Genomic DNA, 115,343 nt, shown 5'->3' on the forward strand with positions numbered 1-115,343 from the left:
CACGGAAGAGGCGGCGCCGAGAATGTGCCCGTTTTTGCGGAAAAGAAAACTGACCTTAGGCGAAAGCCGGTGTTCGATGCTGTGCTCGACGGTTTGAAACAGTGGAATTGCTTTGTCCACGTCTTTCTCATCATAGAGTGGCAGGGCGGATTTGTGTTTGGAAAAACCCATCCGGTTGGCTCGTTCGGCATCTTCCACCTGGATTTTGGCGCTGTCGTACAGAATGATTTCTGCCAGGTCTGCCGTGGGCGGAGTCATGTAAATTTTGCCCCGAAACCCCCGTTTTACAAACAATGGGATGTAACCGCAGTGGTCGAGGTGGGCGTGAGTCAGTATCAGGGCATCCACCTCGGCGGGATTGACCGGGATATCCTCCCAGTTTTTTTCGCGAAGGGTTTTTATGCCTTGAAACAAACCACAGTCCACCAAAAGGGTCAGTTCCGGGGTGCGCAGCAAGTGCTTGGAGCCGGTCACAGTTTGTGCCGCTCCAAGGGATTGCAGGGTGATTTTATTTGAATCGTTCATGACGTTTTTCTTTTTAGTGGCAAAAGGCAGTTGCCGCATCGGCTTATCTGTTGTACCAATGCTGTTTATCGGGTGTATCTCAATGCTGTTTTTGCACCGTAGCAGTGTGATTCCGGGCTTTCTCCCTTTGCAGTGGCCTTATCGGAAATTTCTTCAAAATGCGATACACCGCGGGGTGCAGGTTGTCGGCCATGTATGCCGGGTCAAAAAGGTCGCCCTGGGCAGTTCCTGTCCACACAAGCCGGCTCTGACGACGGTCATAGACATTCAGCGTAATCGTACTTTCGGCGTAATCGTATCGTTCCGTCACGTATCGGGTATTACCGTAGAAAAAGGGCGAGTGGTAGTAGTAGTTGTTGGGGTGCGGGTAGTAATAAGGATTGTATCTGCCGCCGCCCGGCGAACCGCTGTACACGGCAGAGGTCATGGTCAGTTGTTTGGGCAGGCTGCGCACCACCAATTGAAGCAACACATCCGGAGAGTCCAATTCTGCCTGTAACGCGCGTTCGCCCATGCAGTGGGTGAAATAATTAAGCGTGTTGTTGCGGATGATTTGGTTGTTGAAAGTCGTATTGGCGGTGTCGCGGTCGGGCAGCCAAGCGAAGGTTTTATACCGGGAAAAGTCCGCCGTACGGTCGTAGTCGCTGTACACCTTGTCGTATGCGCGGCATCCGGCCATCGCGGTCAGCCCGGCTATCGCCAAAAAGCCAATGATTTTTATCCAGTTCATAGTTTGAATGTTTTATTCGTTAGCGCGTTTCATCAGCGTTTCATTTAAGTTGACCTCAACGCGGTCATCGAAGCCCTGTTGAAGCAAGCCGGGGTTGAAATCGCTGAGTAAAAAGGAAAAATTGGCCGATAAGCGGCAGGCCATTGTGCCCGCAAATACATGCCGGATACTGGCGTTGAGCATCGCGGGATGTTCCTTGCCGTTCAGGTTGAGCAATCCCTCTATTTTGAAGGTTTGCGTCGGGTGGTCTTGGGTGCTCACAAACGGCACATCCATTTTCCCTTTGAATACCAGTTCCAGTTCCGGGTGGGCGCGGGCCAACACGTTGAACGAGTCGCAGTTGCTTGTAAAGGTTTTCAGCGCGACCCGAAACTCGACTTCCGCCGTCTCGTAATTGAGTTTCATCTTCAACTCGTGGCTCTCGGCCACCAGCGCGCTGTCCATATGTTTGCCCCAGACTTGGATGTGGCCGTCCGGGGCGCCAAGAATTTGCTGAGCCAAAGCGGCTTGACCCAGAAAGAGTAGGCTAATTATTATCAAAAAGTTTTTCATGACGCGGTCTTTAAAATGACGAATTGCATCGGATTCAGCGTCAGGTTCACATAGCGGATATTTCGCTCCGGTTCCTCGTGGCCGAGAATCGGCACGGTTTCCAGCCCGCCGTACAAGCATTCCATAGCGGTTTTCTTTTCATTCAATTCGAAATCAATCAGGACAGATTCTTCTTTCGTCCTGGTCATGGATGAATTGAAAACCACCAAAATCTCTTTTTTGAAAAGAATGCGGGAAAAGGCCAGCGTACATTCGTTACATTCCGGCAGGTGGAAATGCTGCCCGCCGCCCGAGATTTCGCGGATGAACATCCGTCCGAATTTCAGCACCGGGCTTGACTTCCTGATTTGGGCGATTGCGGCGATGGATTGATAAATCCGGGAGTTCGGGTTGAGCAGGTTGGTCTTTTTGTCTCGCGGGTCGAACAGGCATTCCCGTACCGCCCAGTCACCGTCGCCGCTGCCGTCCAATCCTTGCTCGGTGCCGTAGTAAATACAAGGTGTGCCGATAGCGCAGAGTAGAAAACCGATGGCGGCTACGATTTGCTCCGGCGTCGCATCGCTCCCAAAACGGTGTTTGGGGTTTTGGCCGACTTGGTCGTGGTTGTCCACAAAAGTTACCAGAAACTCGCCGTATTCACCCCTGTCCAAGGCATTGCGTTGCAGGGCGGTATAACGCTCGATAAGCCTTTCCGGCGAAGCCGTGCCTTTTATTACGTCGGGAAGCGCACCGTGCAGCGGAAAATCCAGCACGGAGTTCAGCCCGTAATACACGTTTTTATCGTTGACGGATATCGAAGTTTTCGGGCCGATATAATTGGTGCTGACTTCATCCGGGCCAATCAATTCCCCGAACAGGAAGAAGTTTCTCTTACCTAAGGTATAGGCGTATTCCCGCACGGCGGAGCAAAAACGGCTGATGTCAATTTCGCTCATGTGCTTCGCGGCATCTAAGCGAAACCCGTCCACATCCGCTTCCCGAATCCAGTAGCAATGCAAATCAACCAGCAAGTCGTGTACATACTCCGCCTCCGGCGAATCGTCGCTTCGAAAGGCTTTCAGGTTGTTGAAATCGCCGTCACGCGTTTCAGGATAGGCATCGTAATCGCGGATTTGCCCCTGGCGATTGTATAGTTCCGGGTTGCGCAACTCGACCGGCAAGGGGCGGTTTTTGGACCGCCAGCCGCCGAATGGGAACCGCTCGCCCTGAAAGTAAAAATAATCGTGTCCATCGGCGTAAAACCAGTTGTCGCCCGAATGATCCAGCACGATGTCGAGGAATACTCGCATATCGCGTTCATGCGCTGCATCCACCAATGCCTCCAAATCTTCTTTTGTCCCCCAGCGTTTGTCCACATCTAAGTAATTCTGGATGGCGTAACCATGGTAAGCATCGGTGTTGTTCTCAAAAACCGGGCTGAGCCAAAGCGCGGTACAGCCTAGATTTTTGATGTAATCGAGGTGCTGCGTGATGCCCCGGAGCGTGCCGCCGCAACTTTTTACCAATTGTTCTTTGGTTCCGAACCCTGAATGTCGGTCAGCATAAGCCGGTGGGTTTCGTTGGGCATTGTCGTGAAACCGGTCCACCAGCAGGAAATAGATGAACTCCTCGCGCCATTCGCGGTGGCAGTTTTTCCAGTACTGTTTGCCGGGCTTGGGGGATAGGCTGATATCTTTTATGGATTTCATGACATTATTACATTTTAGCGTTCAGGTACAACCTGTTGATGCGCATCATTTTATGCACAGGGTCATACCGGGATAGTTCTCCATCGGTTTTAAACTCGGCTATTATCGCATCGTGAAAAGCATGGTTATCGGGGAAAGCCCCTGTCAGGTTGCCTATCGTGAGCGGCTGGATAGGCCAGGCCGCGTCTTTGCTGAAATACCATTTTGTTTGAGCAGGTGTTTTTCCGATTGCAGGGATGGCGACTTTGTAAATCAAAATGGCTTCTCCCGGATTGACCATCGGATAAACCTTGCCCTGAAAGAGCCGCTCGACGGCCCCGGAGCAATATCGAACGGCGTACACGCTGTCTTTGGCCAGTTTGTAGGTTTGGCCGTTGTGTTTCACAATCACCTGGTTTCGCTTGAACAATGGGTCGGCATTGATTTTGTGCGATTGGCTGTCGCAGCGGATGGCGAAATCCAGCTTGCCGTTCAGGAAATCTTTTGCAGTTCGGAATAGGCCGCTGCTATCGGCTTGGGCGCAGACGCTTGCCGTAAAAAACAGGACAGTGAGCGGCAGCAGAAGGATATGTTTCATAATAAGTCAGATTTTGATAATGAGTTGAATGCCAAGAGTTTACCTCAGACTTATCGTCATCTATTCAGAGCGACTGTTTTTCAATTCCAGGGCTTTTTTTGTATCATTCAGCATATTGTTCAGACACCAATTGCAGTATATTCCTCCAAAAAGAAAGGAGAGCAACCTATAAAACCAGCCCTTCGGCGACTCGTAATCAATGAATATCGTAACGATGGCCCCGTTTTCGGAAGGAGTAATTTCAAACCCCATGCGGTACCAACTCATTATGATGATTTGAGCCGCTCCGATTGTTTCCCATTCTTTCCGTTTGGGTGGTTCCCACTTCCTGACTTCCTCCCTGAAATCAATGGCCATGCCCAGCATCTTTCCGCGCCACCCGTACGTTGCGCCGATGCCGGTTGGGTTGGGAGAAATTTGCTCCAAAGCCAATTTGCTTCCCATCATCATCATGGAATTTTCGCCCATGTGCATCCCCGTTTTTGAAAAGTCATCCATTTGAGCGAAGACTTTTTCGGGTGCAGCCTGAATGGCGGCAGTTTTATACTTCGATTTCATGAGAATAATCTTTCAGTTGAAAAAATTTGCACACTTGCAACACCGGCAGATAGACGCCGACTACTGCCATCGCCGATGTGCAAAAGGATGGACACACGCATACGCCTGTTCAAAAGGTTCAACAGTACGAAACCCGGGAAAGCACTTACAAGAGATTTGGAACGAAGGTCAGATGCCAACAGCAATACCTGCAACGCCCTGTTTCATCAGAAAAGGGACTCCGTCAGAGTAAGCCGGCTTGTGGCCATAGGAGAGAAAGTCATCTAATTCCGCAGAACCAGATAAAGAAGGAAAAGCGGCACCTCATAACAACTTCGCCATTGGGAGAGGATGGGTTTAGGCGAAGATTCAGCCGAAAAATGAGGAAATAAGTAGAGGACAATCGCGGGTGCAGTCGTGGCCAGGAGTTCCGTCGGAACGGGCAGCCCGATTGCCGCTACATTCGGTTTATAGCCATCTTCCGTTTTTGACGCCAGCACTTTGTGCTCGCAACACCCGGATTTTTCAGATTTTTCCCCGCAAGGGCACGGGTTCTTCCTCGGGCTGTACAAATCCACCGAAGACAGTTTTCCACAGCAGTAATGGTAGTGAACCGTCACCCCCGACACCGCGAGCAAATAATAAGCGGAAAACAATATGATGGATAAGCGTTTCATAATTTCACACAAAAATACCCCATCTCCGATAGCCGAAGAATGATTGGAGTCAACGCAAGAGCTGACACTCATCAATATTTCGAGCAAAGGTTGGAGCATACGACGGATGCATTTTGCCAACGACAATGGTTAACATGGGGAAGCAGTATTCAGAGCTCCTGTTTGACTTTTTGTTCCGGTTTTCCGGAAAGCAGCGACGCCGGATTTTGCAAATACGGCCCGATTTTCTGCCAATCTTTCAATTGCTCCTCCATCGTCCGGTTCGCCAATCCCAAACCGCCACAGTGCGACATGGCAAACAATATCCGTTTGCCGGGCAAATGAAACGGCGGGCATTTCAGCAATCCGTTCATGGACTCGTAGGGCAGGGAAGGGAAAATAAGCCGGAGCGCCTTGAAAGCGCTGATACCAACCGTGACAATGAGCCGGGGTTGGATGATTTCAATCAACGGCGCGGTAAAATGCACAGAACTGTGCCGCAGCCAATCGTGCTTCAATTCTGCCGACATCCCGCCTGATTTGATGCCCAGTACAGCGTTGGTAAAGAACAAGGGTTGTGCCACAGGCGCCGAAGGCGGGCCGGGGTCGAGGCCGATGTTGCTCAGCAGTTTGCGCAGACCCCGGTTGGTCGGATTATCGTCCGTGTCGCGCCCCTGGTTTCTGACGAAATAATTGTCGTCGCCCCAATCCTGTCCGATTACCAGCAGTTCGGCATCCAGATTTCCCTGCCAAAGCGACCAGGGGCCGAGCTGCTCGCAGTCGAATTGCCCGCCGGCGATTTGCGAAGGATTTTGCAGCCCTGCCGGAAACTCAACGGCCTTGCGTTTTTGTACCAATTCGCGATATGCCTGCTGTTTGTCCATGATTATCAATGTTTTGTGCCGAAAACCGAGTAAATCCGCATGGTGCCGAACAGGGTATCTACTTTACGCGCTTCCTGCACCAGGGCAAATCCCGATTCATGGAAAATCTGTGGCAACCGCCCCTGCACGTTTTCGCGGGTGGTTTTGAATCCGTCGAGCAATTGCACGACGTAGAAAGCCAGCCGCATCCGCCGGTTGGAAGGTTTGCCCCAATCGGCTACATGCAGACTGCCGGAGGGTTTCAGCACACGTCGCAATTCGCGCAGGCTTCGGCGTTTTTGTGCCGGAGCCAGGTGATGCAGCACCAAGCAAGTCACCACCCGGTCGAACGTGGCATCGGGGTAGGGGAGTATCTCGCCGTTGTACTGCGCCAACTCCAAAAAAACACCCGCTTTTTCCACCTTTTGTTGCGCTATCACAAGCGCCTCCGGGTCCACATCCACCCCGACCACTTCGGGCATCGGATGGCGTTGTTTGAGCCGGATGGCGAGTGAAGCCGTGCCCGTGCCAAAATCAAGGATTTGTTGGCCTGAGCGAATGTCTGCGCTATTTATCAGGGCATCGCGTACCTGGGCTTCGGGGAATACCCGTGCCATCAGTGCGTCGTACCAGCGCGTGAGCCAGCGAAACCGCAGGGCCGGGACATAATTGGCAGTGGTTGTAGTTTTCATTGGCAACATTTCTTTTTTGGAATGAACCATTTGAGCACTTTCAAAATATTGGACCACATAGCATTTGATATTGAAAAAGAAGGTTGTCAAAATCGGCGGACGCCTTTTCGGCAGTCCGCCGTCATGTTGAAAAACCTACTTTATGAAAATGACGATTACTAACAAGAAACTTATTGCAAACCCCGCCGCAGCAACTGCGCGTTGAGTGCCACAATGATGGTGCTGACAGACATCAATACTGCCCCAAATGCGGGGGAAATCATCAGTTTTGGATAAAACAGCCCTGCCGCGACTGGAATCGCAACGAGGTTGTATGCTGTCGCCCAAAACAGGTTCTGTATCATTTTCCGGTAAGTCGCCTTGCCAAAGCGCACGAGACGGAGGATGTCTTGCGGGTCGCTATTGACCAGAATGATGTCGGCGGTTTCGGCAGCCACGTCGGTGCCGGAGCCGACGGCGATGCCCACATCGGCTTGGGCGAGCGCGGGCGCGTCGTTTACCCCGTCGCCGGTCATGGCCACGAATTCGCCTTCGGCTTGAAGTTCTTTTACAATTTCGACTTTTTGATGCGGCAGCACCTCGGCAAAGACTTCGTTCAGCCGCAATTCGCGCCGTACACTTTCAGCCACCTGCTTGTTGTCGCCGGTAGCCATGATGACCTTTACACCGTCATTTTGAAAAGCGGCGACCGCGGCGGCGGAAGTTTTGCGCAGCCGGTCGGCCAGCGCGATGAATCCGACCAATTGGCCATCCACCAGCACAAACACCACGGTTTCTGCCGCCTTGCTTTGAACCGATTCCGGCAGGGCGATCTTCTTGTTTTTCAAGTAATTGGGGCTGACCACCAGCACATCTTTCCCGCCGATTTTCCCCTGAATGCCCTGAGCCGTGAGCGACTGAAAATCGCGAACTTCGAGCAACTTAACGCCCTTTTCTTCCGCGAAACGTACAATTCCCTGCGCTATCGGGTGCTCGGAGTTTTGTTCCAACGAAGCGGCGAGTTGCAGAATGTCCTGTTCCTTGTATTTAGTTGCCACGGACACCACGCGGTTCACGCCGAACGCGCCTTCGGTAAGCGTGCCGGTTTTGTCGAAGACGATGGCCGTGATTTTGCGGGAATTTTCAAAAGCTGTGCGGTTGCGGATAAGCAATCCGTGCTGCGCCGACAATGCGGTGGAAATGGCGACCACCAACGGAATGGCCAGCCCCAGCGCGTGCGGACAAGCGATGACCATCACCGTCACCATACGTTCGAGCGCGAAGGCTGTCGTTTGCCCTGCCCAAAGCCAGTAGCCCAACGTCAACAGCCCCGCGACAATGGCTAAGTATGTTAGCCAGCGTGCGGCGCGGTCGGCTAAGTTTTGAGTTTTAGATTTACTGGATTGGGCTTCCTGCACCATGCGCACCACTTTTTGCAAATAACTGTCCTGCCCGGCATTGGTCACCTGGATTTTCAAGGTGCTGCTGCCGTTCACAGCTCCTGCAATGACTTTTGCGCCGATCGCCTTAACTACCGGCTGCGATTCGCCGGTCAGCATGGATTCATTGACGTAGCTCTCGCCTTCCACCACCTCACCGTCTGCCGGTATTTTTTCGTTGGCTTTTATCAACACCACCTCACCGACTTGCAAGTGCTGAATCGGGTGGTCCTGCACCGAGCCGTCGGCCTGCACCACGTGTGCCTCGGCGGGCATCAGGCTGACCAGCATTTCCAGCGCCCGCGACGCGCCCGACACGGTTTTCATTTCAATCCAGTGGCCAAGCAGCATCACTACGATAAGCGTGGCCAATTCCCAATAAAAATCCATTCCCGGCAGCCCGAAAGTGACCGCCACGCTGTACACAAACGCTACTGTCGTGGCCAGCGCGATGAGCGTCATCATGCCGGGGATGCGGTGGCGCAATTCGGCCACGGCCCCGGCCAAAAACGGCTGGTTGCCGTAAGCAAATAGAATGGAGGATAGACCGAACAACACCCACTTGCGCCCCGCAAAATCGAGGTGAAACCCAAAGAAGTGCTGAATCATATCGGACAGCAACAATATGGGGACGGTCAAAGCCAGGGACAACCAGAATTTGCGCCGGAAACCGTCCACCGAATGGCCTTTGTGTTTGTCGTGTTCGCCGTGCTCACCGCCAGCCGAGGCATGATGAGCATGAACGCCGTTGGCGGCAGCCGGTGATAATCGGTGTTCTTGTCTTTGGGGCGGGGTGGGGTGGGGATGCTCGTGATTTTCCATACGTTTAGTTTTTATGGCCGGAGTTGTTTTTTTGAAAGTTCAATTTTAACACGACGCCTCCGGTCAGTCGAAAAATTCGGCTGACATTCCGCCCGCTTGATATTTTCCCAAAACTTGCATAGAAACCCGTTTTTCCGTTATCCGAATAATAGGCAGTACCGCCGAATTGCCAGTACGAAACGCCGTAGGCCTGTGGTAAATCCGGCACATCGGGCACAAAATCCGCCCCGCCTTGTGTCACTTGCCGTTCTATCCAGGCATCTAAATAGTAATGTGCCGCGGGCAGACCTATTTTTGCTAAAAATGTAGCATAACTCTTGGGCTTGACAACTTGATAATCAGGGCGTTGTTGGAGGACGACAGACAGGTCGCGCTCCGAAATTTCATCCAACCGCCAGTTGTACCCGCTCGTCAGGTTGATGAAAATACCGAATTTGGACTCAAATTGAAAAAGAGCCCGCACCGGTATGACAACAGATTTTTGCCCCAAAGCGCCGACAGTAACAGGCGCGTAGTCGCTCAATGGAAAACTACTGCCAATGCCCAAAATGCCGTTAAAATACCCCGCATCACCAAGCGCAACCCGTAAAGGGCGATATTTGAGGTACAATCCGCCGTCCTGCAACCCACTGTTTTGATTGGTGTACACGTATGGCACGGACACGACCACATCCAGCCGGTCTGTTACCCCGTATTCGGCAAAAAAACTGAGCAAGTTGCCACGGTAAGGCAAGTTGAATACGCTACCGTTTGCGCCGCTGAATTGTTCGGCTTGCATCCCGGAATAGGAAATCGCCACATCCAGGTGTTTGGCGCCTTTCATATAGCCGTCCAGCGGCCCTTGCGCCCGGGCGAGCGAAAAGCACACAACAAATTTTAGGAGGAGGGCGGCAAGCATTGTATTCGTCATTTTCTTAAAACAGGTATTCCTTCACGCACTTTTAATGTTTATGCCCGCTGTGATCGTCGAAGGGGTCTTGATATACGTCCTCTTTCAGCCACTTCAAATCTCTTGTTTCGAGCGCCTTTCGGATATGGCCCCAGTTGTGGTTTTGTGGTCCGGCGGCGAGGTATTGCAGTGTGCCGTTCTGGTCGGCCAGAAGCCGTTCGAGCATTTTCTTTTCGTTCAGTGACTCGATGGCGAGTTCGGCTGCTTTGTTTAGGCTCTTATAGGCTTTGCCGTGCTTCTTTTGTGCTTCGTAGGCGACGGCTTTGTTGTAATGAAAAAACCAGTCGGTCGCATCTCCGGCGGCAGTAGCTGACACCTTACTCGTGGTGCAATTCGCGCCAAAAGCCAGCAAAATCAGCAGTAAAAGAGCATTTTTCATAAAATCTTCTTTTAAAAGGTGGCGCGAAAACTGTTCCGCGCCACCGGACGTAAACAAAAACTACCACCTCAAAACCTGCTTTTTTCTTTTAAAAGCCGGGCGGAAGGTGTGGAGCTCCCGTCCCGGCCAAGTGCCCTGTAAGCGACTTGTTTTCTTTTAGACAGCGTCATGTTGAGGCGGTTTTATTGAACAATGACTTTCCTGACCTCGATGACGTTTTCATCGGTCTGGACTTTCAGGATATAAACCCCTGTTGGAAGCATGGACGAGAGGGGTATCTGTTCGTTCAGCATGGTCACATCGTGCAAATGGATGGGGCACAAGGGGCTTGCCCCCCGCGCGTCCACCATTGAAATCGAAACATCTGTGGGGTGTTCAAAGTCGGCTTGTATGCTCAACTTATCGGTGACCGGGTTCGGCCACACACTTATTTCTCTTTCACCAAGAGCAGGATTGGTAGCGCTGGTAGTAATGAGTGCAGGGTTAAACCCCGTCTGCATCACATCTTTATTTGCCTCGTTCTGGACAAAAGCCACGACCTCCAATTGCGTCCAGTCGGGCGTCGGGTCCCCGGCGTAAATCTCCCATTGCGCTTCGATAACGACCGAATCGCCGACAGCCCAATCCGCCGGGAGGGGTGTGCCGACTGCATCCGGCAACAGTTTTCGCATCACGTTCTGAAAATGATTCTCGCCGTTGTACGAAGTGAAGCCCGTGATGTCCTTCTCTGTCACGGCAATCTTTGCCCTCAACTGGGGCATCCCTGAAATGGCTTGTGTCGCCGTTATCACGACATGGGTAAAAACAGTGTCGTGTGCATCGGAAAAATCGTGAGAAACCGAAATGGCAAATGGCGATGACACGGCATATCGGGCGTCCAAAATTGCCTGATTGAAACCGAACACGGGACCGCTCCATGTACTACCGTCCATGTGGCCATACGGTGCGGACGCGTTGGAATAATAGATGCTCGCATCGTCCACATCCACCGGGTTGTAGTCGTACAAGCGGGGCGTACCGAAAGGTATGTCGGTTTGGTACTTGACAGAGACAATTTTCTGAGCGTTGGCATCGAGCAATTGATTCAAACCGGGGTTGTAAACGGCGCATGGCGGGCAGTTTTCTCCCGTGAACTCTTCAAACAACATCAACCGCTGCGATTGACCTTGCGAAGCGCATGAAAAAAACATACCGGCGATCAGCAGCATTGACCTTCTCATGTTGAATATTTTTTAACGCGAGCATCAAATAATTTTGACGTACAACAGCAGGGTCAGCCGGGCGGGAGCTGTGGAACTCCCGACCCAGCTACACACCCTGTATAAACCCCGATGAATCATTTTTCAAAATCTATCTCCACCTCCACGCTGTCCACCGTGTTGCCGATGCGCAGGGTATTGCCTTCGAGGTGGTGAATCGTCCATACATTGCCCGACAGCGTGAGTTTCATATTGGCCTCATCCGCTGCCCATGTGCCGGAAGTGGGATGCGTGAAGGGCGTGATGTTGGTGGTTATTTCGTAGTTGCCGCCCGTTTGCAGGTGCAGAAACATCGTCGTCGAGGCCGGTGCTGCTACGCCGTCAACCTTGATTTCGGTGGAATTCCACTCGGCGGTCAGGTTTTCGGTCAAGGTCGGGTCGTCGTTTTTACAGGAGTAAAAAACCCCGCCGAACAGGAACAAAGCGGCGAAGAATAAGGGCATGATTTGCTTCATGTTTGTAAAATTTTATGTTTGAATGAATGAATTGGCGTGTCACTGGATTTCATAGTTGAGCATCATCCCCCCATCTTCGTGTTCGAGGTTGTGGCAGTGAAAAACGAATTTGCCTTTGAGGTCGGGAAAACGGACAATGATGCGCACTTTTTCGCCGGGGAAAGCGAGCACGGTGTCCTTCCAGCCGCGTTCCCAAGGCTCGACGGCCCCACGGCCCCCGCTGCGGGATAGCACCTGGAATTGCCCGGCGTGCAGGTGCATTGGGTGCGTCTCCGTACCTGCCGAATTGTCGAACTCCCAGATTTCAACCGTTCCGGCCTTCACCACTTCGTCGCGGCGGTCAGGGTCGAATGTTTTGCCGTCTATTGGGTGCATCACCATACCGTCCATGCCGCCGTGCTGCATCATGTGTCCGATGTTGAACGTGCGCGTGGCGACCGCCTGCGACTCTGGTATTTTTTCAACCGGCATCAGCGCGCCAGGTATGGATGTATTGTCGGATTCTTGCCGCGTCACCTTCAATTTCAGGATGTAAAACGCCTGCTGCCCTTGCGTCTCCGTCCCGGCAAAAGCGTTGCTCTGCAAGTACAATTCCGAGCCGATGGCCTGACCGTCGAAATCGAACAGAATATCTGCCCGCTCGCCGGGCGCAAGCATCACGGACGACACCGACACCGGCGCATCCAGCAAACCGCCATCCGAACCGATGAGATGGAACATAGCGCCGCTCGAAAACGCGAAGTTGTAAATACGGGCGTTCGAGCCGTTCAACAACCGGAACCGGTATGTGCGGGTGGCAACTTCGAGCACCGGCGAGGCCGTGCCATTCACCAGGATGGATTCGCCAAACATTCCGATGCTGCGGTCATCGGTATCCGGGTTGTAGGTCAGGCCGCCGTCGAGCCGCTTGTCCTGCACCACAAGCGGCACGTCGTATTCGCCCGAAGGCAGACCTAAGGATTCTTCTTCCGGCGAAGTGACCACGAAGAAACCCGCCAGCCCGCGCCAGGCCTGACTGGCCGTAGACATGTCCGGGTGCGGGTGATACCAGTAGGTGCCGGGGCGGTTTTTCACCGGGAAGTTGTATTGGAACGAGCCGCCGGGCGCTGTCACATCGGTCGGGTAGCCATCCTGCGCGGCAGGCACTTCCAGTCCGTGCCAGTGAATATTGGTCGCTTCGCTCAAATTGTTTGCAAATGCCAGATTGAACCCTTCGCCCTGCCGGATCCGAATGGTTGGCCCCAATATGGCAGCGCCGCCATACCCCAAAGCATTCACGCTTACGTCTGTGCCGAGCTGTGCCGTGCCGGATTTTGCATCGAAAGCGGCATTGGAGCCATCTACAAAGGCAGGTATTGCCAGCGGGTTGGAAAACCCGCGTTCCACCACCTTCCGGGCTGTTGCTGCATCGCTGTTGTTCATTTTTTGGCAGCGCGCGCAAGAAAGCACAAGAAAAGCAGCCATCACCGCCAGTCCGGGTAATTTGATTCGTAGTTTCATTGTGTGAAAAAATTGCCGTTAAAAAATCGTTATCGCAAACTCGTAGCAACTAAAAAAGCAAGTGCGGCGCGGCGCGGAGAAAGGTTGCACGAGCCTTCATTTTTTCTAAGAAACCGTCTGAAAACCCCCGGCGAGGCGAGAAGGCGTAGATTTTGGTGTCAGGTAAGGCTCATTTTTAAGGGAATAGTCTTGTCCTATTGCCGAAAAAATAGCCGCTGCATGACGGCAAAAGATGCGCCTTATCGCCCGGTGGGGGTTTTCAGACGGTTTCTAAATCTTGACAAAAATCTTTCGCCTCCAAAGCTCCCGGCACACCAACCAAATCACCGCCGTAAAGCTCAGCGCGAACAGCAACGAGCCAAGTTCGGCGCCAGCGACGGGGTAAAACATCTTTTCATAAATCCAGTACATCGCGTTGCGGGTTTTGCCAGCCGGGTCGGTGTATTTTAGCGGCAGCATGCTTCTGGCCGCTACACTCGAAAGCACGTAGGCGAACAATGGGTTTGCCCCAAAAACCAGAAACGGCCGGGCAATCGTCTGCCAGCCCCGGACATCGAGCGCCCAGATGCAAAAGGCCAGAAAAATCATGGCCAACCCTGCGGTGTATAGCACGAAAGAGCTCGTCCAAAGCAGTTTGATAATGGGGAAAACCGCGCCCCACGGCAATCCGGTGGCGGTAAGCGCCAGTCCGTATTTCAAAAAATCGGACACCAGGCGTTTTTTGTCCTGCTTTTTATCCGCGATCAATCCACCCGTGAGATACCCGATGATGACCGTGACGACGGCTGGCAAGGTGCTCAACAATCCCTCCGACTCGAACGGAATACTGATGCCGTGATTAAGGTGGGCCGCGCCGAGCACCGCGAGGTCGATTTGCCGCACCAGATTTGTCTCAATCGAATAAGGGTCTCCCGTGCCGCCGAACCATAACGCCGCCCAGTACCCGACGAGCAGCAGCCCACTTGCGATGACCAGTTGCTTTTTGTTCAGCGACAAGCAGAGGAAAGCCGCCAGTCCGTAGGCAAGTCCGATGCGCTGCATCACGCCCATGATGCGCAATTCCGGCCAGTTGGTATGCACAAACGGATAAGCATTCAGTGCCACCCCGATAAGGAAAATCAGCCCCGCTCTACGAAGTATTTTCCGTGCAAGAGCGGGCGACAGTTTTTGGTGGTATTTTTCAAAAGAAAACCACGCCGACACCCCCACGATGTACAGGAAAAAAGGGAATATCCAATCCGCCAATGTGCAGCCGTGCCATTCGGCATGACGCAGTGGTGCAAACACATGCTCCCAATCGCCGGGCGTGTTGACGATTATCATCAGTGCGATGGTAAGGCCTCGAAAAAAATCAATAGCCAGATAGCGGCTTGTGGCAACGGTTTCGGACATTTTTTATGTCTTTTTGCAGTTCATCTGCTGTAAAGCGATTTTCAAATATGGCCAAGCCTCCCTGCGGCAAAGGCAAAGGACAACCCACCTGTGGCGATGACCACAGAGCGGTGTTTTGGCGTTGACCAATCAATTGAAAGGGGTAGTACGGCAGAATGAAGCCGACACGGGGGATGATTTACCGATAGTTTAGGTGCAAAACCTGAATTGCTCTTGCAACCTGATCATCCACCCGGCTTAAAAAACTTGCTGTTGACAAACAGCACGTCTGATTCCACCATTTGAATTTTGTTTCTTTTGCTTGCGCCGATGTGGCAGTATTGATAGAAGCCATTTTCGTACAGCAGTTCGAAAATCTTGTAAAAAGGCACGGCATTTTTGTAGAATTCGAGGTATTGCACTTCCAGATACAGCACCTTAACTTTTTCTCTCAGCGTTTGCAGCCCGCCTTGCAGCACGTTGTACTCGAATCCCTGAACGTCTATTTTCACGATGTGAACTTCCTCGCTGTCGGTAAAGTATTCGGCATACCAGCTGTCCAAGGTCAAAGAGTCCACCTGAATCGTTTTGGTCTCTGCCAACGCCTCTTTGATTTCGGGATAACATCCGCCGTAGAGCGCGTCGTTCGGTTGGAGACAAGAATTGGTTGAAGAAAAATCAGAGGTATGGAAATACAGTCTCCCGTTCGATTCGGCCAAAGCGATATCGAACAGATAGACATTTCTCGTGCCCTCGTACTTTTCGTACAATTCCCTGAAAATGTTCGGAGTCGGTTCAAAAGAAAAAATGGAAGCATTGGGAAAAAGTTTGCTGATGTAATCAATCGTTTGACCCGTGTTGGCGCCTATGTCGAAAAACACAACAGGGTCATTTTTGCCAAAAAAACTGAGCAGTATATCGTCCAGCCTCGGATGCAGAATCGCCAGTTTCGAATTGACAAAAGGAATCCGCCGAAGCATTTGCAGCAACGTCATGTCCGCATCATTTGAGCGTTTGAAAAAAGAAGGGGCAGGAATCAGGATTACCTGCTGTGGTACTTGTTGCTGTATTTTTTTCTTAAAATGGTAAGCCCGTTGTTCCAGGGCAACGTTGACCATTCCCAAAACTGCGGGTCCAATTCGGCAACAGCCCTGTACGGCCCGCCTTTGGCCCACTGGCCATCTTTGAGGGTCAAATCCGTATGATAAAACGGGTCCGTGTTTCCGTACATCAAATCGTGCAGCAACACCACGCTGCTTGGGCCGATTAACCGGTCGAGAATCTCCAACTCCTTTTTTACATGAGGATAGGAATGCCAGTCGTCAATGAAGATAACGTCAATTTTTTTCCGCTCATCCCAGGTTTCGAGAAATTCGATAGTGTCCTGCTGGCAGAATGTGTAATGGCCGGAATCAGGGACAAATTCCGTCGGCGGATTCAAATCAACAGACCACAAATGCCCTTTATTCATTTCGGCTGCCGTCAGCAACGGTTGGGTGGTGTGCCCTTCTCTTACCCCGAGTTCCACAAAAGTTTTACCCCTCGACGCCAATGCAATGGCGAAAATGGAAATGATGTGCCGGTCGGAATCTTCCTTGCCAAAGAGCGCCTTGTCGCAAAAAGTTTTGACGGGGTTCTTGGTTGAGCCGTTTAGGTGCTGTTTCAAGGGGTGATTCACGTGAATCTCGGAAACCTCGACCCCATTAGTAGGACCATGCAGCGGATAAGTTTGATTCATTGTCATGAGTTTAAAAGTTAAAATACGGGTTGGAGGAAAAGAATGTGTGTAAGGGATTAAAAAAACTGTGTTGGAGCAGGGAGGCCTATTAAAAATGATAAAACAATCCGGCGCTGGCAGAAATCGAAGTTTGCCCCCTTCTCCCGGTCAGCAACTGTTCAAAAGACAGTCGCCAACGCGGCGCAAGCCGGTACTCTATTCCTGCTCCGAACAAGTAGTGCAACGCCATCTTGTTGTAGTCAACTATCGTCACCACCGGTATGTGCCCGTCCGGGAAATACAAGCCCGTATGCGCTTTGGAGAATTGCTTCACTTGTGCATTCGCGCGACCTGAGAAGCCCAACATTGCGCCACCGCGCAAGGTGCTTTTCCAGCGGCCATATCCCAAAAGCCTTTGCATGCTGAGCGGTACGAGCCATTCAGTACTGCGGAGCCTGGTTTGCATGGTCACCACAAAGGGCTCGTCGTTGGGTATGTGCGAAGTGGGGTCCACCTCTTCCATAAGCAAAACCACCTCTGTGGGAATCCCCCCGTTTGAAGGAAGTGCGTACCGGAATTCGTATTGTTTCGCGCCAGGGTCGTTCGGGTTGAGGTTGATGCCGTCCATAAGGCGCAATGTGGCGATATCGGAATAGATGTGGGTGGTAGTCTGTTGCCAGAGACCAGATTCTACACGCCAGCGCGGATTCAGTTGATAAGCTATTGAAATGCCCGATTGCAGGCCCGTTGCCGGGTTTTGTGTGTGTTCGGCAACCGGGATGTGCCCGGTCTGATTCATTCCGGCTAATTTCTGCCACTGCCACACCGGGGCTATGTGCAACCCGACCGACCATTGGTTCGAACGGGCGCGGCGTGGTATTTCAACTGTCAAAGATGAAAGAGACTCTATCCTTTGCGCAATTGCCAATTGTGGTGGTGGCAGCGTAGGCAATGGAGACAAAACGATGACATCCGATGTGTCGAAAGAATCGGCCATAACTTGGCCCGAGTCGGCAACCACAGCGTTTATCGGGGTAATCAGCTGAAACACCTGCTCGGGGCTTGTTTGTGTTGCCTGTTTTTGCAACACGCTGTGTTTTCGCATTGGCAGTGCATCGTCTGTCGGCATTTGACGGACAGGAACATCGCCGCCGGGCAAGAGGGCGGCATTCGCCACTGTATTTTCAAAGGCGTTCACGCTGCTGCCCACAACCGGTGCAGCTGCTTGTGGCGCAGCGACGGTAGGTTTGTCCCCCTGCATTTTCCGCATAGCCAACCCGCCAAGCAAAACTGCCAGTCCCATGCCCGCCAGCCACCACCAAATCACCGGGCGGCGGCGCTTGGACAACCGTGCCTCGACGCGCTTCCACACCCGTTCCGGGGCGGGTGGCGCATAGTCGCCAAGTGCTTCCCGGAGCAGGCGTTCTATTTCGTCAAAGTGAGCAGAACGGTTTGTCATATCAACATCAATGTTTTGTTCAACAGCTTTCGCAGATAGGTTTTTGCCCGAATCAGCTGGGATTTTGAGGTGCTTACGGTGATGCCCAATTCGCGGGCGATTTCTTCATGGCTGTGGTCTTCCAGGACGTACAAATTGAGCACGCTGCGGAAACCCGGGGGCATTTGTTGGAGCAGCCGCAGCAATCGTTCGGGCAGTTCCGTGTCCGATTCATCCATGCTTTCAAATTCGAAACCTTCCAGTACGTCCAAATTCAGCGTTTCGGGCAGTTGTCGCTGTTTTTGCAATTGTTCCAGCGCTGTGCGCACCACGATTCGCCGTATCCAACCTTCCAAACTGCCCTCGCCCCGGTATTTGCAGATGTTTTGAAATACCTGCACGAAGCCTTCTTGCAACAGGTCCTCCGCTTCCGTTGGCGAATTGGCAAATCGCAGACACACACCGAACATCCTTCTGCTGTACCGCTCCCACAACATACGCTGAGCGTACCGTTCGCCTGCACAGCAAGCGGCGGCCAATACCATGTCGGTGCTCGGCGGATTTGCGTCTAATGCGTTCAATTTTCTAAAAGGAGAAGTGCGGGCGTTGAAAAAGAAAAGCTGCACGAGCCTGAAAAAAATTTATAAAAAATAAAATCCCCCGTGCTGTGCGCGCACAACACGGGGGACATCTCGATTTGAAGTTCGGATTTCAGAGGTGCGGGTCGAATGCCCGCTGCACGTTTTCGACGGCCTCGGCTTCCTGCCCTTCGAGGAAAAGCGTGAGTTGTCGCCTTTGGGAAATCAATTTTTCGAGCATTTCTTGGCTGAACTCATTTTTTGACAAACTGCCGCACCAACACCCTTCGCCCCGTTTCCATTTTCAAAAAATAAACCCCTGTCGGGCAGTCGGGCAAAGCCAGCCGCAGGCGCCCATCGGCATCCGGCGCGAGGCCGCCCGACCAAAAGCCGACGATTCGGCCCGACACATCCGCCATCGAAACCGATCGGATACGTTCCTCTCCCGAAAAGGTTGTTTGCAGGAAAATCTCCCGGCTCGCCGGGTTGGGAAAAACGGAAAGCGCCGGCTCGAATGCCGGGTTTTTGACCGAAACCGCTGCTTTCCCCGGCAGAATCCGCACAATTTTCGCCACCGATGGAATGTCGTCCACCATCGCCCAGAGCAAATACCAGCCCGGCAAGGCTTTCAGGGAATCGTCGGGGATTTCTGCGCTAATGGCTTGATTTTCAACCGAAAAATTTAAATCGAGAAAACGATTTTCCCCACAGTTCATCATGTGGGTGACGGCCTGCATACTTTGCAAAACCACCGAAGTGGGTGCGTTGGTGCGCGCCACGTCGAAGTGTATCGTCTCGCCGCGCCGGTAATCGCTTTTTGCCAGGTTCAGGATTTGCGGACGCACGCCCCGGAACAGGTACGGCGGCTCATAAGCGTCGATGACGCTCAACGGCGGCTCGTTGCCGGGTTCGCCTTCGCCTCCCACGACTATCACGCGACCGTCGGGCACAAGAATGGCCAGCGCATGGTACTCCCGCTTGCGGGGCATCGGCGCGAGCCGCCGCCAGGTGTCGGCATAGGGGTCGTATTGGTCGGTCAGGTCCATGTAGCCCCATTGGTTCACGGGCGCAGGGTGGGCGGGGTCTTCTTTGGCCCCAGCGAGCACAAGGATGCGGCGGTCAGGGGTCAGCACCGTTTCGGAGCGCGAACGGAGCGGGTCGAAATCGGCTCCTAAAGCCCATGCGTCGGCGATGGGGTCGTAACGCTCCACAAGGTTGCCGCCACTGCCAGCGGGGAAGGGTTTAAAGCCTATGGCGATCACCTCGTCTTCCGGTAGATGCACCAGTTCGTGATCCACATGGTCGCCGTTGGGCATCCGGTTTCCCTGCACAAAATCGGCAGCCAAATCCCATTGCTCAGTGACCGGGTCGAACAGTTGCGGCGGGCGGAACGTCATCAGGGCTTTGCCGCTGTAAAGCGTCAGGATGGGCGATTGCTCCATGCCGATGGCCACCGTGTCGGCCCATTCGGTCGTGCCGGCGATAGGGTCGTAGAGTTCGGAGGTTTTCACCCGGACGGGGTTGTTCAGCCCGCCTCCGCCTACGATGAGCAGCCGCCCGTCGGCCAGTTGGGTCATGGCGGGATACCAGCGGTAGTCGAGCATGAGCGGCAAGGACTGCCAGGTTTGCGTGGCGAGGCCGAACTGTTTGATTTTCCGCGTACCGGGTCCGTAAATTTCCTGGTCCGTGCCGCCCGCCATGATGACCTTGTTGTTCCAAAGCAGTTTGGAGGCAGCACAACCCTGCACCTGCATATCGCCCGGAATGGCAAGCATATCGTCGAGTGCGGGGTCGAATACGAAAGGGTCTTTGGTATTGTGACAGTAATAAATACTGCCGTCGGGCAGCAGAACGCCGAGGTCGGTGCCGCCGAGCGGTTCGGGTGAATTCATGATCGTCGTCCACTGGCCGGGATGCGTTTCGGGTTCTAATTGCGCATCATGGATGACCGTGCCGACGATGCCCGTCGTGGCGTTTTGGAAAAGTTCGAAGCCGCGCACAGCCACGTTGAAAAAGAAATAATACGGGTCGAGATTTTCAAAAAGATAAACCCCGTTGGCATCGGTACGAGCCTCCCGGAACATGGAAGTATCGTTGAGAAAAATGGTCACACGGGCATTGGCCACGGGTGCGCCGTTGGAGTCGGTGACTGTGCCGGTGAGGGTTTGGGCGGAAATACTGACAATGTACCCGAAAAAGAGGTAGAGTATGAATGTGATTTTCATGTCGTTAGATTAAAATGCTGTTATTTAAAACAATTGGTTTTGGGCGGCTTTTGTAATTCAATATGACTTGTTCTACATCTTTTTTGGGTCTGTAAATACCCGGTTGAATGCTTGCCAGTCGGATGCGCGCATATTTATTCCGAAAGGGTAGTCGGATGAATGTTACGCTTCCTTTGTATTGCTTAGGCTCAAATCGAAACGGGTAGTCATCGGTGTTTGCTTTGATGACAAGACGAACCTCGCTTTCATCTTCAAAGTCGCCATCTACGTAAAAGGCTCCCATTTTCGAGATACCGGAAACAGTAAATGTGCGGCCAAACCTTTCCATAATCGCCCCACAAATCTGATTCATCACTAATTTTTTAGGTAACAACGACTCTTTACGGTAATAAACCACCCGGAAATCGGGAATATTAGGGGTAATTTCAAATTCAAGCCGCACTCCAAATCCTTTTTCAGCAAATCCTCGCCAAAGAGTGGCTTCTGTTTGCTCGGAAAGAATCCTTGGGTCGGCAAAAGAGGCGTAAAAAGTTTCTTGCATGATTTTTTCCCAAAATGGCTTGCCGTTCCCGTCATGCTTTTCGTCATAACCACGCAGGCCGTGATCTTCGTAAAAAGGCCGAAAATACTCGGCGCTTTTTCGTTTCAGTAGGTTAAAAAGCCACAACTCCTTCGATCCAATGATATTAGTGAAGTGATAAAAAGTAGTGAAGTGATAAAACCGACCCCCGATAATGCGAGGGTAATAGTGATCAAAAACCACATTGGATAATTTTTTAGTTTGTACACCAAACAGGTGTTTCTGGTGCCAATCACTGTTCCTCAAAAAAGAGCCAATAAACACCAAATCATCGGGGCTAACCTTCTCCTCATTTTGTAAAAAACCGTTGATAATCTCAGCCGCTTCCCCTCTGAAATTGCGATTGAGTTGATCGTTTTCTAATTGTTGTTGGAACAACTTACTGGCTCGCTCCGTCAATTTCATCACTTATACAATTTGCGTAGTGTTGGTGAAGTAACCATAAACAACGCAAAACCCGAACAAATGGTCAACAGCCCCAGCACTGAAAATACCCGCAACAGCCAATTGCCGATGTGGTCGCGGCTTTCGTAGTCCATCACGTGCAGCATCCAGAGCCAATCGAACCACCGCCATTTTTCGTTGCGGAATTTTTCCACCGTGCCCAATTCGGCAGCGACATACACAACGGTTTTGGAAGAATGTTCGAAAGTGACGGCCCAGGCGGGCAAGGCATTTTCCCGGTATTCGTGGTCGGGAGGCATTTCATCGAGGTACACCGCCGATAGCAAAGTCGGTGTGCCGTTGAATTGCCGGGCCGCAACTTCCACCGCTTCTTCTTTCGACAAGGCCCGGCGCAGTGCGCCGGTTTTGGCATCGGCAAGCCGCACTTTTCGCGGATGCCGGTGGCGGGCATTTTTTTCAAAAAAAACCACCTGCCAGCACACCGCGTCCAGCACCGGGACCAAGCGCAGACTGAGGATGCTGTCGGGGCTTTCACCCGCTGCTCGCAGGTTCTGCACGACCACCGAGGGCGATACCCAGTCTGCCGTATCCGGCACTAGCAGCGGCGCCGGCCGGCGCTGATAATCGCCGTGTATCTCGTCCATGTCCGACCAACTGAAATACAGCCCCCCGATAGTCCAAAGCAAAAATTGAATCCCAATGGTCACGCCCATGTAGCGGTGCAATCGGCGGAGGTAGTATTGACGGGTGTGGCGCATGAAAAGAACAGGTTTATAGTTTCACAAAATTCGTCTGCCCAATGACCGCTCCATCCTCATCGCGCAAAAGCAGCCGGTAAACGCCCGCATCCAGGCCTGCTACCGTCAATTTATTTTCCGTAAGGTCGGTAATGCACACCATCTCGGCTGCCGACCAGATTTCGGCTTGGTGAATCGTTTGCCCGCTGTCGGCGCCTTCGAGGGCGAAGTAAACCACATCGGAAGCCGGATTCGGCCAAAGTCGAAGGCGATTCGCCGCGACAGGCTCTTTCGCATCCAAGAGAATGGTGTCCGGCACAAGATGCACCGTCAGCGTGTAGGTGTCGTCGCCGCTCAGGGCGTGGTTGTGGTTGGCAGCCAACCCTGCGAGGTACAGGGTGATGTTGCCCACGTTGGTTGCGGGCGCTTTCCAGTGAAATGTCCACGAAAGACTGTCGGGCGGTGTGGCGTCTGCGCCGCAGGGCGTGTGCGACACATATTTGCGCGAGCCGTCGTTGAAAGTCCGGGTGCGTACCATGTCGTCAATCGTGAACGTGCCGATGGTCGTGTTGCCCGCATCTTTCAACGCCAGCCCGACGAACCCGAACTTGTCGCGCCCGACTTGTTTCATCACGACGGTCGCGTCAAACGTTTCGCCGGGCGAATACATCAACGTGGTGTCGCTGAGCGTGAGCGTCAGGCTGCCGGGGCCGGTATTGGCCGTGCCGCCGTGACAGCCCGTGCAACTGGTTTCGCCCGGCGCGCCGGTGTGCCCGCCCACCAAAGGCGAGTCGCAAGGGCCGGGTGGGGGAGGGGAGAAGTTCGCCAAAGCGAGAAGGGCAGCGGCGAGCATTGGAACGAGTAACGGTTTGATTGTCATGGCTTTTTTGCTATTTTATGCATGATGTGGTGGCTGTCGCCGAATTTGCACAGCGCGTCGCAATGCGTCTGCAGGTCGGAAAACAGAATTCAAAACTTAACCTTCACCGCCATCCGAATTTTCAAAGTATCCCAAGCCATCGAAACGCCGCCCTCGGCAGCATCACCCATCGGCGAGTCCACAAAATATTGCAATCGTTCCGTGTGCGGAGCGGGTTCGGGCTTGACCTCCGTGCGCACCACGTCGTCTTTCGGGTCGTACTCGTCCGCAAGGTGTTGTTCCCAGTTCTTGTTCAAAATCAGCGTCCAGGTTTCCTTTCCGGGAATGGTAAAAAAGGCATACTTGCCCGCCGGAATCACCGTGCCGGCCACTTCCACGGCGCGGTCAAATTCGATGGAGGTGGCATTGTTCGCGCCCGTGACCCACACTTTTTCAAACGGCACCAAATCGCCCCAAATCGCCCGCCCGCGCACTTTGGGGGAGGAATACTGAATGGTGACGGTGACGGCCCCGATTTTTCCGACGGTCATCGCTTTGATGCTTTTGGGCGTGGTGTCATTTTCGACCGCATTCGGATTGTCGTAAACCACCGCCTGGGCAGCGCCAACCGGCTTCTTTTTCAAAAATTCCCCCTTCGGCCCCACCCCGTATTTATGTACCAACTCCGCACCGTGATGTCCCGAAATCGCGACTGCCGCCGCTGCGCCAAGTAATGCCAATGCGGTCAATGCAGCCAAAAAGAATCGCTGCCGAAAATAAAGTTCGATGCCTTTCAGCACCGCTCCCGCACCGCCCAGATACACCGACCAACGCGCATAGAGTTGGTGCTCGTCAAAAATTGCCAACACCGCCGCGCTCACCGCTTCCCGCTCGATTTGCGGATGCCGCCATGCGGCGGCAAAATAGGCCGAGGCGTAGCCCAGCACCGCCAACGCCAGAATTGTGTAGTGAAACCCCTTGTTTTTCACAAAAAAGCCCGCCAATTGCATCACCGCTGCCAGCAACAGCAACACAATCGGGAAGTGGACAATCATGGGGTGATAGTTTGGAAAATCTTCCATATCCGTTATTTTTCTTTCATCAACCGAAAGGACGCTATGCGCCCTGCGGATTCTATTTTTACGAAAAGCAATCCGTTGGGCAGCCCCGTCAAGTCGAGTGTACCGGCAGCGGAAGCGCCGTAATCGCGCAGCAACCGGCCCAGGTTGTCATATACGCGAATGTGCATCGGCTCGTCCCAGCCTCCGTCTGCCCGCACTTGCACGCGGTCAAAGGCCGGATTCGGAAACAAGCGCAGCGGCAATCCGTATTGACCCGGCTCGCCGGTGGCCGTCACCAAGCCGCCGTTGATTTGGATATCGTCGAGATACAGCCGGTTGCCGCCGTCCGTCACGTTCACGAAACGGATTTTTACGTACTGCTCGGTTTTGTACTGGAAAAGGTTGACCGTCGCTTTCTTCCATTGCGCTGCGGTGGGAATGAACGGTGTGGTCTGTGTCGGGCCAGTCACGAGCGCGTTACCCGATTTGGTCAGGATGTTGGTGTAATTCACCCCGCAGTCTTTGGAAATCTGCACGATAAGTTCGTCCGAATAATTCGGATCGGATCGAGCGTAAGCCCACCAAAAGGTCAGCAACAGCGCCGAATCGGGGTTGGATGTGCTCAGGTCGAGAAAAGGCAGTACGATTTCGTCGCGGGTGCCGTAGTTGATGTTCACCAAATTGTCAATGCGGGCAGAATAAGGCGCCGAATGGGCTGCCGCCGAGTCCAACTCCCAGGTGATGCCGAGGTCGGGATTGTAGATTTCCGTGCCCGTCGGCGGGAACATCCCGTCGTCGAAGTTGGCCGAAAACGGCAACGACTGACCGATGCCCGGCTCGGTGACGTTGATGTAATTTTCCAAAAAGAGCGTATCGCTGCCGTTGGCATTGGCGGCAACGAGCATGACGGAAAATATGCCCAGGCTGTCGTAAGTCACGGTCGGGTTTTGCAAAACGGAACTTGCGGGCGTACCGCCGGGGAAAAACCACTGCCAGGAAGTCGCCAGGTTCAACGAGCGGTCTATGAAATAAACCTTCCCGCCGAGGCAAACCTGTGGCGTCAGCGTGACAAAATCCGCCGCAACCGGGCAGACCGGCGGCGCTACGTATGCGCTGTCGCAGCCGGTGGCGACCAGATTGTCAGGCGACCAAATGAGCGTGCGAACCGTGTCGAGCGTGGCCGTGATGCGGTCTTTTTGCCCCTGGGTGAACATATTTTTGCATTCGTCGGGCGTGTAGTCCATGTAGTTGCGCACCTGGTCGGGCAGGTTGGGACTGTCGTTTCCGCAAGAATTGGCGTTCAGGTTACAAGAGTAGTTGGGGTCGGCCACCGGTGGCGTATCGCACACATAATCGCCGTCAGCGCAGGTGTCCTGACCGCAGCCGCCGTTGAACGTGTGGTACAACCCGAACCAGTGCCCTACCTCGTGTGTCGTCGTCCGTCCACCGGAGGCCGCGGCTGTTCCGTCGTCGCCAAACAGGTTGTGCCGCACCACAAGGCCGTCCTCGTCGGGCGGTGAATACGGGAAAGAAGAATAACCGCCCACGTTGCCGCTGATGCTTTTGACCACGTACATATTCAGGTAGCGGGTGTTGTCCCAAAACGACAGATTTTTCAGTGTTGACCTGTCCACCGGCTGGTGGTTGGTCAGCGTCGTTTTCAGCCGCACGATGCCGTCGGTGCAGCGCCCTTGCGGGTCGGTTTTCGCCAAACAAAACCGCACCCGGGTGTCCACGCCCGTGCCGTTGCCCGGACTGCCGGGCAGTTTGCCGTAGTCTTCATTGAGGATTTCGATTTGTCGCTCGACCTGCGCGTTGCTGATATTTTCGGAGCCGCCGTTGTGGATGACGTGTACCACCACGGGGATAATCCTGATGTCGTTGCTGTTTTCGGGCGCACCGGCTACCTTCATTTGGCCAAGCGCCGCGCCGATCCGCGCTTCGGCTGCCTGCAATGTGCCCGGCGGAAACAAGGCATCGAAAAGGCAAGGCGGCTCGTCGGTCGGCGTTTGAGCCAACAAACCGCCTTGCACACACATCAAGAGGGCCAACAAGCAGTATTTTTTGAAAAAAGAGGTATGTAACATGGATTGTTCAGTATCGAATTTTAAAAAAATATCGCTTGTCGGCAATATGGCTGACGACTACCTGCGCGATAGCAACACCCGCTCGGTACGGCTGCCTTTCTGGTCGGCAATCTGTACGAGATAATACCCGTCTGGCTGACCGGACAAATCAACGCGCACCGATGAAGAGCCTGAAACGGGTTGGTCCGATACCAGTTGCCCCAGAGCGTTCATCACACGCAGCCGGTAGTTTGAAATATCCTGCCCGGCGCCAAATCGCAGCTCGAAAGCGCCGCTCGTAGGATTGGGCGACACCGAAAATACCGGCTCGTTGCCCGGTTCGTTGGCCGCCACCGTGAAAGGGGTGTAGTCTAATTGATAGACCTTGTTTTGCGTGGTGTTCACGTACCAGATTTTCCCGTCAGGCCCGATTTCAATGCCCATAATGCCGCCCGGACCGGTATCGAATCGGCCCAGTTCCACGCCTTCGTCGCCGCTGCGGTCGTAAAAGATGATTTCGCCGGTTCCGTAGTCCGACACCAGCAGATAATCGCCGATGACCGCGATGCCGCTCGGTTTGCTAAGGCTATCAATGTACACCGACCAGTCGGCGCCAGTCACGGCTTTGTATTCGTGCAAAGGTTCGGCGTAGGGCGTCAGGTTGGCGGTTGGGGTGCCGGAGTGGATATCCAGGCGAAGTACCCGCTTGTTTCCGTTGTCCACGATGTAAAGCAGGCCGCTTTCGCGGTCGAGCGCCAGGTGATTGGCAATGTGGTCGTCAATCCTGTCCACCTGTATTTCCGTGTAGCGATGCACGATGCCGTCGGAGTGGTCGTCATTGCCGGGGCCGTGGTCTTCGCCGAAGTCATAGCGGGCGATGTTCTGATTGTAGCCGTCGTTCACCCAAAACACGTTTTCTTCCTCCCACTCGATGCCCATGCTGAACGGACTTTGGTGCAGCATATCGAGGTGGCTGCCGTTGCCGCCGGAGGGTTCGGCATACACCGACCAATCACTCGTCCATAGCGCCGGGCCGGTGAAATGTGCTGTACTGCCTTGATGGTTAGCGTCTAATACACCGGGCGAGGTGGCGAAATTGCCATTGTAGCTAAATGCGATGCCCGTCGGCAGCGACATGAAATGCCAGGAGTTCTGGTCTTTTTTCAGTTGCGCATCCTGCGTCGGCAGCCCTGCATCGAAATAAGTGACCGTGCTGCCGCCGCTGGCCTCGGTTTTTTTGTTCACCACCCAAAGGTTGGGAGCGGGCGTCGGCGCAAAAGCCAGATCGCGGGGCTTGTCTAAGCCGTCGGCAGCGACACCAATCGTTTTGATAATCACGGAATCAGTCAGGTATTGGTCAATCAGCACCGGCTTGGGCGCCCTGAAATAAACCGCTTTGCCGAGTGTGTCATTGGCCGTGCTCAGGTCGGCATTGCCGTTGATATTGCTCAGCCAAACTTGAAGTGTGTAAAACCCGGTGTCTGTCGGCGTCCACAAATTGGAAAGGCTGAAATGAGCGGATGTGAACGGCTCGACGTTCAGCCCGGTCAGCGTCTCGGTCAACGGAGCGCCGCCGTTCACCGAATAACTCAGGTCAATGGTATCAATCGCCGAAGCGCCCATGTTGAAAATCTGGCCATGCACCGCGGTCGGTTTCAGGTCGTTGAAACCGTAGGTGCTGATTCTCGACAAGGCGGCGTTGTAGGCAAGCGGCAGCGTCACCGTGAAATTGTACTGGCCGCCGTTCCCCACGCTTTTGAACTGATAAACGGGGTAGTCGCCAATCATAATCGTAAACTTCGCGCCGCCGTCGCCGTAGTCGTCCACATGGTAAAGCGTGTATGCGGAATCTGTTTTCAGGCACCACGGCCCGGCATTGACGGTTGCGTTGTCGTTGTAACCGAAAGCGGTGGTGGCGTCCTGCTGGCCGCCGCCGGTGCAGCCCACCTGGTTGGTATTGCCGCCGGTGGCGATGGGTGTTTGGTTGCAGGCATTACCGGCAGGCGCCAGCGACCAAAAGGTTTCGAAACCGTAAGTATCGGTTTCAATGATGAGGCGGACTTCCGTCTCGTCGGGCTGGCATTGGGCATTTAGGATTGGGGCGCACCATAACAATAATAGTGCAATCAATAAGGTAAGGCGTAGTGTCATTTTCATAAAAAGTAGTGATGGAAAATTGAAAATCAATGTGGTGGAAATTCTTTCAGGGTTGGGGTACTTACAGCAAATCCGGTCGAAAAATGATCAGCCGCCGCCGATTGTATTTTAGAATCCTTCGTTTTGCCAGGTTGCGCAACACCAGCGTAACCTGTTGCCGGGAGACAGAAACCATGTCTCCGATGAAAGCCTGCGTCATTAAGAATTTTATTTCCCGTTCACCGGTGACGAGCTTCCGCGAGTCATGCTCGACCATTTCTTTCAGGAAAAAACAAACCCGTTCTTCTGTCCGATTGAAACGGTAATTGAGCATCCGGTTTTCGGCTTTTTGCAAACGCGTAAATATCAAACCGTTGAACCCCCGGCAAAAGGAGAGATTCTGGCGGATAATTTCTCGAAGCGCGTCCAACCGAAGGAGCAGAATAACGCTGTCCGAAATCGACTCTGCGGTATATCCATACGCTCCCGGCTTGTCTATCAGGTGCTCACCTATGGTTTCGCCGTCGCGCATCAGGTACAACACCACTTGCCTTTCGTCATCCGCTGTTTTAAAAACTTTTAATCTTCCTGTAATCAAAACGTGGAGAAACGTACCTTCTTCGTCTTCATCGAACAATACATGAAACCGGGGCAAAGATTGAATCCTTGCCGATTGAAGCAGAGTCTTTTGCTCCGACCGGGTCAGATGGCGCCATAGTTCCCATGATGGAGCGATTGCCGCTAATGATTGTTCTGTCATGCCTGCGCGAGATGTTGAATCCTTAGGTTTTTTTGGGAAAAATGCTCCATGAGTGTCTGCGCAATTCAAACTTATTCCGGCTTCTGATACGCCGGATTCGTCAGAAACGTCTCATCTGTCAGCGTTTTCAAAAAAGCCACCAAATCGGCTTTGTCCTGGACGGTCATTTGCAGTCCGCCGGGCTGAATGTTGTACTGCAAGAGTTCGTCCATCGTGGCCGATTGTTTCACACCCGTGTTGTAATGGTCAATCACCGCTTCCAAAGTCGCGAAACGCCCGTCGTGCATATAGGGTGGAGTCAACGCCACGTTGCGCAGGCTGGGCACTTTGAACTTGGCTTGGTCCAGCGGGTCGTTGGTCACTTTTCGCCGGCCTTCGTCAGTCTGTTCGGCATCGGTGTCGAGGCCGTTGTTCATAAATTCATCGTTGGTAAAATTGAACCCCGCATGGCAGTGAAAGCACTCGGCCCCGCGCTCCGATCCGAAAGGGTCGAACTCGGTGAAAAACAGCACCCGGCCCCGCTCTTCGCTGTCGCTCAGCGTCGCCTGGCCGTTTTTCCACTTGTCGTATTTGGCGTTGTTCGACACCATCGTCAGCATGAACTGCTCCAAGGCCAGTCCCACGCGCTCGGAAGTCACCGTGGCGTCGCCAAAGGCGCGGATGAACTGGTCGGTGTACTTTTTGTCTGCCGAAAGTTTGGCCACCACGTTGGGCAGCGTTTCGTTCATTTCGAGCGGATCCTGAATGGGTTTGAGTGCCTGGTCGCGCACGTGCGGCGCCCGCCCGTCCCAGAACAAGCCGTTGTGGTGCCAAGCCAAATTCATCACCGCCATCGCCTGGCGCTTGCCGGGCAAACCTTCCACGCCGATGCTGAATTGGCGAATGTCCGAAAACGCATCAGGCTGTTTGTGGCAGTCGGCGCAGGCTTGCGAACCATCTTTCGACAACATCGGCTCGTAAAACAGCATCCGCCCCAGTTGCACGCCGGCCACCGTCAGTTTGTTGTCGGCAGGCAAATCCGGGGCGGGGAAATAGCCCACATCGAGGTTGTAGGGCGTAGGGTCGTAGGTGGCAGGCGGCTCGACGGGGTCTTTGGAATCGCAGGCGGCAAAGAACAAGGCCGGAAGTATCAGGAGAAGTAGTTTTTTCATATCAAAGTGAAATCAATTTTGACGAAATTTTGGATTGCTGATGAATGCTTCGTCGGTCAGGCTGTTCAAAAACGCCACCAAATCGGCCTTTTCAGTGGCTGTCAAGGCCAGCGGTCGAATCAGCGTGCTTTTGTTTGGGTGCGGCTGCCCTCCCGAATTGTAATGTTCCACCACCGCCTCCAAAGTCGGCAGCGAGCCGTCGTGCATATACGGCGCGGTGAGCGCGGCGTTGCGCAGTGTCGGCACCTTGAAGCGGGCGCGGTCGCTTTCCAGTTCAGTCAGCCGGAAGCGGCCGGGATCGGGATAATCGGCGTAAAGGCCGTTGTTTTCAAAAGCGTAATTCGTGATGTTGAACCCCGTGTGGCACTGCGAACAGTCGGTTTTTTCGGAAAAAAACAAGTCCATGCCGCGTTTTTCAGTCGCCGTAAGCGCCGCGTTTTTTTTCTGAAAAAAATATTGGTCGTAACGGCTTTGCCCGCTGATGAAGGTCCGCTCGAAACAGGCTATCGAGCGCGTAATGATGAAAGCATCCGGGCTGCGGCCGTATGCCTCCTGGCTCATGCGGGTATATGCCGTATCGCGCAAGAGTCGCTCCGCAATCAGCAGAATGTTGAAATCGAATTCGTTGTGCTCCTGGATGGGCACCAGAATTTGCATTTCCAGCGTCGGCACACCGCCCTCACGAGTGAAATAGGGATGATATCCGATGTTCGCCAGCGTGGGCGCGTTGCGCGTACCCGGCCGGCCGGCCACGCCGGGACTGAATGCCACCGTATCGCTGAACGCTTTGGCAGCGTGGTGACACGACGCACAGGAAAGAGTGCTGTCGCTCGACATCACCGGGTCGTAAAACAGTTTTTTACCCAAAGCCCAACGCGCGGGCGTCAGTTCATTCCCATCCGGAAATGCCGGATTGGGAAAGCCCGGCGGTACGGCCAACAGCGGCTCAGGCTCCACAGGTGACACCTCCGGAAGTTCTTTCCGGCAAGCGGCAAGCGCAATTGCCAGACATATCGTGACGAAGCAGACTTGTTTCATTGGAAAAAGGGGGGCGTACAAGCGGATACACGGGTATCCGCCGCACGCCCCTGCCTATAAAACTTCTTTACTGCGTGACGACTAATTTTTCCACTGCCACCGGGCGCTCATTCTGCCACAAGTGGACGAAATACACGCCCGCGTTAAGGGCCTGGTCGAAAGCAAACGACTGACTGCCCGTCGCTACCGGCTGATTCAACACCACGCGGCCCGCCAAATCGGTCAGCGAAATGCGGTAGTCGAAGCCCGCGGGCAAAGTCATCGCGGCCACGGCCTTGCCGGAAACGGCCGGATTGGGCGACACGCTGAACGTGCCCTCAAACGCCGGGTCGAGCGTGGCCGAAGTCTCGGCGGTGAAAACGACGTTTTTCATGTTGTTCATCAGCGTCACGGCTTTGCCGGATGAGCCGTGTACAATCAGACCCGCCGACACGTTGATGCTGTTCAGCACCTGCGAATAGTCGGCCACTAAGTGAATGGTTTTGTCGCCGTTCGGGTGGGTTTCCGCAGCTGTGGAGAGCGTTACAGTCTTGTAGTTTGCATCGCCGAGCGCGTGGATTTCGAAGATATTGGCGAAGTTGTTGCCCGCCACGCCCTCGATGGCCACGAAGCGGTAACCCGCCGACCAGCCCCATTGCATGGCCGGATTTTGCGGCGCGAGCGGGTGGCTGGCCGGGTAAGAAGCCGGGTCGAGGTGATTGTGCGCCTGGTCCACGCCCACCGAAAACGTGATACTTTCCACGTTGGTGATGTCCGGGTGCGAGCCGAGGTCATACATGCTGTCCACCGCCGGGCGCACCAGCAGGTACATGTCCGTCATGGCCGATTCCTGACCGCCGTCGTGGGTGATTTTGATTTCGGAAATGTAGTATTCCAGACGGGTGATTTTGTAGTCATACGAACCGGCGGAAACGGGCGTGTTCAGCGCAAAAGGCGCGTTGCCGAGGCGCGGCGAAAGATGCAATTCGAGATTGCTCTGGGCCTGTGCGACCGACCACACGGCAAGAAAGGCAAGGCAGGAGAGAAGCAGTTTTTTCATAAACGGTTGGTTGTGTGTGAAATAGTTGAGTGAAAGCAGGTTAGTTTATTTTTACAATTTTGAAAATCGCCGTGCCGCGCACAGTGTAAATCTTCAACAAGTTCATCCCCGAAGCAAGCTGGTTGGCATGGATGTTCGTGCCGTTCGGCTGCGTCAGCAACAAGCGCCCCAACTGGTCGAACACTTCGACGCGCACCGGTTCCCAATCGCTGTCGGCGGAAATACGGACGGTTTCCTGACCTGTGTTCAGCAGGGTAGGGGACACCTGCATATGCTGTTGCGCAGCATTTTCCGTCGTACCCGAAGCAGCGGCATTGACAATAAACTGCCCCATCATGCCCGTGTCCTCGTGGCTCAGGATATGGCAGTGATACATATAAGGCATTTCCGGGTCGCTGAAATCCTCGAAGCGCATAATGAGTTTGACCGATCCGTTCATGGGCGGCACCGTCACCACATCCTTTCGCCCGCGCAGGTTGGAAGGCGGAGTGCTGCCGTTCACCGACAGTACATAAAAGGAATTCCCGTGAACGTGAAAGGGATGCGCCATCATGGTCTGGTTCGTGATGTTCCAGATTTCGGTGTTGCCCTGCCCGGTCGAAAAATTGACCGTTTCCATGTCGAACTTCGAACCGTTGATGAAAAAATTGGTCATGCTCATCATCGGCTGCGCCGTCAGGCCGAAAGTGCGGGTCGAGGCTCCTGTCTGCGGCCAGGGCGCATTGGTGGTCAGCGCCGTCGGAATTTCGATCACAGCATCGGCCGTGGGCGCCACGACATGAATGGTCAGTAAATCGAAATCCGTATCGTCTTTCGGACCCATCATGCCGCCCATCATCATGGCGCCGCCCGGATAACCTGTGGGCAATTGTGTGCCGAACTGCCGCCATTGCAGGGTATTGCCTTGCATCCCGCCCAGGTCAACGAGAATTTCGGCGCGTTCGCCCGGCCCGAGCGTCAGGCGGGTTAGAGACACCGGCGCGTCGAGCAGTCCGGCATCCGAAGCGATTTGTTTGAAAGCGAGGTTATTGGCAAATCCAAAGTGAAAATACCGGTGACTCGAACCGTTGAGCAGGCGCAGGCGCACCATCTGGGCTGGCAAGTCGAGCGAGCCGTTTCGGGTACTGTTCACCAGAACTTCGTTGTCGGCTTCGTCCATTTCCACGATTTGCTGCGCATTGTCGAAGGTCTGCCATTGGAAAATAAGCGGCACATCGTCCACGCCATAGGTGCGCGGCAAATTCAACGCGGCTTCCTCCGCATCGCGTACGATAATCAGCCCGGCGGCGCCTTTCACCACCTGTTTCAAAGTTTTGCCGTGCAAGTGCGGATGATACCAGTAAGTGGCCGCATTGTCCAGCACGGTAAACGAAGGCGACCAGGTTTCGTCGGCCATGATGGGCGTGTGCGGGCTGCCATCGTTCATCGCGGCCACGTGCAAGCCGTGCCAGTGCGTCGTCGTGGTGTCGCTGAGTTGATTGTGGACGTTCAGCGTCACCTGTTGTCCTTTTTGCAGGATAAGGGTCGGCCCGAGGTGTGCGCCGTTGTAGCCGATGGTTTGCGTAGCTGTCCCCGGAAAAAAGTTCATTGTCCCGTGCTGCAAGGTCAGGTCAATGACATCGCCCGTCAGCGTAGGGGGTATCGCGATAGTCGTCTGAGCCGCCATCTGCGGTGCAAACGGCAGTAGGGCGACGAGCATTATTTTACTTAAAAAATTGAAATTCATTGTTTTGGAAAATAACGTGAATGAAAAAGATGGGTGAATCGTTCGGTCATTCGCGCTAATTCCGCAACGTCTTTTTTCTCAGGTAAATCGGGATTTTCTGAGGCTGCCAGATCCGGTACGCAATCAGGAAGGCTCTTTGAGACTGAAAGATTTCCACTGGAAGCACCACGGCTATACAGCGCCAGGCAACGCGGCAAATCCGGCGCGGCCATTCCCGGCAAGTGGTGCAGAGTGCCGACCAGCGCCGTGCCCAGACCCGGTTTTGCACGCGCATCGCCCGAATCAGGCGGCACACTGGGCACTCGAATCTGCTGTTAGCCAGCCATAAATCATTCGCGCGGGCTTCCGCTCCGAACACCCGGAGCATAGCCATTAGCCACCCCACGAGGCGATATCGAAAAGCATCTATTTTCTGCTCGATTGTCATCTCTTGCGTACTCAAAATCGAAAGTGAATTCCGCCGTTGAGCATCAAACCGGTTTGTTCCTTTTGCCCAAACAGTGTGGGGGCAACGCTCAGGCTCCAATGACGCCCTAAGCGGTAATCCACCCCGGCGCCGAGCAACCATGAAAACGAGACATCACCGCGTTCCTGACTGGTCAGCGTCGGCATGTGGTTGGCCTCAAAGCACAAATCCGCGCAGGCCTCCGAAAAATGCTCCACCTGCACGGCGATGCTGCCCGGAACATTCAGCGCGCCGCCGCCTTCAACAAAACCCTGCCAGCGGCCGCGGCCGAACGTGCGTTGCACCGTCAGCGGAAGCACCCAGTCGGTGCGTTGGCGCGAAGTGCGCATGGTCAGCAAAAACGGCTCGTCGGTAGGCATTGTGGTCATGGTGTCCACCTGGGCGATGCGCACTGTCAGGTTGGATTCATTGCCACTCGAATGCAATGCGTACTGAAATTCATACACCTTCGGGCCGGGGTCGTAAGGATTGAGACAAACGCCGTCCATCAGGCGCAATTCGGCAGTGTGCGAGGAAACCTGTGTGGTGGCCCGCCGCCAAAGACCGGTATTCAACCGCCAGCGCGGATGCAGGGCAAAACGGGCAGACAGCCCCGCCTGCCAGCCGGTGGCCGGGCCTTCGCTTTGTTCGGCAAATGCCAGATGATTCGTATGACCCGGCGCGCCGGTCACCGCCTGTTGCCACAGCCATACCGGACCGGCCACCGCGCCGAATTCCCAGCGGCGATCGCGCACAGGTTCGATACGAGGCGCTTGGGTAAATAATGTCAAATCGAATTTTTTTTCGTGCTCCAATGCGGAGAGTGTCGCAACAGGAAGAAGTGCCACGACCGGTAGTGCGGTGTGGGTAGCAGTGGTTTGACTTCCCAGCGACGCAACATTTTCACGGAGCATTATTATCGGCAATACGCTGGGCACAGCCACTTGTCCTTGGGATGGAATATCGGCAATGCTATTCACATCATGCTTTGCCGCTTTCAAAGGAAGAGAATTGGACTGGGTTGCAATCGGTTCGGTGGTAATTCTGGATGCATTTGCATCAATCAATGATGCGGGAAACAAGGCAATGGGCTGTGCCTCTTCTGCCATGATGTTCGAGGCGAGAGGCTTTTCGCCGCCAAAACGATATACCATCCCTGTCAGGAGGCCCGCCGTAACCACCCCGCACAGCCACCACCACAATACCGGGCGACGGCGGCGACGTTGCGGAAGTCGCGCCTCGATACCTGCCCAAAGCTGGTCGGGTGCTTCGGGGGCATAGTCGCGCAGTTCGGAACGAAGCTGTTGTTCCAGGTCATCGCGCTCGAAAAGTGGCGGTTGTGTCATAACAGTAGCAGTGTTTTGTCCACGAGCCGCCGCAAAAAGGCTTTGGCCCGGTTGAGTTGAGATTTGGAGGTACTGACTGTGATACCCAGCTCCCGCGCGATTTCTTCGTGGCTGCGCTCCTCGATCACGTACAGGTTCAGCACAGTCCGAAACCCCGGCGGCAACTTTTGAAGCAAGGCAACCAGTCGTCCCGGTTCGTCGGGTTCAGCGTCGCCCAAAGCCTGGTCGCCGTCCGACAATGCCCACGCTAATTCGGCCTCGTCTAATATTTCCGTATCGAGCCGTTGTTTTTGCAAATGCTCGATGGCAGTGCGCAGCACGATGCGCCGCACCCAACCCTCCAAGCTGCCTTCGCCCCGATATTGCCCGATGTCGCGGAATACCTGTACGAACGACTCTTGTAACAAATCCTCGGCTTCTTGTCGCGACGCGGCGAATCGCTGGCACACGCCGAACATTCGGTTTTTGAAGCGTCCCCACAAAGCATACTGTGCCTGGCGGTCGCCCGAATGACAGGCTTTCGCCAGCGCGAACCCGTCCGGGTCGTGCAGCAGGTGGGTATGGTTCATACTCGTGTGTTAAAACGTCAAGTGCGGATCGGTGGGGAAAAAGGTTGCATGGGGCGGAAATTTATTTTTGAGGCCGGGCAACCTGCGACCAAACAACTTATGCACGAGACTTCGGCGCTCCATTCGACGCGGCTTTCCGAGCCAGCCACTCGACAACAAACTGACGGCACCTCTGGCATTCATCTATATGATATGCAAATAACTTTTCTTCGGTCCGGCTCATCCCGAGGCATTCCAGTCGCCCGACATCGTGCGCATCAATACACTGATCGCCGTCGTACAGAAATATGTCATCCAGCAACATGCGGCAAAGATAATCCTGTAAGCGGGCAAACTTTGGGGGAGGTTTGGAAATTCGGGGTATTTTATTTATATTTAGTCTTATTTAACATAAGATTGATTATGGAAAAGAAACCGGAAGCGAGGGCGGTGACCTCCGTGTATTTTCTGTAATAAAAAATGGTCATTTTTATTTACAACTACTGCGATTTAATTATTAGGTTTATTTAATCAATTACTGTAACTTTAACCCAGTATTTGGCCTTTAAATTTACAGATTCTCAAAATGCACGAAATTCTCTTCTCATTAAGACTGCCGCCGGAGGTATTGCAAGCCTTTTTGGAACAAGTGACCGAGGAAACCGGTATTGCGCCTATCGAGTCATTCGACAACCCAACTCCGTCGTTGGGCCAGGATTTTATTTTCAAAACAGACAACCCCTATGACATTTTTGAACTCGGCCAATTGGTGGAGCAAGCCAGGTGGATAGCAAATTCTTTCGATGCCAGCACGAGGAGTAAAATCAAGCGGAAACAATGAGTCAGTGCAGTAAAATATGGGGCTATCTCCGCGTGAGCACCGACAGGCAGGATGCTGCCACCCAACGGCGCGAAATTGAAATCTGGGCCGGCGGCCAAAAAGTATATTGGATCGAAGACGTCGCTTCCGGCAAAAAAGCTATTGGCGACCGCGAACTCGGCAGCACTATTTCCGGCAAAGTGCTTCCGGGCGAAACGTTGGCTGTCACCGAGCTCTCTCGCCTGGGCCGCAATTTCTTCGAGGTGACCTCTTTTTTGCACTGGGCCATGCAGCAGAAAATCCGTGTCGTCGTCGTGCGCAATAACCGCGAATTTTCCGACAACCTCGAAAGCCAGGTTTTCGCATTCGCCTTTGGACTGGCCGCTCAACTCGAACGCGACCTGATCAGCGAGCGCACCCGCGCCGCCCTTGCCCGCAAACGCGCCGATGGCGTTACGTTGGGCCGACCACCCGGCGCCACCTCCATTGATACCAAACTCGACCCTGAAATCGAAAATATCCGCAAAATGACCCAGGCAGGCGTGAGTGTAGCCAGCCTCGCCCGAATGTTCAACGTGTCCCGCAAAGCCCTTACGGGTTATCTCATGCGAAAGAATTTAAAGCCGTCAACTGTTTCCCCCGTCTGATGAAAACTGCCGCTTTTCGTTAACCATACATTCCACCGGTCCAGCCAACCGGCAAGAAACACACAAATGCAAAAAAGCCATGCAAAAGAGTCAGTATGCCCAACCCAACCGGCAATACCGGTTCCCCCACGTCGCCCGCTTCAAAGACATCGAGGAAGATTTCCCGCTGGTGCAGGAGTTCCTTGATTTTGTCTGTGCCTGCCATCCGGCGCTCGATTTGGATGCGGATCGCCGCCGCCGCTTCGTCCTCGAATTTTTCGAGATTGACCCGGACAAACTTGCCGCCGAAGAAGAAGAGTTGCAACGAATCCTGGATGCCCTATGAACCGCGCCTGTTTCTCCGTGCAACGGCGAGGCTGCGCCTCGTGTCGCCGCGTTGTTGCGTTGGCGTCCCTCCCGCTTTGGCTGCTGGTCGTTGAGCCTCTGCTGGCGCAACAACCCGCTGACACAATTCCCACCATCCCGCGCCCATTCGACTTCGACACCATATATAGTATAAGCGCAGACATTGCTTCTTCCCCCTTGGTAAGGGCCGGGGCTGCCTTCCCTCCGCTCGTTACGCTGTTCACCGCCATTGACTCCTTCCACGCCGCTCAATGCGCTGCCGAACTCGAAGAGTTTCAGGATTCTAAAAAAGGCCGCTGGCTTGCCTGGTTGCCCACCATCGGCGCCTCCTATGTCCCTTCGCTCGAACCGGGCCAGCCCGACCGCCTTCGCCCCACCATCAGTTACAGCCTCGGCAGCGTCGAGCGCAACATCCGCCAAAGCGAGACGCTCAAAGCCAAGCGCCGTGCCATCGAGGAGCGATGCCGGCTCGATGCGCGACAGACAAAAGAAAAAGTCTGGGAAATGTACCGGCGCCGCGCCCTACTGCTCGAACAGCTGCGCCATCAGGAAGAAGTGTTTGCCATCGACGCACAATTGTTCGATTTCTACACCACCCAGTTCAAGGAGGTGAAAATCCCTGCCGACTTCTACCTCGGCGAGCAGCGCAAGTATCTCGACAAAAAGTTTGCCCTGCATCAAGCCCGGCTGCAAATTCAAATGCTCGAAGCCGAAATACTCGCAACGGCTCATTTAGCGCCAATTTATTGACGAGGCATACCCCTACCCCACCCTTTCGGACGAGGTAAAGCATTCGAAAAAACCAATTGTATCTTTTTGGGGCTTATTAAAACATTTTGATTATAATAACAAGACTCCGCTTTCTCGTACTGAGAAAGCGGAGTCAGGACAGTTCCTGTGAACAGGATTTTACGGCTTGTAGTAAAAACCAAACTTGAACGAGTACGGCTGATGGCTTTGACCCAGCGCCATGGTGCAGGGCCAGATACTTTCCGGGAATTGCACAATCAGTTCATTCCCTTCGGGCGTTCCGTGCCAATGCCAGACGTAGGGCTTGTAGGGACACAAATCCGGGTCGGGGGCTTTCAGAACCAAAAAGGAATCCGGGCAAACCTCCACCGGTGTACGAAGCGTGAAAATCTGCGCGTACTCGTCGAAGAAGTAGTGCGCTTTACCTGAAAATGTATGGGCCGACTTGTCGTCGCCCCACCAGATCGTCTCCCCGTCCCAGAAGGCGCTGGCAAAGGCGTATTCCGGTGCGGAGCATGGCTGTGATAGTGGTTCCGAGGGATTTGAATCGGCTTTTTTGCAGGAATATCCGCCAAGTGCAAGCACAAGGAGGACAACCGGCGCGAGCGTGGCAAGGACTCGCATAGTGTGAGAGGATTTACAACACCGGGGTGGCTAAGCCCGGCTGGGTTAAGTAAAGTAATTGTAAACACAAAAATAAGGGCTTTACTTGGAGCAAAAAAGTCCCTATCTGCAAGATTTTCAAAACATTGTCTAAACCTGTCATCTATTTCCGCCAACCATTTGCCTTAGCCGCTTGGAGGCTTTTCTTTAATTCAATAAAATACTAACTTTGCAGCAACAAAATAGTAACTGTCGTGAAAAAAGAATATCAAAACCCGTACACCGATCCCGACCAGGCCGCGCTTTTCGACAAGTTGAAAGAAGCCGACAAATGGCTGCCCACCAACGCCAACGAACTGGCCGCCACAAAATTCGACATCTCGAAGACCTACGTCCAGTTCATCCGCTGGGGCAAACCTGTCGGCGGCAAACCCAAATGGAACCTCGATGTGGTGCTCTTCCTGCTCCAACTCGCCGCCGACCGGAAGCAGGAGGCGAAAAAGTTGTTGGAACTGGATTTGTCGTAGCCAGGTTTGAATAAATTTTTCTGTGCGTTTAAAGCGGAATTGTGCCATGACCGACGAAACCCAATCCTCAAAACCCGAAGAGATATGCTTTCAGATGAGGCTCAACATCCCAAATCTGGACCAGATACTTCCCGCCCCGCAGTTTGAACCTGTCCAGGAGGTGCATCATGCCCATTTGGTGATAGATGGGCTGAAAAGCATCAACCTCAAAATTTATCATCCCGACAAAGACTACCTCGGCGATAAACTTGCCCGCTGGATGGGTGACCAGGAAGGCGATCGCGCTTTGACTGAAAGCATTGAAGTGGTCTCTATCAACGAACGGGAGGATGTTTCAACCATTGATTTTTCGGAGAGTCGGGATACCACCTTCTCGCTCAGCACGGCTCACTACGAAAATGGACAACGATATTTTCTGGTTGGCTTGGATAGTGTTCGATTGGTCTTCAAGCCCCGAGAAAGAGAAACATTACCGGCGTCGGAATTTTATCTGAATGCAACAGCAAAAAAGATAATTGAGGAAATGTACGCCTATCACGGCTTCACGCCTTTTCACGGCGAAGACGTTTGGAAAGCGCACCACTACCACGGTGATTATCAAAATTTTGGGAGTGTACAGTATCGTTTGGACTACCACTTTTATTCCCGAAAAAGCCCCGCGACGGATACCTATGTAATACACAAAGAGCCCCGTCTCCTTATTCAACATGAAAATCTGCCAGAATCAGATGTTCTACACCACGCCAACCTGATTTGTGCATTGCTGTCCTTTTATGCCCAAGAGCGAATTTCGTTCGACTTTGCCCGGATACACCTGCCCGAGCATACCGTCACAATTACCCGGCGAACCGAAGAGGTCATCCCTCGAAAAGGGATGCGATTGTGGCATCTGGATTTTCATGGAAAAATATTTGATCTGCTCCGAAGTGTTGATTATCAAGTGATTTCGCCCAAATCGGATTTTGTAATTCGGCTCATTGACAAATACAATCTTTGCTACTTGGTGTCGGGCGAAACCGAATTTTTGATCCTGTTCAATATCTTGGAACAGTTGCGAAACGACAGTGGCGGTAAAGAAAAAGAAAGGGACAAATATCGGTTCATTCCACCGGACAAAGAGGTGGACGAAGCCATCCAGGCGCGAATCCGGGAAATAGCGCCAATGGTGGATGAAAGCGAACGCGCGATATTTTTAGAGCAGGCGCCGAGGCAATATTTGAATCTTAAAAGAAAGCCGATGCATGACCAGTTCGAGCGACTTTTTCAGCACTATCAGGTGAACTGGTCCGGCGCCAAAGTCAGTTTTAAGGCCATCAAAAAACTCCGCGACGACATCGTGCATGGCGGACTACTCGTCGGAAAGCATAAGAAAATCGAAGATGCCAATGAAGTAATGCGGGTGTTGTGCGGCAAATTGATATTGCAAATGGCGGGCATTCCTGATATCCGGTTTGGCAAATCGCCGGAACCTGTTGCCTGATACTGGCTTCCTGGCTTCTCCCCCACCCGCGCAGGGGCCATGCTTCACCGGGCAACCCCACGAGGGGGTTACCCGTCTTGCACCGCCCCTACCCTGCTCACCCATCCCGAGGCCTCGGGACCAACGCGCGCGGCAAAGTGGCTGAAAACGCCACATTGCCGCTTCGCCAACCCGCAGCAGCGGTGCGACAAGCGCCGTTTTTGCCGACGCTCCGCAACGCAGCACCTTCTCTGCACCCACCCAAGCCTCGTTAATTCCAGCCGGAAAAAAATCTCGACCCATTGCTTGTTAAATTTAGCAACGCTATTTACCTTTGCTCGATAAATTTAGCAATGCTTCAAACATCTTGATATGTCCGACTACGGAAGTTATTTTAAAGCCCTCCGCGAGGCTAAGAGCTTGACGCTGCGCGAGGTTGAAAAGCAGACCGGCATTTCCAATGCCTACCTCAGCCAGTTGGAGACGGGCAAGGTGAAGCAACCTTCTCCGCTCAACCTGCACAAACTGGCTCAACTGTACGAAGTGCCCTACGAAACGCTCATGGAAAAAGTGGGTTATCCCGTGCCCCAAAATACGGAGCACCTCGCAACTCGGGAGCCGGTCGCAGCACATGGCAGGCTGGGCGCTTTGAGCGACGAAGAAGAGTTGGAACTGCTGGATTATCTCAAATTCATACGAAATCGAAGAAGATGAAAGCATTTTCCTTTACCGGCTACCGCGCTTTCCAGAAGTGTCAATGGCAATGGTTCTTTACCGCTAAGGCGAAGTCCGGCAACGTCAAACACGATCAGCAGCGGCGCGAAATCACGATGCTGTCCCATTTAAGAACGCTGGCAGCCTGGCGCGGCCAGCTGGTGGACGATGTGTTAAGCACGGAGATGGTGGCAGCCTTTACCCAGAAGCAGCCATTTTCACTTGACGATGCCTTGGACCTTGCACTCCGGCTTTTTGAAAAAAGGCTGCGCTTTTCCCAAAATCACGAATACCGGGATGCCGACAACAAAAAAAGCCATTTGCCAGAAGAATTTTCCCCGTTGCTCGAACATGAGTACAACATCCCGATCAGTGACGAGCAACTGGAAGCGGCATGGTTAGACATCGAAATTGCTCTGACAAACTTTTTTCGGAACGAGCCTTTTGTCGAAATGCTCCGCAGTGCCGAACATCTTGATTCACAGCGAACCTTGCATTTTCAACTCGAAGGCTTTTCCGTGACCGGCACACCCGACTTAATTGTGTATACCAATGGCCAGGCCCCATTGATTGTGGATTGGAAAGTCCATACGGAGCCGGTCAAAAGATACAACCAGCAACTATTGGTGTACGCTTTGGGGCTTCATTTGACCTTGCCGCAAAATCGGCAGCGGACGAACTGGAAAAAATTTCCGCTGACGGATTATCGCCTCGTCGAATACCAGTTGTTGAAAAATGAGTTGCGGGATTATCCCGTCACCGAAGACTATCTCGACCAAACACGGGAATTCATCATTGAGGGCGCTTACAGACTCTATCTCGCCGGTGCCGGCGACTCCTACAACTACGATGACCTGCAAGACCTGGAACAAACCGACGACCCTGAAAATTGCTTAACCTGTTCATTCAGAAAAATTTGTAATCATGAACCAAAACCGACTGAACATCAGCCCGATCTTTTTGATTGGGAACACCGCTGAACTCAACGCGGAGTATCGGCTTTTCAAAATCACCGGCCTCCAACCCGGCACGCCGACCTTTCAACAGGACCGCCAGATTTTGATTAAAAAACTCAGCCAGAAACTCAGACATCCTGTGACGGTGATTGTCAGGGAGTCGGCAGCATTTCTGGTAACGCGCAATGATGCCGATATCATCGGGAAAGTGCCAACTGAATATCCCAGACGTGGCGGTAACCACCTTTATTTTCAGGACACTGAACAGGTTGAACAACTCGATTTTACCAGCACCGATGAAAATACGCGGGCCATCTGCCAGCGATTTTTACAATTCAGTTTGCAAGGTCAGTTGACGCAACAGTCGAAACTGTGGCAGCCCAAAGCGGGCCATCCATTTTTTCTTAAAGAAGCGCACAAGGAGAACGGAGTGGCCACATTCACCGGCTTCGTTGCCCGTGTGATGGACTTGGGGAAAGATTGGGGTATCTGCGTTGATGTCACCAAAAAATATACCTCTGCGCGACCTCTGCCGACCTATCTGACCAAAGCGCAATTTGACCGTGATTTTCGTAGTAAGATCGTGTTTTATCCTTTCGGTGACCGCTGGTATGAACTGCGATTGGATGAGTGGAGTGATTTGACCGCCATCCAATATGTATATGACGACCCTGTCTTGCAACGTAACGTTTCGCTGCATGAAGCTGTCAGGAAGCGAACGCCTCCGCCCCATACCTCCATGTTGGCAAACCTGCCCGAAGATGCCTCGGTGCTGATCTATTACACTGCCAACAAGGAGCCGCGCGCCGTTCCCGCCGGCCTTTGCTTCGAAGTGTTCAGCACCAGTGATTCCGCCGCAGGCGCTATTCATCGGCAATCTATCTTACCGCCTTATGTGAGGTTGCGGGAGTCGGTCCAGTGTATGAAGGAATTTCTACGAGGGCTTCGATTCGGTCAAAAAATGTTGAATATTCACCAAGATCCACTCCGGCTCCCGCTGCCCAAATTCGACTTTCCCGATTTTATATTAGGAGACTCGGTAGAATTGCGTTTGCGGGATTTTCATTTCAAGCCCGACCGCCTTGCCAAAACCCGCATGGAGCAACTAACCGATGGCTCAACCGGCTTTTTGAAACCGGAACAAACCGCACTTGGGCCGCAGTATTTGTTTTTACCACGCTCGATTTTCGACACCGTAGGAGGAAAATTCAAACGTGACCTGCAAGAACAAGTACAAAAAATGTACCCTTGGGATACTTATAACCCGCAATTCGAATGGTATGAGAACAATCCCTCACATCGCGCCTCCTATTCCTATGTGGAAGCCGGAACGCGTATCGTAGAGGCCGTTCGCGCCAAAGTACGGGAGACATTCAGCGCCTACGCCGTGGTGATGATTCCCAATGATGGGAAAACACTGCGAAAGCACGATAAATTGGCTGCGATGGTTACTCGCGAACTTTACAAGTCAAACATCCACGTTTCCATCATCCATGCTTCGACCGTCAGCACTTGCTTTCAAGAACAGCGCACACCGGATGGCAAAACCCAATATCGTTTGAAAGAAGATGCGGGCGGAAAATATCGCGGTTATGTCCAAAATGTAGCGTTGACCAAAGTTCTGTTGCTGAACAACAAATTTCCATTCCGGCTGAACACGCCTTTGGTTGCCGACCTGACCATCGGCATTGATGTGAAAAACAACCTCGCCGGATTCGTAATGATAGACAAGTACTGCCGCTACATTCGAACCGAAATGATAAAATGTAAACAACCAGAGAAACTTACCCAGGAAAGCGTCCGGCAAACCATTTATGATCAGGTAAAAAAAGAATGGAATTTTGGAGGCCAGCAGCCGCTAAAAGTTGTGGTCATTCACCGTGATGGGCGCATTTTTGACACGGAGGAACAAGGCATCACCGATGCCGTGAAACGGTTGAAAAAAGAAGGCTGCCTCACCCCCGATGCTATTGTCACCATTCTTGAAATTGCCAAAACGTCCATGATTCCGGTGCGACTGATTCAGACGCGATTTAATGAAAGCCGAAACCGGGAGGAATACGACAACCCCGCTATCGGGACTTGGTACATTCCCGATGCGCAAACCGGTTATCTTTGTACTACGGGTGCGGAATTCAGAAACCAAGGTACGTCCAAACCCTTATGTATCCGGCTGATTTCAGGTGATTTGCCGTTTGAAGCAGCGCTGCGCGACGTATTTTACCTCTCGACGCTTGCTTTCACCAAACCTGACTATTGCTCCCGTCTGCCCATTACCACAAAACTACTCGACAATCGCCTACGTGACCAGGCAAGCGAGTATGACGAAGACGAAAATCAAAATCTTGAATGGGAGGACGGTGAAAACGAACTGGACGACATCATTCAACAAGAACTTTCTCAAATCTGATAACATGAGCGACGTAGGTTTAAACTCAAACATTTACGACATTTCCAGTCGTTACCTCGAAATCCTCAATCGCTTTTTGGTGGAAGCCAATTACGATTCAACCGCTGTTCCACCTGAATTGACGGACGAGTTGCAAATTTTTTTGCAACAACTGTCGGATGTGGCCGGGCGAGATTTCCAGATTCAAATGGTTGCGCAAATCATCAATGGGTACCTGCAAAAACATGCTGGCGGAGAGAAGCCCGATATTTTTCTTCGAAATTTATTTGCCCACCTTGATGCTGGTACAATTACTGGCAAGGACGCACTTCGGCGAATTTCTGTCCTTGCGGATGCGCTTGATGAAGAATGCGACGCATCTTTTTCTAGAATCCGTTTGGGTAAATAATCATTCGTTCAAATCATATCCGCCCCAGCTATGCAATATTATTTGGAGGCCGCAATAGTTGAAGTCATCGAGCGTGCCAAGCGGCTGAAAACACGATTCCCTACTCCGCCACCGTTACATTTTCAGGCACTTGCCCAACGCTGTCTCGATTTGATTGATGAGAATATTTCCGACTTGAAACTCTTGCACACTGCTCCTGAATTTCAAAACGAAGCCAATCAGTCAACTCGCTTGAAATTGCTGAAAATCCGTATTCGTGAGATTGATTTGATTGAAAATATCGCGGTTTCGGCCATAACTCGTTGTATTGATGGCGATGAAAGGATAAACAAATTCGTTCAGGGAATTTGCAGAGAAATTGACTACCCCCTGATACCGCCTACCGTTTCAGGGCTTTCGTCTGATTACTACCAAATTTACCCGAAGTTTAATCTGCTGTGTGTGCCTTTGCTGGAATGTGATTTTATGCTGCATTTGCCCGATCTGTATCACGAGCTTGCACATCCTTTGTTTTGGGCTGAGCATGACGACCGGTTAAAGCCGTTTCAAGAAGAGGCCAAGACTTTTTATGACATTGTGTCCGCACATTTCGACCGCGTAATACTGGAAGATCAACGTATCCATCAAGGGGAATCTTCCCATGTGTACGAGGCCTGGAAAACAAACTGGTTCAGGTGGCGAATCGAGTTCTTTTGCGATATTTTTGGAATCTGTACTGCTGGGCCGGCGTATGGTTGGGCACATCTTCATCTTTCAATGAAAAGAGGAGGCAACCCGTTCGAGATTCCAGTTCACGCAAAGTCAACTCACCCGAACGATGAAGCAAGAATGCAAGTGATTCTGCATGTTCTTGACCTCATGCAATTGAATGACCACAAACGAGCTATTGCCGAACGGTGGGAAACACTGCAACAGATACACAAAAGGGAAAAAGATCAGGTCTATAAGCTAGCCTATCCACCGGAAATTTTGGAGCAATGCGCCATTCATGGGCTTCGCGCTGTTGTAGGAATAAATTGTACCATAGCGCCCCACCAGCAAGGTACCATTTTTAAAGCCCTGAACGAAGCATGGGACTTATTTTGGAACGATTACAATTCATTTTTTGAGTGGGAACAGAGAAAAATGACTGAGCTTCAACGAATGTTTACACGTTGACCCCGCCCAATCAGCCTCGTAGAGTAGTTAGTTTCTTCTTTTTTTGGTTCTGGCCTCTCCCCCTCCCACGCAGGGGCCATGCTTCGCCGGACAGACCCCGAAAAAGGGTCTGCCCGTCTCGCACCGCTCCTGCCTGGCTCACCCACAAACGGCCAACGCGCGCGGAAAAGTGGCTAAAAACGCCACATTACCGCTTTGCCAGCCCGCAGCAGCGGTGCGACAAGCGCCCAAATTTGCCGATGCTCCGCAACGCGATTTTTGCAGCATTGGTAGCGAGGAACAAGTTAATTCTGTGCCCACTATGAAACATGTCGCTACAACCGGCTTTGACGAACAAGGCCAAAAAATACTGCTCATTTGCGGCCAGGAGTACAGGCAGCATCCAACTGATGTTTACATGGACGATGCACTTCGGCTTGTCCAACAATGGGATGACGCCCAGGTAACTTTCGGGCGCGTAGTGCATCTTCGGAACTACCTCCGGGAAAATTACGGCCATGGTCACCAAATCAACTTCCAAAATCTGTTGTCGCTCGCCGATTGTAAATCATGGATTGACGAAGTCATCCAGGCTGAATATCGCCTCGTGCTGCACGAAGAGTGGGCAAATGACCAGCAGCGCGCAGACCTTGAAGCCAACGCCAGGATTATGGGCAGTCAAACTGCGGAACCTTCTTTGATTGAATCTCTGTAACCGGCGTCCGGGAAGTTGCAAAATGGCAACAACCTCCCCTACCAGAACCGGGCGTTTGGCAGCCGGGTTTTAAGCGGCTTGAATCCAGTTCCCAGCCACCAGCCAAAACCCCACCCGCGCAGGGGCCATGCTTCGCCGGGCAACCCCGCAAGGGGGTTACCCGTCTCGCACCGCCCCTGCCTAGCTCACCCACAAACGGCCAACGCGCGCGGGGCCGCCTACGCACCCTACCACCGCAGGCCGCCACGCCTTGGCCAACCCGCGCCACCCGCAATGCCCCCACCCACGCTCGACGCAAAACCCACCCGCGCGGCTTGCGGGCGGTTCCTCCCCGCCCCACCCGCTACGGCTCGACACGCCCCCAGCGGCAAAATCGTTTCCCCCCAACCCCCCAGGGGGCGTGTGCGGCTTCGGCGGCGAGGGCTTTCGGGCGGCCAACCCGCAAACCCCACCCGCACCGCCCGAAGCCTGACCGCCGCCATCAGCCGCACGGAAAACGCATCTACGGGGGCAGTCCGGGGCTTCCTTGCCCTGCTCCGGGGCGGCTTCTCCCCCTCCTGTGTTGGAGGGGGTCGGGGGGAGGCCTTACCACAGCTCCGCCGGTGGTGGCGTGTAGGTCGTCGAGCCGTCCGGGTAGGCTTCCGCAATGGGCAGCCCTGCCGCCACCGCCTTTTGCACCGTGTCCCAGGTGCCGCCCTTGCGCTCGCGCCCCGGTGCGTACAGCGCCAGCACCGCGTCAGCCTTCCCTACCAGTAGCCGGTTTCGTTCCAGCGGCGCGGCTTTGGGGTAGTGTTGTTGGTAGTCGGGTGCGTGTACCTCGGTAGGCAGCCCCTCGGCTTTGGCCCAGTTTTCGGCGTATTGGTCGGCCCCGCTTGCCCCGCCATGCAGTATCAGCGTAGGCGCGGGTAGGCCGGCATAGTGCAGGGCTTGCAGCCCGGCGGCGATGCCTTGCAGCGTCGCCGCCCGCGATAGTTTCCGGCTTCCGGTTATCAGCAATCGCATGGTGCGTTTTTCATTTCGTTGATGAAATGTTCGGCCTGATCGTCGCGCCAGGCTTCCCATCCCAGCCGCAGCGCCCGCACTTCGGCGGCCAGTCGCGCTATCTTTTCCGGTAGGCGGGCGCCGGGTTGGGCGGTCAAGCCTTGTATTTCGCCGACTAAGGCGCAGGCTTTCAGGAAGTCGTCGCCGCCGTCGAGGAAAAAGAGTGCCTCTGCATCCGCCCGGGCTTCCTGCTCGTAGCGTTCGGCATCGGCGCGGCGGAGGGTTGCACGGCGAGGCATCGGCAGTTCTTGCAGTCCGATGGTCCAGTCGGTCGGGTGTGTAGCGGGCGTGTGGCTTGTTCCGGTCATGGTTTCTTTATTTTGTTAGTGTAAAGTTAATAAAATGTTCCACATGGAACAACAATTCGTTTGTTAATAAAAAGTTAATATTACTATTGCCTTATTGAAATAAACAGTTTGTTTTAAAAATATTGCTACTAAAACAATATGTTAATAATGTGTTAATTTAATTACTTTTTATTATCTTTACTATATCTTTACACTATCAATTTTAATCAAACAACTATTTGCAACATGACACACATTGAAGAATCCAGCCGCCGCGCGGATGCGGTGATGCAAGCCTTCCTCCAAAGGCGCGATTATCTGGCGACCACCGCCTTTGCCGCTCTTTCCGATGCCCTCGATTGGCTGAGTGGCAGCCCTTCCTTTTCTGATGTTGACCAGGCGCGCGCCTGTATCGAAGCCGCCCGGGAGCGGCTCAAAGAGATTTTCCCAACCTTGTTTGAAACGGAGGAGTCCGGCGAATTAGCCGACGACGGACAGACCGCGAGCGAAGCTTACCGGGAGTTTCGCCGCGCAGGGGGCTTTGTCTAACTATTTGTAAACACATTGTTACATCACATTTTTTCTTTCACCTCCTACTCGTCACCGGGTAGGGCTAAACTTCTCTTGGATTATGAAAAGCACACATGATTCCACATCTGCCGCCAACCCCGTTACCGACCTTATCAACCGCGACACCGGCGAGTTGAACGTCCTCTACCTGCCCGGCTACCCGAAAGTGATTCGCTTCGATGCCAGCCGGGGCATTTTCACCGACGATGAAAAGAACCCCGTCACAAAGGCCAAAGCACCTTTCACCATCAAGCCGGTGGCTTTCCGCGTGTTCCGGGACGACATTCTCGGCATGGGGCCGAAGCGTTGGGCTGAGTTCTTTTTCATCAACGAGGAAGGCGTCCTCTGCAACCTGCTCGTGCATGGGTACAGCGTGGACAACCTGATGACCGTCACGCCCAAATTGTTTTACCAAAAGGCCAATCTGTGTCAGGTCGCCCTCACTTTCACCCCGGTAGAAAAAGTCAGCAAGGCCACCGAAGCGGCGGGCAAAAAGTATTTCATGTGCCAGTTTGCGGCGCAGAAACTGCCCGATGAAGAAATCGAACTGAACGCCGCCATCGGCAAGGCTCTGCCCATCTGGCGCAAAGACACTTTCTCCGGCGATGCTTGTGTCGAATTGAGCATCAACTACCGCCCGCCCGTATTTGCCAGCACCGAAGAAGTCGCGGAAGAACACCCCGCCGAGGTCGAAATCGTGACCGAACCCGAAATCGTCAATGCCTGACCAATTCGCTGCCGCCCACCCTGCCCGCCGACCGGCGGGAGGGTCGGGCGGGGTTTCACCTTTCAAACATTTTTAATCATGCGTACAACTATTTGCATCGTGCTACTCCTCGCCGCTCATGCGGCGACCGTCGCCCAAAAAGTGGACACCATCATCGCCTACCCCGACAAAACGCCGGAACAACAGGCGGGCAAGGTCAAAAAGTGGGCAGAAGAGCGGCTCTACTTTCAGGAATTTTGGGACGGCACAGGCGCGGGCGTGTTCAAAACCCCCGCCGCCGGTTTCGGGACACATCTGAGTTTCCGCGAGGTGAGCGTCCGCGTCGTCGGCAAAGATTCTTTGCTGCTCAAATTCAGGACAAAAGAGAATTGGAAAACCGAGGGCATCACGTTGGGACGCTGCAACGCCACCGACTTACCCGCTTCCCTGCTCGAAATCCGAAAAAGGGAAGGCGCATTTTCCGAAATCGGCGGCCAGACCTGGGAACCCGGCTGGCTTTGGGAAATCATTATTTCGTGGCCTTGGGATACCGCCTTCGCCGCCCGAACCAAGCCCTTCGGCTTCTACATCACCTTCACCCGGCAAGAGCCGTAAACATTCACCGCCTCTACCCTACCCTTTTCTCCCCCTCTCCATCGGAGAGGGGGCCGGGGGGTGAGGCCTCAATTTCTCCAATTATGGCACTCAATCTATATGAAATCGTAACCGCGCGCATCATTGCAGCCCTCGAAAGCGGCAAAGCCCCTTGGCGCAAACCCTGGACGGCTTACGGCTTCCCGTCCAACTATTTCCGGCATCACACCTATCAGGGAATCAACGCCCTCGTGCTGAATTTTACCGAGTACGAACACCCGTTTTTTGCCACCCTGCACCAAGTCAACGAGCACGGCGGCAGCATCCGAAAAGGCGCGAAGGCCGAGCAGGTCTATTTTTTCAAATACCTGTATTTCGACCGCGACGGGCAGAAGGTCAGCGCATTGGACTACAAAGCCTTGCGCGAAATCGGCCATCACGGGAAGTGCAAGCGGTTTTTGCAATACTTCAACGTGTTCAACGTCGCCGATTTTGAAGGCATAGAAGTTCGCTTGCCAGAGCCGCCGCCTGGCGACGGATGCGAACGCGCCGCCGCTTTGCTCCAAAATCTCCCGGAGCAGCCCCACCTGATTCGGACGGTAAAAGACCGGGCTTTTTATTCCGCCGTGACCGACCGAATCAATATGCCCTACGAACGCCAGTTCGTGAGCATGGAGGAATACTACTGCACCTTTTTCCACGAATTGACCCACTGGACCGGCCATCCGTGCCGACTTCACCGGCTCGAACCCGCCACTTTCGGCACAGAGCCTTACGCCAAAGAGGAACTGGTTGCCGAAATCGGCGCGGCTTTCCTCTGCGCCCGTACCGGCATTGCCCGTCCCGAAGTGACCGACAACACCGCCGCTTACCTGCGCGGCTGGATTGACCGGCTCAAAGGTGACAACACGCTCATTTTCGATGCGGCCAGCGATGCCCGCAAAGCCGCCGCCTGGCTTTGCAACGAAGTCACCGAACCCGTCGAAGTATAAACATTTTCCCGCTCCTATTCCGCCCCCTCTCCGACGGAGAGGGGGTCGGGGGGTGAGGCTCAACCATTTTCATCATGGAAAACTTAAAAAATCTCTTCCATTTCACCCGCAAGGAACGTTTGGGCGTAGTCTCTCTGATGCTCCTTTGTGCCGTCGTTTTTTTGCTGCCGGAAGTTTGGCGACGGATCCGCCCGGAGCGCAAAACCGATTTTACCGCGTTTCAGAATGACATTGCCCGGTTCAAAGAAGAGTTTGCCCAGCAGGAAGCCATCGAACGCGCCCGGCAGGACAGCCTTAAAGCCGCCGGTGTCCAAGACCGCGACCAGGACGGCCGGATTGAAGATTGGGAAATCGAGCGGCAGGAAAAGTGGGACAGCACCAGTCGGCAATGGGCGCGGGTAAAAGCCGAACGCCGGACGGCCTACGAGACGGAGCGCCGCCAACAAGCGGCCAGCGTTCAGCACCGCAAGGCCGACCCTTGTCGCGGCCAACTGCTCGACGTCAACACAGCGACCGCCGCCGATTTCGAGCGACTGCCCGGTATCGGCCCGACGCTGGCCGGACGAATCGTGAAGTTTCGCGCCAAACTTGGCCGCTTCCCCTCGGTCGAAACCCTGGCCCGAACCTACGGACTGCCCGACAGCACTTTCTGGCTAATCCGGCCTTGTTTGACGCTCAAATAATGCCCGCTTTTTGTCGAACTTGGGCCAATTCGCTGGAATAAACAACTAAAAACGCCATTTTTTCGCCATCACAACACACAACACGCCATGAATGCGCAAGAAATGTATGAACAAGCCATGCGCGAACTCGCCGCCAAAATCAGCCTAATCCGCTCCGGCGACCTCGCCGGCGACCATCCGATAAAACAGGGCGACAACTACGGTACTTCCTGTTCGATTTGTGGCGAGCGCCTCGCCGGATACGGCTACAATGCCCGCGACTTTTCCCTGCCCTGCCTTCACGAATGGTGGCCCACCGGAGATGGCTTTCACGAAGTTTGCACCTTCTGTGAATCCGTCCGCCAGGCGGATACATAAACTCAAATTATTGGGAAAGTCGCCCATTTTAGCAGCGTTCGTTGGGCGATTTTCCCAATTTTTTATCTTATTTTTGTTTCCAATAACACCCCGACCAACCAGCGCGGGATTAGCCACCTCGCGTAATATTTGTTCATTAAAAAGCCTCATTTTCTACCCCTCTCCACCGGAAAGGGGGCCGGGGGGTGAGGCTCCTCACACAGCATGAAAAAAGCCACTTTCTCCGCAGCCGCTGCACTTCTCGCGGCGGCGCTCGCCGTGTTCTGCGCCAAGCAACCGGAACTCGCCGACGAGCCGACCAGTGAAATCATCACTGTTCGCTACATCTACCGGGACTTTGCCAACAGCCCCTCCATTCTCGAAGACCCCACCAAAGAGCGTTACCGCAGCGTCGCCCATTTTTTCTGTTACCAGGACGGACGCATGGTGATGTTCAGCCCGCTTCGGCTCGATACCGCCTACTTTGAGCCGCTGACGCTGGCCGTCAGGTGTTGGAGCATCGCACCCTACACCGGCCCCCAGGAGCACTACGCCGACCACATGGTCATTCGGGCCGAGATGGCAGACCCCACCATCACCCGTAACGACTTCGATTTTACTTTCAAATTGCGGGTGCTGCTCCCCTGAATAACCTCCCGGCTGACGTGCGGCCTCGTTTCGTGTCGCCCTACCCTACCCGGGTGGGACTGAATTTTTTTACCTGAAACATCTCCAATCATGTCTAAACATCCTGTTCCCGACCTCCTCATGGTGGATGCTTTTTGCGGCGCGGGCGGTGTCACTACCGGCGCCAGGGCTTCCGGCATTTGCCGCGTCGTCGCGGGCATCAACCACGACCCCGTCGCCATCGCTTCCCATGCGGCCAACCATCCCGACACCCATCATTTCATCGAGGACATTCGCACGATGCCGCTCGATGAGTTGACGAGCGCCGTCGCGCGCTACCGCCGACTGTTTCCTTCGGCAAAATTGAGTTTTTGGGCTTCGCTCGAATGCACCCAATTCTCAAAAGCCAAAGGCGGCAAAGCCCGGAAAGCCGACAGCCGGATGCTCGCTTGGAGCCTGCCGCGATACATCACCGCGCTCGATCCCGACTACATCCAAATCGAAAACGTGGAAGAATTTATGAGTTGGGGCGAACTCGACGCTGAGGGCAAACCCATTTCCAAACGCGAAGGCCGCGAATACATCCGCTGGGTAAAAGCCGTCTGCGCAATGGGCTACGTCCACGACTGGCGCATCCTCAACGCCGCCGATTTTGGAGCCTACACGTCCCGCAGTCGCTTTTTCTGCGTGTTTCACAAACCCGGTCTGCCCCACGCCTGGCCGCAGCCGACCCACGCCCGCCGCCCCTTGCGCGGCAATCTTTTCGCCGACGACCGCCTGCCTTGGAAGCCGGTAGCCGACGTGCTCGATTTCGGCAACCTCGGCACGTCCATCTTTGGCCGCAAGCGCCCCATTGCTGACAAAACCATCCTGCGCATCCTGAAAGGGCTGCAAAAATACCTGCCGCCCGCACACATGGAACAACGGCCCAACGTCGGGCTGCTGATGACCTACAACTCGCCGGGATATTGTCTGCCCCTCAGTGTGCCGGCAGGCGCCGTCGCCACCAAAGGCCACAAAGCCATCGTGACCCCGCTTTTACAAACCTATTACAACAACGGCCACACCACCCCGGTCGGTGAACCCGCCCGCACCGTTACCACCCGCGACCGCATCGGCCTTGTTTCTCCGGTGCAATGGCTCGACCGTCAGTTTTCCAACGGCTATGCTTCTCCGCTGCACGAGCCCGCAGGCAGCCTGCTGACCACGCCCAAAATGAACCTGTGCAGCGCCTTCCTCGTCAACCCGCAGTTTCAAAGTGCAGGAAGTCCGGTCACCCGACCCGCGCCGACCGTCATTGCCTCCCAACGCTCCTACCCGCTTTCCGTCGCATGTGCCTGCCGGGGTCAGGAAAAATGGGCCGTGCAGGACGACGACAGCGAGGCCATGCGCGAACTCAAACAATTCATGCGCAACCGCCAGGTGGCCGATATTTTCCTGCGGATGCTCGACGTGGACGAACTAAAAGCCATCCAGGGCTTCCCGCCCGGTTACATTTTGAAAGGCACAAAGGAGCACCAGAAAAAATTCATCGGCAACGCCGTGGTGCCGGAAGTCGTGGCGGCTTGGCTGCGCGCCATCAGCCATACCCTGCGCACCGCTCCGCCGGTCATTTTGTAGCCGTTATAAGGCTGTTTTCAGGAGCAATCACCCATCGTTTACTCATACAAAATTTCCTCAACAAGATTGTTAAAAATTCAAAAAAGCCTCGTCTATGAAAAGTTGGCTAACCTTCCTGTTGCTCTTGACTTGTTTCAACGGCCCCTCCCCCACCCCGCCCGACGAATCCTGCCAATCCTGTCCGTCAGCAGCCGGTACACTCGATTCCACCGGGCTTCGCGGCCAGTCCGTTGGTATCGTGGACGGCGATACCTTCGACCTGCTCCCGCTTGCCCCGGCGCCGGCCGAACCCATCCGCATCCGGCTCGAAGGCATAGACGCCCCGGAAAAAAGCCAGCCCTACGGCAAAGCCGCCAAACAGTATCTCGGCGAATTAATTTTTGGAAAAGTAGTCCGCGCCGACGGCGCTAAAAAAGACCGCAATGGGCGCCGCATCTGCACCGTGTTCGTGGCCGATACCCTCGATGTCAACCGAGCGATGGTCGCGACGGGTTACGCCTGGCATTTTAAGAAATATTCCAACGACCCGGTGCTCGACAGCCTTGAACGAAGCGCCCGCGTCGTCCGTGCCGGGTTGTGGGCGGCCACCGAGCCGCCGATCGCGCCCTGGGACTGGCGGAAAGGGAAAAGATACAACAGGAACTAAACCCGGCAGGATTCACTATTGACTACCCCAGTACTCATATCTCGATTTTGTTACCATACCGGCGACTGCCGAATTTGAATTAATTTGAAACACCGTCTTTTGGTGCGCATCCAGTTCCAATTTTTCCTGCTCGAATCGTTCCAGCATTGCTTTGTTGTCGGGGTGATCCGTGGGCGCGAGCACGAACGGCAACCCGCTGTCCGCATCCGTTCCGTTGATGTTCCCGTCCTCCATCCGCAAATCCTTGACCCTGTACGCCAACGGCGACGGATAGCGCCCCTCTGCCACTTCGCCCTTTAAATCAGCAGGCACAGCGTGAAAAGCACACAAGGCCAGCCATTTGCCTCCAACAAAATAGGTCTCCACAGACTCGCTCCGGTAAACGATGTACCGATGCCGGGCGTATTCGAGCACAAACAGACCTTCCTCAAAAGACTGACAGATACTGCGCACACGCTCCAACTCGGCCTTGGCATCTTCAAAATATCGTTCCGGCAAAAACAGCGCGTTCAGCATGATGACGCACTGCCGGATGTGGCCTAAGGCAACAGAACCGAAAAGGCTTGGCTCGCTCGGATGCATCAGGTAATTCCGCACATCTTTCAGCCAAATCAAGGTGCTTTTTGTCGGCTTTGCCGCCTCTTTCGCGGCCAATTCGTTTATCAGGGTATTCAACACCTTCTTCCGGGCTTTCCCCTTGTTATCGAGGATTTCGAGAGCGATGCTCAACGCTTTGCACCGCATTTTCACCGCCATTTCCAGCACCCGCAGCAATTTCACCAGCGCCTCGTCCATTGCCGGGTAATGGTAGTAGGCGTGCGCCATGATATGTTCTGCAATCGCGTAACCTTCCCCCACTTCCGGTGGTACGTCTTTGTGAAAACGTCCTTTGACCACGAATTTTTCCGCATAACTTTCAAAATCCGTCACGCCGGAGAAGATTGTCCAGATGTTGTCAGGGGTGTGGAAATCCATGAGGAAAGGCTGTTCCATTGTTGAAGTCATTTTGGGTTGAAAATGGCAATCAGCCCGGTTTAAGCGTCTCGCGGGCTATATCGCGCATTGCCGTGACGCGCTGCCGGATCGCGTCATTGATTTTGCCGGAAAGAATTTCAGCACACAATGTATCGGCCGGGTAATCATCCCATTTTTTGTAACAAGCCCACCAAAGTTCGGACTGTGCGCCATTGAACTCCTTGCGAAAACGCTCTTTCAACGCGGTCAAATCCCGCCCGCTTTGCAAAGGGCGGCGTTCATTCAAGGGGTCTTTGGGGTACGAAAATCCGAAAAAAAGCCCTCTGGGAAAGGTGTCGAATTGAAACGTGATCTGAATACCGGCTTCCTCAAAAATTTTGTCGCCTCCGAAAGCAAATCCCTGCCACCGTTTGCCGCTTTCTAAGTAAGTGAAAACCCACAGGTCGAGATCGTCCGCGATTTTCTTCAACTCAGGCCTCCACGTCTCGATGAGCCTGTCGTAAACCGGCTTCGTCAGCGATTGCAATTCGACAAATGATTTGAGGTGATCGGGGCTGCTGAAAATTTTGTTGAGGATATCGGTTTGCATTTTGCCGTCAAAATTTTGGTTGGTCAGTTGTTTGATAAGTTCGATGTACTGGGCAATAGTTTCCCGTACGTTGGGCAGGCGCGCCGCCTTTTCTCGGCAGGCTTCCAGCCAGTTCAGCATATCGCTCTCGTAGGAAATGCAAGTAAATTGCTCTTCGGTAAGGCGACCGTTGCCCGTGCTTCCCCCGCCCGGTTTTGAACCAAACAACGTGAGGTAATAAAGCCTGGCATCCCGGTCGAAGCGGTGGTAACGCAGCAACTGGTTGGGCTGGTCGCCCGCGAAAATCTTGTTCTCAATCAGGATGCGCCTGCCCCTGCTTTCAATCACCAAATCAATGCGCCCGCCGTCCTCGTCGCTCACCCTGCCGATGTAGAATTCAGCCGTCACCTTTGCCACTGATGCATCAAAATCATCAATCTTGAATTGGGCCAAAAACAGGTCCAGAAAAACGGGCCCTATGCCGTGACTGCCCGCCGGGCTGAGCAACTCAGCTAAAAAAAGGGAGTGCGTTCGCACCTCGTCGCTCTCCAAACCGAGTACCCGGAATATGTTGAACCGCTCGCCGGGTTGCCGGCCTACCAGTTCATAGGCCTTGCGCAAGGTGCTTGTTTCGTGTAAAAGAAAATCAATAGATGGGTCTGGCATAGTTGAATTTGGGTGTTAAACGAGAGTACGTTGCAAAGGAAAACATGAATTTTCCGGCTCAAATTACTCCTTCAAATATTTTGCCCATTCCACTCATGGCCGGCACACTGTTGTAAGCCGGGAAAATATTACCACTACCCTACTCCTCTTGAAACGCCAAAATAGCCAAAAAAACAGCAAAAAATTGAGTCCTTTGCCTCGCAGGTTTCGTATTTTTAACCCCATCGAACCCGATGGGATTAAGTATTTACCGCATCTGATATCATCTATTATGCCATGAAAAAGCAGCAACTCGAAGTTCAAGGAATCAATATCACCGTTTTGGAAGGCGATTTCATCAGCCTTACTGATATTGCCAAAAAGTTTAACGAGCAAGACCCCTTTATTCTCATCAACAACTGGATGCGCTTGAAAGACACCATCGAACTGCTCGGTGCCTGGGAACTCTTGCACAACGATAATTTTAAACCTATCGAATTCGATAGGTTAAGAAACGAGGCGGGGCTAAATCGTTTTACGCTGTCCCCGAGCAGGTGGGCACAACAAACCAACGCCTTCGGCCTTCGGATCAAAAAAGGTCGTTACGACAGCGGCACCTTTGCCCATCAAGACTTAGCCCTCGCCTTCTGCTCCTGGCTCAGTCCGGTTTTTCACCTCTACGTCATCAAAGAATTCCAGCGTCTCAAATCCCTCGAAAATCCCGAATGGGACTTGCGCCGCTCCCTTTCCAAAGTCAACTATCACTTGCATCAGGAAGCCATTCGCGAACACATCCTGCCGGTCATTAAAGGCAATCCTACCCCATCTGGCCTGGTGGCGTTCAGCGAAGAAGCCGATATGCTCAACCAGGCCGTTTTCGGCATGACCGCCGAGCAGTGGCGCGCCGAAAATGCCGACCTCGTAGCCAAAGGCTACAATATGCGCGACGTGGCCGACATCTATCAACTGCTCGTACTCGCCAACATCGAAGCCTACAATGAGGTCCTCATCAACCATGAGGTCGAACGCGGCATCCGCGCCATCGAGTTGCAACGCACCGCCCAACGCCAACTCGCCGCCCTTTACAACCTTAACCACCTGCCCCTCGAAAAACTGCTCTCGCCGCTGGTGCAACCCCTGCTCGACGAAAACACGTCGCCTGAAAAATCCTGAACCTCCCATTCCATTGATCGCTTTCTCGGTTCCGGTTTTAAACCCATCGAATTCGATGGGTTTAAAACCGGAACACCCTCAACAGCATTCAATAATTAGGTGATTAAATAATTACCTAATTATAAGCGCTCACCGTTTTACCCGACGGCCGCAGAACCCTGTCAAATTTTAACCGTGTCGAAATCGACACCTTTAAAAATAGTGAAAGGGAGCCAATTAGATAATTACTTACTTACCTAATCAGATAATTACATCCCGGCGCAGCCGGCCACACCCTAAATCTTTTCTTCTCCCCCACCCTATCCGCAAAAGATTGTGCGCTCCTTATTCAGCCCCGTTGCCGCACTCTTTGCTTTGATGCTTTCAAGCCATTTTCCATTCTTTCTAATTAAATACTCAAATAATTAGGTAATTACAAAATTAAAGTCTCCCCTACCCTATTCGGCAGGCCTTTTTGTATTCAGCCGCAAAACTGGTCGGGAATTTTTAACGGAGTAAACCCTATTGATTATGTCAATTTCTGGCCGCCCAGCCGACTATTATCCAGCCAAAGCCCGGCCCGCAGTTACGCAATCAAATGGCTCGACAACGCCTGCGGAAATCGCTCCCGCCGAACAGAACACCCATCCCTGCCCCACCCGACTGGTCTGCTGTCATTTTTGTAATTGCACACTTACCAAAACGTATCATTAAATTCGTACCGTCGGCCCAACCGTTCCAAAAAAGTCACCTCTGTCATCGGCGAAAGTGAGAAAAATATCTTTTTATGTAATTACCCAATTAAATAATCACTTAATTAAGTAATCAAAAAGTGCATGGAATGCTGTACCCCGACACACGCCGGGCAAGTCGGACGCCCGAAAGGCCATTTTCAAAACAGGCCCTAATTTTCGTTCTAAGCGACTTTCTTTCCTCATCGCCCCTTTGTGCGAGAAATGGGCGAATCGTTCGATGGCGGGCAAATCTGACGGCAAAAACGATAGCGGTGGGAGTATCTTTTTCGGCACGAATGGGTTTTGTGGCCTTTTAGCCTTTCATGCGTCCTTGGTTTTGGCATTTCCTTAATTACATAATCATGTAATTATTTAATTTTTTAAGTAAATAATTAAATACTCTTTTACTTACCTAATTACAAAATGTCTTACTTTTGCCCGGCAATTCATACCAACAGCAATCATACTTAAACAATTTTCACGCTATGTCTATCATCGCAGTCGCCAATCTCAAAGGCGGAGTCGGAAAATCCACCATCAGCCAGAACCTCGCCGTCAGCATCTGGCAAGGAGGCAAGTCCGTGTGCATCATTGACACCGACACGGAGCAGCGTTCCACCCTCGAATGGAGCGAGCGGCGCAACGGCAACGGCCTCGAACCTATTGCTGTTTTCCTGGTCAACGAAGACAACCTTGCCACCAAAGCCAACGAGGCTGCCGATGACTTCGATGTCGTCATCATAGACGGCTCTCCGGCGCTCTCCGAAATCACCACCAAAATCGTCCTGATAGCCGATTTCGTCGTCGTACCCGTGATGCCCAGCGGCAACGATTTCGGCGCGCTCGAAAAATTCCTCCTGCGCTACAACGACACCCGCGCCATCCAGAAGCGGCGCGGCATCGAGACCGCCGGACTCGGCATCCTGCTCAACGAATACGACAGCAAAGCGATCGTCAACCGCACCATCTACCAAGCTATTGACCGCCTCGAAGTGCCGGTACTCGAATCCCGTGTGGCGCACCGCGTCGCCTACAAGGAAGCCAACCTCACCGGCCTTGGCGTCACCGAAATGCAGGACAAGAAGGCCATCGCCGAAATTGAGGCCCTTACCAACGAAGTCCTCGAACTGCTCGAACAGGTCAGCGCCTGAGGAGCGCCCGCAATTTCCTAATATTTTAATTAGGTAATTAGGTAATCATATAATTACCTTTGTAACGCCGGCGCATCTGTCCAGAACGCTGCGAGTTGTTCCCCAAGCCTTCACCGCTTAAATTCCGTATCACGCATGGCCAAGAAAAATTTCGATACCTTCCTCCAAACCGTGAAACCGGCCAGCAAAGTCTCGCCCGAAGAAATAGAAGCCATGGCCCGCGAAGTTCACGCGCCCAAAAACGAGCAGCCGGTCAAATCTGCCGCGCAGCCGGCCGCTGCATCGCCACCTAAACCCGTAGTTGAGTCCGAACCTCGTTCAGCCCAGGAGCAGGGTAGGAGAGGGCGCAAGCCCAAGCCGCGCGAGGCCGAGCGCCTCATCCGGGTCTCCGTGGACCTTCCCGAAAGCGTGTTCATCGCCCTCGGCGCCCGCTGCGTCCGCGAAAAGACCGACAAGATGGCCTACGTCCGCGCCCTCGTCGAGCGCGACCTGATCTAAGGCTGAACACCCAACTCAGCCGCCTCGATGCCCTCGTGTGTCCCGATGGATGCACGAGGGCTTTTGTTTCCCGCCATCACGTCCCTGTTGCTACCACAGGCCATCCTCCCGTCAGTCACATCCATTTTTGCCCGTTGCCACGCACCGGGCAAACAGCGCCATTTTCAAAACAAAAAATTTGTCAGCACCTCCTCACCAAAATGACACCTTTTGTCCCGAAAAAAAGGGTGTCATTAACCGCATTATGACATCCCCCCGTACCCCCCGTCGGCCCGAAGTGAATTTTTTGATTTGGGAAAATTTCCTAAACTTTGTGTATTCCTATTCCTGTATCGCAGGGCAAAACTTAAAACAAAACCTGTTATGGTGGCGAATCTGGATACCCACAGAAAAATAAAGTTCCTCAGCGCTGAGGAACAGGAAGGTCTGTTGTCCAACATCCGCAACCGTAAATACCGCCTCATTTCTCTGCTCATGTTGGATTGTGGTCTGCGCCGTGGTGAAGTGGCGAGCATCCAGGTAAGCCACATTGACTTCCCGAAAGCCCTGCTCCATGTAAAAAGCCTGAAAAAGCGGGAAAACGTAGAATGGCGCGTTATTCCGGTTCCTTCCCGGACGCTCGACGAGCTCGCACGCTGGGTCTATGACATGAAAGAACGCCACCCGGAAGCCTACATCTTTCCTGCCGGGCGCGGCAGCAAAACCGGAAAAGGCATCAACCCGCGACAAATAGAAAAGCGGATCCGCCGCTATTCACATGGCAAATTCAGCCCCCACAGCCTGCGCCACACCTACGCCACCCGCCTCGCTGCGGAAGGCGTGGACATGCTGCGGCTCAGCCGTTTGCTCGGCCACAAAAAAAGCAGCACCACCGAAATCTATGCCCACGTCCCCGAAATCCAGTTGCGCGAAGCGGTACAGCGCATTGACCGCCAATCGTGGTGGCGCAGGCTCTACCGCCGCCACTTTCCCGCACCACGCGTCCATGTGCTGCCGACCCGGCGCGGTGAGAAAACCCAGTTTATCATCGGGCGCAAAGCCGAACTTGCCAAATTGGTCGAACTCTGCGAAAAAAAGGTAAACGTGCTACTCACCGGTCCGCAAGGCATCGGCAAATCGCACTTGCTCGAAAACTATAATGCAGGAAAAATGCTCCGCGTGGACGACATGACGCGTGGCAAAAAAGTCCTTGCCGGCCTCGTGTTGGAACTCTACGACCAAGATAAAGACGCGGTGGTCGCAGCCGTGTATTCCAACCAGGATCGCGACGGCAACGCGCTCGTCAACCGGGATGACCTTGGCCAAATTGTGATGAAGGACAGCGAAAAACGCCTCCACGAAGTCTTGGTAAATATCACCCAACCACAGGAATATACCATCATCATTGACCGCGCCGACCACCTGACACCTACGGCCATCCGCATTTTGGAACGGATGAAAAACCATTTCCACTTGATTGTTGCGGCGAGGGTCGTTCCCATTTCACAAGCGACCTGGCTCTCGAACTTTCAAAAAATAGAACTCAAACCCCTGAGCCGCCCGGAATCTCTGGAACTCATCGAACGAATGTCCAGCGACTTTGCCGATAGGGTGGGGGACTGGGAAGCGTACCAAAACCACGTGTACGACCAAACCGGTGGCAACCCATTGTTTATCATAGAAATGTGCGAGCGGTACAGCAAGGAAGACCGCGTGGACTTTCAGGTGATGCGCACCATCAACCACACCGCCGCCACGCCCGATATTGATATGACCGTGCCCTTTGTCGTACTGCTTTCCTGCCTGATGATACTGCGCTACGTCGGGCGCGAACTCGGCGACGAAGATACCGGCGCTTACAAACTCATCGGCGGCGCAGCCTTGCTGTTCCTGCTCTTTGGTCGCCCCATCTTCCGCCAGACAAAAAGAAAATACGTCTGACCGAGCGCCAGACAAATTTTGTAAATTCCATAATTCCGAAAATTCTGTTCCATGACGCTCCCCAACCACATTGTCGGCGGCGCCGTGTTCACCGGCGTTTTTGGGGCCACCATCAGCGGTATCAACCTGCTGGCTTCCCCCTGGTACATCGCGGTAACGCTTGCGGCAGCCGTCTTGCCCGACGTGGACAATACTTCCAGCCCGGTGGGCCGGGTAGTAGGGCCGCTTTCTTATTGGCTCAACCGACACTACGGTCATCGAACACTCACCCACTCGGTCGCGGCGCTCATCGTGCTCACCTTGATTTTCGCCTTTGCCGAACGAGCCGTTTCCGGGCATACCAGCCTCACCTGGTTCTTTTTCTGGGGTTATCTGAGCCACATTATCCTCGATATGTGTACCGTCAACGGGGTCAAACTGTTTTATCCCTTTCACAAATCGGCCTGCGTCATCCCCGGCGATCCGCGCTACCGTTTCGAGACCGGCAACATCCGCCATGAAACCGTTTTTTTCTGCGTAGCCATTTTGTGCGGCGTGTTTCTCGTTCCACTTTTCAAAAACGGATTCTGGACTTCTTACAACCGACTGTTCGGCACCATCAAGCACGTTTCCAGCGAGTTCCACAAGTCCGACGATATGCTCGAAGTCGAGTATTGGTACCGCACCGGCACCGAGCAGCGGCACGGCAAGGGCTTTTGTCTCGAAGCCACCCATTCCCGCATTCTGTTGATGGATGCGGGCAAGTTTCACCACATCAACGAGGCGGAAGTGGAAGTGCAGCGGGTCGTACCGATGCACACCGGGCGACATTTCGCTTTCAAAGACACGGCTTTTGTCAGCGTCAGCGCCGACAGCCTCAACCGCCTGTTGCTGGGCAAAAAACTGATGAGCGTGGAAATCCATTCCAACGTTCAGTTTGAAGCGGCGGGCGGCATCACGCCCGAAATCGGCTATCACTTCAAAGACGACTATCTTGATGCGCTCCGTGTGCGCCCCATAGACAACGATTATGGGGAAAACAGCGCCAATGGGTTGTCAAGCGTTCGTTTTCAAAGCAGCCCGCGTATTCATACGCTGAACCGCCGGATTGCCATGTTGCAATACCAATACGAAGAAAGGGCAGGGGAGTACCGCGAGGCGCAGCGCCGCATCCGCGAACTGCGCAGACAAGGAGAGGCCATCGGCACTTCGGATGTGGCTCGATACGAACGCATCCGCCGCGAGATGCAGGAGTGGGAAAAGGTGAAAAACCCCGACGACCCTGCCGGAGAAATTGAAATACTCCGCGCGGAAATCCGGGAAATCCAAGCCGACGATACCAACCGTTACAGGGAAAAATCCGTAGAATGGGAGAGAAAGCAAGGTGACAAACAACCCGAGATTCCGGTCTTCACCGGCTACTTGCGTTTCGTCGTTTTGTCCGACTGACACGGCAACAGGTAGCGTTCACGAATTGAAAAGACAGTTTTGCCCAATATCAACACCAATTTTAACAACTCAATCGTTTGGCTGTCAATATTTTTGTAAAACAAAACCCCTCGAAACTGGAAAGGCCAACGCACCCGTTAGCGCGTCAACCTTTCCTCGCTGTACCGTGATACAGTACAACTATTTGCAAAGCAAAGATACGGGCATTATTTCCGTACTTGTCTATCAAATGTTGGCCGCAAGTCAGCGGCGCGCGCACCACTGTTGGAAACAAAAACAATAAAGGGGAACGGTAGCCTACCGTCCCCCCCTCACACACAGGAGATATTCGCATATCCCGCTGCATGCAAAAAAGCCACCGCAAAAATACGGGATAGCGGATAAACCTGCTGTTATTTTTCGCCATAAGGCCCGGTGGGAGCCTCTGACTGCGGATTTAGCCCGTCGTAACGACGGCATGGTTATGCTTTTCTAACCGCTAAATCTATTCATCATGGCAAAGCAGCAACGCAGTCAGCCTGCCAAACCGCATCCCGGCGCCCCACGCGGATTCGAGCAGTTGCTCGAATCCTTCGGCCTCGACGAGAAAAAACGCCTTCAAGTCCTTCGAGCCATCCGCAAAGAAGGCGAAAATCTTTCCGCTTACGTTTTTGGCAAATTACCCCCGCAAGACCTGCCCGCCGAGGAAGCGGTGTTAGGCGCTTTGATGCTCGAACGCGATGCCTTTGGCCGGATCCGGCACATCTGCACGGAAGAAACCTTTTACCTCGAAGCGCACCAGATTGTTTTCCGCGCCATTCACAACCTCCACGAACAAGGCGCGCCTATTGACTTGCTGACGGTGACTGACTGGCTTAGGAAAAACAAATTGGAGAATACTGTCGGCGGCTCGTATCGCCTGGTCGAAATGACAGGCCGGGTTGCCAGTACCGCGCATCTCGAATACCATGTGCGGATGCTCTATCAGTTGCAGAAAATACGAGAGCTGATCCGCCGCTGCTCGGAGACCATCCGCCGTGCCTACGAATTAGAGGACGTGTTCGACCTCTATGACCAAATGCACCTCGGCACCAAGTTGGTCAATCCGACCGCTTTGCTGCGCATCCGCAGCATGACCGAAGTTGTGGTAAAGGGCGCACAGGCCAAACCACGCCGCCACCTCATGGGCAGCCTGCTGCGCGAGTCCGACGTGTGTTTCATCTTTGGTGATGAAGGATGCAGCAAATCCATCCTCGCTTTCCAGATTGGCGATGCCGTGGCCGCGGGTCGCTCGGCCTTTGTCGGGCCGGAATTTTACAACGAATGCACAGAGGGCAAAAAGACCATCATCCTCGACTTTGAGTTGGATGATGAAGACGTGGCCGACCGGTATAGCGAAGAAGTGGAGGCCGAATTTTCAAAAGAGCGCACAAAGGCTTTCCACCGGTTCAGCGACAATTTTTTCCGCGCCGACATCAACCCCGAGTGCGAAGACCTCAAAGACCTCGACCTGAAAATCATGCGGCAGATTGAAACGCTGGTCGAGTTCGAGCACCCCGAATTGCTCATCATTGACAACCTCTCCTGGCTCGTCTCCGAATCGCACGACCCCGGCATCGCCACTGCCTTCGTCCGCAAACTGATGACCATCAGCCGCCGCTATGCCGTTTCGGTCTTGGTTGTGGCCCACACCCCCAAGCGCAACACCGCCGAGCCGCTCGAAGCCCGCCACCTGGCCGGCGCCAAGGCTCTGTCCAATTTCGCCACCAACGTCATTGGTATTGGCATTTCCAAACTCGACTCGCACAAACGCTACATCAAGCACATCAAAAACCGCAAAGGCATCAAAGTCTTCACTGAGGAAAATGTCGCCACTTTCACCGTGGCCAAGTCCGGCCCCAACCTGATTTGGGAATATGACGGCACCACCGTCGAATCTATCCACCTGTCCATCACCGACCGCGAAGAATTCGAACGCGATATGCTCGAACGCTGCATGGACCTCCTGCGACAAGGCTACTCTTACCGCCGCATCGCCGAAAAAACCGGGCACGTTTGGTCGCACGAAAAAATCCGCCAGAAGACCAACCTGCGGGAAGCCGAGGAACGCGCCCAGCAGGATCGCCTCTCCGATCAAAATTGACAGCATAAGCCAGGCGCCTGCTGCATTTGACACCGGAGTTGTGTCGCCAATCCCTTGACAGTTTTTGACAGTCGTATTTGAATTAAATATTTGTAAATCAGCGTGTTGAACAAGTTTGACAAGTCTTGACACCCCAAATTCTTGACAGTAGAAAAATAAATACACTTTCTTTTTTCTCTGTCAAAACCGTCAAATCTGTCAAGAGTGTCAAAAATGCCAAGTCTTGTCAACAAGCCCAAACCTGTTCAGCCATGACTAAAAATCCCACCGTCCGACCCGAACACCTCGCCGAGGTATTCACCGAAATCCGGATGCGCAAAGACGTCTATCCCCGTCGCATCGCCGAACGCCTGATGACCCCGAAAAGTGCCGAAAACAAAATCGCCCTGATGACCCAGGTACACGAGGTGCTGATGTGGCTGCACGAAAACAAAAAGCCTGCCGACTCCCCGTATCCGCCCGGCATCTGCGGCCTCTCTGCCCATATCAAGGAACTGAAAACCGAACTCAACTGGCGCGACCGGGTGTACAACCGGAAAGTCTTGCTCGGTCAGATGAAACCGGAAGAACGCGACCTGAAAATCCGCCTGATGGAAGAAGTAAAAGCCATGTTGGAACAAATGCAAGCCCACAACCTGGCGGTACAAACTTCACTTTTCTAATTATACAATTAGGTAATTATGGAATTCACCGTGCTCGACACCTTCATCGTCAACGCCGTCGCGGAACGGAGTTTCACCAATCCCAAGTATCCCCATTTCGTGCAAACGGCGCAGTCGCTCAATGCCCGTTTCGGCAGCCTGTCGGCCATCCCCGGCTATTCGGAGCTTGCCGCCATCACCGCGCCGCACATCCGCCGCATACAAACGCAAGGCGTATCTGCCGAAGAAAGCGGCCTGGCCGCCGGTTTCATCGTCGGCGCCGTCAACCTGTTCCTTCAACGAAACAAACTCTGACTATGAAAACGACCCTTGTTTTGCTCGCAGCGGTATCAATATTGACCATCGGCTGCAAATCCGCCCGCGTAGGGTGGGGGAGGGGCGATTCCGCCCGCCTACCCGACTGGCTTCAACAATTCCATCGCGCCGTCCCTTTCAGCGATTCCGTCGGCTGGGAAGCCCAGGCATACCGCCTGCCCGAACCTTACGAATTGTCAGCCCGCAGACTCACGCGCCGAACCGCCATCCGCCGGTCGGCACAAATTCGCATCGAGCGATACTTGGAGCTGGACAATCTGCTCGTCCACGCCGGCACCTACCGAACCTCACGCGATGGAGGTCCCTTCACCGTCCCCGTTTCCTTCGAGTGTCGCCATTGGTTCGTCGTCACAGGCAACGGCCAACTCGCCGTCCAGCGCCTCGACTTCTACGACCGCCAATCGGCTCACCTACAACTGATTTTCCGCCGCGGCGATCCCGTCGCCGACATTCCCGACTTTGCGCTCGCCCGGCCACCCGCGCCAGACGATCACACGATGCTGCAAACCTTCGCCATCGCGCCAAAGCCGTTTTTCTACCGGCAGATACTGCCCGACACCCTGTTTCAGGGTCGGCAGGTGAGCATTGAGCATTACTGGCACTGCAAAGACCGGCTTCTGCACCTCGGCACGGAGCAGCACATTGTCGGCAACCAAAAATGCTTTCTGATTCAAATGGGCGGCGAGCACTGGTTTCGAGTGACGGAGCGGGAGAAAACCACGATCTTCCGCTACATCCTCGACGAAACCCAACCCAGCCTCTGGCAACTTCGCCGCTTCGACGGCGAACCGTTGTGGCCTCCCGTCGCTACGACGCGGCAGTAGGCCCTGTACGGCGAAACTGATGTTTCGCCCACGTCTTTCCAATCCTTCAACATCCTATCCATCCCGATTCAACCTTTTTCTGGTGGGGGGCTGCGCGCAATTTGGGGGGAGACAAAACAAAAAAACAATTAATTCAAAAAGAAAACATCACCACCACAATTCGTTTTAAAAATTTGATGTTGTAATTTTTTAAGTCTTTTAATATTTTTAGGTGACGGCAATCGCTTGAAAATCAATGTTTTACAAGGGCAACTCTAACTACTTTGGAACAAACCATAACTCTTTTGGATGCAAGGCTAACCTTTTTGGGACTTTTTCTAACCGAATTGGGACAATGCTATAACTCTTTTGGGAGCAAGTGTAACTGAATTGCTTCGAGTCTGATGCAATGCCTAAAAACGGGCGTTTGCGCCAAATATCTGATGCTCGTAGGTTTTTTGCCCTCTGCGATTCACGGCTCGATGCGCTGTTATTCCCCCTGAATTGAATGTAGCCCTCAATCTTTATGCATAACTATAACCGTTTTGTAAGAAAAACTATAACCAATTTGGGAATTAACTATAACTTTTTTGGAATGATCAGAACGCGCCATTTTTAAAAGTAACTAATTTGGAACGTAAATATGCCGTAGTATAACTCTTTTGGAACAAATTGCCGATGAAACTCGTCTAAGTATAACCTTATTGGGACAAAAAATAGCGGCCAGACAGCCAGACATAACCACTTTGGAGTGAATTTCCGATCTACCGGCTTCATTTAGCCCCTTATTGTAACTCCTTTGGAAGAAATCGCCGAAAAAATGGCTGTTGTCCCTCCAAATATAACTACATTGGAAAAAAAGTATCTCCCAATGTAGTTACATATTGCGCCAAACCAGTACGTTAGCTGCCGCTATCCGGGCAAGCATTCCAAAACGGGTATAGTTATGGCCAAATACACCAGGAAAAATCAGGGCATTGTCGTAATCAAAAAGTCCAACCAGTTGATCGAGGCGCGGTATAAATTCGACGTGTGGGAAACCCGCATCTTCCTCTCCGTGCTCTCCAACATCAAACGTGACGACGAAGATTTTAAAGTGTACCGCATCTGGTATCGAGAGGTCATTAAGTCTTTCGGTCTTCGTTCCGGCCAGTCCTACGCCTTCCTGCGCGATGCCGCGCGCAGCCTTATCCGCAAGGTGTTCAACATCAGCAACGAGGACAACGGATTCCAGCGTGAGACCGAATATCACATCATCCGCAGCATCAACTATCTCACCGAAGGCGAGCAGGGCCGCAGCGGCACCGAGTCCCAGGAGTACATAGACATCACCATTGACCCCGACATGAAGCCCCTGTTATTGCAACTCAAAAGCAACTTCACGGCCTACGACTTGCGCAACATCGTCAAACTCGGCGCCTACCCCGTCCGCGTGTACGAATTGTTGAAACAATACGAAAGCATCGGCGAACGCACCCTCGAATTTGAAGAAATGAAGCGAATGTTCGAACTCACCACCGAGTACCCGCACTTCGCCAACTTCTACCAAAAAATCATCCAGCCCGCCATAGAGGACATCAACCTGCACACTGACCTCAGTGTCTCTGAAATCATTCGGGAAAAACAGGGAAAAAAGGTAGTGGCGCTCCGATTCCGTTTCCACCGCAAAAGCGACGATGAGCTGCGCCGGATGCGCGGCGAAGAGCCGAAAGCGGCCATACTCCCGCAATTGCCGTTTCCCGATTTCTCCAACAACCCTGCCGCCATCGCCGCCGAGGCATCCGAACCTTCATCGGTAGACCTGATTTTTACAAAATACCAGGAGGAAGTAGTACAGGGCTTCGGGGTCACCCCGACTGCTTTCCTGTCCCTGCTCACCTCGGCAACGGATGAACAAGTCGCCCAGGCCGTCCGTGTCACCCGCCGCGCCAAAAACGCCCAGCAATTGAAAAATGTGGCAGGCTTCTTCATCGAAGCCTTGCGCAGCGGCTACACCGATGAGCAGGAGGAAACCGGCAAAAAGAAACGAAGCGATGCCGAAAAGTCGGCCAAGAAACTACAAGAATTCCTCGAACAACTCGCCGACCTCGAAGCCGACCGCCGCGCCGCGGCCAACGAAGTCATCCGCGAACTGACCAACGCCGACGCTTTCCTCGCCGGCGAGGCTGTCAGCAAAATCATGGCCAACGCCCCCGTCCGCCAGTCGCTCGAAGCTCAAACCGGCCTCACCCTCGATGCCGAGCTCCCGATGGACACCTGGCGCGAAAACAAACCTATGCGCCATGCCGTCATCCACCAGATCGAAGCCATGAAGCCCGAGGCTTTTAAGGAAGTCAAGGCAAAGTACGACGGCCCGCTGCTGAAATTGCGGCAGGCGGTGGAGGCGTTGCAGAGAGGGTAGGGTGGGGGAGTAGACAAAGAATTTTTTACAAAAAATAATTTAATAAGAATATGAATAATCCAAATTTGGCGTAATTTTGGGAATAATTTTCAAAAATAAACAGAATCGGGAAAATGGTACTCGAATTTGCAGTAGAAAATTTTCGCTCCATCAAAAATCGCCAGGTTTTCTCTTTGATCGCGGAATCTTCCAAAATCAAGGGCGAAAATGTTTTTGAAGTTAGTCTCCCGAATGGCGGTTCTGTCCGTCTGTTGAAAACTGCCCTGATTTATGGTGCCAACGCTTCGGGAAAAAGCAACTTCATTAAGGCCCTGGGTAACTTGATTCAAATGATAAGCCGCCGGATTTCCGGCGCCGGCCGTCCCATAAGAAGCTACAATCCTTTTCTCTTCTCCACAAATACAGTCGCCGAGCCGACCGTTTTTGAACTGACATTTGTATTTGAGGAAGTGAAGTATCGGTACAAAGTCGCTTTCAACCTTACACAGATTTTAGAAGAAGAATTGGTTTTTTCACCGAAAGGCCAAACCCAACGCATTTTCGAGCGTCACGGTGGGCCGCAAGATTTGTTGCATAAAATAAAACTGGGAAAAAACTTCGGCAACAAAGAAATTGAAGTATTCAATAATCAGTTGGCGCTGAACAAATTCGGCACTGATACGCCCCATGAGTTGCTGACCAAGGTATATGTATATTTTAATTCCATTGATGTCAGCAATGCGGTGCGAGGAGCTTCCAACAATATGCAGGTGCGCCAGGTTTCTCAGACCCTCTCCGAATCCGACCATCAGCCAATATTAAAAAGGCTGGAAAAACTAATCAGGGTGGCCGATACAAAAATTGATAGTCTTGAACTTTTGCAGTCGGAGGAGCGGGAACGGCTCGTTGGAAGAAATGGAGAAACAGTACGTAAAACGCTGGGAAGCACCCGCTTGAACACCATGGTCTATGGCGTCCATAAAGTATATGACGCCGGTCAAGAAGTTGGAGATGAAAGGCTGCCCTTTGATGAAGAATCGGAAGGCACAAGAGCGCTTTTTTGGCGTGGCGGGCTTATTCTTGAAAAACTGGAACAAGGTGGTGTCCTGGTGTTCGACGAACTCGACAACAGTCTCCACCCGAAATTGGTAAAATTCCTCGTGCAACTTTTCTCCAATTCGCGTTCCAACCCCAATCATGCACAACTGATTTTTGCTACGCACGAGGTTACCCTGTTGGATCGGGATATGTTCCGAACCGACCAGATTTGGTTTACCGAAAAAAATCAATACGGAGAGACCGAATTATTCTCCGCCCAGGATTTCGACGGTGTGCGGGAGGATGTGCCATTTGACAAATGGTACATGGCTGGAAAATTCGGTGGGTTGCCTAAAATCGAAGACATCGAATCCATTTTCAACCATGAGTAGAAAAGCCCGCACGCTTCGAAGGAATATGCTCGTCGTCTGTGAAGGCTCGGTGACCGAACCGGAATATTTTGCCGTGTTGAGAAGGATAGCCCTTGAAAATGAGGTGTGGGAGGAAATAGAAATACGGCCAAAACCCCGTAGCGATGTGGAACAAGAAGATACAACGCCTCCGCACAAATCGCCGCGACAAAAACGGCAGTTGAAAGTAGTACCACTTCCCGAAGAAGCCGACGAAATTGAGCGACAATACACTTGGAGACAGACCCCGGCCAATTTTGTAAAAGAAGCCCGTGACGGGCTTAAAGATGATACTTTTGAAGAAGCATGGGCTGTTTTTGACCGGAACGGCCACCCCGCTCATGGTCACGCTTTCAGTCTTGCCCGCGAGCCGGTCAATGGCAAAACAGTCAATATTGCTTTTTCCAGTATCGCCTTTGAGCATTGGATACTACTGCATTTTGAGCGAAATGCTACTGAATTTGTCAAATCGGAATGTAAAGACCAGGAGGGGCACTATTTAGAATGTGGCTCAGGTCTCCATGCCGACGATTGCTGGGGCGTTCGCTGTGTGTCAGGGTACTTACGGGTTAACCAGTACCTGACGGGCTCCACAAAAATCCGCAATGATGATTTTCAAGATTTTTTCAACCGCTTGGTCGAAGCTGAATATCGGGAAAAAGCGTACGAAAATGCCGCATGGCTTCGGTACACCGTACCGCACAACGAGATTGAACCTTATCTGAGCAACCCATACACCAATGTGGATGCCTTGGTCAAACGGCTGCTTGGCGAAGATCACCAAACAATTGATTGGGCCAATCTGGGTCAAACAATTGAGTGGCAATCACTTCAAATTCAAGTTGATGCAGAGAACGATTCTTTTAAACTGACGATTGAGAATATGGGACCTGTAACCAGATTGCTCAATGGGTATGATATTGGGGTTTTCTCAAAAAGAAATGCGCAGACAGAAGAATGGCGACCCGTCGAAACAACAAACGGGGTAATCAATGCGGGGGCAACCAAAAGTTATTATCTCGAACCTGCCGACGGTTTTCAGGACACCATCCTCGAAATCAAAACAGGCAACCATCGGCTGCTGTTCGAGATATGAGTCGAGTCCAAATTCAAATAAAATGAAAAGTGACGCACTTCTAAAATTCATTAGCGGCGGCGAAACCAATATACAGGGCGGCGAAGAAATGCCCGTGCCCTTCACTTGGCCGACGGTGACTGCCTCAATGTGGCCGGTATAACTCAACGTTCACATAAACCGAGCACCACAATACATCCAAATACGACACCTACCTGCCCATGTCCGACATCCTCACCCTTGGCGAACAACACGGTCTTATCCGTTTCAACGACGACCGTTCCCGCATTACTTATCTGCTGCCCGACCCGAAAACCTATGGCTTCAAAGACCCGGAGGAACTTGTCCGCGCTGAAACATTTGTAGAGCTGATTTTGGACTACAAGTATCCGGTCAGCCGGGTCCGTTTGGAGGTACAAGTGCCGCGCCGAACGCCCAACGACTGGGCCGACATCGTCATCTTCGACGACGACGATTGCAAAACCCCGCACATCGTGGTAGAATGCAAAAAGCAAGCGGTCTCGGATGCCGAGTTTGTGCAGGCCATCGAACAGGGATTTGGCAACGCCAATTCGCTCAATGCGCCTTTCCTGCTGGTCACCAGCGGCCTGAAATCCATCGCCTACAACGTGCGCGATTTCGCGCCCCTCGAACGCGAGGCCAACATCATCGCCCGCCTGCCCTTCTATGGCGAAAAAGGCAAGACCAAAGCCAAATACTACAAGGGCGGCATGGACGAGCACGGGGCCAAGGCCTTCGACCTCGAAGAAGTGGAGCAATCCGAACTCACCCGCATTTTCCAGCAGGCGCACCAATCCCTTTGGGCGGGCGGCAAACGCAACCCCTCGGAGGCTTTCGACGAGTTTGACAAAGTGATTTTTTGCAAACTCTGGGACGAAGAGCAGGCCAAATACCGCAAACCCGGCACCCCCTACGACTTCCAAGAGTTCACGGGCGAGAGCGCCGACACGCTCTACCAGCGCATCATGAAAGTGTACGAGGAAGGCCGCCGCGAAGACCCCGAAGTGTTCAAAGAAGCCATCCGGCTCAGCCCGCCCGAACTCAAAACCATCGTCGGCTACCTCTCCCGCGTCAATATGCTCGCCACCGACCTCGACAGCAAAGGCCGGGCCTTCGAGACTTTCATGACCGACTTCTTCCGGGGCGACTTCGGCCAGTACTTCACCCCGCGCCCGGTCGTGGATTTCATCGTGCAAGTGCTGCCCATCGAAAACCGCCACATGGTGCTCGACACCAGTTGCGGCTCCGGGGGCTTCCTGCTCTATGTCCTCAACAAAATGCGCGAAACCGCCAAAAAACTCCGCGCCGGAGGCGCCATCGCTTCCGATACCATCGAAAAAGACTACTGGCACAACTTTGCCAAAACCAAACTCTATGGCATCGAAATCTCCGAAGGCATCGCCCGCACCGCCAAAATGAACATGAAAATACACGACGACGGCCACACCAACGTCATCGCGTTCGACGGACTGGCGCCCGACTCGGAGATGCAAAAAATAAACGACCGGTTCCGCTTCGGCGCCTTCGATTTCATCCTCACCAACCCGCCTTTCGGCTCGGTGGTGAAACAGGCCGAACAAGCCTACCTCAAAAACTACGGCCTCGGATTCCGCGCCGTCAACTGGATTGACAGCCGCCTCAAAGGCAGCCACCTGCGCAGCCCCCGCGAAACCCAAAGCACCGAGGTACTCTTCATCGAGCAGTGCCACAACTTCCTGCGGCCCGGCGGTATGCTCGCCATCGTGGTGCCCGACGGCGTGCTCACCAACAGCAGCCAGCAGGAAGTGCGCGACTGGATAGAAGAGCATTACCGCCTCGTGGCCGTCGTCTCGCTGCCTCAAACCACCTTCACCCACACCGGCGCGGGCGTGAAAAGCAGCGTCCTTTTCCTCCAAAAACTATCCGCAGAGCAGACCGAAACCATCAAAGCCCTCAAAGACCGCCTGGCCGACAGCATCTGGGCGCGGCCCGAGGCCGAGGCCGCCTGGCGCGCCCTCGAAGCCGAAAAAGACGCTGAACTAAACGCCGGCACAGGTCTCGAAACCTACCTCGACCTGCCCGCGCCTTACGCCCAACTGCCCAAACCCCAACAGCGCGAAATCCAAAAATCCGAGGGCTACAAACAGTGGAAGGCAGACCTCAACGCCCGCTATCGCGACCGCCTCGACGACCTGCGCGACACCCTCGACGACACCCGCCGCCGCGAACTCGGCGCCCAAATCCACGACTACCGCGTGTTCATGGCCATCGCCGAAAACATCGGCTACGACGCCACCGGCCGTGCCGCGGGCCGCAACGAACTCGACGACATCGCCCCCCAATTGGCCGAATACATCCGGCACATCCACGCCAACAGCCGCGATGCCGCTTTTTTCGCATAAGCCCCGGTTTGGACGAAAACAAGGTGTTTTTGTTAAATCGGGGCGAAATGGAGGGGAGGTTTGACCCATTTTACTACATTCCGGAATTGCTAAAATTAGAGGAGCAAGTCAAAAATCAAACTTCGTATCGCCTTGGTGATTTTATAAATAGCATGGCCGGCGGGGCTACGCCATCTGTTCAGGAAGAAGAAAAATACTATTCAAATTCAGAAGATGGCGTTCCATTTATTCGAGTTCAAAATCTAAGTCCAACCAATCAACTGATTCTAAATGACCTGAAATTTATCAATCAGGAAACCCATCAAAGCTACCTTAAAAGAAGCCAAGTGTCAGAGAGCGACCTTCTGGTTAAAATCACAGGAGTTGGTCGTATGGCCGTTGCAAGCGTACCTCCTTTGGGATTTGAGGGAAACATCAACCAGCACATCGTCGTAATCAAAACCGACAATCGAGAAACCAGTGAAATTATAGCCTCATTTTTGAACTCTGATATTGGAGAAAAATTAGCCAGCCGTCGGGCAGTAGGTGGTACACGTCCCGCATTGGACTATGGAGGTTTGAAGTCAATCCCAATTGTTTTTAAGTCTGAGATATTGGAAGTATTCAGGGAAACTGTTGCCGCGATTAGAGAAAAAGACCGTGCCGCCGCTGCCCTGCTCTCCTCCACCGACGACTACCTGCTCTCCACCCTCGGCATCGAGTTGCCGCCGCCGGGCAAGGGTGACTTGCAGGAGCGGGTGTTTTTCCGCCAAATGTCGGAAGTGACGGGGGGAAGGATGGACCCGGAGTATTTTCACCCGGAACGGACAAAGGCAACCCAGGCCGTAATGGGAGGGAAGTATCCGGCTCAACGGCTCTACCATATCTCAGATAACAAGAGGATTATTACTACTGAAAATTTGCATCAATTACCATATATCGGTTTAGAAAACGTAGAAAGCGGAAGCGGTACTTTGGTAAAATCTGATGAAAAGAGCGATTTTGGAACGGCGCTATATTTTGAAGAAGGATGGGTTTTGTATGCAAAACTTCGCCCCTATCTTAACAAGGTTTGGTACGCTACGTTCAGAGGATATTGTTCTACTGAGTTTGTGGTTTTAAACTCCCAAGTTGTTGATAATCAATTTTTGGCCGCTTTTCTCCAATCGAAGGTAATCGTACAGCAGACTCGGCACATGATGTCCGGAAATACGCTCCCCCGATTGCAACCGGAAGATATCGACAGCCTGATGATTCCTGTTCCTCCTCGCGACGTTCAGGATGAAATCATTCGAGTGACTGACCAAAAGCGTCAGCAAGCCCTATCCCTCCAATCCGAAGGTCGGCAATTACTGGCCGAAGCCCGGCGGCAGGTGGAGCAAATCATCCTCGGTCACTAATCGCCCAGCAAGATTGTATGCACACCGTTCTGTTTACCATCCACAGCGAGGGCCTGCCGCACGAGGAGGCCCTGGGGCGCATCCTGTACAGCCTCATCGAGGCCGATCAGGACTACCCCGACACTTTTGATGAGGCCGACGTAAGGGGCTGGCTGACACGCCGTCGGGCACAGGTGTCGCCTGCGGGCAAGGTGAGCACCCAGTGGGAACTCGCTTACGGCTTCACCGAGGAAGACGGCATCGCGCCCCACGCCCTGGCCGGCACCACCGCCGATTTTTTGAAATCGGTCAGCGCGCTGCCCGGCGTGTTGCAGGTGTTGAAATACCAGGACAGCATCCAGCACGAGCGCGCCAGGCGATACTTCGAGGAGATTTTCGACATCGAAATGAACCTGCGGCAGGTGCTCAACTACATTTTGCTCTACAATGACCGCGATGAGTTGGAGCGTACCTTCCCGGATTTCAACGCCGCGACGGTACCCGGATTCGACAAAGACCATGCAAGGCAACACTTCGAGAACGAGATGTTTTATGTCCAATTCCCGGTGTACAGCCAATTCGATACGCCCGCACCATTGGCAGATGGCAAAGTGATCAGGATGCTGCTCACGGTGTCGAGTATCGAGCAGTTTTTTCAAAACCTTCGCGCCCGCCCGCTGACGACCGAGCGGCACCGGAGTTTTTTAAGTTCGATAAAAGACCTCTTGGATTCCATCGAAAAACTCAGAAATGCCATCGCGCACCATCGGGCATTTTCCAAAAGAAGCGTGGATAACTACGAACGCAGCCGCGATCAGTTGCAGCAGAAAATTGAAGATTTTTGGCGGGAAGAAGACCCGATTTCGCACTTTAAGTTGTTCAACGGGCAGTACCTGTGGGAGGAGGTGATTGCTCACGAAGTGCGCGAACTGATGCAGGGCCATAGCCTGGATGCGGGAAAAAAGGCAGTATCGGCTCCCAACCTGTCCGGTACTGACTTCACGGCATTCGAACAGCTTACCGAGTCCATCCAGTACAACCTATCCGATACATACCGGCAGTATGCGCCACCGCCCGATCCGGAAAGCGAAGATTGGCAGGCTTTTCAAGCCTTTGACCCGGCGCCCTTTGTGGAAAAGCATGTAGAAAATGCCTACCCTGATGTTTACCAGTTTTTCAGGAATCAGTCTGTTGCTGACATTGTTTCAATGCTGATTTTGGGAATCGTAAAATGATGCGGAATTCAAAGACCATTCAGATCGCTTTTTTATCTTACGGAGAGAACCCTCACTGCTTCGCCGGCCAGCCCTCCCCGCCGCGTCCCGCTATCGCGGGGGCGTCGGTCGCGCAGGCCACATCGTGGTCGCGCCAGGCGAAAAACCCTCACTTCGCTCCACCGGGGTCTGCCCCTGCGCTAACACGCAAAGGCAGACCCCGGCGCTTGACGGGTGAAAGGAAAAACGCCCCGTGGTAGGGTAGGGCCGAGGTTTTTTTCCAGGATGCTCACACGCCGCCACCTCTCCATTCCCCTGTACCCCGCCAAATCTCGTAATGGAAGAGCCATTCCGAAGCCCACGGCACGATTGTTTCAGCCAAATACATATCGGGTGTCCACTCTTTTGCCGAATGATACAGACAGAGCGAATTGTCCGGATTGAAATGCGGTAAAATCTCGCCCGGTACGTTTTTAAGAACCGGATATTTCACAAATACCTTTGGTCTGAATCCGGCGGTATAGAAAATCCTGATCCAGTACGCCCGGCTCATAGCCGTAGGTTGTATATTCACATCGCAGACAAGCGAAATTGGCCGGGAAGGGCGACGCTCCGAAAGAGCCCGAAATACAGAAGGCATATTTTCCTGCGGCAAGGTTTCATCGTAGAAAAAGGAAAGAGGATCAAGCAACTGCACCGTTGCACCTGGCAAGAACGCCCGCAATGCCTTCGCCTGCTCTTGCACTGTTAAAACTTTGACGATTGAAGGCATCGGGACTGGGGTGATTGCCGCTTTGCCTTTTGAGAATTGGTGCGGACGAACGATTGCTGGCCCAGTTGCACCCAATACCCCGCTTTGTTCCATTCTCAAACCTGTACTTTCTCGAATGACCCGCATTTCATCGCCATATTGGTTCATCACGCGCCGCATAGCCATTTCCCCAAAGATTGCGCCGCCCCGTTTAGTGAGTTCATCCCACCCGTTCAGGGTCAACAGGTATTTTAAATCCGCTTTGGCTGTTTCCAGCCATTCGTAAAAGGCTTTGGCTTTGCGAGGGTTTTTATTCCATTTGTCGGCAAAATTATCGCGAGGGTCAACCGGATTTTCAATCCGGTACTGGCCATCTTCATACTTGATAAACATTGGCATCCGGTCCAGCAGATTCATCAACGTCTCATAAATATTGCCTTCATTTTCGTAGGCATGCGCGGCCAGGGTAGTCAGAATGATGGAAATAGGCTTCAATTCCGGGTCGCCTTTATAGCGGCGGTCACGATGGCGTTTCAAGACCTGGATCGCTCGCTGCAACGGGGTTTTAATCTTGTATTCGGGGATGTCTTCCACCTTGCCGCGCATCTCTACGTTCAAAACCCGTAGCCGCATTTCATCCCAGCGCGTCTGCATCCGGCTTTTAAACCATGCGATGTATCCCTTTGGGTTGTTTCGCGGCCAATTCGGGTCTTTATTCCAGGTTTCTTTGTCAGTGATGCAAATGGCTGTTTGAGCAAGTTCGACCGGAACACTTGAATTGCGAAGGGTAAGGGCTGTTTCCAGGTCGGGAATGGCAGGCACCACGTCCATGTGGAACCGTGTGTTTTCGGCATACTCCAAAGGCCAGCATCGCCGCTTTTCGTCTCCCAACATCCGGTTGTAAACCGGGGACTCTTTAAGGCGGTCGCCCACCATTTTTTTCAGTTCCGGCTGGGTGACACGACTTTTGCTGAGGTGCAACAGACAAGTTAAATCTACATCGTATTGTTCCTCATCTGTTTCCGGCTTTATCATCGTCCCCAATGCGAATGACCCTTGCGGCGAGATGATTGGATCATACTGTGCCAGGGACGAACCCTCTTCATTGAGGAAAGCGCCAAGTTTCTCGTATCGCTCTACGGCATCCCGATACTGCGATTCAGTAAGGTCGAGTGCCTTTGCGAGGCGTTCCAAGAATCCGTCGAATTCCGCCAATTTGCGTTGATCGTAAATCATTAGAGCGTATGTTTTGATGTTAAAAATGAATGTCGATGGCTTTGACAAACCCTCCTAAACTCTTGTTTTCATCGTAAATGGTCATTCGCATATCCGCCTTCGGCATCCAGATTCTGCCAAACTCGACGGCTGCCGCGACAGGTATCGCCGGAAACACGTGTAATACCGTATCATGACCATGTTCCGCTTTGATTTTATCGAAAAGGCGCCGCATTTGCACCCGAAAAGAGCCGAGACGTTGCCGGGTCTTCAAAAAATCATTGTTCGGATGTTCGTGCGTGAAAGTGTAGATCGTGCAATCTTGTCCCAGGACTTTTTCGATGCGGTCATTGGCCACGGTTGCGCTCAGGGAGAAATTGAGCGCGACTTTTGCTGGATTGCGTCGGATATCTCGGATGGAGTAGGTGATGTTGTCTCCTTCTTGCCAGCGCCAGGAGTCAGGCTCTCGGTGTTTTTGGTACACGGTCATCGGCAAAATGTCATTTAACAGCACTCCCAGCTGAATCAACAGCGGCTGTGGCGCCAATGCGAACACCGACAAATGACGAACATCGTTGCTCCGAATCAAAGGACGCAAGGTGCCATTCACCTGGCTTTGCAGATGTTGAAGCTGCATGGGCCAGTAATTTGGCGAGCTGTCTTTTTCTAAGGAATTAACCAGGGAAAGGAGGGTCGGTTTATCACTCGCGGGATACCACTCCGGGTACATCGCGGCAGATGCAGTCTGATAATTCAGCAGAGGCGAATGAGCGCCTACGTTTGCGCCAAAGAGGACGATATGACTTGCTTTGTCCGGCTGGATACCTGTCAGGATTTCAATTCGCTCCTCGTGTTTCCGCTTCATCTCTATTAGCCGGTCGATGGGATGCCCAGATACATCCTCCTTGTCAATCATACGATGGTGTTGGTCACACAGCAACATAAGATTACTGATGTGATTTGCCAATTGGAGCGACAACGTGGGGTCTCCGCGAGGGCCTCCCGGTTCATCGGCTATAATGTGGGCGATGTAGGAGGTATTGAACGCGACCTTTGTTACTTCGTCGCGCCAAAGAGGGATATTGCATCCTTCGTACTGACATCTCCCACCGGCCTTAACCCAAAGCAGGGTACTCACGTTTTTAGGAATCTTCGTCTTGCTCATTCTGCCACACAAAGAGTTTAAAAATTCTGGAATTTAAAACAAATACCGCGCCATCGTAAAACAAATGCCAGTTTGTCATATTTCTGTCAGTGCCTAAATCAAAATACTGGTCAAAAACCGTTTTCAAGAATAATATGAGCCAATGTGAGAAGAAGTCCATGGAAAAAGATGTGACTGATGATAACCTCTTCCATCTTACCTGCCTCATTTGCAGGTCTGAATGCCATTTTGCCCCTCACCGCTCCACCGGCCAGCCCTGCGCTGCCGCGTCCCGCTATCGCGGGGGCGGCGCTTGGGCAGGCCACATCTCGGTCACGCTTGGCCAAGGCACTCACTTCGCCTGGCCTGGGTCTGCCCCTGCGCTAACGCGCAAAGGCAGACCCAGGCGGGTATTAAATGAATTCAGCCATGACATCCAGGCACTTGCTTTGCCATTCCATCAATTTTTCCAAACTATCCACCAACGGCAACCCCGGTCGGTAGTAGTCTGGGGGATGATGCCCGCAATGCGCGCATGGGTACCGCGAGCCTGCTTCATGGGCGGTCGTAATGATAGAAAGCGGAAACAAGATGCTCGCAGCCCATATTTCGATACGAACGACTTTGTCCAGGGCATTGAGCAGCAACTTTACGTTGTCCAGATTACTGCAAAAAGCTACCATTTCGTCGGGGTTAATCGGGCTTTTCACCTTGTTTTGTGCAACACCCTGAAACCACGCGATCATCTGTTTTTGAAAATCTTCGGGTGGGACGTCAAGCGAAATCTTTGCGGCCTCTTCGAACGATTTGAAAAGTTCGGCAAGCTCTGCTGCATCCAGTTCTGCATAGTCAGCCGATTGCAAGCTGCCAATTTTTCCTTCCTGAGTTTTTAATTGCAGATGATATTGCTGGAACGCTTTTTTGGATATAGGCAGAAAATCGAGCGCCGAAGGGTCAGTTTCCAATTGAACCAGAACAGATTGCACCTTTTTGGACATTTGCTGGGCGCCTGCCCGGAAAATACGATAAGCCTTATGACCGATCTGACCACTCGCCAACTCGTCGAAGGATACCATCGCACCTTCTAATCCCAGCGCCTTCATTGTTTTCTCGACGGATTGTTGCAAGGCAAAAATTGCCATTGGAAACTCGCCATTTTCACGGAGCAGCCTGGCGGCGTTCAAATCCTTACGGGCAATTTCCAGAAACTGTTGAGCAATAGATTTTTGCATGACCTCAAAACGGCAAAGTTTGATGGTCAGTTCCCGTATGGAGATGCCCCCTCTGCTCCGCCGGCCAGCCCTCCCGCCGCGTCCCGCTTACGCGGCGGCGTCGGTCGAGCAGGCCACATCGTGCTCCCGCTTGGCGCAAATCTCTCACTTCGTATTGCCGGGGCCTGCCCCTGCGCTCACGCGCAAAGGCAGACCCCGGCTGTTGACGAATAAACCCGGACCAACGAGATCGCGGTCAAACTCAGAAATTACGAGCTCACTCCAAACTGCCGTCCGTGTCGAGGCGGTTTACACCTTATGAGACTTCAATATCGTGTCTAAATCCCCCGGTATCTCCATCGGTTGCAACGGCGGCACATTCGCCCCGCCCGTGTTGCCAACGGGGATTTTGCCCACAAAGGATTTCACCCCGCCGAATACGAGCCGCGTGATTTGGCCGAGCACCTCTTTCGGGCTTTTGATAAAAAAGCCGAAACGCAACATCCGCCAATGCACGTAGGAATGTTCGCGCGGCCAGGACTGCGCCAGAATGTGGGCGCGTTCGAGGTGGCGCCACGCCTGTTGCAGGTGGCGCTGCGCAAACTCGGTTTCGTACAGTTCCAGTTCGCGCCGGTAGTGTTCTTTGATGCCTTTCGGCATGGTCCAGTAGAGTTTCATTGCACGGCAGTGAGTTCTAATTCGTCCTTGACAAATTCCTTGACCCCCGATGCCCCGGAAATTTCTAACCAAATTGGACTATCGGGGTCCTGGATGCCGAGTTTGAAGGTGAAAAAACCACAGCATTGCCGTTCGGCCTGGATGAAAACCATGAGTTGGCCGAGCGTTTCGTCCGACCCGGCAAAACGAAAAGCGTAGCCATGCTCGGTTTCCACCGTTTCGAGGATTTTCTTTTTCAATTCGGCTACCGCGCCCACTTTGCGAGCTTGTAACTCCGGCGAGGTGAGTTTACAGGCGATTTCTTTATCGGTGTTCACGACGTTCAGTTTATCGAAAGACTGGCTGACGGTTGTTGCATCGTTTTGTTGTTTTTGCTTGCAGGAGAGGAGCAAAAGTGCCGCCATCAAGCAGGTTGTGATATGCTTCATGATGTTGAAATTTTATTTTTTCGATAGTTAAAAATTCATACGCTGCACCCTTACCGCGTTCAAAATCGCCAGCAACGCCACCCCCACATCCGCGAACACCGCCTCCCACATGGTCGCCAGGCCGCCCGCGCCGAGTATCAGCACGATGACCTTGACTCCGAAAGCCAAGCCGATGTTTTGCCACACTACGCGCTTCGTGGCCCTGCCGATGCTGATAGCCGTCGCCACTTTGGAAGGCTGGTCAGTCTGGATCACCACGTCGGCGGTTTCGATGGCCGCATCGGAACCGAGGCCGCCCATCGCAATACCCACATCCGAGACCGCCAGCACGGGCGCGTCATTGATGCCATCCCCTACGAAAGCGATGACGCGGGCGGGATTGTCGCGTTTCAAGGCCTCCACTTTTTCTACTTTCCCTTCCGGCAGCAAATCGCCAAAACCTTGCTCGATGCCGAGCGCGGCGATGACCTTCTGCACCACCGCGTCCTTGTCGCCGGAAAGCATCACCAATTCGCGCACCCCGGCACGATAGAGCCCGGCCACCGTCTGCTGCGCATCGGGCTTGATTTCGTCGGCGATGGTAATGAAGCCCGCGTACTTCCCGCCGACGGCCACCACCGCAATCGTATCCACTTCCGAGTCAAGTTCGGCAGGGTAGGGGATGCTGAATTTTTGCAGCAGTTTGGTATTGCCCACCAACACGGCCTTGCCGTCCACCGTGCCGCTCAATCCGTGTCCGGCGATTTCCTGCACGTCGGCGACAACGGCTTTTTGCCAGTCAATTTTAAGTTCGTCGGCGTGAGCAATCAACGCCTTTCCGACCGGGTGTGTGGAGTGCTGTTCGAGTGCGGCGGCGAGTCGAAGCAAATAGCCCTCCCCGTTGGGGAGGGTTGGGTGGGGCGCCACGTTTTGCACTTTGAACACGCCGCGCGTCAGCGTCCCGGTTTTGTCCATCACCACCGTGTTCACCTTGGTCATCAGGTCGAGAAAATTCGAGCCTTTAAACAAAATCCCGTTGCGCGACGCCGCCCCGATACCACCGAAGTAGCCCAGCGGAATTGAAATCACCAGCGCGCAAGGGCAGGAAATGACTAAGAAAATCAGGGCGCGATACAGCCAGGTGTCGAACGAATAATCCGGCGCAACGAAATAAGGCACGATGACGAGCAGCGCGGCCAGCAATACCACAATCGGGGTGTAAATCTTGGCGAACTTGCGGATAAACAACTCTGTTGGTGCTTTGCGGGCGGTAGCGTTTTGCACCATTTCGAGGATGCGGGCGATACTGCTTTCGCCGAAAGGTTTGCTCACGCGGATTTCCACCACGCTGTCGAGGCTGATCATGCCGGCCAATGCCGGTTCGCCTGCCGCGAGGGTGCGGGGTTTGCTTTCGCCCGTGAGCGCGGCGGTATCAAAACTGCCCTGCGCGCTCAGTAGCGCGCCATCGAGCGGTACCCGGTCGCCGGGACGGACGCGGATGGTGTCGCCCACCTGTACGGTGTCGGGTTTGGCGCCCACAAAATTGCCGTCGCGCAGCACGAGGGCCCAATCGGGCCGCACGTCGAGCAGGGCTTTGATGTTGCTTTTGGCGCGGCGCACCGCCGCCGTCTGGAACAATTCGCCCACGGCGTAGAACAGCATCACGGCCACGCCTTCCGGGTATTCGCCGATGGCGAAGGCGCCGACCGTGGCAATGCTCATCAGCAGAAATTCGGTGAAAAATTCGCCTTTCCCGATGGCCTGCACCGCCTCTTTCAGCACGGGTAAACCGACGGGGAGATAGGCTGCCAGATACCAAACCAAGCGTACCCAGCCGGTGAAAAACCCCGGCTGGATGTACTCGTCCAGCGTGATACCGCCAAGCAGCAGCACAAAACTGATGATGGAGGGCAGGTATTCGCGCCAAGGGCTATGCACGGCTTCGCCCTCGTGGTCATGGCCGTCGTCGTCAGTATGTTCGGCGACGAGAGGCTGGGCGGTTTTAGCCTCGATTTTTTCTTCGAGGGTGCAGCAGAGTTGACGGCCTTGCGCGTCGTAAGTGTGGACGTGGGGGGTGATTTCTTTTTGCATAATTAAAATTGAAAAAGCAGCCGCCCGAAAAACAACAATCGCCTTCCGGGCGGGCTGCCGGATGTTAAAAAACTCTTGTCAGCCTCTTTATTTAGGCATCGAAATCGGCCGGGCGGCTTACCACAGTCTCGACCAAGCCGTTTCAGGTAATGCGTTCCACGGCTCTGCGCGACGGAATTTTTCACCAGCAATGTGGAGAGTCATTTGTCATAAGGTCTGGTTTTGGAAGTAGATGTCTGTGTCAACGTCTCACAAAGACTTTTTGCACCTGCCGCCCTTGCGGGCCGTGCAGCGTCACGAAATACGTCCCCGGTTCCAGTAAATCGGCCCGGAAGAAATATTTGGACTCGCCTGCCGGGAGCGTGCCGTTGAATACGCTCGCCACCGTCCGACCCAATATGTCGGTGATTTCGATGCTCGCCGATGCGCCGTTTTCGCTGAAAACCGGCACACAGGTAATCGCGCCGGCCGGGTTTGGGAAAATACGGAGCAATTGAGGTGCACCCGTTGCTTCGTCGGTGCCCACGCTCAGCCGAATGTTGAAATCAAAAAAACCTTCCGGCGCGGGCAACGGCCTCACTTGTTGTTTGCCGGAGTTCGCCGTCGCATGGAGGTAGTAGCGCACCGTAGAGCCGTAGGGTTGTTGCGGAATCCAACCCGTCCACAGATGGGTCGTCGGGTCGGTCAGCGTCATCGGCACAGACTGGTAGCCGCTTGCGGTGTCGGTCGTGTAAAACACCTCGGCCCCGGCGATGCCGCTGCGATGCCGTATCCACGTTTTGACCTCGTAAGCGGGCGGGTTAGTGTCCACAAAACTTTCTACTTGTTTGTGCTGAATCAGCAAGGGGTCAGCCACGCCCACTTCTTTTACGATGCAGTGAATCGCCCCGCCGAGCGGGATAATAGCGTTGCAGTTGATGCCCACTATGTTGTAGCCTGGCATATTTTTCTGCCAAATGCGGATGGCGGTGGTGTCGTATTGCACTTCGTACTGCGGCAGCAGCACGGTTTTGTTCACGATAAAAGAATTGACGAAGGTGCGCAACGGTGCGCCCTGACTTGGGTAAACGCCACCGTCGGGCGGCATCGCGATGCGCACCACTTTGTACGTCGTACCGAAAGGTGTGGTGTAGTTGGCGAGCAGGTACTGGATATTGGCCTCGATTTGGTCGCGGTCAATCACGCCCTCCGGGTATTCGCCCACGAGCAAAGTTTCCTCGTTGAGCAACTTCATGTGCATATCAATGTGGTGGATGCCGTCGTAAGGCAGCACATCGAATTTCACATAGCGGTCAATGCCGTAGAAGCGGCGCATGATGCTGTCCACGCCTTCCTCGGTGTGGTTGCTCGTACCCCACATATTATTGATGCCATTTTCTTCCAACACGAGTTTGCTCGAAAAATTCGTCCCCATGCCGTCCGAAAAGTTGTTGCCGCCGGGGTGTGCCAAGTCGTATGGCGCGACAGTGGTAGAATAGACGGGGTAGCCGAAATACGCGCCCACGACACTCGGAATCGTGTCGTCTTTCGGGCGTGGGCGGTTGTAAATCCAGTCCACCAGCGCCAGCGAGTCCACCCCGTTGAGATAAATCGGGTTAGCACCGTAGTCCCGAATCCAGATGCTGTTGTACGGAGCGACTTTGAACTCGACGTTGCCGCCTGTCTGCCAGTCCACACCGTAACCGCTCAGTTCCGACTGGCAGGTGGCGATGTCGTTGGTGATGACCAACACCCGGCATTCGTTTTTGGCCGCGTTGACGATTTGCGCCAATATGGGTTTGAAACTTGTCCATGTGACCACAATGGCTTGCATTTCTTCCCATTCGGCCGCCGCCCGCACGGGTGCGGGCGGCGGCGTGGTGATGCCGGAGAGTGTGCCGGGCGCGGGTTTGTTGGCTGAAAGCCAGCCGAGTTCTTCGACGGAAAAGCCTCTTGGGAGCGGGTCGTTTTGGGCAAATGCGGTCTGGCTGAACGCCAGTAATGAACAGAGTAGGTAGAGAATCTTTTTCATGACATCGAATTTTATTGATGAAAAAGGAAGTGATTTCTGAAAAGGAAGCCCCCCGAAAGGAACATGACGAAGTAGAAAGAATTCCTCCCGGAAGGGCTGCCGGTACTGTAACTCATTGACACAAACTACAATGCTCAGTGCGCGTGGCCTTCTTCTCCCTGTGCCGCCGCTTTGGAGGCCGACAACAAGTAAAAAGCGCCCTTGGTCACGACCCGGTTGTTTGCCAAATCAAAATCCTCAGGTAACAATACTTCGACCCAACCGCCGTCCACCACACCGCGTTTTACTTCCACCATTCGGAAATGATGTTCCGCGTGCATTTCACTTTCTCCTTCGGCGTGGTCGTGTTCTTCTTTTTCGGCATTGTGGGCCGCTTCACCTTTTTCATGTTCATGTGCCTCGGGTTTGGCGGGGCCTTCCGCTTCTTCCACGAAAATGTAATCCTTACCCTCACTGCTCACAAGGGCTGATTCCAACAATGCAGCGACGGGGCTGGCGCCCGTTTCTACGGTTGCTTTGAAGTACATACCTGGCAACAATGCGGTGTCTTCCTTGTCCAAATGGCAATGTACCCGGATGCTGCGGTCGGGGCTTATCTCGCGTCCAAAAAGGTAAATGGTTGCCGTACGCTCCCTTGTTTCGTTAGCCAAGGTGAAACGGACTTTTTGCCCGACTTTGAGTTTCAGAATGTCTTTCTCGAATACCGTCAGTTCGGCGTGCAAATGCTCCGTGTCGGCTATTTTGAACATTACTTCCGTACTTCCGACATACTTTCCCGCATTCACGTTCACTTCCGTCACAAAGCCGTTTGTGGGCGAGTGAAGGCTGATTTCGCTCTGAAAATTATCGGGCGAGAGGCGGTCCGGGTCAATGCCGAGCAGTTTGAGTCGTGCCCGTTGGCCGCCCGTTTTGGCTTCCAGCCCTGCTATTTTGGCTTTTAGGGTTGTATATTCGGCTTTTGCGGCTTGCAGGGTTTTGCCTGCATTCACATTTTCGCGGGCGAGCTCCTCCTGTCGTTTGTACTCGGCCTCGGCGTATTCCAATTGGCCGTGCGCGGCGATGAGTTCTTGCCGGGTTTCGAGGTATGTCTGCTGTTCGGTGATGAATTCCGGGTTGTACAACACGGCGATTACTTCTCCTTTCCGTACCCGTGTGCCTTGCAGCAGGTCCGATTTTTTCAGGAAACCGGGCGCGGGCGCGCTGATGCTCACGAGGTTTTGCGGAGGCACATCAAGTACCCCGTTCACTTTTACCATGCCGGAGAGCGGGCGGGTCTCCACCTTGCCGGTCTCGATGCCGGCGATTTTATATTGGTCGCTCGTGAGTACCACTTCCAGAGCCTCGCCCTCATGGTGTTCGTGTTCTTCTGTTATTGCTTCGCCTTCGGCTTTTTTACCCCCGCAGGCGGCCAGCAACAGAATGCCCCCGAGTGTCGCAGCGAATATGATATGATGCAGAAATTTCATTGTCTTTTACTTTTAAAATGGTGTTGAGAAATGGAGAAGCAGTCATGCCGGTCGAGTTATTTCCCGGCCAGCCATTCCATGCCGATGACTGCCTGATTGTAGGCATCGAGTGCGGCCAGATAGCCGAGTCTGATGTTGTTGGCCTGTGTGAGCGCCTGCGTATATTCCAGGTAGCCCACGTCGCCTGTGCGGAATGCTGTTTGAGCGTTGGTCAACAAGAGGTCGGCAGTAGGCAAGGCACTTTTTTCATAGTATTCCAGCGAGGCACGTTGTTTTTCGTATTCCCGAAAAGCTTGCTGGTATTGCCCTTCGAGTTGGCGCGTCTGCGATTCCAGATTCGTCTGCGCGATTTGTTCGCCGATCCTGGCAGCCTCGACGCGACTTTTCTGTGCCTTCCGGAAAATGGGAATGGCAATGCCCACCTGCGCTACGTGGAAGCGGTCGCTGGAAGTATATCGCGGGTCAGCGCCGGGTTCGACCGAGTTAAGCGACTGGTTGAGATAGCCGATACTGAAATCCGGCGCCAGGCGCGCTTTTTCTGCCCCGGTTGCCGCCTGGCTGAGCGCCACTTGTTGTTGTAACCAGGCGAGGCCGGGATTCCCGGTCGCGCCGCTCGTGAAATCTGGCAGCGTCCTTTTGTCTAATCGGGAGTCGGCGGGAATGCTGACGAGCTGCGTGGCGTTGAGCAGCGTTTGCAGACGCACCTGGACGATTTGAATATCGGAAGCAACCTGAGCCAATTGGTTGCGGACTTCGCCGAGCTGCGCTTCGGCGGTGGCTTTTTCGAGCGCATTGGATTCGCCTGTGCGTAAGCGAACGTCGGCTGCCCGCACAAAGCCCGTCAACAGCGTGTCCTGGCTTTGGAGCAGCCGTTGTTTTTCCAACAAATAAGCCAACTCGTACCAGGATGAACGCACCTCGTAGGTCAGGTCATTGGTTGTGACGGTTAGTGATAGTTCGGCGGCACGAGTGTTGGCTTCTGCCAGCGCGATTCCGGCTCTCCGGTTCCGTAAACCGGGAATTTCCTGCGTGACGCTGAAACCCTGGTCGAATTGATTGCTGTTGTACTGCCCCAGTTGCGCCCCAAAGTTCATTTTAGGCATTTCATAAGCCGCCCCGCGCAGCGTTTGTTGTAATTGAATCTGGTAAGTCCCGGACTTGATTTGCAAATTATTTGATTTGGCCTGCACGATGGCTTCGTCCAAGGTCAAAGGCATTTGTGCCGTTGCATTATTTGGGAAAAATGCCAATGCCAGCAGCGCCAATGATGCCACCACCGGCTTCATACCCTTGCCAAACCATTTTTCAAAATAAACGTACAAGCAGGGCAACACCAGCAGCGTGAGCAGCGTGGCCGAAATCAGCCCGCCGATGACCACCGTCGCCAATGGGCGCTGCACCTCCGCGCCATCGCCCATTGACAAAGCCATTGGCAAAAAACCGAGCGAAGCCACAGAAGCCGTCATAATGACCGGGCGCAAGCGGACGAACGTGCCCTTGCGCACCCGTTCGAGCACATTGGTCATGCCCTCCGCTTTGAGTTGGTTGAAATAACCTATGAGTACGATACCATTGAGCACCGCCACGCCGAACAACGCGATGAAGCCCACGCCCGCTGAAATCGAAAACGGCATACCCCGTATCGCCAGCGCTGCCACGCCGCCAATGGCCGACAGCGGCACGGCGGTGAAAATCAAAAAGGCTTGACTGACAGACCGGAAAGTAAAAAACAGCAAGGCAAAAATCAGCGCCAACGCCACCGGCACAGCCACCGAAAGCCGTGCCTTGGCTTCCCGCAGGTTCTCGAACTGCCCGCCGAAGGTGTAGGTGTAGCCGCTCGGCAGTTTGAATTTTTCCTGCAAAATGCCTTCGATTTCCTCCACCACGCTTTCTACGTCGCGCCCGCGCACGTTGAAGCCCACAAAAATCCGCCGTTGCCCGCTCTCCCGGCTCACCTGCGCCGGGGCTTCTTTGTACTCAATGGTTGCCACTTGGCTGAGCGGTACTTTCTGACCGTCGGGCGTGGGGATGTAAAGATTATCAAGGTTGGCCAAGTCGGTTCGCAGGCTGCGCTCGAGGCGCACCACCAGGTCGAATCGCTTTTCCCCTTCGTACACCACACCCGCGGTGCTGCCCGCGTAAGCCGTTTTGACAATCATATTGATGTCAGCCACGTTCAGCCCGAATTGAGCCAGCCGGTCCCGGTCGTAGGTGACCTGTATTTGTGGCAAACCGCGTACTTTTTCAACCGTCGGCTCAGTCACACCTTCCACCCGGGCAATAAGTTGGGCGACTTTGGCGGCTTGGTCAGCCAATACGTCGAGGTCGTCGCCGAAGATTTTGATGGCCACATCTTGCCGAATGCCCGTCATCAGTTCGTTGAAGCGCATTTGCATCGGTTGGGTCATCTCTATGCTCACGCCGGGCAGGACGGAAAGCGCCTGTTCCATAGCCTCCTGCATTTCTTCCCGGTCGCAGACTTCTTCCCGCCAGGTGTCTTTTGGTTTCATTGCCACCATGATGTCCGCGCGTTCGACGGGCATAGGATCGGTGGGAATTTCTGCCGAGCCGATGCGGCTGACCACCTGCTTGACTTCGGGGAAATTTTTCATCAAAATCTCCTCTGCCTTGGTAGTGCTTTCCACCATTTGCGTCAGCGAAGTGCCCTGCATCATGCTGAATTCCACTGTCAGGTCGCCTTCTTCCAGTGTGGGAATGAATTCACCGCCCATGCGGGAAAAACCCCACAAAGCCAGTGCAAAAAGCAGAGCAGAAATGCCGATAGTGAGTTTTTTCCAACGCAACACGCCTTCCAGCGCGGGGGAATAGAGTTTGTGAAAAAACGCCATGATGCGGTCGGACACGTTGACCTTGTGGTTTGTTTTTTTGCTCAAAAACAGGGCAGATGCCATGGGCACCCAGGTCAGGGAAAGGATGAAAGCGCCCAAAATAGCGAAGCCGACCGTCTGCGCCATCGGTTGGAACATTTTGCCCTCTATGCCGACCAGCGAAAGAATAGGCAAATAGACGATGAGGATGATAATTTCCCCAAAAGCCGCGCTGTTTCTGATTTTCGACGCAGCAGTGTAAACCTGCTCATCCATTTGTCGTTGTGTGAGCCGGGCAACACCCGGAAACAGGCTACTGCCCGTGATGCGATGCACAATTGCCTCAACAATAATGACTGTGCCATCTACCAGCAAACCGAAGTCAATGGCGCCGAGCGACATCAGGTTGCCCGATACGCCGAAAAGGTTCATCATGCTGAAAGCGAACAGCATGGCCAACGGGATCACCGAAGCCACCACTAAGCCCGCGCGAAAATTGCCGAGCAGCAATACCAATATGAATACCACGATAAGACCACCTTCCAGAAGGTTCTTTTCCACCGTTCCGATGGTGCGTCCGACCAATTCGGTGCGGTCAATAAATGGCTCGATGACAACTCCTTCGGGCAGCGACTTCTGTATGATGACGATGCGCTCTTTTACACGTTTGCTTACCTCCATGAAGTTGTCGCCTTTGAGCATGAGCGTGATACCAGCCACTACTTCACCCTCGCCGTTGCGAGTGACCGCGCCGAGGCGGTTGACGCTCCCGAACTGCACCGTGCCTACGTCACGCACCAACACCGGGATGCCGTTGCGCGTTGTGACGACGATTTTTTCGATGTCCTGCAAGGTTTGCACCAACCCGATGCCCCGGATAAAGTAAAGGTTGCTGCCTTTTTCAATGTAAGAGCCTCCCGTGTTTTCATTGTTCCGTTCCAGCGCTTCGAACACGTCGGGCATGGTGAGGTTCAGCGCGTTGAGCTTGTCGGGGTCCACCGCCAGTTCGTATTGTTTCACAAAACCGCCCCAGCCGCTTACCTCGGCTACACCCGGCGTACCTGCAAGTTGGCGCTTGACTACCCAATCCTGCATGGTGCGCAAGTCGGTGGCCGTGTATTTGTCTTCAAACCCTTTTTTCGGGTGAATAGTGTAGTGATAAATCTCGCCCAATCCCGTGGTGATAGGCGCCAGAAATGGCTTTGCTAACCCGAAAGGGATGGCTTCTTCGGCTTCTTTGAGTGCCTCCGACACTTGTTGCCTGGCCCAATAAATGTCCGCATCGTCTTTGAAAACGACGGTGATCACCGATAAACCGGAACGGGAAATTGAACGGCGCTCCACGACCTTGGGAATATTCGCCAGGGTCAGTTCAATCGGCGCGGTAATAAACTGCTCTACCTCTTGTGCACCCAGCGTAGAAGCCTGCGTGATGACTTGCACCTGGTTGTTGGTGATGTCGGGTACAGCATCCAGCGGTAGGCGGATAAAAGACATAATACCCCAAATCACCAGCACCAGCGTAAGCAGCCCAATGATGAGTTTATTATGAATGGAAAAATGGATGATTCTGTCTAACATGGAGACGGTTGGGTTGATGAGTAGAAAAATAGCATCATCCGCACCCGGCTTTTCACCACATGCGGAACACCCTGCCGATCCGGTTTACCGGACTGGTCAGCGGAAAAATTAACCCAACTTATTTATCGGAGGACGGAACAGCGCCGCGAGATGCGGCGAGGTGGAGGGCGCCTGATAACAGAAATTCGCCGCGCGCCGGTCGAAAAACCAGGCAGGAGCCGACATTTCGACAAAAGCATTTCTGAAAAAACCGGCATACGTCATACCCGTTACGCTGCACCCCGGGCAGTGGCAATGCCCGCAACCATCGGTATCGGGCGGGCAATCCTGACCGGGGTGGATGTCGTTGCACGGGTCGTCCGTCGAAGGCGCACAGTGGTCGTTGTGTACCAACCCGGAATCCTGATGCCCGACGGCCACAACATCCTCAATCCTTTCCGAGCCATGCGCGGAAAGCGGCTGCAACGGCAAAGCCGTGAGCCAAAGAAACAGGGTGTGGAGCAAGAGTAGCCGCATTGTCGGTTTATTCCGGTTGCAAACGTACAACTAAAAAGCGTATTTTGATGTGTGGGGCGGTTTTTTGGGGCTTTGTGTCTATGTCTCGACAATCCAGGTCCGCAGCTACTGATTCAAATACACCATCTTCACCTCGTAAACCCCTGCCGACACGACTTTTTCACCTTCTTCCACTCCTTTCAAAATCAACGTCCGGGTGCCGTCGTTCGCTCCTGTCTGCACATAACTCAGTGTGAACATCTCCGGCCCGTCTTTCAGAAACACCGCCGTTTTGCCGTTGATTTCGGTCAGAGCCGAGTTTGGCACGGTGATATTCCGGCTGGTTTCCTGGTTCAATGCTTTCACCGTCACAAATTCGCCAATTTTAAATTCGCCTTTCGGGTTGTCCATTTCAAAAAGCACGCGCTGGCTCTGGTTGCCGGGGTTCATGGTTTGGGCCGGCGAAATCAGCCGAACCTCGGCAGTTTTACTTCCATTGGTTGAGGCCGTGACGAGAAATTTATTTCCCGACTGAACGACGGGCAAATCCTGCACATACACCTGCGCTTCCACATACACTTTGTTCAAATTGGTGACGGTGAACAGCGTTTGCCCGGCCGATACTTCCGCACCTGGCGTAAGCGTGAACGCGCCCATCACGCCCGAGATCGGTGCCACCAGCGTCACCGTGCGGCTGTTGGCTGCCGAGTTGGCGCCCAGTGCGCGACTTTCCAGCGTTTGCAATTCGACCAAGGCCTGGTTGTAGGCGGCTTCGGCGGCCTGCACTTCTTTGGCCGCCGCGATGTCCTCAATTTTTTTCAATCGCTCGAACTCCCGTTTCGTAGCAGCAACGCGCGCTCTGGCGGTTTCGATTTGTACCGCAATCCCGGCGTTGTTGGCCGCGATGCCCACCTGGTCGGATGTGCCGATATTCTGCTGTAAAATCGCCAGCGTTTGACCGGCGCGCACCGTCTGACCGACGGCCACATTCACCCTTGTGATGCGTCCGCCCTGTGGGGCTATTACAGCGCCCAGTCCCCCGGAAGACGGGATAATCGTGCCGTACATCGTGGTGGCCGATTGGTAATCGCCTACCGCGATGGGCTGCGTCAGGATTTCAAACAAAAACTGCGTCTCTTTCGGGGCGTACACCGATTTCCCGTAGCCGCTTCCGCCCTCCTTGGGGCCGTGCTCCTCGTCGCCGTGAGCAAAAGCCGGGTTCAAATTCGGCGCAGAAAACCAGGCGCTTGCCAGTAAAAGCAGCGCCGTCAATGCCCGATTGCGACGGCGACTCGCAAACCACATACCCAAGCCGCCCAGCAACAGGCCGCCCACAAACCAAAGCCATTGGTTACCCGGCTCGGTTGGCGCGGCAGCACTCTCGGTAGCGGAGGGCAATTTTTTCCCCACTTCCACGCCTGCTACGCCGATCAGATCCGCCCCGTTGGGGTGGGTTATTTGCACGTTGAGCGTGTAGGTTTTGTTTTCAGGAAACGTGCCATGCAATTCGTACACACCCGGCGAAAGCGGCTTGGCCTCGAAAATGATTTGCGGATTTTCCGCCACGCTGATTTTCAACTCCGCCTTGTCAATTGGGCGGTTGGTTTTAAAATCGGCGATGTAAAGCGTCAAGTGAGCATCCTGGCCGGCGCTGAGTTCCGGGTAGTAAAGCGTGAGTTCGTAGCGGTCGCTTTGGCCGTACACGGTGAAATGGTCTTTGGCCACACCGGGGTCGGTCGCAATTTCGTCGCCATGTGCAAAAGCATTGGGCGATGCCAGCGCGAGGCTGAAAAGAAAGGAAAAGAAAACGGGCAATTTCATAACCGTTATTTTTTTAGATTGAACATCAATGATTTCAAACTACTGTCCCGACAGGTACAGCATTTGGATGCGGGCTGTTTCAAAGGCTTGCATCTGGGTCGCGTATTCGCGCTGAATTGCGTATGCTTCATCCAACGTGCGCAGGAAGGTGACGTAATCCATCTGGCCGGCCTCGCGCAGGCGTAGTGCCGTGGCGATCAGCGCCCGGCTGCGCGGCAGGGCTTCGCGTTCGTAGTAATGCACGAGGTTCAGCGCCGTGGTGGCCTCCGTCCGGGTTCGGGCGAGTTCGAGTGCCACAGCCTGGCTTTGCGCTTCGGTGCGGGCCAGGGCTGCCTGACCTTCGGCTTCGGCACTTTTTACGCCGGCGCGGTATTGTCCTACCCAGAGCGGGATGCCAACGCTGGCGCGAAAGCGATAGTCAATCGGCGTGCTTTGCAGACCTTGATTCAGATAGCCGAGCGAAAAATTGGGTAGCGCCCTGCTTTTGGCTAAGCTGATTTGCTGCTCCGCCACCCGTGCGGCCTGCTGTTCGTAGGCGACGGCCGGATTGCCTGCGGCGTTTCCTTGCAACAATTGTCCGAATAAGCCGAGCGTGTCGGGCGCCAATGGCGACAAACTGCCTAAATCGGTCAGTCCGGTGAGTGCCGCCAATTGTTGCCGAATTGACGCGGCGTTTTGCTCTGCTGCCAATCGCTCCTGGTGTACCGTGCCCGCTTCGTTTTCAGCCAGCGTTTTTTGCAAAAAATCAATTTCTCCGCCCGCGAACTGCCGGGCGGCGGTCGCGGCGATTTGCTGGTACACGCTGTCGCGCTCGGCCCATTGTCGGGCCTGGTATGCTGCTGCCTGCGCCTCCAAATACAGCGCGCGAACGGTGTAGCGCAGGTCGTTTTGGCTCAACTGCTGTCCGGCCTGGGCGAGGGCGGTTTCAGCCTTCGCCACCCGCTTTTGCCGGGTGTACACGGTCGGGAACTCGAACGATTGCAGTACCCCCATCGCGTAAAATTCCCCGGTGGGGCTTTCCGCGTTCACTTCGGGGTTGGGCAGATTGAGCGCCATTTTTTCCGCGTATTTTCTGGCCTGTACGTCGAAGGCGGCAGCCCGGTTGAGCGGGTGGTTTTGGAGGGCGGCTTGCACGGCGGAATCGGGCGTTGTTTGCGCCCATACCGAGGAGGCGCTCAGGCCGAAAATCAATATTTTTATCAGCAATTTCATAGCGCGTTATGGTCGGGTTTTAGGTTCGCAGATTGTTTTTTCCCTTCAAAATATTCCTCCACCGCTTTTTTGCCCCAAGCCCAAAACACCGTTGGTGTTACGATCATGTCCAACAAAGTGGAACTGAGCAAACCACCCAGAATGACCGTCGCTACCGGGTAGAGGATTTCCTTGCCCGCCGCTTGCGCGTCCAAAGTCAGGGGAATCAATGCCAGCGCAGCCACCAATGCCGTCATCAACACCGGCACCAATCGTTCGAGCGAGCCGCGCACAATCATCTTCTTGTCGAACTGCTCGCCTTCGTGTTCGAGCAGGTGGAGATAGTGCGAAATCATCATGATGCCGTTGCGCGAGGCGATGCCCGTCAGCGTGATAAAACCTACCAGCGTTGCCACCGAGAAGGTGCCGCCTGTGAGCCATACTGCTGCCACCGAGCCGACAAGGGCCAGCGGGATATTCAGCATCACCTGTGCCACGATTCGCCAGGAACGGAAATGCGCGTACAGCACGAGAAAAATCCCCAGGAAAGCGAAAATGCTCAGAATGCCGATGAGCCGCGAAGCTTCCTTTTGCGCTTCAAACTGGCCGCCGTATTCTAAGAAATACCCCTGCGGCATCTTAATTTTTTCAGCCACCGCCCGCTGCATTTCGGCTACCGTGCTGCCGAGGTCGCGGCCTTGCACGTTGGCCGAGACGACGATGCGCCGCTGCCCGTTTTCGTGGCTCACGGTGTTGATGCCTTTTTCGTATTCGATGTGGGCGATGCTTTCGAGCGGAATCAGAACGCCCTCCGGCGTGTGAATTTGGGTATTGCGGATGTTTTCGAGATTTTCACGGTCTTCTGCCACCGCCCGCAACACGAGGTCGAAGGTTTTTTGCCCGTCCAGAATTTGGCTGACCACCTTGCCACCGTACAACACTTCGAGGTCGCGGGCTACTTCCCCGGTTTGCATCCCGTAGCGTTGCAGGGCGTCGCGGTCGAGCCGAATGGTGAGTTGCGGCACCAGCACTAAGCGTTCCACCTGCACGTCCACCGCGCCCGGCACGGTCTCGACGGCCTCTTTCACCTGTCCGGCCAAAGCGCGCAGTTCGGTCAGGTCTTCGCCGAATACCTTGATGGCCACTTGCGCCCGCACCCCGCTCAGCAAGTGGTCGAGGCGGTGCGAAATAGGCTGTCCGATGCTGACCGACACGCCGGCAAGGTTACCGAGTTGTTTGCGAATATCGGCCACGACCTCCGTGCGCGGGCGGGCGCCTTCGCGCAACTCTACCTCGATTTCAGAGTTTGATACCGGCTCCACATGCTCATCGAGTTCGGCGCGCCCGGTGCGCCGGGCGGTGTACTGCACATCCGACACCCGCAGGATGAGTTGTTCGGCCACCGTACCAATTTTGTTGCTTTCTTCTAAGGAAGTGCCCGCCGGAGCGTACAGATTCACCGTAAAACTGCCTTCATTGAATGGCGGTAAAAACTCTGTGCCGAAGCGCGTCACCATCAGCAAGGAGCCGATGACCAGCGCCGCCGCCGCGCCGATCACCGTGCGCGGATGCGTCAGACCGAAATTCAGCAGTTTCATATCCTGCCGTTTCAGCCAGGTGACCAAACCTGATTCTTTGCCCTCGTTCAGTTTTGAATTGGGAAGCAAAAAAGAACAAAGCGCGGGCGTCACGGTGAGCGAAACCACCAACGATGCCAAAATAGAGGTGATATAAGCGATGCCCAGCGGCGCAAAAATCCGTCCTTCGATGCCTTGCAACTGGAACAAGGGCAGAAACACCAGCACCACGATAATGGTCGCATATACGATGGAATTGCGCACTTCGCTACTGGCTTCATAGACGACAAGAAGCGAGTTTTTTGGGCTCCCCGCCGCCCGATTTTCTTTCAATCTGCGAAAAACATTTTCAACGTCCACAATCGCATCGTCCACTAATTCGCCGATGGCGATGGCCAGACCGCCGAGCGTCAGGGTATTGATGGAAATGTCGAACCACCTGAAAACCAGCGCCGTAATCACCAGCGAAAGTGGAATCGCCGTCAGTGTGATGATGGTGGTACGGAAATTCAGGAGAAATAGAAACAGCACGATGATGACCAAAATGAAACCGTCGCGCAGCGCCACCTCCACGTTGGTCAGCGAATTGACAATGAAGTTTTTTTGCTGAAAAACCTCCGGATTGAGCCGCACATCAGACGGCAACGAAGGTTTCAACTCTTCCAGGGCCTTTTCAACTGCCGCTGTTAAATCCACCGTACTGGCCCCAGGTTGTTTCTCGACGGTCAGTATCACGGCGGGTCGGGCGTTCACCGAGGCATCGCCGCGTTTGATGGCCGCGCCGAATTGTACTTCGGCCACTTGGCTCAGCAACACCGGCGAGCCTTCCCGGTTCGCCACCACCGTTCGCTGCAAGTCTTCCAGGTTTTTGGAGCGCCCCAGCACCGAAATCAGCACTTCCGAACCATAGCGATTGAAAAAACTGCCCGTAGCATTCAGGTTGGCATTGGAGAGGGCGCGGTCGAGGTCTTCAAGGGTCAGATTGTATTGTTTAAGTTTGGCCGACGACACCAGCACCTGGTATTGCAGCCGGTCGCCGCCCATGGGAATCACCTGTGCCACCCCTTTTATCGCCAGCAACCTGCGCCGGATGGTAAAGTCGGCCAGTGTCCGCAAATCGGCTGCACTGCTGAGCGTCTGGCCGGTCGCGCTGTCGGGTTCGGCGGTCACGCCCACGAGCATGATTTGACCCATGACCGACGAAATCGGCCCCATCACCGGCACGATGCCGTCGGGCAGTGGTACGGTGGCGAGTTTTTCAGCCACGAGTTGGCGGGCGCGGTACACATCCACCTCCCAGCCGAACTCCACGAACACCAGCCCGATACCGCGCGACGAACTGCTGCGCACCGTTTCTACGCCGGGCGAGCCGTTGAGTGCCGTTTCGATGGGCAAAACCGCTTGCGCCTCCACCTCTTCGGGCGACATCCCGCCGGCTTCGAGGAACACCGTCACCCGGGGACGGTTGAGGTCGGGCAACACGTCCACCGGTAGGTTGGTAATCGTCCAGCCACCCCACACCAGCAGCAAAGCCGCTGCGGCCACCACGAACAGGCGGTTTTGTAATGAGAATTTTATGAGAGCGTTGAGCATTTTTCAACAACATTTTTCACCCGCCTGTTGGGGAGGGCATTTTACCGTGCCATAGCTGCAAAACACACAGCAGTCGCCCGGCTTGGGTTTTAACATTGATTGACAGTTACTACATGAATAGAAGAATTGGCACGCATCGGTCGGCATGATTTCCTTTTTTTGAAAACCGCATTTTGGGCAGGTGAGTGTTGAGTCAAGGATTGGCTTATAGACATTGTTTTTTCTTTTTTGCCAAAACCGCCAACCGGCCCACCCAACTCCAATTGTGCCTAATAGCCAAAAAAGAGGTGCGTATTGCTCGGCAAATTTGGTTACGGCTATTGCCGCGCTGCTTCCCACAATAAGCACCAGTAGAGGCAGGCCGAAGCAGCATAAAAAAGGTAGTATCAAGGTTGCCAATCCAGAGGCCATTGCGAGCGACTCTTTTTTCATGGTATTCATTTTTTAAAAAATTTCTTTACGGAGAGAACTTGCCCGTTTTCATCCACAATTTTCAGGACATAAACCCCGGCGGGCAATCCGCCCACGTGGACAGGCTCGCCGGCCGAAATCTCCTGTCGAAGCACAGTAAGGCCGTTTTCCGAAAGAATTTCAACCCTTGTTTTGCCCTTTGGAGTGGCAGACTTGAATCGCAGCGTCAGCCAATCCATCGCCGGGTTTGGGAGGATTTGGACCATGCCGCGCACCGTCGGTTCGGAGGTGGCGCTGTGATGCTGAATGAAAATGGCGACCGGATTCTGGTGCAGGAAGACGTCCGTACCCGGTGCGTAGTAATTGACCCGGATACTGTCTTCTCCGTTTGAAATGGCTTGGAGCATCAGGCCGACGCTTTCTCCGGGCGATAGTACAAGTGTGTCAACAGGCCATGCAGGAATCTGCGGCTCGCCGTTGCGGGTCACCACACTGGCTTCTACCAGATAGGGAAAAATCACCTCTCTGCGGCCAACACCTGAATGAGTTATAGTGAGAAAAACGGGCAATTGGTCCAATGCCGAAAAAACAGCCACGTCTTCCGCGTTGTAGTCGCCCAGAGCATCGCCGGATTTGCCGTTGACCAGAAAATAATCCGGCTCGAAAGGCGGCAGGTTGCCCGTTTGCGGAGGGTCGAAGTGCCATGCCGCATCGAACTCACTCAGTAGCCAATGATAATCTTTGAAATAGGGCGGCCCGTCGGTATAGGCTGTTTTTTCGCCACCGGCGGCCAACACGGTGAGCAATCCCGCCATCCCCATTTGACCGTGAACGGGATTTTGCAGGCCACAGTGGTAAAAATAGTCGCCTGACTGTGCGGCCCGGAAAGCGAATGTTTCCGTGTTGCCAGGCTGCACAAGCACAGGATTCGATGCCTCGCCGTTGTTGGAAGTGTCGCTTCCGAACCCATGCAAATGAAAGGTATGCGCCAGGTTGCCCGCGTTGTACACACTGACCTGCACGCTATCGCCCTCCTCTACGACCAATCGCGGCGCCGGATATTTCGCCGGCCCTTCGCCGGTGATTTGAAACCCCCACACCGGCAACACCGTCCCATCGCTCATTTCCGCCCACCCGTCTTCCGAAGCGGTCAATTGAAAGGTTTTGAGGGGTTGGGCCGACAGGCCGACCGACAGAAAAAGCGCGGCCCAGGTGCTCCAATTTTTCATGTTTTCCTTTTTAACGGTAATGCAAGGAGCTGCCGGACGCTGCCATGCAGCGCCCGGCGACCCGGATATGACTCAAAAAATCATGCAATCGTCATTGACGCCGATCGTACTGGCAGCAGCCCGGCAGATTGGTGTAAGCCTCGTCGTTGCCTTTCACCACATCAGTGTCGTATCCCGCGGCAGCGATGGCCTGATGAACCTTGTCAACGCCCGTTTGCGCCGGGTCGAACACGACGGTGAATTGGTGCGTGTCCATGTTCCAGTCGACGCTTTGTACGCCGGTCACGCCTTTGGCTGCCGTCTCAATCGTTCTTTTGCACATTCCGCAGTTGCCCCAAACCTGGAATTGGGCAGTTTGGGTGTTTGTGGCCGCAGTTGCGACTTTTTTTACCGGAGGGGTCCCGGTAGCGGGTTGTTGAGCGTATGCGTTATGGGTTGACAATGCCGCTATGCAGATGAAAATCAGGATTTTCATGTTTTTAAAATTGAATTGATTGAATGTGAAAGAGAAGATGAAATGGGCGGTAGAACACACGGGGTTTTAGTGGCCGCTGTGTCCTTCGTGTCCGCCCGACGTGGCCTGACCTTCGGCCACCTGCACCACGAAATCAGCCGTATGCACTTTGCCCCCGGTCTGGAATTGCAGCCAGCCGCGATAAGTGCCGGGCTTGGCGAAAGTGGTGTGAATGTCCAATTTGCCTCCTTCTGCCGAGGGATGGGTGTGGACGAACTCTTTGGAGGCCACTTCCACGAGCACGAGGTGGGCTTTTTCGCCCAAATAGTTCTCGAAAGTAGCGGGGTCAACGGGCTTGCCACCTTGTTTGATGGTCACCGGGATATGTTGCGGGCTACCCGTGGTGAAGCCGCCGCCGCCGTGTCCGGCTTCCATTGTGAGGGTGAACCCGTCCACAGTGGTCGTCATTTTCGGTTGGGTATATGCGACGGTTCTGGCGGGCGTCCCGGCCACGTTGAGTTCGGTTTTGTTCACCTGATTCAAGCCGCCGGTAGGTTTGTAATCCGTAAATGCCCAGTATTTGCCGCCGGCCTCGAAGCGCGTTTCGTTGTGTCCGCGACCGTTGGTGAAGTTTTCTCCCGAGGCCAGCACTTTTATGTCGTAACCGCCTGTGGCTGAATATTCCGGGTGAATGTGGTCGAACCACGAGAGGTCGTCGCTCACGAGAATGAGGTGCATCTTTTTCTCATGCACGAGGTCGAGCGGAACAGGGGCAGACTCGTTGCCTTTGATTTTTGGCGTGAAAGAAAGCATGGCCGATTTGCCCGCTTCGAGTTGGGCGGGATTGGCAGCGAAGGCCGTGAAATACTCGGCTTTGTTGGCCTCTACTTCGGCTTTCACAGGCTCCAAATTCATGTTGCAGACGGGACAAGTGCCGGGCTGGTCGTAGGTTTTGCCCTTCTCGCAGTTCATCGGGCAGATATATTTCGTACCCGGGGCAGCCGCTTCGGTCGTTTGGGCTTTGTGTTGAGAATGGTCGTTTTTGCAGGCATTGAATGCCACGACCGACAGCGCGAGCGCGAGGCCCGCGATGAGCATATTTTTCATAAAAAATTGAAATTGAGAGTGTTGGAAATAGAGATGAATAGTGAATAGACATATTTGAGCGACTTAGAAACAAATTATTCTAAATCATATCAATTGTTCTAAACCTATCTAAACCAGAAAAATGGGCACACGTCGGGCTGACGCGGCATCAGGCACCGATCTTGGGCGGCTGCCAAATAGGAAGGTAAACGGCTTCGGGCAGGTGCTCAGCAAAGTAAAATGCCATTTTTTGCACCGAATCGTTGAAGAGAGATGCCGCGAACGTGAGCGGCGTTTCGAGCGCGGAAGCGGCGCCGGAATGACACATCAGGCCGCAACCGGGACAGTGGCAACCGCCGTTGTCGTGGTCGCAGGGGCAGTTGGCGCCGGAATGCTGATGTGTTGAATCGTCTGAGCAGGAAGCTTGCGCCTCTTCTTTGGCACAGCAGGACTTTTCGGAAGCAATCTGCTGAGTTTGTGCCGCGTTTCTGGAATGTTCGTCACCACAAGCCCAAGCACGGTTCACCGAAGCGGCGAACAGGCTGAGGAACAATAACAATGTAGCAGGACGGAAACGCATAGAATGCACAAAGGTAAAACGGCAAAACGAAGGGAAGGTTTTTTCCACCTTGTTTTAAGATTTATTGGGAATTTTATCAATTGCTCCTTTCCGCTTACATCTTATGCCCGGCCATCGGGTCCGACCCTTTTTTAAATACAAATTCGCTGTTCAGAAGATAAGCACCCGACACGACCACGATTTCCCCGGATTGTAATCCCTCGACGATTTCAGTATAATCTTCATTGGCAATGCCGATGCGCACCATACGGCCTTCGAAGCCTCCATTGGTATTTTTTATCCAAACAGTGGTGCCACGGCTTTCCCGTATGAGCGCGTTGGTCGGCACGGCGAGCGTTCGACGGGTTTTGCCTTTCAAGGTAATCCAGGCTTGCATGCCCGGCTGATATTCACCACTTGGGTTGGATATTTCCACGCGGGTCAGTACGATTTTGGAAGCGGCTTCGAGGTTGGGATTGACAAAACTGACCTTACCGCTGAGGATGCGGCCGGGGAAATACGGCAAGGTGACCGATACCTCACGGCTTTGGGCAAGAAAGGGCAAATCGCTGACATACAATTGCGCTTCGGCCCAAAGCGTGCGCAGGTCGGCGAGTTTCAGCACTGTCGAACCTTCTGCCACATAACTGCCTTCGGCGGGCGGGGCTTCCATGACATACCCGGCGTAGCGGCTGTAAAACGTCACCGTGTTTTGGGGTGCGCCGGATTGTTCGATTTCCTGCAACTGTGCTTCGGTCATGCCCCAGAGCAGCAGTTTGTTGCGGGCGGCTTCCGCAATGCGGGAAAAATCGAGGTCGGTGTTGCCGTAACGTTTTTTGTTTTGCAATGCCAGCAAATAATCCTGCTGTGCGGCAGCGAGGTTTTCGCTGTACAGTTCAAAAACGGCTTGGCCTGCCCGCACGTATTCGCCCGCGTTGCGCACGAAAAGACGTTCGAGCCTGCCGCTAAGCCTTGCGGTCACGGTATTGATGCCGTTTTGGTTTTCACGCAGCGTCGCAGCGAGGGAGATTTCTTCGCCCAGCGCTTGCAGTCGCACGGTGTCGGTCTGGATGTTGGCGAGCCGGATTTGGTCGGCGCTTAGTTTTACCTCGTTCTCTTTCTTATTGCGGGCAATTTCTACCCGAACCAAGGGCATTTTGCAGATCGGGCAAGGTCCGGGTTTTTGTTCTACGACCTGCGGATCCATGGAGCAGGTGTAATAGACGTTTTCTTCTACCGGCACTGGGGCAGGCTTGCCGCAGGCGGCGAGCAATATTGTCGCGGCGAACAGGCTACGATTACTAAACTTTAAAAGTTTAGTAATCGTCTTCGCCATAGTTATTTTCAAAATATTCATTGTCAGTTATTTTGCTTTGACAAAACTCTCGCTGTCCATCAGCAATTGCGCGTTTTCAGCGATTACATCGTCGGGTGAAAGTCCCGCCGTCACTTCCAGCATTTGGCCGGAGCGGTGACCTGTACTGATTTTCTGCGACCGAAAGCCTTCCGCTGTTTTTATAAAAGCAATTTTTTTTCTCCCCAGATCAATGGCCGCCGATGCAGGAATCCAGAGGGCGGAGCGGCTTCCCGCCTGTACGCTGGCGGTGAGCAAAGTGCCGGGTTTGAGCCTCTCGCCGGGATTTGGAAGATACACCCGAACACGGAGATTTTTGCCTCCGGAGCCATACAACGGTTCGATGTAGTTGATTTTCCCCCGGAGCGGTTCGGCAAACGATTCGATGTGCAATTCGACCGCCTGGCCGACCTTCAACGACTGCACAGCGGAGGGGTAAAATTCGAGTATCGCCCACACGGTCGCCAGACTTTGCAAGCCGAAAAGCCGCTGACCGGGTTGGACGTACATACCTTCTTTCAGGGAAAGTTCGGCGGAAGTAGCGGTGGAGGGCGGCGGAGGGGAGGGGTTTTGTGCAGAATTATCATCGTCCATGCCACCGCCGGGTATAGTTCCGGCCGAGCCTAAACCTGAGTTTTCAACAAGCAAACCGGCGTAAGGGCTGAACACCGGCAATGAAAGGAGCGGTTTGCGGCTGGCTTCCACGTCGCTGATTTGTTTGTCGGTCAGGCCAAGCAGGGAAAGGCGGCGGCGGGCATTTTCGAGCAGGGTCGCGTTGTCCGGGTCATTTTCTTTCAAAAAAATCAATTCCTGTTGTGCGGTGGCAATGTCGGGGCTGTAAATGTCGAGCAGTCGCTGTCCTTTTTGCACGGGCTGAAAAGGGTAGCGAACATACAGCCGCTCGATACGCCCTCCGTAACGCGCCGATACCGCGTTGAGCTTTTGGGCATCGTAGGCCAGGTAACCGGGCGCTTCGATGCTTATGGACAAAGATTTTTGTTCCGGGCGGATGGTCGCGGTGGCGCTTAATACATATTCGTAGGTAGGCTTCAAGAGGATGCCAATACTGTCCGGCCCGGCAGCGTGAGCGGTATGGTCATCTACTTTTTTGACCAGATCCATACCGCAAATAGGGCAACTACCCGGTGCGTCGCGCAGGATTTCTGGGTGCATCGGGCAGGTGTACACGGCCTTTTCTTCGGCATTGTGGCTTTCGTGCCCGGTCTTTACTTCCGGGATGTGGCCTTCATGTCCGGCGTTTTTTTGTCGGCAGGCCGCAGTCGTCAAGGCAAGCACGAGCAGTCCAAGGGTTATCAGTTTACCGTTGTTCCAGTTCTTTTTCATAGTCGGTGCGGGCTTGCAGGAGTTGTTGCAGGAGGTCGAGTTGGCTGAGGCGGCTCATTTTGAGTTCCAGCCAGGCATCGAGGGTCATAAAAAGTTCGTCGGTGTTTTGTTCCCAGGCGAGCAGGGTACTCTGGAAGCGTTTGCGTTGGTTGGGGATGATGTCGCGCTCGTAGCGGTCTATTTGTTCTTGCAGCGTCTGCATCATCACGAGGCGGTCGGCGAGATTGCCCCGGATTTGATTAACGAAGTCGGCTTTTTGCCATTCGAAGGCTTCAAGCCGATAATCAATTCCTTCGATGCGGGCTTTGACATCTTTGTTTGCCCAGGGAGCAATCGGCACAGTGACCATGCCCATCAGTGTAAATTGCCAGGGCGTTCCGCCAAAAGCGAACATGTGATCGTAGCGCAGGCCGTATTCGGGTTTCAGTTTTGAACGTTGCCATTCCTGTTCGAGCCGGGCGATGCGAAGGCTTTGTTCGATGGCGCGAAAATCGCTGCGGGCGGCGATCCGCGAAGTATCGGGCAACACGGGAATCGGCGGCAATCGCCAACCGGCGGTGTCAATCTCGAAACCGGTCGCGGGGTCACGTTGCATCAGGGCGTTCAGCATGGCGCGTTGCTGGCGGATTTCACCCGCGTACATAGCCTGCATCCGTTCGAGGTCGGCCAATTCGGTTTGGGCTTTATAAACGCTGCCGAGTTTTTCGCGGTTGTACTGGAATCGCTGTTCGGCGCTTTCGATGAGCAGGCGTAGGGCGGTTTTGCTCTCTTCGAGGACGGCAATTTTCTTTTCCAACACTAACCAATTGTAATAGGCGGTTTTTGCCTCGGCAAACAACATATTTCGCATCACCCCCCGCTCGGCCACTTCCATGCCCGACATAGCGTACATGTAGCGTTGTTCGGCTTTTTGCATACGGCGGTTGGGGAACATCTGTTCGCCGGTAACCATAAATGAACCCATGCCTTCGCTCCACCTCGCCGTATTGTACGGGGTCATAAAAAAGCCGCCGCCGACCTGGGGCGGGGGCATGGTGATGGTGCCTTTTGCGTAAGTGTCGAGTTCGCGGACGCGCGCATCGGCGCCTTGCAGGCGCGGGTGTGCAGTCTCGATGCGGGTCAGGATGCTATCGAGGGAGAGCGGGGTTTGCCCGCCGGATTCGAAGGCTGCAAGCAGCAGCAGGATGATAATTTTGAATCTGTTCTTCATCTCAATCGTTGAATTGAACGAGTTTCAGCGTTCCGGTTTTTCTCAATTCGTATTCCCTTACGATGGCGAACAGCACCGGCAGCACAATCAGCACGAAAAGCGTGGAGGTAATCAGGCCGAACACGAAGGGAATGACGATGGGTTTCATTACATCGCTGCCGGTCCCCGTAGCGAGCAGTACCGGCAGCAAACCCAAAATATCCACCATGACGGTCATTAATTTGGGGCGTAAACGAAGCACAGCCCCGTCGTAAATAGCGTCTTCGACATCCTGATTGGTGATGGATTTGTTTTCTGCTTTCAGTTTGGATGATTTGTCGTACAGTGAGTTGTTCATGTACACGAGCATCAGGATACCCGTTTCCACGGCCACGCCAAACAGTGCAATAAACCCGACGGCCACCGCGACCGAAAAATTGACATCAAAAAAATGAAGGGAATACGCGCCGCCGACGAGCGCAACGGGAATACCGGTGAGCACGATCAGCGTTTCGCGGAAAGAATTGAAAGTGAAATACAGGATCATCATAATGATGACAAGCACAATCGGCATGATGATTCTCAGACGCTCGTTCGCGCGCACCTGGTTTTCGTATTGGCCGCTCCATTCTAAGAAATACCCTTTCGGTAGTTTTTGTACACCTTCTTCCAATTTCTTTTTTGCATCAGCCACCGTGCTTCCCAAATCGCGGTCGCGCACATTGAACAACAGCGTTCCGCGCAGCAGGGCGTTTTCGGAATTTATCATCGGCGGTCCGTCTGAAACACTCACATCGGCCACTGCTGAAAGTGGAATAGGGCCATACTCCATCGTTTGCATTTGCAGCCGTTTCAGTTTTTCGATTTTATCCCTGAAATCCTGCGCGAAGCGGACGTTAACGGAAAAACGTTGCCGTCCTTCTATCGTGGTCGTCACGTTCATGCCGCCCAAAGCGGTTTCGATGAACATATTCACGTCATCCACCGTAAGCCCGTATCGCCCAATTTCGTCTTTTCGGATTTTTATGTCAACGTACATGCCGCCGGTAATCGGTTCTGCGTACAAATCCTTCACGCCGTCCACGCTCTGCAATTCTATCCTGAACTGCTGCGCCAGTTTGTTGATGGTATCGAGGTTCTGCCCGTAGATTTTTACCCCCACATCCGTCCTGATCCCGGTGGAGAGCATATTGATGCGGTTGATGATGGGCTGCGTCCAGCCGTTTACCACGCCGGGGATTTGCAGTTTGGCGTTGAGCTGGTCAATGATGTCGTTTTTCGTCATGCCCTCGCGCCACTGCGATTGCGGTTTGAGCAAAATAATCGTTTCAATCATGCTCACCGGGGCGTTGTCGGTGGCAGAATTTGCTCTGCCTGCTTTACCCAGCACATTCTCTACCTCGGGAAAATCCTTGATGATTTTGTCCTGCACCTGCATGATTCGTTTGATTTCGGAGTTGGAAACGCTCGGCAGTGTGACCGGCATAAACAAAAGTGAACCTTCATCGAGCGGGGGCATAAACTCCGTACCGAGATTCAGTACCAGCGGAATACTGCCCAGCACAAGTGCCAGGCTCAACGCAATGGTTGTTTTTTTCCACCGCATACACCAAAGAATAGCGGGCGAATACATCCATTTGAAGAAACGGGAAACGGGGTGTTTGCTTTCCGGGCGCACAGTTCCTTTCAAAAGCATGACCATCAACACCGGAACGAGGAACACCACGACAAAGGCGGAACCAATCATGGCAAACGTCTTCGTCCATACGAGCGGGGAAAACAGTTTGTGTTCCTGCCCGGTAAGGAACAAAATCGGACTGAACGACACCAGCGTGATAAGGATGGAACTCACGATGGCGCCACCAATCAGTTTGGATGATTTTTCAATCCGCGCTTCTCTTTCTTCGTTACTGAGCATATTATTCTGTTTCATTTACAAGAGATTTCATTGCGTTTTCAACCATTACAATACCGGCATCTACCAAATCGCCCACTGCCAGCGCGATGCCTGCCAGCGACATGATATTGGAAGTAATACCAAACCAACTCATCATGATGAAGGAAATAAGCACCGACATTGGGATGGTTATGACCACAATCAGGGTACTTCGCACGTGCAGCAGAAAAATAAAAAGCACGATACACACCACGACGATTTCCTCGATGACGGCCTCTTTCAACGTGGCGATGACGGCCTCGATCAAATCGGAGCGGTCGTAAGCCATTTTGAATTTTACGCCCGGCGGAAGGCCCTTTTCCACATCGTTTAGTTTTTCTTTCACCCGGTCAATCACATCCTTCGCGTTTTCACCGTAGCGCATCACGACGATACCGCCTACCTTTTCGCCTTCTCCGTTTTCTTCCACAATGCCGAGGCGGAGTTCGCCGCCCATTTGTACCGCTGCCACGTCGCGTACTTTTATAGGAATTGAATTGAGGGTTTTCAGGGTGATGTTTTCTATTTCCCGGATGTCTTTGATATAGCCCAATCCCCGGATGATGTAGCCGATGTCCGACTGCTCGAACTTCCGACCGCCCACATCGTTGTTGTTCGCTTTTATTTTTTCGGCGACATCCATGATGGGAATGTCGTAATAATTAAGTTTCAGAGGGTCCACGACTACCTGGTACTGCTTTTGAAATCCACCGAAGGAGGCCACTTCGCTCACTCCTTTCACCGTTTGCAGGGCGAAACGGATGTACCAATCCTGCAAGGCTCGCAACTCGCCCAAGTCATAGCCCGGTGCATCCAGGGTGTACCAGTAAACATGCCCCAACCCTGTCCCGTCGGGGCCGAGCGTAGGGACAATTCCTTCGGGGAGCAGCCGCTGCGCGTAATTCAGGCGTTCCAGCACCCGCGTCCGTGCCCAATAGATCTCCACGTCGTCTTCAAAAACCACGAACACAAAACTCATCCCGAACATGCTGTTGGCACGGATATTTTTTACTTTCGGAATGCCCTGCAAATTGCTTACGAGCGGATAGGTGACCTGGTCCTCCATGATCTGCGGGCTGCGCCCCATCCATTCGGTAAAAATGATGACCTGGTTTTCCGACAAATCGGGAATGGCATCCACGGGCGTGTTCTTCACCGCGTAAATGCCATAGGCGGTAACCGCCGCAGCAATCAGCAAAACGATGATGCGGTTTTTTAAAGACCAGGTGATAAGAGCATCAATCATAGTTTTTCATTTTGAAAAAATGCTAAATGTTTGCCCAGCCGGATGATTATCATGGTCAACAGACCAGCCCCGATACACACAGTCCAATCGGCGGCCAACATGGGCACCACGGAAAGCGCCGTCCGCACCGGTTCAATTAAATATAGCCCCACGATGATCAGGACACAAGCAGCAATGGCATACCACACATATCGGTTGCGGACAACCTCGGTGCGCCAAAACGGAGCGTCAATTGATCCCATATTGAAAACATGGAACAATTGACTGAAAATCAGCGTGAAAAACAGGATGTTGTTGCAGCGTTGCACCAACCAATCATCGCCGGCATGAATAAAAAAGTGGCTGAAATATACCGCTCCGATAGTGCCTGCCGACAACACAACAGAATAAAAAATAATCCTTCGCCAACGCGCCCGGTCAATGATTGGCTCATCCGGGTTTCGGGGCCGGTGCGCCATGACGCCCGGGCTGCCGGCCGTAACGCCCAATGCCAGCGCGGGCAGCACGTCCGTGACAAGATTGATGAACAAAATTTGAAGGGGTTTCAACTGAAAATGCAGAAAGAGCAACGAAACGGCGGCTATTACAAGCAATTCGCTCAAATTGCAGGACAACAGGAAAACGACAAATTTTCGGATGTTGTCAAAGATGACCCGGCCCTGCCGGATGGCAGTAACGATGCTGGCAAAACTATCGTCGCGCAGCACCATGTCGGCTACTTCCTGCGCAACCTGTGTGCCCCGCTGCCCCATGGCGATTCCGATGTCGGCTTTTTTGAGCGCGGGCGCATCGTTTACACCGTCGCCGGTCATGCCTACAATGTCTTTGCGCTCCTGGAAAACGCTTATTAAATCGAGTTTTTGCTTAGGGCTGACCCGGGCGAATATTTTTGTTGCTGCCCAGTGCGATTTGTCCGCCGCGCTGAGTTTTTCGAAATCCGGCATATCCTTTCCCAGCACCACCTCTGTCTCGTCGGAATCTATGATACCCAGCTGCCTGCCGATGGCCTTGGCGGTGGCGGGGTGATCGCCGGTGACCATCACCACTTCGATGCCGGCATCCCGGCATTCGCGTATGGCGGCGGGAATCTCTTTTCTCGGCGGGTCTATCAATCCGAAAAGCCCGGCAAAAACCAAATTTTCGGTCAGGTTCTTCGAGGTTTTCGCATCTACTTTGAAAGCACCTGCAATGACTTTCATTCCCGACGAAGCCATTTTTTCCGCCTCGGCGAGCCATATTTTCCGGTGCTGTGGAGTCATCGGCACGTTTTTGTCGGAATCGAGCAGGGAGGAGCAACATTCCAATAAATCTTCGGCGGCGCCTTTGGCAAAAACCATGTTGCCTTCCGGCGTCTGATGCTGCGTCGCCATGATTTTGGTTTCGGAAGAAAAAGGTATTTCCGACAGCTTTGGGCATTGAAGGCGACGGCCATTGATGTCTTCGCCTTGCCGGAGCGCGAATTTGAGCAGCCCGGTTTCGAGCGGATCGCCGATTTCGGTAAAATCTCCTTTGTGGGCAGCAATGTCGGCGTTGTTGCACAAGATGGCGATTTGCAGGAGGCGGCCATACTGCGCTTTGGGCAAGCGCCCGGCAGGAAGCGATGTTTCTTCGTCACGCTTTGCCCAGGCGCCACCCGGCGAGGCCAATGCTTCGACCTCCATTTTGTTTTGCGTGAGCGTTCCGGTTTTGTCGGTACAAATGACCGTGGTTCCGCCCAAGGTCTCCACCGCCGAAAGTTTGCGCACAATCACATTGTGGCGAGCCAGCCGGAGCATTCCTTGTGCCAGCGCGAGGGTAGCCACAATGGGCAAACCCTCCGGCACGGCGGCTACGCCCAGCGCAATAGCGGTTTCGAGCATTTCCACAAGCGGTTTCCCGCCCATTACACCTACGGCAAAAATAACCGCCACCAAACCTATGGTTATTTTTATGAGGCGGCCGCTGAACGCGGCAAGCTTCTTTTCCAGCGGCGTAGCGGCTTGTTCGGAAGTGCCGACAAGGTGGGCGATTTTACCCAACTCAGTATTCATGCCCGTTCCAAAGACTACGGCCCAGCCATTGCCTTTGGTGACGAAAGTTCCTTTGAAAAGCAGGTTCGACTGTTCTGCCAAAGGCGTGTCGGCGGGTAATACGGCCGGCGCTTTTTCTACCGGTACGCTCTCGCCTGTAAGAGAGGCTTCGTCCAATTGAATTTGAGCGCTGTTGTAGAGGCGGGCGTCGGCGGGCGTCATGTCCCCGGCTTCGAGGTAAATCACGTCGCCGGGCACGAGCATTTCGCTGTTGATCTCCGTCAAAGTGCCATCTCGAAGCACTTTGACGGAGATGGAAACCATTTTTTTCAAGGCGTCCATGCTGCGCCCGGCTTGAAATTCCATATAAAAACCGATGACAGCGTTGATGAAAATCACCACCAATATGGCTATCCCGTCTAACCATTCCTGGAAGGAAAACGACAATCCCGCCGCAACCACCAACAGCACTACGATAGGGCTTTTAAACTGTCTCAAAAAAATCACCCAGGCAGGCGTTTGTTCGCCTTGGGAAATAGCGTTGAGGCCAACGGACTCCAACCGTGCGGCTGCTTCCGCTGCCGAAAGGCCGTGCGCGGTATCGGTGCCTAAGCGGGAAAATAATTCGTCTTCCTGCAAAGCCCAGATGGGAATGTTTGATTCGCTCATCACCTCGTTTTTATTACTTTTTTCCATAAAAAAATGAGTTTGGCATTATTCTGATATGGCCATCGCGAGCAACTCGGACACATCTATGCGATTGGAAGAATGCTGGATTGTATTGCAACTCACGACCTCGGCTGCCCCAGCCATAACTAAATCGTCGTAAGCGTTGCCCGCAAATACCGGGTGTACGCCGATACAGACCGGTGCGGCCATGCCTGCGACACGAAGATGCCCTACCGTTTCTATCATGGTATGCGCAGTCGAAATAATATCGTCCACCAATACCGGCGTATGGTTCGAATACGGCTCTACGACTGGTTTCGACACGTCCACGTCGTGGTCGCCGTGACGCACTTTTTCGAGAATCAGAAAAGGTGCGCCCGCCTTCGCCGCCACTTCCGAAACCCACTGTTCACTTTCGCTGTCCGGTCCGATAAGTACCGGGTTGACGACATTTTGCCGAATCCAGTCAGACACTAGCTGCGCGGCGTGGATGGCTTTGCAGGGTATGGTGTAGATCTCCGACATAGAAACATGCCGGTGCAGGTG

Annotated in this window: 101 protein-coding genes (1 of these 101 running past the window's edge); 36 read left to right on the top strand and 65 right to left on the bottom strand. The window is 53.6% G+C overall.

The genetic code is table 11. The features are described 5' to 3' along the window. The 35 genes from KIS77_22810 to KIS77_22980 form a co-directional block, all read right to left on the bottom strand. Positions 1-525: MBL fold metallo-hydrolase (locus KIS77_22810; protein ID MCW5925166.1), on the bottom strand; the 525-nt coding region annotated here is incomplete at its 3' end. A gap of 79 nt (positions 526-604) precedes the next feature. Then, positions 605-1,255 carry a DUF4136 domain-containing protein gene (locus KIS77_22815; GenBank protein MCW5925167.1) on the bottom strand — a complete coding sequence of 217 codons (651 nt, stop codon included), beginning with the start codon at positions 1,253-1,255 and terminating at the stop codon, positions 605-607. Positions 1,256-1,267: 12 nt separating this feature from the next. Beyond that, entirely contained in the window at positions 1,268-1,807 is a 540-nt protein-coding gene (locus tag KIS77_22820) for a YceI family protein (protein ID MCW5925168.1), read from the bottom strand. Then, positions 1,804-3,495 (bottom strand): hypothetical protein, encoded by a 1,692-nt coding sequence (locus KIS77_22825; GenBank protein ID MCW5925169.1) that lies wholly within the window; start codon positions 3,493-3,495, stop codon positions 1,804-1,806. Before KIS77_22825 ends, KIS77_22820 begins: the two co-directional genes overlap by 4 nt. A 7-nt stretch (positions 3,496-3,502) precedes the next feature. Further along, positions 3,503-4,072 (bottom strand): hypothetical protein, encoded by a 570-nt coding sequence (locus KIS77_22830; GenBank protein MCW5925170.1) that lies wholly within the window; start codon positions 4,070-4,072, stop codon positions 3,503-3,505. Between the two features lie 60 nt (positions 4,073-4,132). Further along, entirely contained in the window at positions 4,133-4,630 is a 498-nt protein-coding gene (locus KIS77_22835; protein ID MCW5925171.1) for an SRPBCC family protein, read from the bottom strand. Between the two features lie 263 nt (positions 4,631-4,893). Then, positions 4,894-5,286, bottom strand: coding sequence for a hypothetical protein (locus tag KIS77_22840; GenBank protein MCW5925172.1), 393 nt, complete (start codon positions 5,284-5,286; stop codon positions 4,894-4,896). A gap of 149 nt (positions 5,287-5,435) precedes the next feature. Next, positions 5,436-6,149, bottom strand: coding sequence for a uracil-DNA glycosylase family protein (locus tag KIS77_22845; GenBank protein ID MCW5925173.1), 714 nt, complete (start codon positions 6,147-6,149; stop codon positions 5,436-5,438). Positions 6,150-6,154: 5 nt separating this feature from the next. Then, a complete protein-coding gene (locus KIS77_22850; protein MCW5925174.1) occupies positions 6,155-6,820 on the bottom strand; it encodes a class I SAM-dependent methyltransferase in 666 nt (221 codons plus the stop codon). Positions 6,821-6,990: 170 nt separating this feature from the next. Further along, on the bottom strand, positions 6,991-9,060 hold the full coding sequence (locus tag KIS77_22855; protein ID MCW5925175.1) for a copper-translocating P-type ATPase: 2,070 nt from the start codon (positions 9,058-9,060) through the stop codon (positions 6,991-6,993). 4 nt (positions 9,061-9,064) lie between these two features. Then, positions 9,065-9,958, bottom strand: a complete 894-nt coding sequence (locus KIS77_22860) for a hypothetical protein (GenBank protein ID MCW5925176.1) — start codon at positions 9,956-9,958, stop codon at positions 9,065-9,067. A gap of 43 nt (positions 9,959-10,001) precedes the next feature. After that, the gene (locus tag KIS77_22865) at positions 10,002-10,388 is read right to left on the bottom strand and encodes a hypothetical protein (protein MCW5925177.1); all 387 of its coding nucleotides are present in this window, start codon (positions 10,386-10,388) and stop codon (positions 10,002-10,004) included. Between the two features lie 182 nt (positions 10,389-10,570). Further along, on the bottom strand, positions 10,571-11,596 hold the full coding sequence (locus tag KIS77_22870) for a T9SS type A sorting domain-containing protein (protein MCW5925178.1): 1,026 nt from the start codon (positions 11,594-11,596) through the stop codon (positions 10,571-10,573). Between the two features lie 128 nt (positions 11,597-11,724). Further along, the gene (locus tag KIS77_22875) at positions 11,725-12,090 is read right to left on the bottom strand and encodes a hypothetical protein (GenBank protein ID MCW5925179.1); all 366 of its coding nucleotides are present in this window, start codon (positions 12,088-12,090) and stop codon (positions 11,725-11,727) included. A gap of 51 nt (positions 12,091-12,141) precedes the next feature. Beyond that, entirely contained in the window at positions 12,142-13,524 is a 1,383-nt protein-coding gene (locus KIS77_22880; GenBank protein ID MCW5925180.1) for a multicopper oxidase domain-containing protein, read from the bottom strand. 348 nt (positions 13,525-13,872) lie between these two features. After that, positions 13,873-14,994 carry a DUF1624 domain-containing protein gene (locus tag KIS77_22885; GenBank protein MCW5925181.1) on the bottom strand — a complete coding sequence of 374 codons (1,122 nt, stop codon included), beginning with the start codon at positions 14,992-14,994 and terminating at the stop codon, positions 13,873-13,875. 224 nt (positions 14,995-15,218) lie between these two features. Further along, positions 15,219-15,968 (bottom strand): FkbM family methyltransferase, encoded by a 750-nt coding sequence (locus KIS77_22890; GenBank protein ID MCW5925182.1) that lies wholly within the window; start codon positions 15,966-15,968, stop codon positions 15,219-15,221. 47 nt (positions 15,969-16,015) lie between these two features. Next, positions 16,016-16,639, bottom strand: coding sequence for a class I SAM-dependent methyltransferase (locus KIS77_22895; protein ID MCW5925183.1), 624 nt, complete (start codon positions 16,637-16,639; stop codon positions 16,016-16,018). Positions 16,640-16,799: 160 nt separating this feature from the next. After that, a complete protein-coding gene (locus KIS77_22900; GenBank protein MCW5925184.1) occupies positions 16,800-18,149 on the bottom strand; it encodes a hypothetical protein in 1,350 nt (449 codons plus the stop codon). Beyond that, a complete protein-coding gene (locus tag KIS77_22905) occupies positions 18,146-18,709 on the bottom strand; it encodes an RNA polymerase sigma factor (protein MCW5925185.1) in 564 nt (187 codons plus the stop codon). The genes KIS77_22900 and KIS77_22905 overlap by 4 nt, the downstream gene beginning before the upstream one ends. 251 nt (positions 18,710-18,960) lie before the next feature. Beyond that, a complete protein-coding gene (locus KIS77_22910) occupies positions 18,961-20,931 on the bottom strand; it encodes a DUF1929 domain-containing protein (protein MCW5925186.1) in 1,971 nt (656 codons plus the stop codon). Between the two features lie 4 nt (positions 20,932-20,935). Further along, positions 20,936-21,916, bottom strand: a complete 981-nt coding sequence (locus KIS77_22915) for a hypothetical protein (GenBank protein ID MCW5925187.1) — start codon at positions 21,914-21,916, stop codon at positions 20,936-20,938. Then, positions 21,916-22,674, bottom strand: coding sequence for a PepSY domain-containing protein (locus tag KIS77_22920; GenBank protein MCW5925188.1), 759 nt, complete (start codon positions 22,672-22,674; stop codon positions 21,916-21,918). The genes KIS77_22915 and KIS77_22920 overlap by 1 nt, the downstream gene beginning before the upstream one ends. 13 nt (positions 22,675-22,687) lie before the next feature. Then, positions 22,688-23,533 carry a hypothetical protein gene (locus KIS77_22925; protein ID MCW5925189.1) on the bottom strand — a complete coding sequence of 282 codons (846 nt, stop codon included), beginning with the start codon at positions 23,531-23,533 and terminating at the stop codon, positions 22,688-22,690. 89 nt (positions 23,534-23,622) lie between these two features. Then, complete coding sequence (locus KIS77_22930; GenBank protein ID MCW5925190.1) at positions 23,623-24,594, bottom strand: DUF2911 domain-containing protein; 972 nt, start codon at positions 24,592-24,594, stop codon at positions 23,623-23,625. Between the two features lie 5 nt (positions 24,595-24,599). Next, positions 24,600-26,660 (bottom strand): T9SS type A sorting domain-containing protein, encoded by a 2,061-nt coding sequence (locus KIS77_22935; protein MCW5925191.1) that lies wholly within the window; start codon positions 26,658-26,660, stop codon positions 24,600-24,602. Positions 26,661-26,717: 57 nt separating this feature from the next. Then, positions 26,718-28,796, bottom strand: a complete 2,079-nt coding sequence (locus KIS77_22940) for a T9SS type A sorting domain-containing protein (protein ID MCW5925192.1) — start codon at positions 28,794-28,796, stop codon at positions 26,718-26,720. Between the two features lie 61 nt (positions 28,797-28,857). Then, on the bottom strand, positions 28,858-29,535 hold the full coding sequence (locus tag KIS77_22945) for a Crp/Fnr family transcriptional regulator (protein MCW5925193.1): 678 nt from the start codon (positions 29,533-29,535) through the stop codon (positions 28,858-28,860). Between the two features lie 71 nt (positions 29,536-29,606). Further along, positions 29,607-30,686: a c-type cytochrome gene (locus tag KIS77_22950; GenBank protein MCW5925194.1), complete on the bottom strand. Its 1,080-nt coding sequence runs from the start codon at positions 30,684-30,686 to the stop codon at positions 29,607-29,609. A 12-nt stretch (positions 30,687-30,698) separates the two neighbouring features. Beyond that, positions 30,699-31,724, bottom strand: a complete 1,026-nt coding sequence (locus KIS77_22955; protein MCW5925195.1) for a c-type cytochrome — start codon at positions 31,722-31,724, stop codon at positions 30,699-30,701. 67 nt (positions 31,725-31,791) lie between these two features. Next, positions 31,792-32,763 carry a T9SS type A sorting domain-containing protein gene (locus KIS77_22960; GenBank protein ID MCW5925196.1) on the bottom strand — a complete coding sequence of 324 codons (972 nt, stop codon included), beginning with the start codon at positions 32,761-32,763 and terminating at the stop codon, positions 31,792-31,794. Positions 32,764-32,803: 40 nt separating this feature from the next. Then, positions 32,804-34,462 carry a multicopper oxidase domain-containing protein gene (locus KIS77_22965; protein MCW5925197.1) on the bottom strand — a complete coding sequence of 553 codons (1,659 nt, stop codon included), beginning with the start codon at positions 34,460-34,462 and terminating at the stop codon, positions 32,804-32,806. 82 nt (positions 34,463-34,544) lie between these two features. Next, entirely contained in the window at positions 34,545-34,916 is a 372-nt protein-coding gene (locus KIS77_22970) for a hypothetical protein (GenBank protein MCW5925198.1), read from the bottom strand. 11 nt (positions 34,917-34,927) lie between these two features. Further along, positions 34,928-36,280 (bottom strand): hypothetical protein, encoded by a 1,353-nt coding sequence (locus tag KIS77_22975; GenBank protein MCW5925199.1) that lies wholly within the window; start codon positions 36,278-36,280, stop codon positions 34,928-34,930. Then, positions 36,277-36,849: an RNA polymerase sigma factor gene (locus KIS77_22980; protein MCW5925200.1), complete on the bottom strand. Its 573-nt coding sequence runs from the start codon at positions 36,847-36,849 to the stop codon at positions 36,277-36,279. Before KIS77_22980 ends, KIS77_22975 begins: the two co-directional genes overlap by 4 nt. A 565-nt stretch (positions 36,850-37,414) precedes the next feature. Between KIS77_22980 and KIS77_22985 the strand changes: the two genes are divergently transcribed. The 4 genes from KIS77_22985 to KIS77_23000 all read left to right on the top strand — a co-directional run bounded on the left by KIS77_22985 (position 37,415) and on the right by KIS77_23000 (position 39,390). Then, positions 37,415-37,669 carry a hypothetical protein gene (locus KIS77_22985; protein ID MCW5925201.1) on the top strand — a complete coding sequence of 85 codons (255 nt, stop codon included), beginning with the start codon at positions 37,415-37,417 and terminating at the stop codon, positions 37,667-37,669. Then, positions 37,666-38,295 (top strand): recombinase family protein, encoded by a 630-nt coding sequence (locus KIS77_22990; protein ID MCW5925202.1) that lies wholly within the window; start codon positions 37,666-37,668, stop codon positions 38,293-38,295. Before KIS77_22985 ends, KIS77_22990 begins: the two co-directional genes overlap by 4 nt. Before the next feature lie 79 nt (positions 38,296-38,374). Beyond that, positions 38,375-38,620, top strand: a complete 246-nt coding sequence (locus KIS77_22995; GenBank protein MCW5925203.1) for a hypothetical protein — start codon at positions 38,375-38,377, stop codon at positions 38,618-38,620. Next, a complete protein-coding gene (locus tag KIS77_23000) occupies positions 38,617-39,390 on the top strand; it encodes a TolC family protein (protein ID MCW5925204.1) in 774 nt (257 codons plus the stop codon). The genes KIS77_22995 and KIS77_23000 overlap by 4 nt, the downstream gene beginning before the upstream one ends. A 159-nt stretch (positions 39,391-39,549) precedes the next feature. Here KIS77_23000 and KIS77_23005 read toward each other — a convergent pair whose 3' ends face one another. Beyond that, the gene (locus KIS77_23005; GenBank protein MCW5925205.1) at positions 39,550-40,014 is read right to left on the bottom strand and encodes a hypothetical protein; all 465 of its coding nucleotides are present in this window, start codon (positions 40,012-40,014) and stop codon (positions 39,550-39,552) included. Between the two features lie 233 nt (positions 40,015-40,247). On the opposite strand from KIS77_23005, the gene KIS77_23010 reads away from it, so the two are divergent. The 8 genes from KIS77_23010 to KIS77_23045 all read left to right on the top strand — a co-directional run bounded on the left by KIS77_23010 (position 40,248) and on the right by KIS77_23045 (position 48,299). After that, positions 40,248-40,520 (top strand): hypothetical protein, encoded by a 273-nt coding sequence (locus KIS77_23010; GenBank protein ID MCW5925206.1) that lies wholly within the window; start codon positions 40,248-40,250, stop codon positions 40,518-40,520. A gap of 46 nt (positions 40,521-40,566) precedes the next feature. After that, entirely contained in the window at positions 40,567-42,000 is a 1,434-nt protein-coding gene (locus tag KIS77_23015; protein MCW5925207.1) for a hypothetical protein, read from the top strand. A gap of 351 nt (positions 42,001-42,351) precedes the next feature. Continuing rightward, the gene (locus tag KIS77_23020) at positions 42,352-42,693 is read left to right on the top strand and encodes a helix-turn-helix transcriptional regulator (protein MCW5925208.1); all 342 of its coding nucleotides are present in this window, start codon (positions 42,352-42,354) and stop codon (positions 42,691-42,693) included. Further along, positions 42,690-43,673: a PD-(D/E)XK nuclease family protein gene (locus KIS77_23025; GenBank protein ID MCW5925209.1), complete on the top strand. Its 984-nt coding sequence runs from the start codon at positions 42,690-42,692 to the stop codon at positions 43,671-43,673. Before KIS77_23020 ends, KIS77_23025 begins: the two co-directional genes overlap by 4 nt. Next, positions 43,618-46,059 (top strand): hypothetical protein, encoded by a 2,442-nt coding sequence (locus tag KIS77_23030; GenBank protein ID MCW5925210.1) that lies wholly within the window; start codon positions 43,618-43,620, stop codon positions 46,057-46,059. The genes KIS77_23025 and KIS77_23030 overlap by 56 nt, the downstream gene beginning before the upstream one ends. A 4-nt stretch (positions 46,060-46,063) precedes the next feature. Then, on the top strand, positions 46,064-46,447 hold the full coding sequence (locus tag KIS77_23035; GenBank protein ID MCW5925211.1) for a hypothetical protein: 384 nt from the start codon (positions 46,064-46,066) through the stop codon (positions 46,445-46,447). A gap of 30 nt (positions 46,448-46,477) precedes the next feature. After that, positions 46,478-47,605, top strand: coding sequence for a hypothetical protein (locus KIS77_23040; protein MCW5925212.1), 1,128 nt, complete (start codon positions 46,478-46,480; stop codon positions 47,603-47,605). 169 nt (positions 47,606-47,774) lie between these two features. Beyond that, positions 47,775-48,299, top strand: coding sequence for a hypothetical protein (locus tag KIS77_23045; protein ID MCW5925213.1), 525 nt, complete (start codon positions 47,775-47,777; stop codon positions 48,297-48,299). A gap of 585 nt (positions 48,300-48,884) precedes the next feature. Here KIS77_23045 and KIS77_23050 read toward each other — a convergent pair. After that, positions 48,885-49,301 (bottom strand): DUF2493 domain-containing protein, encoded by a 417-nt coding sequence (locus KIS77_23050; protein ID MCW5925214.1) that lies wholly within the window; start codon positions 49,299-49,301, stop codon positions 48,885-48,887. Further along, on the bottom strand, positions 49,289-49,648 hold the full coding sequence (locus KIS77_23055; protein MCW5925215.1) for a hypothetical protein: 360 nt from the start codon (positions 49,646-49,648) through the stop codon (positions 49,289-49,291). Before KIS77_23055 ends, KIS77_23050 begins: the two co-directional genes overlap by 13 nt. Before the next feature lie 225 nt (positions 49,649-49,873). Between KIS77_23055 and KIS77_23060 the strand changes: the two genes are divergently transcribed. The 9 genes from KIS77_23060 (at position 49,874) to KIS77_23100 (ending at position 56,401) form a co-directional block, all read left to right on the top strand. Beyond that, on the top strand, positions 49,874-50,176 hold the full coding sequence (locus KIS77_23060; protein ID MCW5925216.1) for a hypothetical protein: 303 nt from the start codon (positions 49,874-49,876) through the stop codon (positions 50,174-50,176). An 82-nt stretch (positions 50,177-50,258) separates the two neighbouring features. Then, a complete protein-coding gene (locus KIS77_23065) occupies positions 50,259-50,924 on the top strand; it encodes a hypothetical protein (protein MCW5925217.1) in 666 nt (221 codons plus the stop codon). Between the two features lie 78 nt (positions 50,925-51,002). Then, the gene (locus KIS77_23070) at positions 51,003-51,518 is read left to right on the top strand and encodes a hypothetical protein (protein MCW5925218.1); all 516 of its coding nucleotides are present in this window, start codon (positions 51,003-51,005) and stop codon (positions 51,516-51,518) included. Between the two features lie 83 nt (positions 51,519-51,601). Next, entirely contained in the window at positions 51,602-52,489 is an 888-nt protein-coding gene (locus KIS77_23075; GenBank protein MCW5925219.1) for a DUF1738 domain-containing protein, read from the top strand. Between the two features lie 74 nt (positions 52,490-52,563). Continuing rightward, positions 52,564-53,172: a helix-hairpin-helix domain-containing protein gene (locus KIS77_23080; GenBank protein ID MCW5925220.1), complete on the top strand. Its 609-nt coding sequence runs from the start codon at positions 52,564-52,566 to the stop codon at positions 53,170-53,172. Positions 53,173-53,259: 87 nt separating this feature from the next. Then, positions 53,260-53,529, top strand: a complete 270-nt coding sequence (locus KIS77_23085; GenBank protein MCW5925221.1) for a hypothetical protein — start codon at positions 53,260-53,262, stop codon at positions 53,527-53,529. Between the two features lie 204 nt (positions 53,530-53,733). After that, on the top strand, positions 53,734-54,156 hold the full coding sequence (locus KIS77_23090; GenBank protein ID MCW5925222.1) for a hypothetical protein: 423 nt from the start codon (positions 53,734-53,736) through the stop codon (positions 54,154-54,156). A gap of 90 nt (positions 54,157-54,246) precedes the next feature. Continuing rightward, the gene (locus KIS77_23095) at positions 54,247-55,755 is read left to right on the top strand and encodes a DNA cytosine methyltransferase (GenBank protein ID MCW5925223.1); all 1,509 of its coding nucleotides are present in this window, start codon (positions 54,247-54,249) and stop codon (positions 55,753-55,755) included. A gap of 94 nt (positions 55,756-55,849) precedes the next feature. Then, positions 55,850-56,401: a thermonuclease family protein gene (locus KIS77_23100; GenBank protein MCW5925224.1), complete on the top strand. Its 552-nt coding sequence runs from the start codon at positions 55,850-55,852 to the stop codon at positions 56,399-56,401. 15 nt (positions 56,402-56,416) lie between these two features. On the opposite strand, the gene KIS77_23105 is transcribed toward KIS77_23100, so the two are convergent. Next, positions 56,417-57,394 (bottom strand): hypothetical protein, encoded by a 978-nt coding sequence (locus KIS77_23105; GenBank protein ID MCW5925225.1) that lies wholly within the window; start codon positions 57,392-57,394, stop codon positions 56,417-56,419. A 31-nt stretch (positions 57,395-57,425) separates the two neighbouring features. Next, entirely contained in the window at positions 57,426-58,610 is a 1,185-nt protein-coding gene (locus KIS77_23110) for a PD-(D/E)XK nuclease family protein (GenBank protein ID MCW5925226.1), read from the bottom strand. Between the two features lie 276 nt (positions 58,611-58,886). Between KIS77_23110 and KIS77_23115 the strand changes: the two genes are divergently transcribed. From KIS77_23115 to KIS77_23185, 15 genes are all read left to right on the top strand, one after another. Further along, positions 58,887-59,762, top strand: a complete 876-nt coding sequence (locus tag KIS77_23115; protein ID MCW5925227.1) for a KilA-N domain-containing protein — start codon at positions 58,887-58,889, stop codon at positions 59,760-59,762. Positions 59,763-60,960: 1,198 nt separating this feature from the next. Beyond that, complete coding sequence (locus tag KIS77_23120; protein ID MCW5925228.1) at positions 60,961-61,626, top strand: AAA family ATPase; 666 nt, start codon at positions 60,961-60,963, stop codon at positions 61,624-61,626. A gap of 135 nt (positions 61,627-61,761) precedes the next feature. Beyond that, the gene (locus tag KIS77_23125; protein MCW5925229.1) at positions 61,762-62,124 is read left to right on the top strand and encodes a hypothetical protein; all 363 of its coding nucleotides are present in this window, start codon (positions 61,762-61,764) and stop codon (positions 62,122-62,124) included. A gap of 363 nt (positions 62,125-62,487) precedes the next feature. Continuing rightward, the gene (locus tag KIS77_23130) at positions 62,488-64,044 is read left to right on the top strand and encodes a tyrosine-type recombinase/integrase (GenBank protein ID MCW5925230.1); all 1,557 of its coding nucleotides are present in this window, start codon (positions 62,488-62,490) and stop codon (positions 64,042-64,044) included. Between the two features lie 51 nt (positions 64,045-64,095). Continuing rightward, the gene (locus KIS77_23135; protein ID MCW5925231.1) at positions 64,096-65,472 is read left to right on the top strand and encodes a metal-dependent hydrolase; all 1,377 of its coding nucleotides are present in this window, start codon (positions 64,096-64,098) and stop codon (positions 65,470-65,472) included. Between the two features lie 493 nt (positions 65,473-65,965). Further along, positions 65,966-67,594 (top strand): AAA family ATPase, encoded by a 1,629-nt coding sequence (locus KIS77_23140; GenBank protein MCW5925232.1) that lies wholly within the window; start codon positions 65,966-65,968, stop codon positions 67,592-67,594. 251 nt (positions 67,595-67,845) lie between these two features. Continuing rightward, positions 67,846-68,256 carry a hypothetical protein gene (locus tag KIS77_23145; GenBank protein ID MCW5925233.1) on the top strand — a complete coding sequence of 137 codons (411 nt, stop codon included), beginning with the start codon at positions 67,846-67,848 and terminating at the stop codon, positions 68,254-68,256. 18 nt (positions 68,257-68,274) lie between these two features. Then, the gene (locus KIS77_23150; protein ID MCW5925234.1) at positions 68,275-68,550 is read left to right on the top strand and encodes a hypothetical protein; all 276 of its coding nucleotides are present in this window, start codon (positions 68,275-68,277) and stop codon (positions 68,548-68,550) included. 2 nt (positions 68,551-68,552) lie between these two features. Next, complete coding sequence (locus KIS77_23155) at positions 68,553-69,395, top strand: hypothetical protein (GenBank protein MCW5925235.1); 843 nt, start codon at positions 68,553-68,555, stop codon at positions 69,393-69,395. 925 nt (positions 69,396-70,320) lie between these two features. Continuing rightward, positions 70,321-71,775 carry a replication initiation protein gene (locus tag KIS77_23160; GenBank protein ID MCW5925236.1) on the top strand — a complete coding sequence of 485 codons (1,455 nt, stop codon included), beginning with the start codon at positions 70,321-70,323 and terminating at the stop codon, positions 71,773-71,775. 113 nt (positions 71,776-71,888) lie between these two features. Next, on the top strand, positions 71,889-73,184 hold the full coding sequence (locus tag KIS77_23165) for an ATP-binding protein (protein ID MCW5925237.1): 1,296 nt from the start codon (positions 71,889-71,891) through the stop codon (positions 73,182-73,184). Continuing rightward, positions 73,177-74,298, top strand: a complete 1,122-nt coding sequence (locus KIS77_23170; protein ID MCW5925238.1) for an RloB domain-containing protein — start codon at positions 73,177-73,179, stop codon at positions 74,296-74,298. The genes KIS77_23165 and KIS77_23170 overlap by 8 nt, the downstream gene beginning before the upstream one ends. 200 nt (positions 74,299-74,498) lie before the next feature. Continuing rightward, entirely contained in the window at positions 74,499-76,679 is a 2,181-nt protein-coding gene (locus tag KIS77_23175) for a restriction endonuclease subunit M (GenBank protein MCW5925239.1), read from the top strand. Between the two features lie 8 nt (positions 76,680-76,687). Beyond that, positions 76,688-78,058: a restriction endonuclease subunit S gene (locus KIS77_23180; GenBank protein ID MCW5925240.1), complete on the top strand. Its 1,371-nt coding sequence runs from the start codon at positions 76,688-76,690 to the stop codon at positions 78,056-78,058. Between the two features lie 17 nt (positions 78,059-78,075). Then, positions 78,076-79,272, top strand: coding sequence for an Abi family protein (locus KIS77_23185; GenBank protein ID MCW5925241.1), 1,197 nt, complete (start codon positions 78,076-78,078; stop codon positions 79,270-79,272). Between the two features lie 268 nt (positions 79,273-79,540). On the opposite strand, the gene KIS77_23190 is transcribed toward KIS77_23185, so the two are convergent. The 25 genes from KIS77_23190 to KIS77_23310 form a co-directional block, all read right to left on the bottom strand. After that, a complete protein-coding gene (locus KIS77_23190) occupies positions 79,541-81,238 on the bottom strand; it encodes a nucleotidyltransferase (protein ID MCW5925242.1) in 1,698 nt (565 codons plus the stop codon). Between the two features lie 19 nt (positions 81,239-81,257). After that, the gene (locus tag KIS77_23195; GenBank protein MCW5925243.1) at positions 81,258-82,382 is read right to left on the bottom strand and encodes an HNH endonuclease; all 1,125 of its coding nucleotides are present in this window, start codon (positions 82,380-82,382) and stop codon (positions 81,258-81,260) included. 392 nt (positions 82,383-82,774) lie between these two features. Beyond that, the gene (locus tag KIS77_23200; protein MCW5925244.1) at positions 82,775-83,593 is read right to left on the bottom strand and encodes a HEPN domain-containing protein; all 819 of its coding nucleotides are present in this window, start codon (positions 83,591-83,593) and stop codon (positions 82,775-82,777) included. 288 nt (positions 83,594-83,881) lie between these two features. Further along, positions 83,882-84,250: a DUF3703 domain-containing protein gene (locus tag KIS77_23205; GenBank protein ID MCW5925245.1), complete on the bottom strand. Its 369-nt coding sequence runs from the start codon at positions 84,248-84,250 to the stop codon at positions 83,882-83,884. After that, entirely contained in the window at positions 84,247-84,678 is a 432-nt protein-coding gene (locus tag KIS77_23210) for a hypothetical protein (GenBank protein MCW5925246.1), read from the bottom strand. Before KIS77_23210 ends, KIS77_23205 begins: the two co-directional genes overlap by 4 nt. 27 nt (positions 84,679-84,705) lie before the next feature. Then, positions 84,706-86,748, bottom strand: a complete 2,043-nt coding sequence (gene cadA, locus KIS77_23215; GenBank protein MCW5925247.1) for a cadmium-translocating P-type ATPase — start codon at positions 86,746-86,748, stop codon at positions 84,706-84,708. A 241-nt stretch (positions 86,749-86,989) separates the two neighbouring features. Continuing rightward, positions 86,990-88,759, bottom strand: coding sequence for an agmatine deiminase family protein (locus KIS77_23220; protein ID MCW5925248.1), 1,770 nt, complete (start codon positions 88,757-88,759; stop codon positions 86,990-86,992). A gap of 134 nt (positions 88,760-88,893) precedes the next feature. Then, entirely contained in the window at positions 88,894-90,225 is a 1,332-nt protein-coding gene (locus KIS77_23225) for an efflux RND transporter periplasmic adaptor subunit (GenBank protein MCW5925249.1), read from the bottom strand. Positions 90,226-90,281: 56 nt separating this feature from the next. Continuing rightward, the gene (locus KIS77_23230) at positions 90,282-94,634 is read right to left on the bottom strand and encodes a CusA/CzcA family heavy metal efflux RND transporter (GenBank protein ID MCW5925250.1); all 4,353 of its coding nucleotides are present in this window, start codon (positions 94,632-94,634) and stop codon (positions 90,282-90,284) included. A 108-nt stretch (positions 94,635-94,742) separates the two neighbouring features. Further along, positions 94,743-95,150, bottom strand: a complete 408-nt coding sequence (locus tag KIS77_23235) for a hypothetical protein (protein ID MCW5925251.1) — start codon at positions 95,148-95,150, stop codon at positions 94,743-94,745. 105 nt (positions 95,151-95,255) lie between these two features. Then, positions 95,256-96,950, bottom strand: a complete 1,695-nt coding sequence (locus KIS77_23240) for an efflux RND transporter periplasmic adaptor subunit (GenBank protein MCW5925252.1) — start codon at positions 96,948-96,950, stop codon at positions 95,256-95,258. A 39-nt stretch (positions 96,951-96,989) separates the two neighbouring features. Beyond that, complete coding sequence (locus tag KIS77_23245; GenBank protein MCW5925253.1) at positions 96,990-98,162, bottom strand: TolC family protein; 1,173 nt, start codon at positions 98,160-98,162, stop codon at positions 96,990-96,992. Next, positions 98,159-101,311 carry an efflux RND transporter permease subunit gene (locus tag KIS77_23250; GenBank protein ID MCW5925254.1) on the bottom strand — a complete coding sequence of 1,051 codons (3,153 nt, stop codon included), beginning with the start codon at positions 101,309-101,311 and terminating at the stop codon, positions 98,159-98,161. The genes KIS77_23245 and KIS77_23250 overlap by 4 nt, the downstream gene beginning before the upstream one ends. A 3-nt stretch (positions 101,312-101,314) precedes the next feature. Continuing rightward, entirely contained in the window at positions 101,315-101,512 is a 198-nt protein-coding gene (locus tag KIS77_23255) for a hypothetical protein (protein ID MCW5925255.1), read from the bottom strand. Between the two features lie 236 nt (positions 101,513-101,748). Continuing rightward, positions 101,749-102,951, bottom strand: coding sequence for a multicopper oxidase domain-containing protein (locus KIS77_23260; GenBank protein MCW5925256.1), 1,203 nt, complete (start codon positions 102,949-102,951; stop codon positions 101,749-101,751). A 91-nt stretch (positions 102,952-103,042) separates the two neighbouring features. After that, on the bottom strand, positions 103,043-103,426 hold the full coding sequence (locus KIS77_23265) for a heavy-metal-associated domain-containing protein (protein ID MCW5925257.1): 384 nt from the start codon (positions 103,424-103,426) through the stop codon (positions 103,043-103,045). Between the two features lie 66 nt (positions 103,427-103,492). After that, positions 103,493-104,512, bottom strand: a complete 1,020-nt coding sequence (locus KIS77_23270) for a hypothetical protein (GenBank protein MCW5925258.1) — start codon at positions 104,510-104,512, stop codon at positions 103,493-103,495. Positions 104,513-104,660: 148 nt separating this feature from the next. Next, positions 104,661-105,119, bottom strand: coding sequence for a hypothetical protein (locus KIS77_23275; protein MCW5925259.1), 459 nt, complete (start codon positions 105,117-105,119; stop codon positions 104,661-104,663). A gap of 46 nt (positions 105,120-105,165) precedes the next feature. After that, positions 105,166-106,407 (bottom strand): efflux RND transporter periplasmic adaptor subunit, encoded by a 1,242-nt coding sequence (locus KIS77_23280; GenBank protein MCW5925260.1) that lies wholly within the window; start codon positions 106,405-106,407, stop codon positions 105,166-105,168. Positions 106,408-106,413: 6 nt separating this feature from the next. Continuing rightward, positions 106,414-107,748: an efflux RND transporter periplasmic adaptor subunit gene (locus tag KIS77_23285; protein MCW5925261.1), complete on the bottom strand. Its 1,335-nt coding sequence runs from the start codon at positions 107,746-107,748 to the stop codon at positions 106,414-106,416. Further along, positions 107,723-108,958, bottom strand: coding sequence for a TolC family protein (locus KIS77_23290; protein ID MCW5925262.1), 1,236 nt, complete (start codon positions 108,956-108,958; stop codon positions 107,723-107,725). The genes KIS77_23285 and KIS77_23290 overlap by 26 nt, the downstream gene beginning before the upstream one ends. A gap of 1 nt (position 108,959) precedes the next feature. Continuing rightward, on the bottom strand, positions 108,960-110,870 hold the full coding sequence (locus KIS77_23295; protein MCW5925263.1) for an efflux RND transporter permease subunit: 1,911 nt from the start codon (positions 110,868-110,870) through the stop codon (positions 108,960-108,962). After that, positions 110,857-112,119, bottom strand: coding sequence for an efflux RND transporter permease subunit (locus KIS77_23300; protein MCW5925264.1), 1,263 nt, complete (start codon positions 112,117-112,119; stop codon positions 110,857-110,859). Before KIS77_23300 ends, KIS77_23295 begins: the two co-directional genes overlap by 14 nt. Next, positions 112,116-114,824 (bottom strand): HAD-IC family P-type ATPase, encoded by a 2,709-nt coding sequence (locus KIS77_23305; protein ID MCW5925265.1) that lies wholly within the window; start codon positions 114,822-114,824, stop codon positions 112,116-112,118. Before KIS77_23305 ends, KIS77_23300 begins: the two co-directional genes overlap by 4 nt. Positions 114,825-114,842: 18 nt before the next feature. Next, positions 114,843-115,343: the 3' portion of a ribose-phosphate pyrophosphokinase gene (locus tag KIS77_23310; protein ID MCW5925266.1), read on the bottom strand. The gene runs 339 nt beyond the window's last position; 501 of the gene's 840 nt are visible here — the last part of the coding sequence; the start codon falls outside the window, past its right edge; it ends in the stop codon at positions 114,843-114,845.

The sequence above is a fragment of the Saprospiraceae bacterium genome, assembly GCA_026129545.1.
GTDB lineage: Bacteria > Bacteroidota > Bacteroidia > Chitinophagales > Saprospiraceae > M3007.

Coding starts and splice junctions, on each gene's coding strand:
- KIS77_22870 (MCW5925178.1), bottom strand. CDS start 11,596: ATGCTGCTGATCGCCGGTATGTTTTTTTCATGCGCTTCGCAAGGTCAA.
- KIS77_22985 (MCW5925201.1), top strand. CDS start 37,415: ATGCACGAAATTCTCTTCTCATTAAGACTGCCGCCGGAGGTATTGCAA.
- KIS77_23270 (MCW5925258.1), bottom strand. CDS start 104,512: ATGAAAAATATGCTCATCGCGGGCCTCGCGCTCGCGCTGTCGGTCGTG.
- KIS77_23290 (MCW5925262.1), bottom strand. CDS start 108,958: ATGAAGAACAGATTCAAAATTATCATCCTGCTGCTGCTTGCAGCCTTC.
- KIS77_22815 (MCW5925167.1), bottom strand. CDS start 1,255: ATGAACTGGATAAAAATCATTGGCTTTTTGGCGATAGCCGGGCTGACC.
- KIS77_22875 (MCW5925179.1), bottom strand. CDS start 12,090: ATGCCCTTATTCTTCGCCGCTTTGTTCCTGTTCGGCGGGGTTTTTTAC.
- KIS77_23260 (MCW5925256.1), bottom strand. CDS start 102,951: ATGAAAAATTGGAGCACCTGGGCCGCGCTTTTTCTGTCGGTCGGCCTG.
- KIS77_22990 (MCW5925202.1), top strand. CDS start 37,666: ATGAGTCAGTGCAGTAAAATATGGGGCTATCTCCGCGTGAGCACCGAC.
- KIS77_23235 (MCW5925251.1), bottom strand. CDS start 95,150: ATGCGGCTACTCTTGCTCCACACCCTGTTTCTTTGGCTCACGGCTTTG.
- KIS77_23185 (MCW5925241.1), top strand. CDS start 78,076: ATGCACACCGTTCTGTTTACCATCCACAGCGAGGGCCTGCCGCACGAG.
- KIS77_22890 (MCW5925182.1), bottom strand. CDS start 15,968: ATGACGTTGCTGCAAATGCTTCGGCGGATTCCTTTTGTCAATTCGAAA.
- KIS77_23190 (MCW5925242.1), bottom strand. CDS start 81,238: ATGATTTACGATCAACGCAAATTGGCGGAATTCGACGGATTCTTGGAA.
- KIS77_22845 (MCW5925173.1), bottom strand. CDS start 6,149: ATGGACAAACAGCAGGCATATCGCGAATTGGTACAAAAACGCAAGGCC.
- KIS77_22955 (MCW5925195.1), bottom strand. CDS start 31,724: ATGAAACAAGTCTGCTTCGTCACGATATGTCTGGCAATTGCGCTTGCC.
- KIS77_23150 (MCW5925234.1), top strand. CDS start 68,275: ATGGAATTCACCGTGCTCGACACCTTCATCGTCAACGCCGTCGCGGAA.
- KIS77_22840 (MCW5925172.1), bottom strand. CDS start 5,286: ATGAAACGCTTATCCATCATATTGTTTTCCGCTTATTATTTGCTCGCG.
- KIS77_23000 (MCW5925204.1), top strand. CDS start 38,617: ATGAACCGCGCCTGTTTCTCCGTGCAACGGCGAGGCTGCGCCTCGTGT.
- KIS77_22830 (MCW5925170.1), bottom strand. CDS start 4,072: ATGAAACATATCCTTCTGCTGCCGCTCACTGTCCTGTTTTTTACGGCA.
- KIS77_22965 (MCW5925197.1), bottom strand. CDS start 34,462: ATGCTCGTCGCCCTACTGCCGTTTGCACCGCAGATGGCGGCTCAGACG.
- KIS77_23155 (MCW5925235.1), top strand. CDS start 68,553: ATGAAAACGACCCTTGTTTTGCTCGCAGCGGTATCAATATTGACCATC.
- KIS77_23135 (MCW5925231.1), top strand. CDS start 64,096: ATGACGCTCCCCAACCACATTGTCGGCGGCGCCGTGTTCACCGGCGTT.
- KIS77_22855 (MCW5925175.1), bottom strand. CDS start 9,060: ATGGAAAATCACGAGCATCCCCACCCCACCCCGCCCCAAAGACAAGAA.
- KIS77_22900 (MCW5925184.1), bottom strand. CDS start 18,149: ATGACAAACCGTTCTGCTCACTTTGACGAAATAGAACGCCTGCTCCGG.
- KIS77_22940 (MCW5925192.1), bottom strand. CDS start 28,796: ATGAAAATGACACTACGCCTTACCTTATTGATTGCACTATTATTGTTA.
- KIS77_22935 (MCW5925191.1), bottom strand. CDS start 26,660: ATGTTACATACCTCTTTTTTCAAAAAATACTGCTTGTTGGCCCTCTTG.
- KIS77_23075 (MCW5925219.1), top strand. CDS start 51,602: ATGGCACTCAATCTATATGAAATCGTAACCGCGCGCATCATTGCAGCC.
- KIS77_23050 (MCW5925214.1), bottom strand. CDS start 49,301: ATGCGATTGCTGATAACCGGAAGCCGGAAACTATCGCGGGCGGCGACG.
- KIS77_23205 (MCW5925245.1), bottom strand. CDS start 84,250: ATGAAACTCTACTGGACCATGCCGAAAGGCATCAAAGAACACTACCGG.
- KIS77_22910 (MCW5925186.1), bottom strand. CDS start 20,931: ATGAAAATCACATTCATACTCTACCTCTTTTTCGGGTACATTGTCAGT.
- KIS77_23295 (MCW5925263.1), bottom strand. CDS start 110,870: ATGAAACAGAATAATATGCTCAGTAACGAAGAAAGAGAAGCGCGGATT.
- KIS77_23120 (MCW5925228.1), top strand. CDS start 60,961: ATGTCTATCATCGCAGTCGCCAATCTCAAAGGCGGAGTCGGAAAATCC.
- KIS77_22835 (MCW5925171.1), bottom strand. CDS start 4,630: ATGAAATCGAAGTATAAAACTGCCGCCATTCAGGCTGCACCCGAAAAA.
- KIS77_23230 (MCW5925250.1), bottom strand. CDS start 94,634: ATGTTAGACAGAATCATCCATTTTTCCATTCATAATAAACTCATCATT.
- KIS77_23210 (MCW5925246.1), bottom strand. CDS start 84,678: ATGAAGCATATCACAACCTGCTTGATGGCGGCACTTTTGCTCCTCTCC.
- KIS77_22920 (MCW5925188.1), bottom strand. CDS start 22,674: ATGCGCCACACCCGTCAATACTACCTCCGCCGATTGCACCGCTACATG.
- KIS77_22960 (MCW5925196.1), bottom strand. CDS start 32,763: ATGAAAAAACTGCTTCTCTCCTGCCTTGCCTTTCTTGCCGTGTGGTCG.
- KIS77_23060 (MCW5925216.1), top strand. CDS start 49,874: ATGACACACATTGAAGAATCCAGCCGCCGCGCGGATGCGGTGATGCAA.
- KIS77_23160 (MCW5925236.1), top strand. CDS start 70,321: ATGGCCAAATACACCAGGAAAAATCAGGGCATTGTCGTAATCAAAAAG.
- KIS77_22945 (MCW5925193.1), bottom strand. CDS start 29,535: ATGACAGAACAATCATTAGCGGCAATCGCTCCATCATGGGAACTATGG.
- KIS77_23220 (MCW5925248.1), bottom strand. CDS start 88,759: ATGAAAAAGATTCTCTACCTACTCTGTTCATTACTGGCGTTCAGCCAG.
- KIS77_23175 (MCW5925239.1), top strand. CDS start 74,499: ATGTCCGACATCCTCACCCTTGGCGAACAACACGGTCTTATCCGTTTC.
- KIS77_23065 (MCW5925217.1), top strand. CDS start 50,259: ATGAAAAGCACACATGATTCCACATCTGCCGCCAACCCCGTTACCGAC.
- KIS77_23200 (MCW5925244.1), bottom strand. CDS start 83,593: ATGCAAAAATCTATTGCTCAACAGTTTCTGGAAATTGCCCGTAAGGAT.
- KIS77_23030 (MCW5925210.1), top strand. CDS start 43,618: ATGAACCAAAACCGACTGAACATCAGCCCGATCTTTTTGATTGGGAAC.
- KIS77_22930 (MCW5925190.1), bottom strand. CDS start 24,594: ATGGAAGATTTTCCAAACTATCACCCCATGATTGTCCACTTCCCGATT.
- KIS77_23035 (MCW5925211.1), top strand. CDS start 46,064: ATGAGCGACGTAGGTTTAAACTCAAACATTTACGACATTTCCAGTCGT.
- KIS77_23095 (MCW5925223.1), top strand. CDS start 54,247: ATGTCTAAACATCCTGTTCCCGACCTCCTCATGGTGGATGCTTTTTGC.
- KIS77_23170 (MCW5925238.1), top strand. CDS start 73,177: ATGAGTAGAAAAGCCCGCACGCTTCGAAGGAATATGCTCGTCGTCTGT.
- KIS77_23300 (MCW5925264.1), bottom strand. CDS start 112,119: ATGATTGATGCTCTTATCACCTGGTCTTTAAAAAACCGCATCATCGTT.
- KIS77_23080 (MCW5925220.1), top strand. CDS start 52,564: ATGGAAAACTTAAAAAATCTCTTCCATTTCACCCGCAAGGAACGTTTG.
- KIS77_23250 (MCW5925254.1), bottom strand. CDS start 101,311: ATGCTCAACGCTCTCATAAAATTCTCATTACAAAACCGCCTGTTCGTG.
- KIS77_23115 (MCW5925227.1), top strand. CDS start 58,887: ATGAAAAAGCAGCAACTCGAAGTTCAAGGAATCAATATCACCGTTTTG.
- KIS77_23105 (MCW5925225.1), bottom strand. CDS start 57,394: ATGGAACAGCCTTTCCTCATGGATTTCCACACCCCTGACAACATCTGG.
- KIS77_23110 (MCW5925226.1), bottom strand. CDS start 58,610: ATGCCAGACCCATCTATTGATTTTCTTTTACACGAAACAAGCACCTTG.
- KIS77_23305 (MCW5925265.1), bottom strand. CDS start 114,824: ATGGAAAAAAGTAATAAAAACGAGGTGATGAGCGAATCAAACATTCCC.
- KIS77_23055 (MCW5925215.1), bottom strand. CDS start 49,648: ATGACCGGAACAAGCCACACGCCCGCTACACACCCGACCGACTGGACC.
- KIS77_23070 (MCW5925218.1), top strand. CDS start 51,003: ATGCGTACAACTATTTGCATCGTGCTACTCCTCGCCGCTCATGCGGCG.
- KIS77_22850 (MCW5925174.1), bottom strand. CDS start 6,820: ATGAAAACTACAACCACTGCCAATTATGTCCCGGCCCTGCGGTTTCGC.
- cadA (MCW5925247.1), bottom strand. CDS start 86,748: ATGCAAAAAGAAATCACCCCCCACGTCCACACTTACGACGCGCAAGGC.
- KIS77_23225 (MCW5925249.1), bottom strand. CDS start 90,225: ATGAAATTTCTGCATCATATCATATTCGCTGCGACACTCGGGGGCATT.
- KIS77_22825 (MCW5925169.1), bottom strand. CDS start 3,495: ATGAAATCCATAAAAGATATCAGCCTATCCCCCAAGCCCGGCAAACAG.
- KIS77_22995 (MCW5925203.1), top strand. CDS start 38,375: ATGCAAAAGAGTCAGTATGCCCAACCCAACCGGCAATACCGGTTCCCC.
- KIS77_22860 (MCW5925176.1), bottom strand. CDS start 9,958: ATGCTTGCCGCCCTCCTCCTAAAATTTGTTGTGTGCTTTTCGCTCGCC.
- KIS77_23090 (MCW5925222.1), top strand. CDS start 53,734: ATGAAAAAAGCCACTTTCTCCGCAGCCGCTGCACTTCTCGCGGCGGCG.
- KIS77_23130 (MCW5925230.1), top strand. CDS start 62,488: ATGGTGGCGAATCTGGATACCCACAGAAAAATAAAGTTCCTCAGCGCT.
- KIS77_23165 (MCW5925237.1), top strand. CDS start 71,889: ATGGTACTCGAATTTGCAGTAGAAAATTTTCGCTCCATCAAAAATCGC.
- KIS77_23245 (MCW5925253.1), bottom strand. CDS start 98,162: ATGAAATTGCTGATAAAAATATTGATTTTCGGCCTGAGCGCCTCCTCG.
- KIS77_23025 (MCW5925209.1), top strand. CDS start 42,690: ATGAAAGCATTTTCCTTTACCGGCTACCGCGCTTTCCAGAAGTGTCAA.
- KIS77_23265 (MCW5925257.1), bottom strand. CDS start 103,426: ATGAAAATCCTGATTTTCATCTGCATAGCGGCATTGTCAACCCATAAC.
- KIS77_23005 (MCW5925205.1), bottom strand. CDS start 40,014: ATGCGAGTCCTTGCCACGCTCGCGCCGGTTGTCCTCCTTGTGCTTGCA.
- KIS77_23140 (MCW5925232.1), top strand. CDS start 65,966: ATGGCAAAGCAGCAACGCAGTCAGCCTGCCAAACCGCATCCCGGCGCC.
- KIS77_22975 (MCW5925199.1), bottom strand. CDS start 36,280: ATGACACAACCGCCACTTTTCGAGCGCGATGACCTGGAACAACAGCTT.
- KIS77_23195 (MCW5925243.1), bottom strand. CDS start 82,382: ATGAGCAAGACGAAGATTCCTAAAAACGTGAGTACCCTGCTTTGGGTT.
- KIS77_22885 (MCW5925181.1), bottom strand. CDS start 14,994: ATGTCCGAAACCGTTGCCACAAGCCGCTATCTGGCTATTGATTTTTTT.
- KIS77_22970 (MCW5925198.1), bottom strand. CDS start 34,916: ATGACAATCGAGCAGAAAATAGATGCTTTTCGATATCGCCTCGTGGGG.
- KIS77_23125 (MCW5925229.1), top strand. CDS start 61,762: ATGGCCAAGAAAAATTTCGATACCTTCCTCCAAACCGTGAAACCGGCC.
- KIS77_23020 (MCW5925208.1), top strand. CDS start 42,352: ATGTCCGACTACGGAAGTTATTTTAAAGCCCTCCGCGAGGCTAAGAGC.
- KIS77_22820 (MCW5925168.1), bottom strand. CDS start 1,807: ATGAAAAACTTTTTGATAATAATTAGCCTACTCTTTCTGGGTCAAGCC.
- KIS77_22880 (MCW5925180.1), bottom strand. CDS start 13,524: ATGAACAACAGCGATGCAGCAACAGCCCGGAAGGTGGTGGAACGCGGG.
- KIS77_23145 (MCW5925233.1), top strand. CDS start 67,846: ATGACTAAAAATCCCACCGTCCGACCCGAACACCTCGCCGAGGTATTC.
- KIS77_23085 (MCW5925221.1), top strand. CDS start 53,260: ATGAATGCGCAAGAAATGTATGAACAAGCCATGCGCGAACTCGCCGCC.
- KIS77_23280 (MCW5925260.1), bottom strand. CDS start 106,407: ATGAATATTTTGAAAATAACTATGGCGAAGACGATTACTAAACTTTTA.
- KIS77_23285 (MCW5925261.1), bottom strand. CDS start 107,748: ATGAAAAAGAACTGGAACAACGGTAAACTGATAACCCTTGGACTGCTC.
- KIS77_22980 (MCW5925200.1), bottom strand. CDS start 36,849: ATGAACCATACCCACCTGCTGCACGACCCGGACGGGTTCGCGCTGGCG.
- KIS77_22865 (MCW5925177.1), bottom strand. CDS start 10,388: ATGAAAAATGCTCTTTTACTGCTGATTTTGCTGGCTTTTGGCGCGAAT.
- KIS77_22925 (MCW5925189.1), bottom strand. CDS start 23,533: ATGACAATCAAACCGTTACTCGTTCCAATGCTCGCCGCTGCCCTTCTC.
- KIS77_23100 (MCW5925224.1), top strand. CDS start 55,850: ATGAAAAGTTGGCTAACCTTCCTGTTGCTCTTGACTTGTTTCAACGGC.
- KIS77_22915 (MCW5925187.1), bottom strand. CDS start 21,916: ATGAAATTGACGGAGCGAGCCAGTAAGTTGTTCCAACAACAATTAGAA.
- KIS77_22950 (MCW5925194.1), bottom strand. CDS start 30,686: ATGAAAAAACTACTTCTCCTGATACTTCCGGCCTTGTTCTTTGCCGCC.
- KIS77_23015 (MCW5925207.1), top strand. CDS start 40,567: ATGACCGACGAAACCCAATCCTCAAAACCCGAAGAGATATGCTTTCAG.
- KIS77_23240 (MCW5925252.1), bottom strand. CDS start 96,950: ATGAAATTGCCCGTTTTCTTTTCCTTTCTTTTCAGCCTCGCGCTGGCA.
- KIS77_23040 (MCW5925212.1), top strand. CDS start 46,478: ATGCAATATTATTTGGAGGCCGCAATAGTTGAAGTCATCGAGCGTGCC.